Source organism: Alkalilimnicola ehrlichii MLHE-1 (assembly GCF_000014785.1).
Taxonomy (GTDB): domain Bacteria; phylum Pseudomonadota; class Gammaproteobacteria; order Nitrococcales; family Halorhodospiraceae; genus Alkalilimnicola; species Alkalilimnicola ehrlichii.
Genome location: NC_008340.1, coordinates 1,371,678 through 1,484,280, shown reverse-complemented (window position 1 = coordinate 1,484,280; position 112,603 = coordinate 1,371,678). Strand labels below are relative to the sequence as shown.

The window sequence follows — 112,603 nt, the reverse complement described above, 5'->3', positions numbered from 1 at the left end:
CGGAGCCGCAGCCGGAACCCTTGCCAAAGCCATTGCCGTCCGTCAGGCCCCTCCCGCATCAGGGTGCGACTGGGCTCTGCGGCCGCAAACCGGCCCCCGGCGACGACACCGACCGGCCACCCGCCCCGGGTTTCTCCCCGGATGACTTCGGCCATGACCACCGCGACCGGGAGCTCCCGGCGGCCGTCGAGCGTGGCGGCTGATTCCGCGTTCTGGTTCATCTATGCTCCTGATAGTCGGTAGCAGATTGCTGCACTAGGGAAACACTGACTCATCTCGCAAGTTTAGAAGGCGATGGTTAATTTTTCACCAACCCGCCGCGAACATCGTGGTCAACATCCATGCTGCACCCCGGAATCCAGCCACGGATCAATTGATAGCCTGGCCGCATTGCGCGATACTCCCGACAGCGATGCCTGGTTTGTTGCCCGCCGCCGCGTGTGGGCCCGACGCTGAAGGACTACCCGAAATGACCACCGACAGTCAGCTGATCGACCGCTTCGGACGCCGGGTCACTTATGTCCGCATGTCCGTGACCGACCGCTGCGACTTCCGCTGCGTCTACTGCATGAGCGAGGACATGCAGTTCCTCCCTCGGGCACAGATCCTCACCCTGGAGGAGCTGGCGACCCTGGGGCGTGCTTTCACGGAGTTGGGCGTCGACAAGATCCGAATCACCGGCGGTGAGCCACTGGTGCGCAGCAATGTGATGACCCTGTTCCAGTCCTTGGGGGCCCTGCCCGGTCTGCGCGAGCTGGTGATGACCACCAATGGCTCACAGCTGCCGCGCTATGCCGAGTCGCTCCGCCGGGCCGGGGTCCGGCGACTCAACATCAGCCTGGACAGCCTCGATCCGGACCGCTTTCACCGCATCACCCGCACCGGCAAACTGGCCAAGGTGCTGGAGGGGATCGAGGCGGCTCGTGAGGCGGGTTTCGACCGCATCAAGATCAACACCGTGGCGATGAAGAACCGCAACGACGATGAAATCCTGGACCTGGTCGATTTCGTGGTCGCACGGGGCCTGGACATCAGCTTCATCGAGGAGATGCCGCTGGGTGAGATCGACGACCACGACCGCGCCGAGGTCTATATGTCCAGCGACGAGGTGCGCGAGCGCATCAGCACGCGCTATTCCCTGGTCCCCTCCACCGCTACCACCGGGGGGCCGTCGCGCTACTTCAAGGTCAGCGGCACCGACAGCAAGGTCGGCTTCATCTCGCCGCACAGCCATAACTTCTGTGAGAGCTGTAACCGGGTTCGGGTCACCACCGAGGGGCGGCTGCTGCTCTGTCTGGGCCAGGAGCATTCGGTGGACCTGCGCCGGGTGCTGCGCGCCCACCCCGGCGAACTGGAGCCAGTCAAGCAGGCCATCCGTGATGCCATGGCCATCAAGCCCAAGGGTCACGACTTCAACCTGGCCGCCAAGCCGGTGATCATGCGCCACATGAACATGACCGGCGGCTGACCCCGTCCGCCGGTCCCGGATTGCGCAGCCCCGCCTGCCGTCAGCCCTTGAGCTCCAAGTCCGCGGCAACCTCGTGGTCGACACCGGCACCGTCCACGGTCAGGCGGACCTTCGCGCGCAGGGTGTCGCCCGGCTTCAGGCTGCCGTTCTCCAGTCCCGCCCGTACCGCTCTCTCAATCTCATGCTGAGAGGTCACACCCACCTGCTTGAGGAACTTACGGATCTGCTGATTAAGGGCGTCTTCGTCCAACATCACCATCCCTCCTTCAACGATCATCAGGCAACCAGAACAGATACATCATGAGTGAAACCGCAAACGCTAGCCAATCCTGTTGTGACAACCATGCCGGTGGTCTGCCGGTGGAAGAGGCCCGGGCACGTATCAAGGGGGGTATTCAGCCGGTCACGGTCCGCGAGCGCGTGGCCCTGCGCGACGCCCTGCACCGCATCCTGGCCGAGGACGTCCACTCCCCGGTGCCGGTCCCAGCCCACGACAACTCGGCCATGGACGGATACGCCGTGCGTGCCGCGGACGTCGCCGGTGAGGGCCCCACGGAACTGCGGGTGGTCGGACGGGTCCTGGCCGGCGAGACCTACGAGGGCACGCTGGGCGCGGGTGAATGCCTGCGCATCATGACCGGCGCGCCGATGCCGGCCGGCGGCGATACCGTCATCATGCAGGAGCAGGCCGAACGCACCGGCGACCTGATCCGTGTTCAGGCACCCCACCGGGCCGGCAACCATGTGCGCCGGGCCGGCGAGGACCTGGCTGAGGGGGAGCGCGTCCTCGCCGCCGGGCAGCGCGTCGGCCCGGCGGAACTCGGGGTCATGGCCTCGTCAGGCCTGGTGGAGGTCTCGGTATTCCGTCGCCTGCGGGTGGCCTTTTTCTCCACCGGCGATGAACTGCAAGGGGTGGGGCAGCCCCTGGGCCCCGGACAGATCTATGACTCCAACCGCTACACCCTGTTCGCCGCCATGCAACGGCTCGGGGTGGAGACGGTGGACATGGGCGTCATCGGCGACGACCACGAGAGCCTTCAGCGCGCCTTTCGCGAGGCCTCGGCGTTCGCCGACGTGCTGGTCACCTCCGGCGGCGTCTCCGTGGGCGAGGCCGACTACGTCAAGGACACCCTGGATGCCCTGGGCCAGGTGGATTTCTGGAAGGTGGCCCTGCGTCCCGGACGGCCGCTGGCCTACGGCAAGGTGGGCCGCGCGGTCTTCTTCGGCCTGCCCGGCAACCCGGTCTCGGTGATGGCCACCTGGTACCAGATCGTGCGCCCCGCCCTGCTGCACATGATGGGCGCGCAACCGGAGCCGGACCAGCTTTTCCCGGTCCGTTGCGCCGAGCCGCTGCGCAAGCGGCCCGGCCGCATGGAGTTCCAACGGGGCATCCTCACCTGGGACGATAACGGCCAGCCGCAGGTGCGCACCACCGGCGCCCAGGGCTCCGGGATACTGAGTTCCGTCTCGCGGGCCAATTGCTTCATCGTGCTGCCGTACAATGCAGGGAACGTGGAAGCCGGCGAGACCGTGATGGTCCAACCCTTCCACGGTCTGATATAGCCGGGCGACGCCGGGCCCTCCGGCCCTGTCGCTCGCGCCACCGATGACCGCAAGCGATGAGGAGTGGGCAACATGGCTAAGATCCTGGTGCTGTACTACAGCATGTACGGCCATATCCGAACCATGGCCGATGCCGTGGCTGAAGGCAGCCGCGAGGTGAGCGGCACCACCGTGGACATCAAGCGTGTCCCCGAGTTGATGAGCGAGGAGGCCCTGCGGAAGGCCGGCGCCCCTGCGGATGATACCCCGGTGGCGCGACCGGAGGAGCTGGCCGACTACGACGGCATCATCTTCGGCTCCCCGACCCGGTTCGGGAACATGGCCGGGCAGATGCGCAACTTTCTGGATCAGACCGGCGGCCTCTGGGCCCAGGGCAAGCTGATCGGCAAGGTGGGCAGCGTCTTCACCTCCACCGGCTCTCAGCACGGCGGGCAGGAGACCACCCTGACCTCGATGCAGACCACCCTGATGCACCACGGGATGGTCATCGTGGGCGTGCCCTATAGCTGCGCCGCCCTGACCAATATGGACGAAATCACCGGCGGCACCCCGTACGGGGCCTCGACCCTGGCCGGTCCCGATGGCAGCCGTCAGCCCAGCGAGAATGAGCTGACCATCGCCCGCTTCCAGGGCCGCCACGTGGCGGAGATCACTCAGAAGCTCGCGGGCTGAGCCCGCCTGGACCGCGAGGTATCGGCATGGGCCTGTTGGTCGACGGCGTCTGGCAGGAAGACTGGTACGACACCGAACGCACCGGTGGCCGCTTCGAGCGGCCGGAGACCCGGTTTCGCGACTGGGTCACCGCTGACGGCCGCTCCGGCTTTCCGGCCGAACCGGGCCGTTACCACCTCCACGTCTCGCTGGCCTGCCCCTGGGCCCACCGGACGCTGATCCTGCGTCACCTCAAGGGGCTGGAGGACGTCATCGACGTCTCCGTGGTGGACCCCTACATGGGTGAGGGGGGCTGGCACTTCTCCAACTACCCGGGGGCCAGTGAAGACCGGGTCAACGGTTGTCGCTACCTGCACCAGGTCTATCTGAAGGCCCGGCCCGACTATACCGGCCGGGTCACGGTGCCGACCCTGTGGGACAAAGTGGCCGGCACCATCGTCAACAACGAGTCGGCTGAGATCGTCCGCATGCTCAACAGCGCCTTTGATGCCTTTGGGCGCGCCGACCGCGACTTCTATCCCGCCGCGTTGCGCGAACAGATCGACCGGGTCAATGCCTTCGTCTACGACCGGATCAATAACGGCGTCTACAAGGCCGGCTTCGCCACCCGCCAGGACGCCTACGAGGAGGCCGTCGGCGCCCTCTTCGCGGCGCTGGACGAACTGGAGGAGCGGCTGTCCCGCCAGCCCTACCTGGCGGGCGATCGGGTGACCGAGGCGGACTGGCGCCTGTTCACCACCCTGGTCCGCTTCGATCCGGTGTACGTGGGGCATTTCAAGTGCAATGTCCGCCGGTTGGTCGACTACCCCAACCTCTGGGCCTATACCCGGCAGCTCTACCAGGTGGAACGGGTGGCAGAGACTGTCAACCTGGACCATATCAAACGGCACTACTTTACCAGCCACCCCATGATCAACCCCACCCGGATCATCCCGGCAGGGCCCGCGGTGGACTACAGCATCCCCCACGACCGCGGCCCGGTCCCGCTGTAACACCCCCCGGGCGATGCCCTGGTGCGCGCCGGCCTACTCCGGCACGCAGATCTTACCGGCTCGCGCCGCCTTCAACGTCATCACCACCAGCGCGATCACCAACACCGTGGTCAGCAGCACCAGCAGCGCGCCGGCAATGGCCAAGAAGGTGGAGGGCACCATGCCGGCCATGGTCACGGTGGCAATGGCGAAGGCGGCCACCGGGAAGGAGTAGGCCCACCAGGACAGGAAGAAGGGCAGTCTGCCAAAGCCCCGGGCCCGAAGCACCAGGAGCAGAAAGATGAATGCCCCGGTGTAGTACAGGATCCGACCCATGGCGTTGATCTCTCCGCCGTTCAGGTGGGTCCAGGCCAGAAAGCCCACAGCGGGCGGCGCCAGCAGGATCGCCAGGGTCGGCAGGAGCCGTTCCGGCAGCGGGTCGTGAAAGATGAACCGGTAGAACATCAGGGTCATCAACACCAGCCAGAAGACCACCCCGACACTGAAGAAGAACCAGGAGAGCTCCACGAAGCCCAACGGCACCCCCGCCAGCGGCATCAGCACGTTGCCCACCACCGGTATGAACCAGGCCGGATTGATGTGGGCAATCTGAAAGGGCCGCTGGCCGATCCAGATCCCCATCACCACCAGGGTAAAGGTGATATGCAGGGCCGCCCCCCCCAGCCAGAGCAGCCCCGCCAGCCAGGTCACATGGGGCTGCAGCAACATGGCCACCAGCACCAGGCTGATCGAGATGGCGGGAAAGAAGTTCATCTTCACGGGGTGGTGGAACTCCGCCTTCACCGCCTCTCGGTAGCGGATGAATTTCAGGCTGTAAGCCGCGGAAAGAAAAAGAAAGAGCAAGACCACGACAGCGGTCAGGGTGGTACTGATCGCAGCGGACCAGCCCCAAGCCTGCTCGGCCGCCCGCCAGGCCAGGGTCAGCCCGGCGGTCCCCATGACCGTCGCGAACAAGGGAATCGGCATATGCTCCAGGCTACGCCCGGCAGGCTGCGTGTCTTCCATTGGAACCCCCGTCTTTATATTCACAATCAATGAATCATTGTAGCGGCCCGGCCCGCTGAATGCATCCGCCAGAATGCCAGTGAAGCGGATCCCGCACACGGGTTACACTGGCCCCAGATCACCACCAACCCGCGAGTCCACGATCCGCCGATGAGCCCCACCGATCTGATCAAGCGGCTGCTGCCCACCTCCGGCAAGGCAACCGACAAGGCGCCGGAGCCATCGGCCCGGTCGGCCCCCCACGATTCCGCAGGCCAGGCCCGGCTGATCGCCATCGCCCGGAGCGATGCCGAACCCGGCGCCCGGGCCGACGCGGTCAAGCGGCTGACCGATCTCGACACCCTCCAGGCCTGCCTGGCGCCGGCCACACCGGCGCCCGTCCGGATGGCGGCGGTGGCACGCTTGAGCCTGCTGCTGAAATCGGACGACCCGGGCCTCGCCCCGCAGGAGCGGGTGGCGGCTGTCCGCCATTGCCCCGACACCACCGTCCTCGCCCACCTGGCACAGTCGGCCCGGCTCGAGGCCGTGCGACGGGCGGCACTGGACCGCCTGCGCACCCCCGCGGCCTGTCTCCAGGCCGCGCTGCACGACCCGGTCCGACGGCAACGCAAGTTTGCCGTTGAGTGCGTCGACCACCTGGAGACCCTGGAGGCGATTGCTGCCCAGAGCGACGACCGCGGCGTGGCCCGTCTGGCCCGGCGCCGCCTGCAGGCCCTCCGCGACGAGCAGGCCGAGCAGCAGGCGGTCCAGACCCAGGCGGTGGGGCTGTGCGAGGCCATGGAGGCGCTGGCAAGCGCGCCTTGGCGCGATGACCTGCCGGCCCGTCGCCAGCGCCTGGAGAACCAATGGCGGCAACTTGACCCGACGCCACCCCCGGCGCTGGCGGACCGCTTTGCCCGGGCCCAGGGCCATTGCGCGGCCCGCAGGGCACCCCAGGCCGGCGACCGGGAAGCGCGGCTGCTGAACGCCCTGGAGGAGGAGGCGCGGGCGCTCACCCACCACCCGGAGCCGGAAGAGGCGCGGCTCCGCCAGCTCCGCGAGTCGCTGGCGCGCACCCGCCGGGAATGGCTGCACCTGGGTGCGGACCCGGCCACCGAGGCCCGCTTCCGCACCCGCTACTGGCGTCTGGAATGCTGGTGTGCCGACGCCCGGCGGTTGCTCGACCAGCAACGGATCATCGAGCAATTGCTCAGTGAGGCCGACGCCCTGCCCCTCACCGAGGCGCCCCCCCTTCTGCGCCACGCCCGGCAGTTGCAGCAGGCGTTGCGACAGGCCCCGTGGCACAGCGGATTCCCGCTGCCGCGTCTGCTCAGGGAGGGCCAGGCGACGGTCAAGGCGCTGGAGCGCACGGCCCGCCATGCCGGCCAGACCCGCGTGAAACGGCTGCAGGCCCTCCACCACCTGATGGCCAGCCTGGAACAGGCCATCGAAGAGCGCGCCTGGGGGCGGGCCCGCCGACTAATCAGCGAGGCCCTGCGCGAGACCGGCGAGCGGCCCGCCGGCCCCGCTGGGGATCAGAGGAAGAGGTAGCTGCAGACCGCCACCGCCGCGATCACGGCCACCACATCGGCGGTCAGTGCTGCCGCCAGGGTGTGGCGGATGCGCCGTACCTGCACCGCGCCGAAATAGACGGCCAATACATAGAAGGTGGTCTCGGTGGAGCCCTGGAGGGTGGTGACCAGGTACCCCACATAGCTGTCGGGCCCAATGGCCGGGTCGTTGATGATCGAGGCCATCACCCCGTAGGCCCCGGAGCCGGACAGCGGCCGCAGCAGCGCCATGGGCAGGGCCTCCGCGGGGAGGCCGAAGCGCGTGGTGAAACCGCCGATGGCCCCGACCATGGCCTCCATGGCCCCACTGGCACGGAACATCCCCACCGCGACCAGGATCGCCACCAGGTAGGGGATAATCCGCAGCGCCACCTGAAAGCCGTCCTTCGCGCCCTCCACAAAGACCTCGTATATGCGCACCCCACGCAGGGCCCCGAAGAGCAGGAAGCCCACCATCAGGCCGGGCACGATCCAGGGCGATAGCAACCGCCCGTAGACCACCGTGAGTGGAATCAATGCCACCAGGCCACTCAGGGCCACCAGCGACACCCACAGGGGGTAGCCCTGTCCGGCGTACTCGGGCAGAGCGTCCTGCTGCTCCGCCTCCTTCACCCAGGGCCGTTCCATGGTGCGTGCCGCCGGGTCCGGCGGCCCGGCGGGGAAGAAGCGTCGGAACAGCATGGCGGCCGTGACCGCGGCAATGGTGGCACAGATGGTGGCGACGAGCGTCGTTGGCAGAATCCCGGCGGGGTCCTCCGACCCGGCGGCGGCCCGCAACGCAATCACGCCGGTGGGCAAGAGGGTGATGGAGGAGGTGTTGATGGCCAGGAACAACGCCATCGAGTTTGTCGCCGTCCCGGGGTGCGGATTCAGCTTGTCCAGCTCCTGCATGGCCCGGATACCGAAGGGGGTGGCCGCATTCCCCAGGCCCAACGCATTGGCCGACATGTTGAGGATCATCGCGCCCATGGCGGGGTGGTCCGGCGGCACGTCCGGAAACAGCCGGGTCATCAGGGGCCGGATCAGGCGCGCGATAATGGTCAGCAGCCCCCCGGCTTCGGCGACCTTCATCAGCCCCAGGAACAAGGTCATGACGCCGACCAGGCCCAAGGCCAACTCCACCGCCCCGCCGGCGGACTCAATCACGCCGCTGGAGAGCACCTGCATCGGGCTCTCCTCCCCCGCCCCCCCATCGAAGCGCAGTTCCCGCCAGGCGGCCGTGGCAAAGGCCACCAGAACGATCCCCAGGAAGATCCAGTTCATACCCTAATCCCTGTCCGTCCCCGCTCCGGGCCCGGAGACGTTAGCCGGTTCCGACCTGCGACACCAGGCCCGCTTGCCAGGTGCCAAGGGAGGCGCTTAGCCTAAGCAGCCGAGCGATCCCCGACCCAGGTGGCCACCTTTGAGTGATCCATTGATCCGTTCCACACCCGGAGCCCTGCTCCGGGCCACTATAGAGCTGCTGTTGAGCGGCGTCCTGGCGCGTGTCGTGCTGCCCCTGCTGTTGGGCCTGCTCGCCGCCCACTCCGGCGCCCTGGCCTACACCCTCAGCGCACCGCTCGGCGCGTGGCCGCAGTTGGTGATCACCGCCTGGTGGCTGGGCACTGCCGTCACCCTGGCGATGGCGCTGGCCAGCTGGCTCTGCGCCCGCGCCCTGGGGCTTCCCGCCGTGCATCATCGCGCCGCCCTGGGGCGAGGACTGCTGGGCAGCGCCCTGCAAAGTGCCGTCTTCGCCCTGCTGGCCGTCCTCGCCACGGTCGCGGCTTGGCTTTGGCTGCCCGCAGTCGTCTCCGGTGTCGCCGGCTATGCCGCCGACCGGGCGCTCGATCCCTATACCAGCGTGCCCGGCGTGGAACTGTTGACCGGCCTGCTGCTTTACGGCGGGCTGCAACTGGTGCTGGGGGCCTGGCTCTGGCTGCCCATGCTCATGTTGTTGATACGTGCCCGACCGGGTCACGCCCTGCGTCGCGCCCGCCGCGCATTGTACGACGGGGGTTGGCTGGACGTATTGTTCGTCGGCCCGCTGCTGGTCCTGGCCGCGCTGGCCCTGGTCGATTTCCGCCTGGCACTGGCCGGGTTGCCCCTCTTCAGCTTCTGGCCCGCCCTGGCGACGCGGGCGGTGGCGGAATCCGCCGGCAACCCCTTCCAGGCGTTGGCCCGGGCGGCCGACCGCTGAACCCCTACCGGTGTAAGAGAGGAGAGTCGCGGCACCCATGAACATCCCAGAGGGCCTGCTCCCGGCGTGGGTGGCTTGGGCCACCCTGCCGCTCTATCTCAGCCTGCTCCTGTGGGCGGTCCTGCGCTCACCCTGGAAACTGCTGCAGGCCAACCGCCTGCAGCACGTGTTCTTCGGCGCCAGTGTCATCATGGCCCTGCTCTGGCGCATGCAGGCCGGCATCCATCCCGGGCTGGAACTCCACCTGCTGGGGATCACAGCCATGACCCTGATCTTTGGCTGGCGGCTCGCCCTGGTCGGCGCCTCCATTGCCCTGCTGGTGCACACCACGATGGGCTTCTACGACTGGGCGACGCTGGGCATCAACGGCCTGATCGGCGTGGTGCTGCCGGTCCTGCTGGCCAGCCGGCTGCACCGGCTGGTGGCCACCTGGCTGCCACGCCACTTCTTCGTCTATGTGCTGGTCTCGGCCCACTTCGCCGCCATGATCGTGATCGCCGCCACCATGACCGCCGGCGGCCTGCTGCTCGGTCTCTTTGGGGTATACCCCTGGGAGCGAATCGTGGGGGATTATCTTATCCTCATGCCCCTGGTCATGCTGCCCGAGGGGTTCGTCAACGGCACCACCATGACCATGCTGACGGTATTCAAGCCAGAGTGGGTGCGCAGCTTCGATGACCGGGACTATATCCGTGGTAAATGAACGCGTTATAGAGACTTTCGACATATTCTAGCCGATTGACAGCCCCATCCCGCCTGCCATAGTTGCCATAGGAGGTCCCGGCCAACAGGGATCGTCAACCCGGCCAAAGGCCGCAAAGGCAGGAGGAGTCAATTAATGGCTACGACCGATACCGTGGGACAGACCAGCAGTCCTGAAGCATCATCCAACATCGAGATCCGGGATGTCACCCTGGAGCATCCCTGGCGCTGGCTCGCCGCCGGCACCCGCGACTTCGCCCAGGCACCATTCACCAGCTTCGCCTACGGGCTGGCCATCACCCTGCTGAGTTTCGCCATCACGCTGGCCCTGTTCGCCGCGGGGCTACAGCACTGGCTGCTGCCACTGGCGGCGGGGTTCATGTTTGTCGGCCCACTCCTGGCGGTAGGGTTCTACGACATCAGCCGGCGCCTGGAACGTGGCGAACCGCCCACTCTGGCCGCGGCAGCCGCCGCCTGGAAGTCCAACCCGGTGCAGATCTCATTGATGGGCCTGACCCTGATGATCTTCTTCCTCTTCTGGGTCCGGCTGGCGACGCTGCTGTTTGCGGTGTTCTTCGGCAACATCCCCACCGGGCTCACCGGGCTGGTGGAAGCGACGTTGACCATTCAGGGCGTCTCCTTCCTGGCCCTGGGCGGCGCCATCGGCGGGGTCCTCGCCTTCCTGGCCTTCTCCCTGAGCGTGGTCAGCATCCCGCTACTGGTGGACCGCCAGAGCACCTTTATGGATGCGATTACCGCCAGCCTGCAGGCCGTTTACCGGAATCTGGACGCCATGCTGCTGTGGGCGGCGCTACTGGCGGCCTTCACGATCGCCGGCATCGTCACGTTCTATATCGGGCTGGCCATCGTGCTGCCGCTGCTTGGCCACGCCAGCTGGCATGCCTACCGGGATATGGTTGCCCCGGAGCAACCGGCGCAGGGTTCGGCCGCGGAGTCGGAAACGGAAACCGAACCGAACGCGACGTAGTCCCTAATCCCACGGCGCCCTGGTCCCACGGCACCCTGGGCCGTGGGATCACCGCAACGCAACACGCCCCCCGGGACCACCGTTCCGGGGGGCGTGTTTTCGCCGGGCGGCCAAGGCCGTATCAGCCTGGCGAGACCGGCTGACGGCTCTCGGCGCTGGCACCGGTATCCTCCTCCCAGCGCAGGCGCAACTCACCCGCCGTCTCTGCCTGGAAGTAGAAGCGGATATAGGGGTTGGCCGCCAGTGACCGCATCAGCTCCGCCTCCACCACCGGCTCCCCGTCCAGTTCCGCCTGGAAGCGGTGGATGATTCGCTCCGGGATGGGCTCGCCCTGCTCATCCTCGCGCAGACCGGTCTCCATCGGGTGGTTGATGAGGGTGATCACCTCGCCCGGCTCCCCCACACTCAGTTGTCGGGGCATGCGCACGCGCGGTTCCGGCAACCCGCCTTGGTGGTCGCCATTACCGTAGGTATCGTCCCGCAGCAGACAGCCGCTGACGGTCACCCGGGCCTGCTGCTCCGCCATCCGGACGCTGCCGTCGCTCATCTCCGCCAGGGCCAGCACCGTCTGCGACTCATTGAGCCGGATCCGGGTGGTGACCGCCGCCTTGCCGGCCCGCGGCGAGAAGCGGAAGGTGGCGATCGGTGGTGACGGGTTGCGAAGCGCGTAAAGGTGGATCGCCTCCACGCGGTCCTCCCCGGACATGGCGCTGTCCACACTGACGTGCAGGCGTACCGAGCTGCCGTCCTCGGAGACCGCGGGCAACTCCAGGGCAATGCCGTCGGTGCGCGGGGTGCGTTCCCCGACGACGGCGCGGGCCGCCTCCAGGCGCTCCCAGCTCTGACGAGCCCACACGGCAGCGGGGATCACCCACAGGGAGGCGCCCGCCAGCAGCCCGGTAGCGCCATGGCGCAGCAGGCGCCGGCGGCTGAGGGAAAGCTCGGTGAGGAATGTCTTCGCCATAAAGTGCTCAATCGTTCAACAGGTTACCCAAGGGGTTGGATTCGTCCCGCGGCACCGGGTTCCAGACCCGGCCGGCATAAACTTATTCACAACGCCGGCAAGCGCGCCGGCCCGCGCAGGCCCACCAGCGCCCCCACCACGATGCCGCTGGCTGCCAGCAGGGAGGGCAACGCCAGGGTGGAGAGGCCGGTGATCCCCTGGCCAATGGAACAGCCCAGGGCCAGGGCGCCGCCAATCCCCATCAGCGCCCCTCCGCCCATAGCCCGGAGCATGCGCTGGGGGCTGGGAAAGCCCTCCAGTTGGAAGCTCCCGGTCACCAGCGCGGTGGCCAGCGAACCCAGCAATACCCCCGCCACCACGGTGACACCAAAGCTCAGATCGGTACCGCTCGCCAACATGAGGTATTGGATACCGTCGCCAATCGGCGCCACGAAGGTCAGTGAGACCACCGGTACCGGGTCGAAGTCGTCGGCGCCCAGGGAACCGGTGACCCACCAGCCAGCGGGCACCAGAAGCCCCACAAGGATGCCCGCCGCCCACTCCTGGCGGCGGTGGCGATACCCCTGATCGCTGAACACATAGACCAGCAGCGGAATCGCCAGCACCAGCACCATCAGCCAGCGCGCCAACAGCTCCGGCAGCCCCGCGCTGGCCAGCCAGCCGTGCAGCCCCGCACCCAGGGCCAGGCGCAGCCCCGTGGCCTCGGCCAGCGCCAGGCGCCAGCCGGCAAACACCCCGGTAAGTGCCATGAACGCCGCCACCCCGAGGCAGGTCAGCACCACGAAAGAGCGCAGATTACCACCCCCCAGCAACACGGCGGCACGGGCCCCACAGCCGTTGGCCATGACCATCCCGTAACCGAACAACACGCCCCCCAGCGGAACCAGCAGCCAGGAGAACTCCGGGGCCAGGTAGTGAGTCCGGCCGAGATCGATCACCCCCAGGCTGGCCAGAAGCTGCGACCCCACCAGTGCCGTGACCACGGCCAGCGCGAAGGTGCGCAGCTTGCCACCGTCACCGGCCTGAAAACAGCGCTGCAGACCCCGGGTCAGGCAGAAACCACTCCGCCGGCCGACGATGCCAAAAACCAACCCAATCACCAGACCGCCCAGATTGACCAGGGTCGTGTGCTCCACTGCCTCCAAGAAATGCTCCTCCCACACGTAACGCGCCCCGGGTGCGCCTTCCCGCACCCGGGGCTGTCACCCAGCGCCGCACCCGGGAGGTCAACCGCGGAAGCGGGTGCCCCAGGTGTCTTCGCTGATGGCCTCGTACCAGTTAACGGCGTACTCCGCCTCCCTGGCGCGGAACGCCTCATCGGCCTCCCGGGGGCTGACGCCTCCGGACCCGGGCACCTCGGCAATATGGCCGTCGATGACCTTGTACACCCCGGCCACGGAGATACCGTAACCTGGCGCGATGAGACTGTAGCAGGTGTTGTTCCAGACTGCCGGGGGCGGCGCGTGCCCGGCAAACTCGGAGACGATGGCCGAGGCCACCACCTTGGCCTGGGCGTTGGCACAAAAGCCCGATTTTGGCATCGGTGCCGCGATGGTGGCGTCACCCACCACGTAGATGTCCTCGATCTGGGTCGACTCAAAGGTCTGTGGCTTGACCGGTACCCAGCCGCTGGCGTCCGTCACCCCGGCCCGGCGGGCGATGAAACCGGCCTTCTGCGGCGGCACCACGTTCAACACGTCGGCCCTGTGGCGGGTTCCGAACTCCGTCTCCACCTCCCGACGGTCGGCGTCCACGGCCACCACCCGGCCGTCCTGCGAGGCGCCCACCCACTCGATCATGTCACCGTAAAACTCCGCCCAGCCGTCCAAAAACAGCGGCTGCTTGGAGAAGTTGTCCTTGGCATCGAGCAACAGGATCTTGGACCGCGGCTTGTGCTGCTTGAAGTAGTGGGCGATCAGACTCACCCGCTCATACGGGCCGGGCGGACACCGGAAGGGGTTCTCCGGGGCGCGCAGGATGAACAGCCCACCATCCTCCATGGCCTCCAACTGACGGCGCAGCAGCCGGCTTTGCTCGCCGGCCTTCCAGGCGTGCGGGGCCTTCTCTGCCGCGGCCTCGTCGTAGCCGGCCAGCCCGTCCCAATCGAAGTCGATGCCGGGCGAGAGCACCAGCTTGTCGTAGCGGAGCCGCTCGCCCGTGCTCAACCGCACCTCGTGGCGATCACCGTCCACATCCTCGGCCGTGGCGTGCACCACATGCACGCCGTAGTGCTCCCGCAACTCGTCGTAGCCGTGGCGGATGTAGGCCATCTCCTTGATTCCGCCCAGGTACCAGTTGCTGAACGGGCAGGTATAAAAGTGCTCAGAGGCCTCCACCAGGGTGACCTCCACCGCCGGATTGAAGCGTTTCAGGAACTTGGCCGCAGTGGCCCCACCGAAACCACCACCCACCACAACCACGTGACCCGCGCCGCCGGCCCGCGCGGCCATCGGCACACCCAGGCCGGTCATGGCGGTAACGGCGCCCGCGGCGCCCAGCAGGCCCAGCGCCTGTCGCCGGTTGATGCGAGGCTGCTCCATGGATAGCTCCTTTCTGTCTTGCCTGTCGTTGCTGTACCGGACCATGAATCAACGCTCCAGATTGGAGAAGTAGCGGGCCAGCGCCTCGATCTCCTCGTCCGAGTAGCCCTTCGCGATCCGGTTCATCACGGTGGTGTCCGGCACCTCATCCTCCCGGAAGGCGAGCAACTGCGCCCGCAGGACCCGGAACGATTCTCCGGCCAGTGCCGGCACCTCCTCACCACGACGCCCCTCGACGCCATGACAGGCAAAGCAGGTACTGGCCAGCAACTCCTTGTGCCGTAGCTGCACTGCATCGTCATCCGCCCCCCAGGCCGGGACGCCCGCCAGGGCCATCCCCAACAGGGCGGCGAGGGTGGTCATCAATGCCCAATGGGCCGTCCGTTCACCAGGTCTTTGCACTCCGCGCATGTTCGCTTCCATTGATTGTGTTTGGGCGAGTGGAGACAGCTTGCAGGTGGCAGGCGCCCCGGGGCGCCGTTGCTTAGCGCAATACTAGGAAATCCAGCGAATAACCAAAAGAAAGATAATGTTAATTGTTTATTGCTCTTTGTTATTTACCCCTTTCAACCCTCCGCCGCTCCGCGGCCCGGACTGCAACCGCAATCCCTGGGCGCTAGCCCGGCGGGGGTCCGCGGGCGGCGTTGCAGCCGCCTCATGCCGGCACCCCGTGCCGTCCGAAACGCCGCAGACAGTCGCGAGCCACCGCCAGGTCCACGCCCGCCGCCAGCTCGAAGCTATTAAAGCCCGTGCGACGCAGGGCGCTGAGCTGATCAACCCGCAGATCGCCGGCCGCACGCACCGGGCCGGAGTAGCCCAAACGCCGCAACCACGGAAGCAGGCTAAAGCCCCGCCCGTCGGTGGCCACCGGGAAGCGAACCACGATCAGGGCCAGCTCGGACAGCACGTCTTCCAAGCCCTCGGGGCTGTCTTGGCCCTCCAGCTCCAGCCCCAGGCGGCCGGTCTCCGGCCAGGGACGGCCGGCCGCCTCCCAGTCCTCACGCCGGAGCAGCCAGTCCCCGGGGGGCAGGGGATCGGCGGGCACCCCGGACCGCGGCCGGACAAAGTCATCGGTCACGGGCTCGCCGTCGTCACGCAGCAGCATGGAGCACCTCCTTGAAGGGCGCCAGGCCGACCCGGCGCACGGTATCGAGGAAACGTTCATCGCCCTCGCGCAGGGCGACATAGCGCGCCATCAGCGACCCCACCACCGGCGCCACCTGTTCCTGGGGCACGGCGGGGCCGAGCACCTTGCCCAGACTGACCTCACCGGCCGATGATCCGCCGAGCTGGATCTGATACCAGGGCTTGCCCCGCTTCTCCACGCCCAGAATACCGATATGGCCCACATGGTGGTGGCCGCAGGCGTTCATGCAGCCGGAGATATTCAGCCGCACCTCACCCAGATCGTGGAGATAGTCCAGTTCATCCAGCTCCGCCTGCACCGCCAGGGCCACCGGGATGGATTCGGCGTTGGCCAGGTTGCAGTACTTCCAACCCGGGCAGCAGATGACATCCGACACCGTGCCTACCACCGGATGGGCCAGTCCACGCGCCGCCAGGGTCCGCCAGACCTCGCGCAAGTCCCCGGCCGGGATATCCGGCAGCACCAGGTTCTGGTGGTGGGTGCTGCGAATCTCGCCCTGCCCGAACCGCTCCGCCAGATCGGCCACGGCATCCATTTCGTCGCTGGTGATATCCCCCGGCTGGCGTTCACCCCCTTTCAGGCAGACGGTGACCGCCCGTACCCCGGGCTGACGCTGCAACTCGGTGTTCCAGCGCAGCCAATGGCCGAAGGCCGGCTCTTCCGCCGCCTGGGCCTCAAGCCCCTGCTCGTCGGCCGCCGGGGCCGATACCGGCGGCCGGTCGAAGTGGCCCGCCACGGCCCGATAGCGCGATTCGGAGATCCGCAGGGGCGCCTTTTCCATGGTGGCGTACTCGGTCTCGACCAGATCCCGGAACCGGGCCAGGCCCAACTCCCGTACCAGGATCTTGATCCGCGCTTTGTACTTGTTGTCACGCCGGCCCAGCCGGTTATAGATCCTGAGGATGGCCTCCAAATAGGGCAGCAACTGCTCGCCGGGCAGGTCCGTACGCAGCCGTTGGGCGATCACCGGCGTCCGGCCGAGCCCGCCGCCGACCCAGACCTCGAAGCGGGCGGCATGCCCCGTCCCGGAAACCAGCCGCAGGCCGATGTCGTGCACCTGTACGGCGGCCCGGTCGTGACGGGCGCCGCTGACCGCAATCTTGAACTTACGGGGCAGGTAACTGAACTCCGGGTGCAGGTTCGCCCACTGGCGGATGAGTTCGCACCACGGCCGGGGGTCGTCCACCTCGTCCGGGGCGACACCCGCCATCTGATCGCTGGTGACGTTGCGGATGCAGTTGCCACTGGTCTGGATGGCGTGCATCTCCACCCCGGCCAGGTCGGCCAGCACCTCCGGCACGTCCTCCAGCTTCAGGTGGTGCAGCTGCAGGTTCTGGCGGGTGGTGAAGTGGCCCAGACCCCGGTCGTAGCGCCGCGCCACCTCCGCCAGGGCCCGCAACTGTCGGACCGAAAGGGTGCCATAGGGGATGGCGATGCGTAGCATGGGGCCGAGCCGTTGGATATAGAGGCCGTTCATCAACCGCAGCGGCCGATAGTCGTCCTCACTCAGCTCGCCCGCCAGATGACGGCGGGTCTGGTCGCGGAACTCGTCCACCCGCTCCCGCACCAGGGCGTAATCCTCGTCGGTGTATTGATACATGCCTCTAGAATCCCTGCCGTGTATTGACGGCCCAAGCTTAGTGGTCGTGGCCCCGGAGGCAGAAAGAATGAATCGGGAATTGCTTATGCTTATGGATTTTCAAAACTCTGTCAGTCATTCCCTCTCGCATTAAGCAAAGCAAAAAACATTACTTCTTAACCCGTTGCCGCTTTGCTAGCGTGCCCCCATCCACAAACGGGACCGACACCATGAAAAGCGAGCATGTCACTCCGCAACGCCTGCAGGCCCTGACCGAGGCCGCCGCCACCCTGCTCCGCCATATCGAAGGCCAGCATTCACCGGCGGCGCTGGCTATGAGCTTCGGTGCCGAGGACATGGTGCTGCTGGACCTGGTCTGCCGAGAGGCACCTGGCATCACTCCCTTTACGCTGGACACCGGGCGGCTGAACCCGGAGACCCACGACTTGCACCAGCAGGCACGGGCGCGTTACGGCGTGGTCATTGAGGCCTGGTATCCCGAGGCCGATTTGGTCCAGCGTTGGGTTCACAACCACGGCATCAACGGCTTTTACGACAGCCGCAGCGCCCGGGAGGCCTGCTGCTACGTGCGCAAGGTGGAGCCCCTGAACCGCGCCCTGGCCGGCCGCCGGGCCTGGATCACCGGGCAGCGGCGGGCCCAATCGGTCACCCGCCACGGACTGCCGGTGGAGGAACACGATGCCGCCCATGGCCTGGCCAAGTTCAACCCGCTGGCGGAATGGAGTGAGGCCGATGTCTGGGCCTATATCCGCCATCATGAAGTGCCCTACAACCGCCTCCACGACCAGGGGTACCCCAGCATCGGCTGCGCCCCCTGCACCCGCGCCGTGACCGTGGGCGAGGATCCCCGTGCCGGTCGCTGGTGGTGGGAGGACCCGACGCAGCGGGAGTGCGGGCTGCACCGCAACCCCGCGGCAGACGCACAACAGGCGGCGGGGAGGCAGTGACCATGACAGCCGCCCTGCCCCGTCCCGGTGAAGTCTTCCTGGTGGGCGCCGGCCCCGGCGACCCGGACCTGCTGACCCTGCGCGCCGCGCGGATCATGCAGTCGGTGGACGTGGTGCTGTATGACCGACTGGTGGCACCGGAGATCCTCGCCCTCGTCAGCCCGGACGCCGAACGCATCCCGGTGGGCAAGTCGGCGGGCCACCACAGCCTCAGCCAGTCCGCCATCTGCGCCCGTCTGGTGGAACTGGCCTCGGCAGGCCAGCGGGTCCTCCGACTGAAGGGGGGCGATCCCTTCATCTTCGGCCGCGGCGGCGAGGAAGCCGCCGAGCTCGCAGCGGCGGGCGTACCTTTTCAGGTGGTCCCCGGCATCACCGCGGCCCAGGGCTGCGCCGCCTACGCGGGCATTCCCCTGACCCATCGGGATCTCGCCCACAGTTGCCGTTTCCTGACCGGGCATCCGGCCACCGATGCGGACGAAACCGACTGGGCGGACCTGGCCCGACCCGGTCAGACCCTGGTGTTCTATATGGCCTTGGGGCCGCTGGCAGACGTGTGTGCCCGCCTTCGCCAGCATGGGCTGCCCTCCTCTCATCCGGCCGCAGTGGTGGAACAGGGCACCACCCGGGCACAGCGGGTGATCACCGGCAGTCTGGAGACGCTCCCCCGCCAGGTGGCTGCCGCCGCGGTACAGTCACCGGCGCTGCTCATCATCGGTGAGACGGTGCGGCTCCAGAGTGAACTGAACTGGTTTCGGCCCGGGGTGAACGCCGGGGCCCCGGTTTTTCGTGACTTGCCTGCAACGACGGATGCCGGGGCCGGCGTCCGGCCTTTGAGAAAAGCGGGAGGAACCGCATGAGCAGTGCCGCAACGGCCCTTCAGGGTCCGCAACCCAATGCGTTGCCCGCCGCCAGCCACCTGGATCGGCTCGAGGCGGAGAGCATCCATATCCTCCGGGAGGTGGCTGCCGAGTTCGATAACCCGGTGATGCTTTACTCGGTGGGCAAGGACTCCTCGGTGATGCTGCACCTCGCCCGCAAGGCGTTCCATCCCGGCACCCCGCCCTTCCCCCTGCTGCACGTGGATACGACCTGGAAGTTCCGCGAGATGATCGCGTTCCGAGACCGCATGGCGGCGGAAAGCGGAATGGCGTTGCGGGTCCACATCAACCAGGAGGGGGTGGCACGCGGCATCGGCCCCTTCAGCCACGGCTCCGCGGTGCACACCGACGTCATGAAGACCCAGGCGCTGAAACAGGCCCTTGACCGCTATGGCTTCGATGCCGCCTTCGGCGGCGCCCGCCGGGACGAGGAGGCCAGCCGCGCCAAGGAGCGTGTCTACTCCTTTCGCGACCGGCACCACCGCTGGGATCCGAAGGCCCAGCGCCCGGAGCTGTGGAACGTCTACAACGGGCGCATCCACAAGGGGGAGAGTATCCGCGTCTTCCCGCTCTCCAACTGGACGGAACTGGACATCTGGCTCTACATCCATCGCGAGGGCATCCCGGTGGTGCCGCTCTATTTCGCGGCGGAGCGGCCGGTGGTGGAACGGGACGGGCTTCTGATCATGGTGGACGATGACCGCCTACCGCTGGCCCCGGGCGAGATCCCGCGCCTGGAGCGGGTCCGCTTCCGCACGCTGGGCTGCTATCCGCTCACCGGCGCCATCCGCTCAGAGGCCCGCTCGGTGCCGGAGATCATCGCCGAGATGCTCGACTCCTCCAGCAGCGAGCGCCAGGGTCGCGCCATCGACCACGACCAGTCCGGCTCCATGGAGCGCAAGAAGCGGGAAGGCTACTTCTGATCGCCACCCCCCATTCATCGCAAGCACACCGGAATACCATGACCACCAACACCGATCTGGAGCGGCGCCTGGAGGCGCTGGAGGCCCGCGATCTGTTGCGTCTGCTCACCTGCGGCAGCGTGGACGACGGCAAGAGCACGCTCATCGGCCGGCTGCTCTATGATGCCGGCGCCATTCCCGATGATCAGCTCGCCGCGGTGGAACGCGCCAGTGCCCGCTACGGCACCACCGGCGACAGCCCCGATCTGGCGCTGCTGGTGGACGGGCTGGAGGCCGAGCGCGAGCAGGGGATCACCATCGACGTGGCCTACCGCTACTTCGCCACCGAAAGGCGCAAGTTCATCATCGCCGATACCCCCGGCCATGAGCAGTACACCCGCAATATGGCCACCGGGGCCTCCACCGCCGATGTCGCCATCCTGCTGGTGGACGCGGCCAAGGGGCTGCTGCCCCAGACCCGTCGCCACAGCGCCATCTGCGCCCTGCTCGGCATCCGCTCGGTGGTCCTGGCGGTGAACAAGATGGACCGGGTGGCGTGGGACGAGGCCACCTTCCGCACCATCGAACGCGATTACCGGGTACTGGCCACGCGCCTGGGGCTGGAGCAGGTGGCCTGCATCCCGGTCGCCGCCCTGCACGGGGACAACGTGGTCCGGCGGGCCGGACCGACGGCGCCCTGGTACACCGGGCCCACCCTGTTGCAATGGCTGGAAGGGGTGCAGCCGGCCGTCGACCAGCGCCCGTCGGGCCCTGTCCGCCTGCCTGTGCAGTACGTCAACCGGCCCCATGCCGGGTTCCGCGGCTATGCCGGGACGCTGGCCACCGGCACCCTGCGCGCGGATCAGCCTGTGCGCGTGCTGCCGGGAGGGCAGCGGACCCGCATTCGCAGCGTGGAAGGCTTCTCCGGGCCGCAAGCCGAGGCCCACGCCGGCCAGGCGGTGACCGTCACCCTGGCCGACGAGGTGGACGTCTCCCGGGGCGACTGGCTGGTGGCCGAGGAGCACACCGGCCTGCGCTGCGCCCGCCAGCTTCGGGCGAACTTGATCTGGATGGATGAGCAGCCCCTCCACCGCGGGCGGCAATTCTGGCTGAAACTGGCCAGTCGCTCGGTCCCAGCCACTGTGACCCGGCTGCTGCACACGCTGGATATCACCGACCTGGAACAGCGTGGGGCCCCCGAGGGGGTGCCACTGAATGGCATTGCCGGCGTGGAAATCAGTCTCGGCGCACCGCTGCCCTGCGAACCCTACGCCGACTGCACGGACGCCGGCGCCTTCGTGTTGGTGGACCGGACCCACCACGGCACCGTCGCCGCCGGCATGATCACCGACCTGCAGCGCGACATCGGCGCCCCGGTGGCTCCGGACCACGAGGGACGGGCCGCCCAGAAGGGTCAGACCGCGCTGACCGTCTGGCTGCACGGGGACGACCCGGCCCGGCGCTCGGCCCTGCTCGAGCGCCTGGACGGCGCGCTCTTCGCCCAGGGCCTGCATACGTACCGCCTGCCCCGGTCGCTGCCCGGCGGCCTCGGCCCGGAGGCGCTGTTACCCCTTTTTCTGGACGCCGGGCTGGTGGTGCTTGCTGACAGCGAGGCCCCCGCCCCCGCACCCTTACCGGCCGGGCCGCTGCTCGCCCGCCCGGTGGCGGACGATGACGAGGCCCTTCTCGACGAGCTGATCCACGAGGTCCTCGCCCACCAACCGGGCGTGTCCTGAGACGGGTCACACCGGCACGGCCACTGGGCCGGTGACTTCAGGCTGGGGCGGAGCGCCAGTCCATGCAGGCGCGGACCAGCGCGTGCTGGCGCAGGCGCCGGTCGCTATCCGGATCCTCCCAGACCGGCTGCTTGGCGATCGCCTCGATATAGTCCGCGGGAAAGGCGTGGAAGCGCGCGCCGGCAGCGACGATGTCCCGGTACCAGCAATAGGGCTGAACCGTGGGGTCCAGCCGTTCCGGATTGGCCACGTAGGTGAAGGCCCGGACCGCCTCGCCCCCCTCGGCGTGCACCTCGATATCCTCCAGGAAATAGCCGACACCCAGGCTCTCCGCCGCATCCAGGTAGGGCCGTTCGTCCGCGCGCAGGGAGAAAAGCACACCGTGGACCCGCCCACCGGGCCGCGCGGCGATCCGGCACTTGCCCGAGCCGTCGGTGACGCTCTTTTTGTCGAAACGCAAGGCGTGGTCGGGCAACACCGCGGTCCCCAGCGGCCGGCTGGAGGGGACCCGGCGGCGCAGCCGGAGCGGGTGCAGATTGGAGCCGTAGGCGAAATAGATCAGTTCGGGCATGGTGGACGCCTTACGGGCGCTCAGGCCCCCTTGAGTTGACTGGATTCGACTAACCGCACCCCGGCGCCGATGAGATCCCGGCGCACCGCGTCATCCGCGGCGGGATCCACCGGCCGCGTGAGGTCCCAGAGAAAGTGACAGGCGAAACCCTCGGCGGCCCCGTCCTCGGCGCTCCACTTGACGCAGTAGTCCCGGGCCAGGCCGCAGAGGAACACCTCGCTGACCCCGTGATCGCGCAGATAGCCCGCGAGCCCGGTGGGTGGCCGGCGGCCGTCGGGCCCATGATTGCTCCGAAAGGCGCTGTAAGAGTCCACGGCCGGGTCCGTGGCCTTCCGCAGAACAAGCGTGGCGTGCCGCCACGGCATATCGGGGTGAAGGGCTGCGCCGGGAGTATCCTGCACACAGTGGTCGGGCCAGAGGACCTGGGGCTGGCCGTAGAGCTCAATGGTGTCGAAGGGCGACCGACCGGGCTGCTGGCTGGCGAAGGAGACATGATCGGCCGGGTGCCAGTCCTGGGTGGCGATGATGTGCCGAAACAGCCCCGAGGCCATCAACCGACCGATGGGTTCCACCAGCGTGTCCCCCTCCGGAGCAGCCAACGGCCCCCCCGGCATGAAGTCAGGCTGCATGTCCACGACCAGCAGGGCCGCGGAGCCGGCATCGACTGTGATGGACTCGTCGCTCATGGTGTGTTGCTCCTGGCGGGCCGCGGGGGGCCGGCCTGCCCGGCCGCCGGACACCACGGTCCGCCCGTAATGATCAACTCTATCAATAGACCATGGGGGCACCGGCCCCTGCCGTCAAGGGGTCAGCGGGGCTCCTGCACCAGCACCCAGGGGGCCACCACCACGCACCAGAGGGTCGCATCCTGCGCCGACCAGCGTTGCGCCTCCTCCTCGCCGGTACGGCGGAGATAGCCCCCCTCAAGCCACGCCGCCACCGCCTTTTTGTCGTCCTCGATAAAGCGGGCCCCTACCTCCACCAGATCCAGTTCATGGGAGACGGTCACCATGGCGCCGCTGGCGAAATGCCGCTCCAGCTCCGACCAGCCAATGCGCGCGGTCTCCCGGTTCAATAAGGTGCGGGGATCCGGTTTTTCCTCCGTTGTCATCGGGTTCACCTCTGGGCAGATGGTTGCCTGTATAGAACGCGGAAACCCCCGCCCCCCGACCGGCCAGCGGGCCGGAACGAAGATGGCGGGGGTTCCGGACGGACCGCCGCCGCACAGGGGCGGCGGACCGGACGCGCCTCAGGCGCGCTCCAGCTCGGAGAGGATGCGGTTGCGGATATCGTCGACGCTACCCACCCCCTTGATGACGATGTAGCGCGGGGCCCCATCACCGCCCTTGGCCGCCCAGTCGGAGTAGTACTCCACCAACGGCTGAGTCTGCTCGTGATAGACACCGAGGCGCTTGCGCACCGTCTCTTCCTGATCGTCGTCGCGCTGCACCAGCGGCTCGCCGGTGACGTCGTCCTTGCCCTCCTCCTTGGGCGGATTGTGCTCCACGTGGTAGACCCGGCCAGAGCCCGGGTGCACCCGGCGGCCAGCCATACGCTGGACGATGTCCTCATCCGGGACCTGGATCTCCACCACCGCATCCACGTTGATCCCCTCGGCCTTCAGCCCCTCGGCCTGGGCGATGGTGCGCGGGAAGCCGTCGAACAGGAAACCGTTGGCGCAATCCGGTTCGGCGATCCGCTCCTTGACCAGCCCCATGATGATGTCGTCCGACACCAGTTCCCCGGCATCCATGACCTTCTTGGCCTGCTGGCCGAGCGGGGTGCCGGCCTTTACCGCAGCGCGCAGCATGTCGCCGGTGGAGATCTGGGGGATATCGAAACGCTCGCAGATGCCCGCGGCCTGGGTGCCCTTACCGGCGCCCGGGGGGCCGAGAAGAATGACTTTCATGAGCAACTCTCCCGTCGTTGAGTTTTTTATAGGGTGTTTCTGGTTGGTATGGTTCGGCTGTCGCGGTGGTCGTTCGGGTGACCATCTGGCCTATTGTAGAACGGCCTGCGGTACGCTGCGGCACGCGAGCCGGGGCCAGGATCCGGCCCGAGCCTATCATCGGCCCTGGCGGGCTACAACACAAAATGCTCAGGGTCTAAAGGCAAACCGGCGGGTGTCGAGTACCCGCCCTGCGGGATCGAACCGGCGTTCGGCAAAATGGATCTCGCCGCCTTCATCCAGCAACAGCAACGTGGAGCAGCGGGTGCCGTACTCGGGGCTGCGGATGAACATGGGCGCCAATCGTCGCTCCCAGGCCAGGCTCACCCCGGTATCCACCAGCTCGTGATCCGGCGGGCACCGGTCATCGTGGAGCAGGTCGAACAGCGGTTCCAGTGGCGGCGTGTCGGCACGCTCCCCCCAGGTCCCGGACAGGCAGGCTGCCAGCCGTTCGCGGCCGCGCCGTACCTTGGGCCAGGGATCGTTGAGCAGACCGTTGCTCAAGCCGTGGTAGCCGGGCGGCACCTGTCGCAGGGGCTGATCGCGATTGGATACGTAATAGAGCCGCTCCCGGTCACCGAACAGCAGATTGAAGCCGTCGTAGTCGTGTTCCAACGCGGCCGGCTCGAGATCGACCCGGAGCGAGGCCGGCGGCGTCTGCAAGGCATCCAGCACCAACTGCCCCCGGCTGCGCAGGCCCCGACGGGGCCGGCTGGGCTCGCGGTAGTTGGTGAGCGCCGCCCAGTGCCCCTGCGCCGCGACCCCCATCCAGGTGCCCCCCGCCCGCTCATCACGACCCGCCAGGATGGGCGGCTCATGCCACCAGTGCGCCGCCCGGGTGGGGCGGGAATGGAATTCATCGCGGTTCGCGGCCACCACCAGAGGCCACCGCGGGTGCTGCTGCCAGGCCACCAGCAGCAGGCACATGATCAGTCCTCCACCAGCCTCAGCGCCGCCAGCCGGCCGTCGGCCGACAGCAGGTACAGGACATCGCCATCGGGAACCGGCGGCCGTTGGATCGGCTGCCGGCCGTGGCGATCCCGCCCCACCAGATCACCATTGTCCGGGGCGATCCAGTTCAGATAACCCTCCTCGTCCGCCAGCACCAGGTGGCCGCCGATCACCACCGGGGCGGTCAGGCGCAGCCCCTGCAGCCGATCCTGGCGCCAGACCGTGGCGCCATTGTTACGGTCCAGGGCCCACAGCCGGGACTGGTCGTCCACCACGTAGAGCTGGCGACTGTCTGCGGCCATGCCGGTATGGCCGGGGATATCACGGGACCAGCGCTCCCGCCCGTCCCCCATGCCCACGGCGGCCAGCTCACCCTGATAGGCCTGGGCATAGGCCACCCCACGGAAGACCAGGGGGTCGGCGTGCAGGTCCACCATGCGTTCCAGGTCGGAGCGACCCCGCGGTATAGAGACGGGCGCCTCCCAGATCACCTCACCATCCTGGAGGTTGAGTGTGACCAGACGGCCGTTGTCCTGTCCGACCACCACCCGGTTACCGACCACCACCGGGCTGCTGCTGCCCCGCAGGGTCAGCACCGGAACGCTGCGATCGTGGATCCAGAGCCGCCGTCCCGTCAGTCCATCCAGGCCATAAACACGGCCGTCACCGCTGCGGGCGACGACGATGTTGCGGGCGATCTGCGGTACCGCGAGGATCTCGCTGCTCAGGCCGGAGACCCACCGCTCCTCGCCATTCTCGGCATCCAGGGCCAGCAGGCGCCCGTCGCGCGCCCCGACCAGAACCAACCCGCCCCCGGCACCAGGCCCTGCGGCGAGTTCGCGCCCGGTATCCACCCGCCAAAGCCGTTCCCCGCTTTCCGCGTCCCAGGCGGTGACCCGGCCGTTGCTGTCAGCGGCATAGACCCGCCCCCCTTCAACCGCCGGCACCAGGGCGTAGGCGGAAGACGCGCTGCCCGACCCGGTGGAGGCGGTCCAAAGGGTCTCCGTCGCCACCCCGTCGCCCACGTCGGAGAGGTCGGGCAGTTCCCGCGCCCCACCGCAGGCGGCAAGGAGCAGCACGGCAGCCAGTGCCACAAGGGCGCGGCGGTTGCATCGTTTCAACAGCATCATCGGCTCGATTCCACTTGACCGGCATCGGGCGGGCGACCGGGCGACGCCGCCCTTAAGCGCCACCGCCCAAATCGTCCAGCTTAATCTGAATAAGTTCCCGCTGGGTGGGGGTGATGTCGTTCTGGTTAAGCGCGGCGCGGTAGGCCGAACGGGCCTCCTCCTCGCGACCCAGCTCCAGCAGGAGGTCGGCCCGCAGTTCGGCCATCTGTCCCGCGTAGGCGCCGCCATCGTCCAGTTGCTCCAAGGCCTCCTGCTGCCGCCCGTCCGCGGCCAGGGCCCGGGCCAGTCGCAGCCGCGCCAGATCACGCAGGGCCGCACTGTCGGCATGCTCCACCGCCCAGCGCAAGCGCTCCGCGGCGCGGTCCGGCTCCCCCTGCTCCATGTGCAGGGCGCCCATCTGCAGGGCGGTCATGGTGGCATAGAGGCTGCGGCGGTGATTGTCCAGCACCCGCTCCCCGTGGCGAATAGCCGTTTCGTATTCGCCCTGGTTGAGCGGGGCCATGAAGTCCGCATAGGCGTTGGCGGCCTCCACGGCGGTGCGCTCCTGCCAGGCGCCCCAGGTCCACCAGCCGCCCACGGCACCGGCGCCGAGGATCAGCCCGATGATGATCGAGCGCCCGTTCTCCTGCCACCAGCGCTTGATGGCCTCTAACTGTTCCTCATCACTGGGATGCGATGCCATGGTCAGTCCGTCACCTCTGTTGCCGCCAGCTCCGGCCAACGCCGTGCCAGGTAGTCACTGAGTGCCTCGGGGTCGAGCCGCTGTTGCTCCGCATCACCCCGTAAGTCTTTCACGCCGAAGCGCCCCTCGGCCAGTTCCTCCTCCCCCAACACCAGGGCAAGGGCCGCGCCGCTGCGATCGGCACGCTTGAACTGGCTGCGAAAACTGCCCCCCTCGGTTTGCATCTGCAGACGCAGTCCGGGCAGCCGGTCCCGCAACCCCTCCACCAGCGGCAGGGCCCGCAGACTGTCGGCGCTGACCACGAAGGCGTGGGGCCCGCTCTGCGGCCCGCTGATACCGGACTCCTCCAGCAGGGAGACCAGGCGCTCGAGGCCCAAGGCGAACCCGATGGCCGGGGTGGGCTTGCCACCGATCTGCTCGACCAGGGTGTCATACCGACCACCGGCCAGCACCGTCCCCTGGGCACCCAACCGGTCGGTAATCCATTCGAACACCGTCCGGCTGTAGTAATCCAGCCCCCGGACCAGGCGCGGATTCACCCGGTAGGCGACCCCAGCCTGGTCCAGCACACGACAGACGGCCTGGAAATGGGATCGCGAGTCCTCGTCCAGGTAATCCATTAGGCGCGGGGCCTGCTCCACCAGCGCCTGCATGTCCGGGTTCTTGGTGTCGAGGATGCGCAGCGGGTTACTGTGCAGGCGACGCCGGGCGTCGTCGTCGAGCCGATCCTCGTGGGCCTGCAGGTATTCGACCAGCGCCGCCCGATGGGCAGCGCGTGCCTCGCCGGTGCCCAGGGTATTGAGCTCCAGGCGCACATCCTCCAGCCCGAGGCACCTTAGCAGGCGCGCGGTCATGAGAATCATCTCGGCGTCGACGCCCGGGCCGGACTCACCGTAGACCTCTGCGCCGATCTGGTGAAACTGACGGTAGCGCCCTTTCTGCGGCCGTTCGTGGCGAAACATCGGCCCGGCATACCAGACGCGCGGCTGTCCGCCGTGGAACAGCCCATTCTGAATACCACAGCGGACGCAGCCCGCCGTCCCCTCCGGGCGCAGGGTCAGGCTGTCGCCATTACGGTCCTCGAAGGTGTACATCTCCTTTTCGACGATGTCGGTGACCTCGCCGATGGAGCGGCTGAAAAGCTCGGTCTTCTCCACGATGGGCAGCCGGATCTCGCGGTAGCCGTAGGCCTCCAGGGTGGCCTGGATATTGCTCTCGACGAACTGCCACAGGGGGGTCTGCTCCGGCAGGATGTCACTGAACCCGCGGATGCTTCGAATGCCTTTCGCCACTCAAGTCCTCCTGAGAAAAAAACAGGGGCCGGCGGCGCGCCGCCTGGTGCGGCCCACCCGGCCGGCCCCGCGTGGTCTAAGGGATGGTCAGCCGCGCCACATTGCCACGGGTGTGGGGCGCCAGATCGACGGCGTCACCCTGGAACTCCACCCGAACGGCGTCCGCATTACCGATGACCAGGGCGAAGGGCCCCTCGCCCTGCAGTTGGTGGGTCTCCTCGCCCTGGTAGTTGCCTACCATCAGACGCTCACCGTCCTCGTCGCGGACCTCCAGCCAGGTGGTCCCGGAAATATGCAGGACCAGACCGGCCGGCTCCGGCGCGGGCTCGGGCTCGGGCTCCGCCACAGCGGGTTCCGGCTCCGCCTCGACCTCGGGCACCACCGGGGGTTCCAGCGTCTCAGGGACACTGACGTCAGCCCCGGTGTCGTCCGGCACCGACGCCTCGGGGACCACCTCATCCACCGCCTCAGGCAGTGTCCGCTCGGCCAGCTCGTCGGCGACCACCGCCTCCGCCGGGGCCTCCTCGGACGGCGCCGTGCCCTCCTCCGCCACCGGTGGTGCTTCGCTATCCCCGGACACCCCATTCTCGACCAGCCAGAGCCAGGCGAGCACGGCAATGACCGCGGCCACGACCACGCTACTCACACCCAGCAGCCAGCCCCGGAGCCGGCGGCCTTGGAGCCCCCCCCGAGAGGTATCGCCACCGGTCACTGACGTCGAGCCCTGGCCCGGCTGCTGCTGAGCGCCGCTGGCCGGCCGCTCCAGGTCGAGCCGGGCCAGCGCCTCCCGCAGCCGGTCCGAGTCAATCTCCAGGAGCTGGGCATAGGCCCTGAGATAGCCTTTGACAAAGGTGAGCGGCGGCAGGTTGTCATAGTCGTCCCCCTCGAGCGCCTCAAGGGTCCGTAAGGGCAGGTTCAGCGCATCGGCCGCGGCCTTCCGGCTCAGGCCTCGCGCCTCCCGTGCCCTGGCGAGCAGCTGCCCCGGGGTCTCGCCGCCGCGACCGGGGTCGCGCTCGTGGTCGGGGGACAGCGGACTGTCGTGGTCTGAACTCATCTATCAACGACTCTCACGGTATAGGCGAGCCTCGCGGGAATCCGGAAACCGGTTGCGCAGACTCAGCCCGTAACTGGCCTCGGCATCGGCATCGCCAACGGCACGGGCCAGCTGGACCCCCAACCACAGGCTCGCCGGCGTGTGCTGTGCCTCAGCACGGTATCGATTCAGGTATTCCTCCGCCCCTTCGTGGTCCCCGGCCTGGAAACGCAACTGCGCCATGCGCAGCAGCGCGGGGGCAAAGCGGGCATTCTCCCGCAGGCTGCGCAGGAAATAGTCCTCGGCCCGCTCGTGCTGCCCCTCCCGCATCAAACAGACACCCGCATTGGCGAGGGGGATGTGGGGGTTGCGATAAAGCGGGTTGTCCAGTGCCGCCTCGAACTGATCCAGGGCCCGGTCCAGGTCACCCTGTTCACAAAGAAAGCGCCCGTAGTTGTTGCGGGTGCTGGCATTTTCCCCGTCCAACCGGACCGCCCGCCGGTAATGCCGGCCGGCTTCCTCCGGTTGACCGAGCTGTTCCTGCAGGAGCGCCATGGCGGCATGGGCGGGGGCGTAGCGACGATCAATATCCAGGGCTCGCTCCAGGCGCCGGTTGGCCTCCTCGTACTCGCCCTCCTGCAGGTACCCCAGACCCAATTGGGTGTTGACCTCCACCGCCCGGTCCCTGTCGCCGGACCCCGATTGGCCCATGGTGCCGCAGCCCACGACACCGACGGCCAAAAACAGGATCAACGCCGGCCGGAACGACGGCGGGATGCTCATCGCCCCTCCCGACGCAGTTCACGCTGCACCAGCCGCTGCTGGCGGCGGGTCCGGTCCTGCACCTTACCCACCAGCTGCCCGCACGCCCCGTCGATGTCCTGGCCCCGCGTCACCCGGGTGGTGGCGGTCAGGCCGTGGCTTTGCAGGATGCGGACGAAACGCAGGATCCGTCCGCGCGGACTGCAGCGGTACCGGGCCCCGGGAAAGGGGTTGAAGGGGATCAGATTGACCTTGCTGGGAATATCGCCCAACAGCCGGGCCAGCTCGTGGGCGTGGTGGTCCTGATCATTCACCCCGTCCAGCATCACGTATTCCCAGGTGATGCGCCGGTGGGGCTTGTCCGCGATATAGGCCGCGCAGGCGGGGATCAGGCGCTCCAACGGGTGTTTTCGGTTGATGGGCACCAACTCGTCGCGTAGGGCATTGTTGGGGGCATGGAGCGAGACCGCCAGACTGACGTCCGTCTGCTCGCGCATGCGCTCCAGCATGGTGACCACCCCGGAAGTGCTGATGGTCACCTTGCGCTTGGACAGCCCATAGGCGTCGTCGTCGGTCATCAGGCGCACGGCCGGGATGACCGCCTCCAGGTTGAGCAGGGGCTCGCCCATGCCCATGAACACCACGTTGGTGATCTGCTCACCGGTGCCGGTCAGTTGATCGTAGGCCACGTAATACTGGCCGATGATCTCTGCCGTGCTCAGGTTGCGGTTAAAACCCTGCTGAGCGGTGGAGCAGAAGCTGCAGTCCAGGGCGCAGCCCACCTGGGAAGAGACGCAGAGCGTCCCGCGGCCACTGTCGGGAATAAAGACCGTCTCGATGGCCTGCCCGCCGTCGACCCGCAGCAGCCACTTGCGGGTGCCGTCCTCGGAGACCTGCTCGGCGAGCACTTCCGGCAGCCGCAGCGCGACCCGTTCCGCCAACCGGGCGCGCAGGGCCTTGGAGATGTCGGTCATCTCCTCGAAGCCGGTCACCCGCCGCTGGTGCACCCACTTGAGCACCTGGGTAGCGCGAAAAGGCTTTTCGCCCAGGTCGGCGAAAAGCCTTTTCAAGGCCTGCCGGTCAAGATCCAGCAGGTTCACGGGCCCATCCGCGCGGCCCGCCGATGTGGACGTCTCAGCGACTGCAGAGCTCATCGGCCTTGAAGAAGAACTCGATTTCCTGTTTGGCCGTTTCCGGGGCGTCGGAGCCGTGGACGGCGTTGGCATCGATGGTTTCGGCATAATCGTGGCGCAGGGTGCCGGCAGCGGCTTCGGCCGGGTTGGTGGCGCCCATGATCTCGCGGTTCTTGACGATGGCGTTCTCGCCCTCCAGGACCTGCACCATCACCGGGCCGGAGATCATGAAGCCCACTAGGTCATTAAAGAAGGGGCGCTCCTTATGCACGGCATAGAAGCCCTCTGCCTGCTCACGGCTCAGGTGCACCATACGGGCCGCCACGATCTTCAGTCCGGCCTTCTCGAAACGGTTGTAAATCTCGCCGATGATGTTCTTGGCGACGGCGTCGGGCTTGATGATGGAGAGGGTTCTTTCCACTGCCATGCAGGACTCCCTAGTGTCGTGTGTGGTGTTGGGGGTTGAGACGGGTTCACGGGCGGGCCGCCACCACTGGCTGGTGGCTGCCGCTACGCCCGGGTCGGCGCGGCCCCCCGCGCGACTGGCGCAAGTGTACCTGCTGGCCCGGTGGCGGGCAATTTGACTGTACGGCCGGCCTCAGACCGTGAAGCTCTCACCGCAGCCGCAGGTCTCCTTGACGTTGGGATTACGGAAATCAAACCGCTGGTTGAGCCCATCGCGAACGAAATCCACCTCCGTCCCCTCCAGGAAGGGCAGGCTCTTGCGGTTGACCAGCACCTTGACGCCGTCCTGCTCGATCACCTCGTCGGAGGCCTCGATCCGGTCGGCATAATCCACGGTGTAGGCAAGACCGGAGCAACCGGTGGTCTTGACCCCCAGGCGCAGGCCGACACCGCCCTCATGGCGGGCGAGATAGTCCTTGACGTGGCGCACTGCCTTGTCGGTGAGTTGGATATTTGCCATGCCTTGCCTCCATTGGCTCGCCCCGGGGGCGTCTGGCCGCCCGGGGCCGGGAATGCGTGACCCTATGATACTGATTCGTCGGCGGGGCTTCGAGTTCCCTGCGAGCCGCGATCAGCTACCGGTACGGTCCTGGCGCCCGCGCACCTGGCCCGAGCCGGCAGTGACGTCGACACCCTGCTCGCCCGCCTCCGGGGCAGGCTCCCCGCAATCGAGCTCGTCCACCTCGACGTCGGGAATGCGGGTGTCCTCCACGTCCCCGCCCATGCCGCGGATGGCCCGGCACATCTGCTCCAGGCGCGCGTCGGTAACGTGGATATGGTCCAGGATCGCGTTGACCGCGTTGGCGACCGGGTCCGGCATATCGGTGGTGCCATAGGCATCGAAGCCGATCTTGCGGGCAACCGCCGCCCGCCGTCGGTCATCGGCGCTGTCCGTGCGCGGACGCACCCCGGCCATGCGCGCCGGGATGCCGACCATGGTGGCACCCTCGGGCACATCGCGCAGCACCACCGCATTGGAGCCCACACGCGCCCCGCTGCCCACCTGGAGCGGTCCCAAAATCTTGGCACCGGCACCCACCACCACGTCATCGCCCAAGGTCGGGTGGCGCTTGCCCTGCTCCCAGCTGGTGCCCCCCAGGGTCACGCCGTGGTAGAGGGTCACATCATCACCGATCTCCGCGGTCTCGCCGATCACCACCCCCATGCCGTGATCGATAAAGAAACGGCGCCCGATCCGCGCACCCGGGTGGATTTCGATGCCGGTGAGCCAGCGGGCGATGGTGGAGAAAAACCGGGCCAGCCAGCGCAACCGCTTGCGCCACAGCCAGTGGTTACAGCGGTGGAACAGCAGGGCGTGCAGCCCCGGGTAGGTGGTGAGCACCTCGAATGCGTTACGGGCCGCCGGGTCGCGATCCATGACGCAGCGGATGTCCTCTTTGATCCGTTTGAACATGGACAGTCAGCTCTGTCTCGGGTGAATGGGGAAAGCGGCGGACCAAACGGGGTCCGGGCCGGGCTCAAGTACCGGTCAACCGGATGGTACAGCGGTGCTGGCGGGGATAGTGCGGCATCATAGGCCCCAGTTTACGCGCCGAGCGGCTTTTATTCATCTTTCGTCCCCGCCCTCTGCGCGGCGTCCGGCAACTCCGGCAGGTGGGGCTCCACGTTGGCCAGCAGGCCGCGCAGCATCTGCAGTTCATGGTCGTCGGGGGCCGCCCGGTAAAAGAGCTGGCGCAGGCGGCGCATGAGGATCTCCGGGTTGTGCTTGCGCAGAAACCCGACCCGGTCCGCCACCCGTGCCAGGTGCTCGAAAAAGTACTCCATATCCTGGGCACTGGCCGACCGCCGTGTCGGCGCCACCACCCCGGCGCCGCGCGCCATGTTGACCTCGTGGCAGACCACCTGCACCGCAGCCGCCAGGTTGAGCGAGCCGTACTCCGGATTGGCCGGGATATGCACCAGCGCCTGACACCGGTCCAGCTCGGCGTTGGTCAACCCGGAGCGCTCCCGTCCGAACAGCAAGGCCACCGGCCGGCTTTCGGCCTCCGCCACCACCCGCCGGCCCGCCTCGCGCACATCCAGGACCTCGGCCGTGGTGATCCGGCGCGGCCGCGCCGACAGCCCCATCACCAACCCGCAGCCGGCCAGGGCAGCATCCAGGTTGTCGTGCCGCCCCGCCGCCTCGAGGACATCGTCCGCCCGCGAGGCATTCGCCGTGGCCTGTTCATCCGGGAACGCACACTCCGGTGCCACCAGCTCCAGCCGGAACAACCCCATAGTCTTCATGGCCCGCGCCACCGAGCCGATATTACCCGGATGGCTGGTCCCCACCAGCACGATTCTCAGATTCTCAGGATTCATCCCACTCCCAATATTCGAAAACAACCCAACGGAGGGCCCAACCCTTCGAAGCCACAGCGCTCACAGCCGCCGTGCCCGTTTCCGGGCTGGGACGACCCACACCGGTACAGTCCCGCCCGCTTTCCTGTTATGCTTCGCCCCGTCCGCCCGCCCCGCCGGCGGGCGACCGATCCAGACCCACCCATCCTGGCAGACGAAGATCACCATGCACGCAACGGTAAACATGGCCGTCCGGGCCGCTCGGGCCGCCGGCGACGTCATTGTACGCAACCTCGACCGCCTGGACCGTGTCCAGGTGGACAGCAAGGGCCGCAATGACTTCGTCAGCGACGTGGATCGCATGGCCGAGGAGCAAATCATTCACATCCTCCGCCGTGCCTACCCCGACCACGCCATCCTCGGCGAAGAGTCCGGCAGCCATGGCCAGGCCGACTACGAGTGGGTCATCGACCCGCTGGACGGCACCACCAACTACCTGCACGGCTTTCCCCACTACGCCGTCTCCATCGCCCTGCGCCACCGCGGCCGGCTCGAGAGCGGCGTCATCTATGATCCCCTGCGCCAGGAGCTGTTCACCGCCCACCGGGGGGCCGGCTGCCAGCTCGATGGCCGGCGGCTGCGCGTCACCCGCGCCAAGACCATCGACGGCGCCCTGCTGGGCACCGGCTTCCCGTTCAAGAACCCGCGACTGCTCGACCCCTACATGGACATGTTCCGGGACGTCAGCCGGCGGGCCTCCGACCTGCGCCGGGCCGGGTCCGCTGCCTTGGACCTGGCCTACGTGGCCGCCGGGCGCCTGGATGGCTTCTGGGAGCTGGGCCTCCAGCCCTGGGACATGGCCGCCGGTGCCCTGATGGTGAAGGAGGCCGGCGGCCTCGTCGGCGATGTCACGGGCGGTGAGCGCCACATGCAGACCGGCCATGTGGTGGCCGGCAACCCCAAGCTGTTCGCCGACCTGCTGCGGACCATCCGCCCGCACTACCACGCGGAGACCATGGGCGGCTGACCGGTCGCCCACCGCGTCGGGGCTGTGCCAGGGGTGGCTACGCCAGGGCCGACAACGCCGCGTCCAGATCAGCGCGGATATCCGCCACCGCCTCCAGCCCCACCGACACCCGGACCAGCGATTCCGTAATCCCCGCCGCCGCCCGTTGCTCCGGTGTGTTGCGGCCGTGAGTGGTGGTCGCCGGGTGGGTGATGGTGCTCTTGGCGTCGCCCAGGTTCGCGGTGATGGAGAGCAACCGGGTATTGTCAATCACCCGCCAGGCCGCGTCGCGCCCGCCCCGCACCTCGAAGCTGACGATACCGCCAAAGGCGGACTGCTGGCGCGCCGCCAGGGCGTGCTGGGGATGGCGGGCGAGCCCGGGATAGAACACCCGCTCCACGGCCGGGTGCTCCTCCAGCCAGTGGGCCAGCTCCGAGGCACTCCGGCAGTGAGCCTCCATCCGCAGGGCCAGGGTCTCCAGCCCCTTGAGGAACACCCAGGCGTTGAACGGGCTCATGCTCGGCCCGGCCGTGCGCAGGAAGCCGAAAACCTGTTCGCCCACCACCTGGGCATCGCCGCACACCGCCCCGCCGATGCACCGCCCCTGACCGTCCAGATACTTGGTCGCCGAGTGAATGACCAGATCCGCGCCGAGCTCCAGCGGCCGCTGCAGGGCCGGGGTGCAGAAGCAGTTGTCCACCGCCAGCCACGCCCCCTGGCCCCGGGCCAGGTCCGCCAGCGCGGCGATATCCGCCACCTCGGTCAGCGGGTTGGACGGCGTCTCCAGGAAGAGCATGCGGGTCTGCGGACGCATGGCGTCCGACCAGGCCTGGAGGTCGGTGAGCGGGACCGTGGTGACCTCGATCCCATAGCGCGGGAGGTAATTGGCGAACAGCGAGGCCGTGGCCCCGAACAGGCCGCTGGAGGCGACAATATGGTCGCCGGCCCGCAGGAGCCCCAGGGTAGCGGCCAGCACCGCCGACATCCCGGAGGCGGTCGCCACGCAGGCCTCGGCCCCCTCCAGGGCGGCGAGCCGCTGCTCGAAGGTCCGGACCGTGGGGTTGGTAAAGCGCGAGTAGATATTCCCCGGGCTCTCGCCGGAGAAACGTGCCGCCGCCTCGGCAGCACTACGGTAGGTGAAGCTGGAACTGGCGTAGATGGGCTCGCTCTGCTCCTGCTCCAGGCCGCGGGTCTGTCCCGCCCGCACCGCCCGGGTGGCGGGCGCCCAGTGGCTCGGGTGGCGCGGATCGTCGTGGTGGGAATCGCCCTGATCACTCATACGCGCCTCAGCGGTGGTTGTGCAGACCGACCGCGCCCGCCTCACCGGTGGCGAGACGGCGGCTGCGCGCGTCATCACCCCGCTCTGCCTGCTGCCGGCGCAGATAATCGTTGTCCACGTCGCCGGTCACATACTCGCCGTCGAAGCAGGAGCAATCGAACCGGTCGATCTCCCGGTTGCCGTAATGCACCGCCTCTTTCAGATCGTCCAGATCCTGGAAGATCAGCCGGTCGGCGCCGATCACCTTCGCGATCTGCTCCACCGTCCGGTTGTGGGCGATGAGTTCCTCAACGGAGGGCATATCGATACCGTAGACGTTGGGGTAGCGCACCGGCGGGGCCGCCGACGCGAAGTAGACCTTGCGCGCACCGGCATCGCGGGCCATCTGCACCAACTGCTGACAGGTGGTGCCGCGGACAATGGAGTCGTCCACCAGCAGCACGTTCTTGTCCCGGAACTCCAGGTGGATGGGATTGAGCTTCTGGCGCACCGATTTCTTGCGCTGCGTCTGGCCGGGCATGATGAAGGTGCGACCGATGTAGCGATTCTTGATGAAGCCCTCGCGGTAGGTCACACCCAGGTGATTGGCCATCTCCAGGGCCACGGTGCGGCTGGTATCGGGGATGGGGATCACCACATCGATATCGTGATCCGGCCACTCACGCTCCACCTTGCCCGCCAGCTTCTCACCCATTCGCAGCCGCGATTTATAGACGGCCACTTCATCGATCATGGTATCGGGCCGGGCCAGATAGACGTATTCGAAGATACAGGGGGAGGAGACCGGGTTGTCGGCACACTGGCGGGTGTGCAGGACCCCGTCCATGTCGATGAAGATCGCCTCGCCGGGGGCAATATCGCGCACCCGGGTGAAGCCCAGCACGTCCAGGGCCACGCTCTCAGAGGCAATGATGTACTCCTTGCCCATCTCGGTGGTCCGCTCCCCGAAGCAGATGGGGCGGATCCCGTTGGGGTCCCGGAAGCCGAGGATACCGTAGCCGTTGATCATGGAGACCACGGCGTAGGCCCCCTTGCAGCGCCGGTGGACCTCGCCGACGGCATCAAAGATGTCCGCCGGGCTGATCCGCATCTTGCCGGAACGACCCAGTTCATGGGCAAAAACATTGAGCAGGATCTCCGAGTCGGACTCGGTGTTGATATGGCGCAGGTCCGATTCGAACAACTCCCGCTTCAGAGCCTCGGCATTGATCAGATTGCCGTTGTGGGCGAGCGAGATGCCGTAGGGGCTGTTGACGTAAAAGGGCTGCGCCTCGGCCGAGGTGTCGCAGCCGGCGGTGGGATAGCGCACATGGCCGATCCCCATGTTACCGAACAGCTGTTTCATGTGCCGGGTTCGAAACACGTCGCGGACCAGCCCGTTGTCCTTGCGCAAGTGCAGGCGGCCATTATCGTAGGTCATGATGCCGGCGGCATCCTGCCCCCGGTGCTGTAACACCGTCAGTCCGTCGTACAGGGCCTGGTTGACCGGTTCCCGGGCCACCATTCCAATCACGCCACACATGGACTAGGCACCTCGCGTATCAGAGCTCGTCAGGGACAACGGGGGTTTCGGGCGCCGACGTACCCGACGCGCCGCCCGCACAATAGCTTTGCCAATAGGTCTGCTCGGGCATCAGCCCCTCGGCCGCCTCGCCGTACTCGAAGAGGCGCTGCATCCATTCATCAGCGCCCACCCGGCAGACCCAGGGCTCGAGCCCGCCAATCATGGTCGACTCTTGCCAGAAGGGCTCCTCCGGCATCGGGGTCAGCCCCATGATGAGCACCACCACGCTCACCACCACCAGGCCCCGCAATACGCCGAAGATCATGCCCAGCAGGCGATCGGTCCCGGAGAAGCCGGTGCTGCCCACCAGCTTGGTCATGACCAGGTTGACCAGGGCCCCGGCCACCAGGACCCCGACAAAGAGGCCGACGAAGGCCGCACCGATGCGCAGGGTCGGGGAGTCGATCCAGGGGGTCAGATGCTCGGAGAGGGGCGCAGCCAGGGTCAGCCCCGCCCAGATGGCCAGGATCCAGGCCAGCAGGGAGATCACCTCCCGGGAGAGCCCCCGGATGAGGCTGAGCAGCGCCGAGACCCCGACGACGCCCAGAATGGCGATATCAAGCCAGTTCATTCACGGCCCCGAGCAGCACCGCCGAAAGGCGGCCGATATTAGCAGAGCGCACGCCGGCGCGAAAGCCGACCCCATCATGGATGGGACATGACCAGGCCCTCCAGGCCCTGATCCCGCTGCAGTTCATCGTGCAGGGCCCTCGCCTCCTCGCGGGTCGCCAACGGCCCCAGGCGGACCCGGTACAGGGTCCGCCCGGCCTCGGTGTCCATCCGATCCGCGAAGGCGGTGTAGCCCGCCTCGCGCAACCGATCACGCAGGCCCAACGCATTCTCCAGCCGGCTGAAGCTGCCCACCTGCACCACCCAATCACCCCGGTCCGCCGGGATCCGGTCCAGGCCCTCCGGCGTCACGGTCGGTTCAGGCTCCGGCTCCGCGCCAGGTGCCGGGGCCGGCTCCGGTTCCGGTTCCGGCTCAGCCGTCGGCTCCGGCGCCGGCTCGGCCACCACAGCGGGTTCCTCGGCGGGCGCCTCGGCCGGTTCCGGTGCCTCCGCCGGCCTGGGCGGTGCCATGTCCGGGGCGTCGCCCGGCCCCTCACCGGGCGGGGTCAACGGCGCCGGACGCGGCGTCGACACCGGTGCCCCGTCCTCGTCACGCACCTCCGGTACCGGCACCTCGCGCACCTCCGGGGCCGGCGGGATATCCAGCGGCATATCCAGCTCGCCCCGGTCGCCCTCGCCGCTCAGCAGCCAGGGCAGGATGATGACCGCCAGCGCTACCAGGATAACCGCACCGGCCAGCCGGTGCTTGATGTGCTGTTCCAAGGCTGGACCTCGTAATCGGTACTACGGGAAAACGGGCATCAGTCTACGCGCCCTCCGGCCCGCATCACCGCCTCGACGGTACGGAACGAGCCGAACACCACCACCCGGTCCCCGGGGCGGGCGCGGTCCGCTACCGCGGCAAGCAGGGCCGACAGGCCGCCGGTATGGATAACGGAGGCATCCACCCCAGTCTCGCGTAGGCCCGCCGCCACCGCCTCCGGCGGATGCGCCTGGGGATCCTCCAACCGTGGCAGATACCACTCGTCCACCACTGCACCCATGGTGGCAAGCACACCGGACAGGGCCTTGCGGTGCATGGCGGCAAAGAGCCCGATGACGCGCCCCTTGCCCGCCTCGTCCCGGACCGTCTCGGCCAATACGCGCACGCTGTCCTCATTGTGGGCCACGTCGAACAACCACTCCACGCCCCGGCGCCGGACCCGCTCCATGTGTCCGGGCAGGCGGGCGCTGCGCAGTCCCCGCTCGAGCGCGGCGCGATCCACCGGGAGCCGCTCCCGCAGCCGCCTCAGACCGGCGATGACCACCGCCGCGTTATCCAGTTGCACCGTCCCGGTCAGCCCGGGCCAGGGCAGGCCGTCCAGTCGCTCGTCGCCGCTGAGCCAGTCCCAGCCCAGGGCTTGTCGCCGCCAATGGAAGTCGCGACCGGCCGCGGTCACCGGCGCCCGCAGCGTCCGGGCCCGATCGGACACACTGTCGGGGAGGTCCGCCTGGCCCAGGCAGACGGGCCGTCCCGGACGCATGATACCGGCCTTCTCCGCGCCAATCCGCTCGCGATCCGCGCCCAGCCACTCGGTGTGATCGAGGCCAATACTCGTGATTATGGACAAATCGGGATCGACCGCGTTCACCGCGTCCAGGCGCCCGCCCATGCCCACCTCGAGGAGCCAGACCTCGGCCTCCGCCTCGCTGAACAGGCTCAGAGCGGCCAGCGTGCCGTACTCGAAATACGTCAACGGGGTGCCCTGCCGGGCCTGTTCCACGCGGGAGAAGGCCGCCGTGATGGCCTCATCACTCACCGGGACCCCGGCCAGCCGGATGCGTTCGTTATAGCGCAACAGATGCGGCGAGGTGTAGGCAGCGGTCCGGTATCCGGCGGCACCGAGCATTGCCTCCAGGTAGGCGATGCAGGAGCCCTTGCCGTTGGTACCGGCCACGGTAATGACCGGGCAACGGGGCGTGAGGGCACCCAGCCGTTCGCCGACCGCCTGCACCCGCTCCAGCCCGGGGTTGATCTCCACCGGGCTGAGCCCTTCCTGCCACCGCAGCCAGTCCTCCAGCCGCCAACGGTCGCGCTGGGGCATTGGGGCGGCCGATCCCGGGGTGTCGGGCATCTCAGTCAGTCCCAGTGCTCGCCCACCGGGTCGGTCGCCTCCGATGGCTGCTCGCCCGCCTCGGGCGCGTCCGCGGCCTCCGCGGCGGGTTGGTGGGTCAGCATGGCGAGGATGCGGTGAAGCCGGTCAGCCATTTCCCGGCGATCGATGATCTGATCGATCGCGCCGTGCTCCAGCAGGAATTCGGCGCGCTGGAACCCCTCAGGCAGGGTCTCGCGCACCGTCTGCTCGATCACCCTCGGCCCGGCAAAGCCGATCAGCGCCCCGGGTTCCGCCACCACCAGGTCGCCGAGCATCGCCAAGCTCGCCGACACCCCGCCCATGGTCGGGTCGGTGAGCACGGAGACGAAGGGGACCCCCTCCTCGGAGAGCCGGGCCAGCGCCGCGCTGGTCTTGGCCATCTGCATCAGCGAGAAGAGGCCCTCCTGCATCCGGGCGCCGCCACTGGCGGAGAAGCAGACCAGGGGCACCCGCTGCTCGCGCGCCGTATCCGCAGCGCGCACAAAACGCTCGCCGACCACCGAGCCCATGGAGCCGCCCATGAACGAGAACTCAAAGGCCACCGCCACCACCGGCATGCCGCGCAGCCGGCCCTGCATGGCCACCAGCGCATCCCGCTCGCCGGTGCCCTTCTGGGCCTGGGCCAGGCGGTCGCGGTATTTCTTGCTGTCGCGGAAGCGCAGGGCGTCCACCGGCTGCACGTCGGCGCCGATCTCCACCTGCCCCTCGGCGTCCAGGAATCCGGCCAGCCGGCGACGTGCGCCGATGCGCATGTGATCACCGCACTTGGGGCAGACCTCCTGGTTACGCTCCAGCTCCGGACGGTAGAGTACCGCGCTGCAATGCCCGCACTTGGTCCACAGCCCCTCGGGAACGCTGCGGCTGCGCTCCGAGGCGTCGGTGCGGATCCGCGACGGCATCAGTTTCTGGAACCAGCTCACGATGCGACCTCCTCGGCAAGACCGTCCAGCGCCCGGCGCATCTCGCCAAGCGCCTCGGCCAACACCGCCGGGACCCGCTCCGGCTGCTCGGTCAGCCCGGCGATGCGATTGACCAGCGCACTGCCCACGATAACGGCATCGGCCACCGCCCCGACCCGCGCCGCGCTCTCGGCATCGCGGATACCGAAGCCGACACCCACTGGCAGGTCGGTGCGGGCCCGCACGGCACTGACCCGGCGGGCGATATCGTCCACATCCAGTTCCGCCACGCCAGTGACGCCCTTGATGGCCACGTAGTAGACAAAGCCGCGGGCGGCCTGACACACGGCCTCCAGCCGTTCACCCGCCGTTGTCGGCGCGACCAGGAAGATGGGACACAAATCATTGGCGGCAAAGGCCTGGGTAAAGGGGGCCGCCTCCTCCGGCGGGAGGTCCACCGTGAGTACCCCGTCCACCCCCGCGGCCGCCGCCTCCTCAGCAAAGACCGCCGGCCCCAGGTATTCCACCGGGTTGAGGTAACCCATCAGGACCACGGGGGTCTCGCCATCCTGCTCACGGAACCGGCGCACCATATCGAAGACATCGCGCAGGGTCGTCCCGTGGGCCAGTGCCCGCTCACAGGCGGCCTGGATCACCGGCCCGTCGGCCATTGGATCGGAGAACGGAACGCCGAGCTCGAGGACGTCGGCGCCGGCCCCGACCAGCGCGTGCATGAGGGGCACGGTGTGCTCCGGGCCGGGGTCGCCGGCGGTGATATAGGGGATCAGGGCCTTGCGCCCCGCCTTCCGGCAGGCCGACATGCGCTTTTCCAGACGGTTCATAGCTCAATGCCCTCCAGCTCGGCCACCGTCGCAATATCCTTGTCACCCCGCCCGGACAGGCTCACCACCACGCTCTGCTCCGGGCTCATCCCGGCGGCCAGCTTGCGGGCATAGGCCAGGGCATGGGCGGTCTCCAGGGCTGGCATGATGCCCTCGCAGCGGGTCACCTCGTGGAACGCCTCCAGGGCCTCGTCATCGGTCACGCTGACGTATTGGGCACGGCCGGAGTCCTTCAGCCAGGCATGCTCCGGCCCGACCCCCGGGTAGTCGAGCCCGGCAGAGATCGAGTGGGTCCCCTGGATCTGGCCGGAGTCGTTCATCATCAGGTAGGTGCGGTTGCCGTGCAGCACCCCGGAGCGGCCGGCGCACAGGGGCGCGGCATGCCGCCCGCTCTCCACCCCTTCGCCGCCGGCCTCGACCCCGTAGATGGCCACGGCCTGGTCCGCCAGGAAGGGGTGGAACAGGCCAATGGCGTTGGAGCCGCCCCCCACACAGGCCACCAGGGCATCGGGCAGCCGGCCCTCGCGCTCGAGCATCTGGCGCCGCGCCTCCCGCCCGATCACGGTCTGAAAGTCGCGCACCATCATCGGGTAGGGGTGGGGGCCGGCGACGGTGCCGATGATGTAGAAGGTGTCGTCCACATGGGCCACCCAGTCGCGCATTGCCTCGTTGAGGGCGTCCTTGAGCGTCCGGGTGCCGGCGTCCACCGGCCGCACCTCGGCGCCGAGCAGGCGCATGCGGAAAACATTGACCGCCTGACGCTTGACGTCGTCCGCGCCCATATACACCACGCACTGCATGCCCAGGCGCGCCGCCACCGTGGCGCTGGCCACGCCGTGCTGCCCGGCACCGGTCTCAGCGATGACCCGGGTCTTGCCCATCCGCTTAGCCAGCAGCGCCTGGCCCACGGTGTTGTTGATCTTGTGGGCGCCGGTGTGGTTGAGGTCTTCACGCTTGAAGTAGATCCGCGCACCACCGATCCGCTGGGTCCAGCGCTCCGCCAGGTACAGCGGGCTGGGCCGACCGACAAAGTCCTGCAAATCCCGGTCGATCTCGGCCAGAAACTCCGGGTCATTGCGGTAGTGATCGTAGGCCTGCGCCAGCTCGTCCAGCGGAGCCATCAGGGTCTCGGAAACGAAGCGCCCGCCGTAGGGCCCAAAATGCCCCGCCTCGTCCGGGTAGCGGTCGAAGCCGGGGATGCGTTCAATCACGTCAGTCACCTTGGTGGACATTGCTGACCTCACTGATGAAGGCGGCCATGAGCTCCGGGTCCTTGACCCCGGGCGCGGACTCCACGCCCGTGCTCACGTCCACCGCAAAGGGCCGCGCCTGCCGGACCGCGCCGCCCACGTTCTCCGGGGAGAGCCCGCCGGCCAGGATCAGGGGGACCCCGGCGTCATGGGGCACCCGCGCCCAGTCAAAGATCTCACCACTGCCGCCGCTGGCGCCGCGACTGTGGCTGTCGAGCAGGAACCCGACGGCAGAGGGGTAGCGCGCCACCCAGGCCTTGGGGTCGCCCGGCTCCCCCATGGGGATGGCCTTGATGTACCGCCGGTGAAACCCCTCACAGAACTCCGGGGCCTCGTCGCCGTGGAATTGCAGCAGGTCGATGCGCAACTCCCGCAACACTTGGCGCACGAAGGCGGCCTGCGGGTCCTGAAACAGGGCCACCACGGTCACGAACGGCGGCAGGGCATCGATCACCGCCTGTGCCGTGGCGCGGTCGACCGCCCGGCAACTGCGCTCGTGGAAGACCAGACCGACCGCATCGGCGCCCAACTGCGCCGCCTTGCGTCCGTCCTCGGGCCGGGTGATTCCGCAGATCTTGACTCGGGTTCGAAAACTGTTGGCGCTCACAATAAAGGTGGTTCCGGATCTGGACAGGGATGCAATAGAGCCGCTCATGCTAACCCGCGGGGGGCCGCTCAGGCAAAGCGCGGCCACCAGCCGTGTGGCGGCAGCGAGAACGCCTCCGGATAGTCCACGCCAACGAGGTATAGGCCCTCGGCCGGCGCGGTGGCCCCGGCCCGGGTCCGGTCGCCCCCGGCCAGCAGGTCCGCGGCCCAAGTCGCAGGCCGTTCCCCCCGGCCGATCAGGGCCAGGGTACCGGCGAGGTTTCGGACCATGTGATGGAGGAAGGCGTTGGCGCACACATCCAGGTAGACAAACCCACCCCGGGCCCACACATCGAGGCGATAGAGCTCGCGCACCGGGTGTTTGGCCTGACAGGCCACGGCCCGGAAGGCGGAGAAATCGTGCCGGCCCAACAGGTGCCCCGCCGCCATCGCCATGGGTTCCGGATCCAGCGCGTACTTCGACCAGGCCACACGCCCCCGCAACAGGGCCGGCCGGGAGCGGCTGCAGTACCAGACATAGCGATAGCTCCGGCGGAGCGCACCGAAGCGGGCGTGGAAGGCCTCGCTCACCGGTTGCACCCAATGCACCGAGACCGTGTCGGGCAGGTTGGCGTTGGCCCCCAACACCCAGGCGTGTTCCGGCCGGTAGGCACCGGTCTCGAAGTGCACCACCTGGCCGGTGGCGTGCACGCCGGTGTCCGTGCGTCCAGCGCAGGTGACAGTCACCGGCTCGTCGGCGACCCGCGACAGCGCTGCCTCCAGCGCCGCCTGGACCGAAGGCGCGTGGTCCTGGCGCTGCCAGCCGCAAAAGCCGCTGCCGTCGTATTCCAGGCCTAAGGCAAATCGATAACTCATGAGCAGGTTTGGGTCAGATTAACGGTCACAGCCACCAAAACACCGCCCCTGCGGCGGCGGCCAGGGGTAGGATCTGGTTCAGCGGCGGCGGGTCGCCCTGGGGCACCGTCACGGTCGGCGGCGGCCGGCGTTCGGCGTGCTCCAGGGCTCTGGCGAACACCTGCGCCGCGAACCGCGCCGGCTGGCGCCAGGGGTGGCCGTCACGCCAGTCGCGGCGGGTCGCCGCCACCATCACCCGCAACCGGGGCACGATCTCCAGGGTCAGGACCAGGCGGATCGCCAGGCGATCCACATCCGCCCCCAGCCAGCGCAGCGGCTGCAGGGTCCAGGACAGCCCGGCCACCAGCTCGGCCCGGGTGAGCGTGCGCATCAGCCAGTGCACGGCAGCCAACAGGGCCGCCAGGGCCGCCACCCGCAACAGCCCCTCAGCCAACCCCTCGCGACTGGGCGTGGCCCCCGCATGTAACGCCGGCCAGATGGGGGTGCCGGGGGTCAGCAGCAGATAGAGCACCGCGATGGACAGGAACAGGAACTTCAACCGCCAGAGCCCGATGGCCAGCCGCCGCCAGCCCCGGGGGTTGCCCCAGGGCAACAGTGCCAGCACCAGCAGCCCTGCCACCAGGGCCTGGGCCACCGAGGCCCGCGCCAGGACCAGGGCCAGGGCCAATACCAGCACCACGCGCACCGCTGGGTGCACTAGCCCTCACTCCCCGCAACAGGTGGCATATCAGAGGTCGCCCAGGAGCTTCCGCGCCTCCTCCTGCTGGGCCGGGGTGCCGACCTCCAGGACCTCGTTGAGCAACTCTCGGGCACCGTCCGGATCACCCAGATCCACGTAGGCCCGGGCGAGGTCCAGCTTGGTGGCGATCTCCTCGTCCCCACCGGCGTCCTCCATCGGCGCCTCCGCGGGAGGTGCCGGCGGCTGATCGGCGTCCGGTGCCTCCCCTGGTGACGGTTCGCCGCCACCACGTTCCTCCCCGGTCGCATCCCCGGCCCCGCTCTCGTCCAAGGTCAGGTCGCCCAGGTCCAGGTCGAAGGCCTCGTCCCCCGGGGATTCGCCAGCATCCGCAGCCGGGCGCGAGTCGGCCGCTTCCCGCCAGCTATCGTCCACTTCGAAGTCGAGGGTGAAATCACCCCCTTCCCCACCGGCAGCGCCTTCCTCACCGGCGGGTGTCGCAGGGGTCTCCGGCGCCGCCGTTTCCCGTGACGCCCCCTGTCGGGCTACCTGATCCGTCTCCCGGCCCGGCTCATCGGGCTCCGGGAAGTCGAGAGTGAAATCGAAGGCCTCACCCTCCCGGGCAGGTTCCTCCGCTGGTTCCGCCAAATCGGCGCCCCCCGGCGCTGATTCGTCGAGCGTGGGCAGCGCACCGCCGGTGGCTTCCGCCCCTCCATCATCGGCGCCATCCGGGTCAGCGCCACCAAACAGCGGATTGTCAGGGGCATAGCCCCGGCCAACGCGCTCCGCCTGGCGCCAGAGGGGATCGTCCTCGCCCTCGACCCGTTCACGCAATACCTGCGCCTGCCGATCAAAGCCTTCGCGGTCATCCGCTTCAGCCAGGATCTCCAATAGGCGCACCCGGTACTCGTTGCGGGCCGGCACATTGTTGAGCGCCGTCAGCAGGGTGGCGCGGGCACCCTCCAGATCGCCCCGGTCTGCCAACTCATCGGCCACCTGCAGGGGATCCTGGGGCTCGGAGCGGGGCTCAGGCGCAGGTTCAGGCTCCGGTTCGTCCCCGTCGGCCACCGCGCTCGCCGCGGCCGCCGTCCCGGCCGCCACGCCTTCTCGCGCCGGCGGCTGTTGAATGGGCACCTCCTCCGCGGCCACGCCGGTCTCCGTCCGCCGGCGCCGTATGAGCAGCAGGGCCAGGAGCCCGATCAGGATGCCGACGCCCGCCAGCGCCACAGGCAGGCTGAGCCCGTCGAGCCAGGCGAGCGGTTGCGGTGAAGAGGGGGCCGGCGGGGGCGCCGTCACCGGCGCCTCATCGTCCTCCGCCGGCGTTTCCTCAGTGATCTCCGGCTCGACTTCGGGCTCATCCACCACCGCCGGGCGCTCCGGTGGAGGCTCGGCCACGGCCCCTTCAGGCTGCTCGCTCGGCACCATCGGCAGCACCCCGGTCTCCACGTCCAGGGTGAGCAGCCGCTCCAGTCGCTCGATCTCCTGCGCCATCTCCGACACCCGCTCGCGCAGGGCTTCGTTCTCCGAACGCAGGCTGGCCTGGTCCTCGCGGGCACGCAGCAGCTCCTCGCGCAGCGCGCCCAGATTCTCCTCGCTGGGTTCCACATCACCATCGAGAAGGCTCGCCAGGGCCTCTTCGTCGCGTTCCGACTCGGCGAGGATCTGCAATTGCCGGTCCACCGTCTCCGGATCCGGCGCCTCCGCTACGGGCGGCTCCTCCGCCGGCTCCTCCGCCACGCCTTCGGCCAGCGCATTGAAGCGGCGCACGGCCTCGTTGCGGGAATAGGCCCGGGCCCCCTCGGCATCGGGCACAGTCAGCGTGGCGCCGGCCTGTAGCCGGTTGATATCGTTGGCGACAAAGGCCCTCGGGTTGGCCTCGAACAGGGCCAGGGCCATCTGCTGGGCACTGACCCCCTGATGGCGCACCCGGTCGGCCACCGACCACAGGGTCTCACCGCCGGCCACCGGCCCGTAGTGGCCGTCCCGAACCGTGGGGGACGCCGTTTCCAGTGGCTGTTCCTCGACCTCCGCCGGTTCGGTCCGCGGCGGCGTGGCCGCCACCGGCCGCTCCGCGGGGTCGCGGGGCGGGTCCAGCAACAGGGTGTATTCCCGCACCAAACGGCCCTGCGGCCAGTTCAACTCCACGAGGAAATCAACGAAAGGCTCGCGGAACGGATCCCGGGTATAGACCCGGATATGGGGCCCCTCGGTGTGGTCCTCGATCACCTCAAAGCGGATATCGCGCAGGTAGGGAGGCCGGTCGAGCCCGGCGCGCTCGAAGGTCTCCTGCGAGGCCATGGTGACCTGCAACGCCTCCAGGCTAACGGTGTCCGCCGAGTGCAGCGGAATCCGCGCGGAGAGCGGCTGATTGAGCCAGGAGTCACGCTCGATGGTGCCCAGGCCCAGGGCCAGGACGGTGGAGGAAAACGTCAACCCGGCAACGGCGGAGATGAAGACCCGTTTAAAAGACATCCCGATCCTTGAGTGGCGGCGTGCGCGGCGGCCGGCGCCGCTGCGGCTAGGATGGCCCGCGCCCGCCCCGGCGGACGCGGGCCCCGGCCATTAAATGTACTCGCGAATCAGCAGCTCAGCAATCTGTACGCTGTTCAGGGCGGCACCCTTGCGCACATTGTCCGCCACCACCCAGAGGTTCAGCCCCCGGGGATGGGAGATGTCCTCACGGATGCGGCCGACATAGACCGGGTCGTGCGTGGCCGCCTCGGTGACGGCGGTGGGGTAACCGCCCGGCTCGCGGTCGTCCAGCACCTCGATGCCCTCGAACTGGCTGAGCAGCTCGCGGGCCTTGGCTTCGGTGAGCTTCTCCCGGGTCTCGATGTGCACGGCCTCGGAGTGGCCGAAGAAGACCGGCACGCGCACGGCGGTGGGGTTCACCAGGATACTGTCATCGCCGAAGATCTTCTGGGTCTCCCAGACCATCTTCATCTCTTCCTTGGTGTACCCGTTATCCAGGAAGACGTCGATATGCGGCAGGCAGTTGAAGGCGATCTGCTTGGGATAGGCCTCGCACTCCACCGGCTTGCCGTTCAGCAGGTTGGCCGTCTGCGTCGCCAGTTCGTCGATGGCCTCCTTGCCCGAGCCGGACACCGCCTGGTAGGTCGCCACATTGATGCGCTCGATGGTGGCGGCCTCGTGCAGCGGCTTCAGCGCCACCAGCATCTGGATAGTGGAGCAGTTCGGGTTGGCGATAATGTTGCGCCGGGTGTAGCCGGCCACGGCCTGCGGGTTGACCTCCGGCACGACCAGCGGGATGTCCTCGTCGTAGCGGAAGTGCGAGGTGTTATCGATGACCACGCAGCCGGCCTCCGCGGCCTTGGGCGCGTACTCGGCGGAGATGGAGCCGCCGGCGGAGAACAGACCGATCTGGACCTTGGAGAAGTCGAACGTGGCCAGGTCCTGGATCTCGACCTGCTGGCCCTTGAACTCAATGGTCTTGCCCGCGGAGCGGCTGCTGGCCAGCGGGTAGATGTTGCCTACGGGGAAGTCGCGCTCGGCCAGAATAGACAGCATGGTCTCGCCGACTGCACCGGTGGCGCCGACTACAGCGACATCGTAGGTCTTGCTCATTGGGTTATCCCCTTTTCGCTTGCAGATATGGATGGCTCAGTGTTTGGTGAACTTCAGCCCCGGGCACGCAGCGCGGCCACCACCGCGTCACCCATCTCGGCGGTGCTGACGGTGCGCGACTGGCGGGCGGCGATATCCGGCGTGCGCAGCCCCTGGTTGAGCACATCACCCACCGCCTGCTGCACCCGGTCGGCGAGGGCGCCCTGATCCAGACTGTAGCGCAGCATCATGGCCACTGACAGAAGGGTGGCCAGCGGATTGGCCAGCCCCTTGCCGGCGATGTCCGGCGCGGAACCGTGCACCGGCTCATACAGCCCCTTGCTGTTCACATCCAGCGAGGCGGAGGGCAGCATGCCAATGGAGCCGGTGAGCATGGCGGCACAGTCCGAGAGCACGTCACCGAACAGATTGCTGGTGACCACCACGTCGAACTGTTTGGGCGCACGCACCAACTGCATGGCGGCGTTGTCCACGTACATGTGGCTCAGCTCGACACCGGGGTAATCCCGGGCCACGCGTTCCATCACCTCACGCCAGAGTTCGGAGACCTCCAGCACGTTGGCCTTGTCCACGGAGCAGACTCGGCTGCCGCGCTTGCTCGCGATGTCAAAGGCCAGCCGGCCCACGCGGTCGATCTCCGACTCGCTGTAGACCATGGTGTTGTAACCCTGGCGTTCGCCGTTCTCCAGCCTGCGGATGCCCCGGGGCTCACCGAAGTAGATGCCGCCGGTCAGCTCCCGGACGATCATGATGTCCAGGCCGGCGACGATCTCATGGCGCAGGCTGGAGGCCTCGGCCAGTTGCGGATAGAGGATGGCTGGACGCAGGTTGCCGAACAGGCCCAACTCCGCACGGATGGCCAGGAGGCCGCGTTCGGGACGCAGGGGGCGATCCAGCTGTTCCCAGCGCGGCCCACCCACGGCACCCAATAGGATGGCATCGGCCTCCCGGGCGAGAGCCAGGGTCTCTTCCGGCAGCGGCTTGCCATGCGCCTCGTAGCCAGCGCCGCCGATGGGGGCCTCTTCCAAAGTGCAGTCGAAGCCGAAGTCGTCACGCAGGGCCTCCAGCAGCTTGCGCGCCTCGGCCACGATCTCCGGACCGATACCGTCGCCCGGGGTGATCAGGATGTTGGCAGTCATGCAGGATCCTTTGCGGGTTGCGGAAGGGCCGCCTCAGCGCCCCTCCTCCAGGTCGGTGAACAGCCACGGCGCCTGCTCGCGGCGACGGGCCTCGTAGGCACGGATATCTTCGGCGTGCTGCAGGGTCAGGCCGATCTCGTCCAACCCTTCGAGCAGCGCGTGCTTGCGAAAGCCGTCGATCTCAAACTCGAAGGCCTCCCCGGCCGGCGTGCGCACCTGCTGCTCCGGCAGGTCGATCTCCAGCTCGTAACCGGGCGCGGCCTCCACTTCCTTGAACAGCCGGTCCACCTGCGCCTCGGTCAGCACCAGTGGCAGCAGGCCATTCTTGAAGCAGTTGTTGTAGAAGATATCGGCGAAACTCGGCGCGATGATCGCCCGAAAGCCGAAGTCCTTCAACGCCCAGGGGGCGTGTTCGCGGGACGAGCCACAGCCGAAGTTGCGCCGGGTGAGCAGGATGCTCGCCCCCTGATAACGCGCCTGGTTGAGCACGAAGTCGGGGTTCACCGGCCGTTGGCTGCAATCCATGTCGGGTTGGCCTTCATCCAGATAGCGCCACTCATCGAACAGGAAGGGGCCAAACCCGGTACGCCGGATCGACTTGAGAAACTGCTTGGGTATGATCGCGTCGGTATCGACGTTGGCACGGTCCAGCGGTGCCACCAACCCCTTATGCTTGATGAATGGCTCCATAGAAGCGCTCAATCCTCGTCTGTATCGGCTGGGTTCCAGGCGGTCTCGCCGCCCGCGGCGTCACTCTCGCCTCACCGCTACTCGGGCCAGTGGCGCACATCCACGAAATGGCCGGCGATGGCGGCGGCGGCGGCCATCGCCGGGTTCACCAGGTGGGTACGCCCGCCCTGCCCCTGGCGGCCCTCGAAATTACGGTTCGAGGTGGAGGCACAGCGCTCGCCCGATTGCAGGCGATCGGCGTTCATGGCCAGGCACATGGAGCAGCCCGGCTCCCGCCACTCGAAACCGGCCTCGATGAAGACCCGGTCCAGGCCCTCCTTTTCGGCCTGCTCCTTGACCACCCCGGAACCCGGCACCACCAGCGCCTGGGTGAGGCTGTCCGCCACCTTGTGACCGCGGACCACTTCGGCGGCGGCGCGCAGGTCCTCGATGCGCGAGTTGGTGCAGGAGCCGATAAAGACGCGGTCCAGCCGGATCTCCTTGATGGGCGTGCCGGGCTGCAGGCCCATGTAGTCCAGGGCACGCCCCATGCTGCTGCGCTTGACCTCGTCCTGCTCCTCGAACGGGTTAGGCACGCAGCCGCCCACCGGCACCACCATCTCCGGGGAGGTCCCCCAGGTGACCTGCGGCTCGATCTCAGCGGCGTCCAGCACCACCACCTGATCGAACTCGGCATCCGGGTCACTGTGCAGGGTCTTCCAGTAGGCGACGGCCTGGTCCCAGTGCTCGCCCTTCGGCGCAAACGGGCGGCCGCGCACGTAGTCGATGGTCATGTCGTCCACCGCCACCATGCCGCAGCGGGCGCCCGCCTCGATGGACATATTGCAGACGGTCATGCGGCCCTCGACCGAGAGCGAGCGGATAGCCTCGCCGCCGAACTCGATGGCATAGCCGGTCCCCCCTGCGGTGCCGATCCGGCCGATAATGGCCAGCACCACGTCCTTGGCGGTGACGCCGCGACCCAACTGGCCATCCACCCGCACCAGCATGCGTTTGGCCTTCTTCTGCACCACCGTCTGGGTGGCCAACGCATGTTCCACTTCGGAGGTGCCGATACCGAATGCCAGCGCGCCCAGGGCACCGTGGGTGGAGGTGTGGGAGTCGCCGCAGACCACTGTCATGCCGGGCTGGGTGGCCCCCTGCTCCGGCCCCACGACGTGGACAATGCCCTGGCGGCGATCGAGCATGCCGTACTCGGTGATCCCGAACTCCTCGCAGTTCCTGTCTAGGGTCTGCACCTGCACCCGCGAGACCGGATCGGCGATCCCCTGGGCGCGGTTGGTGGTCGGCACGTTGTGGTCGGTGACCGCCAGGTTGGCCTCCACGCGCCAGGGGCGGCGGCCGGCCAGGCGCAACCCCTCGAAGGCCTGCGGCGAGGTCACTTCGTGCAACAGCTGGCGATCCACATACAGCAGCGCGGAACCGTCGGGGTTCTCGCGGACCACATGCGCATCCCAGAGCTTGTCGTAAAGGGTCTTGCCAGACATAGCGATCACCATCAGTGTCTTGCCAAACAGACCGGGCGGCCGGCGCCCGGTGTAGCGCTACAGTATATCGAAATTGGCTTCTTGATTCATATCAAGGGCCCGCCGGCCCCTTGCGGGACCTCATCCCTCCCGCCGCAGGCTGACCCAGGCCAGCACTGCCGCCACGGTCGCCACCGCCGCTCCCAGGTAATAGGTATGGCCACCCCAGTCGTCCCACAACCATCCCGCCACCAGGCTGCCCAACGCCACCCCGGCACCGAAGGTCAGGCTGCTGTACAGGGCCTGCCCCCGCCCCTGATTGCCACCGACAAAATAGCGGTTGATGGTATGAATCCCCACCGCGTGATAAACGCCGAAGGTGGCCGCGTGCAGCACCTGCGAGAAGGCGACCAGCGCCAGGCTGTCCACGAAGGCCCCCAACACCAGCCAACGCACCACCGCCAGCACCAGCGCCAGGGTGAGCAGGAAGCGCGCCCCGTAGCGCGGCAACAACCGGTGCATGACCAGGAACAGCAGGACTTCGGCCAAGACCCCAACGGCCCACAGGGCCCCGATGGCGCTACCGGAATAGCCGTGATCCTCCAGATAGATGCTGAAAAAGGCGTAAAACGGCCCGTGACTGGCCTGAAGCAGCATGCAGGCCAGCAGGAAACCGAGGACGTGGGGCTGCATCAGGACCTTGAAAAAAGGGACATGCGCACCGTCGCCCTGACCATTACGGCCTTCCGGGGCGATGAGGGCGGACAGCCAGAGCCCGCCGAACAGCACCAGGATGCCCCAGGGCAGCAGATCCAACCCAAAACGGTCCACCGCCTGACCGATGACAATAACCGTAACGATGAAGCCCACCGACCCCCACAACCGCACCAGGCTGTAGACCTGCGGCCGCTGCCCCAGGTGATTGAAGGTGTTGGCCTCAAACTGAGGCAGCGCGGCGTTCCAGAAAAAGCTGAAACCGGCCATGACCAGCGCCATCCACCAAAAGCCAGAGCCCACCAGCACCCCGGCGAAGAGCACCAGGGCGGCCAGCGCGGCCAGCCGCACGATCAGCATGCGCCGACCGAGGTGGTCGGCCAGCCAACCCCAAACGTTGGGGGCAACGATCTTGGTGGCGTGCAGAATGGCCAGTAGCTGACCGATCTCGGCGGAACTGAACCCGAGCTGCCGCAGGTAGGGGCCCCAGTACGGCACCAGGGCCCCGAGGGCGGCGAAGAAGAAGAAGTAGAAGCTGGATAGCCGCCAGTAGGGTAGGCCGGCCGGCATCAGCGATTGGCGGCGGGGATGGGCGGCGTCTCCGGCTGCACGTCAGCGCACTGGGCGCGGTGGCGCAGCCAGTGGTCCATGAGCGTCAAAGCCACCATGGCCTCGGCGATGGGCACCGCGCGGATGCCCACGCAGGGGTCGTGCCGCCCCTTGGTGACCACTGGCACCGGCTCACCCTCGGTATCGATGGTGCGACCCGGCACCACGATGCTGGAGGTGGGCTTGAGGGCGATCCGTGTCACCACGTCCTGCCCGGTGGACAGGCCGCCGAGCACGCCGCCGGCGTTGTTACTGGCGAAGCCCTCAGGGGTCAGCTCATCCCGGTGTTCGCTGCCGTGCTGCATCACACTGGCAAACCCCGCCCCCAGCTCCACGCCCTTGACCGCATTGATGCTCATCAAGGCGTGGGCCAGATCCGCATCCAGGCGGTCGAACACCGGCTCACCCAGCCCGGGCGGGCAACCTCGGGCGACCACGGTCACGGCCGCGCCGATGGAATTGCCCGCCTTTCGCAGGTCCTGCATGAACGACTCAAGGTCCGGAACACGCTCCGGATCGGCACAGAAGAAGGGGTTGTCATCCACCGCCATCCAGTCCTTGATACCCAGCTCGATCGGGCCGAGCTGGGTGAGGCACCCCTGCACGGTGACCCCCAGCCGCTCGCGCAGGTACTTGCGCGCGATACCGCCGGCGGCCACCCGCATGGCGGTCTCGCGCGCCGACGACCGGCCGCCGCCACGGTAGTCGCGGATGCCGTATTTCTGCAGATAGGTGTAATCGGCATGGCCCGGCCGGAAGCGCCGGGCGATCTCGGCGTAGTCCTTTGAGCGCTGGTCGGTGTTCTCGATCAGCAATCCGATCGGGGTGCCGGTGGTCCGCCCCTCGAACACCCCGGACAGGATCCGCACCTGATCAGGCTCTTTGCGCTGGGTGGTGAACTTGGAGGTGCCGGGCCGCCGCCGGTCCAGGTCCCGCTGCAGATCGGCCTCGCTCAGCGCCAGCCCCGGCGGACAGCCATCCACGATGGCGCCCAGTGCAGGGCCGTGACTTTCACCAAAGGTGGTGACGGTAAACAGTTTGCCAATGGTATTTCCGGACATGGCGGTATTCTACCCGTTTTGTACCCTCGCTGCCCGCCGGGCAGCGGCCTCAGTCAGCGGCCAACGGCCTGGCCAGGATGTAGTCGTCCATCACGAAACCACCCCCAATATCCCGAACCTGGGTGCCACAGGGGTGGAACCCGGCCCGTTGGTAGCACTGCAGAGCCGTCCGGTTGTGGCGGTTCACGGTCAGCGACAGCCGGCGGTACCCGGCATCAGCCGCCCGCCGGTACACGGAATCGAGCAGTGCCTTCGCCCCGCCCCTTCGCTGATGCCCGGGGTGAACGTAGAGCTTGTGCAACCGGGCCTCCCGGCCCCGCCCGGTGCCCGACCAGGCGGCGAAACCGACCGGCGCCGTCGCACCCGCCCGGCACAGGAGCAGCCAGTCCACGCCATCGGCCATCTCCGAACGCAAACGCTCCGGCTCGTACATCCAGGCCAGCATAAAGCGGATCTGCTCATCGCTGATCATGCCCCGGTAACAGTGCCACCAGGTCGCCTCGGCCAGTCGGCACAGCGCCGGGATGTCCGCCACCGTGGCGGGCGCGACTGAGAAAAGATCGTTCGACATACCGCTGTTCATAGCGAACATCTATTTAACAACATTGATCCGACGCGGCATAGTACTACCGCTTTTAATGATTCCAGCTCTCATGGAGGATGCAATGCTAGAGAACCGTGAAGGCCAACGCGTACCCGAGGTCGTGTTCCGCACCCGCAAGGACGGTGAGTGGGTGGACGTGGACAGCCGCGACCTTTTCAACGGCCGCACCGTGGCGGTGTTCTCGCTGCCCGGGGCGTTCACCCCCACCTGCTCGTCCACCCACCTGCCCCGCTTCAACGAGCTGGCACCGGTGTTCTTCGAGAACGGGGTGGATGAGATCGTCTGCATCTCGGTCAACGACGCCTTCGTCATGAACGAGTGGGCCCGGGATCAGCACGCCGAGAATATCACCCTGATCCCCGACGGCAACGGCGAGTTCACCGAGGGCATGGGCATGCTGGTGGACAAGACCGACCTGGGCTTTGGCAAGCGCTCCTGGCGCTACTCCATGCTGGTCAAGGACGGCGTGATCGAGAAGATGTTCATCGAGCCGCAGAAGCCGGGCGACCCTTTTGAGGTCTCCGATGCCGATACCATGCTGCGCTATATCAACCCGGAGGCGCCGCATCCGGAGTTCGTCACCCTCTTTGCCAAGGCCGGCTGCCCCCACTGCGCCCGGGCCAAGGCCCTGCTAGAGAGCCACCAGATGGCCTACGAGGAGATCACCCTGGGCGAGGGCGTGACCACCCGCTCGGTGCGGGCCGCCACCGGCTCCGGCAGCGTGCCCCAGGTGTTCGTGGATGGCCGACTGATCGGGTCCGCAGACGCCCTGGAGAGGTTCCTGGAGGAGCGCCGCAAGGTGGCGTGAGCCCCTGCCGGACACGCCGTCGAGCACGTCCATGGCCCATGGCGGCAGCGCGCGCTGCCGCCTGGGCCCATCACGCCCCGTTGACGAAGGGGTGGTCGGGCGCGACCTCCGGGTACTCGTTGACCACACGGCCACTGACCGCATCCACCTCCTGCAGGATGACCGCGTAACCCCATAGATTGGCCAAGTGCCTCAGCACCTGCATGCCGGTGCTCACGTCCAGCAGCACGCCGTCCACCACCCGGTGTTCCAGGATCAACTTGCGGTCCCCCACCAAGTCCACGTCCACCACCTGGATGTCCGGCTCGTGCCGCGCCAGGTCGTACTGGGCCGCCAACGACTTGCGCAGCTCGCGATAGCCGGCCTCGTCGTGAATGGCGGTCACCTCCAGATCCGGGTCCTCGGCGTCGTTGTGCACACGAAACAGCCGCCAGCGCCGCATCATCCGCGGGCTCAGAAACTGCATGATGAAGCTCTCGTCGCGATACTCCGCCCAGGCGTGCCTCCAGGTGCCAATGGGGTCGCCGTTGCCGGCGATATCCGGGAACCAGCGCCGATCCTCCTCCGTAGGGGCCTCGCAGATGCGCTTGAGGTCCTGCAGGATATCGAACCCCAGGGCGTAAGGGTTGATGCCGGAGTAGCGCGGATCGTCGAACTCCGGTTGGGTGACCACGTTGGTGTGATTGTGCAGAAACTCCATGTAGGCGCCATCATCGATCCGGCCACTCTCGTGCAACCGGTTCATGATGTAGTAGTGCACCGTCGTGGCACAGCCCTCGTTCATGACCTTGGTCTGCTTCTGGGGATAGAAGTACTGCGCCACCTGGCGAACGATGCGCAGGACTTCCCGCTGCCAATGCTGTAACCGCGGCGCACGCTTCTCCAGGAAGTAGAGCAGGTTCTCCTCGGGCAGCCCGAGTCGCTCCTGGCGCGCCTCCAGCGCCCGCAGCTCCGGGTCGACCTCACCGCCGGACTCCGGGGTGGGCACCGTGCGCCAGAGGTCGTTGAAGGTGGCCTCAAGGTAGCGCCGCCGCTCCTCTTCGCGCTCCCGTTCCTGGCGCAGGTTCAGACGCCCGCGGCGCGGGAAGCGATGCACCCCATGGCTCATCAACGCGTGGGCGGCATCGAGCAGCCGCTCGACTTCCCGCACCCCATAGCGCTCCTCACACTGGGCGATATAGGACTTGGCGAAATCCAGGTAGTCGAGAATTCCCTCGGCGTCCGTCCAGGTACGGAAGAGCTGGTTGTTCTTGAAGAAGTGGTTGTGGCCGAAGGCGGCGTGGGCAATGACCAGCGTCTGCATGGTCATGGTGTTCTCTTCCATGACGTAGCTGATGCAGGGACTGGAGTTGATCACAATCTCGTAGGCCAGCCCGGTCAGCCCCTTCCGGTAGTGCATCTCATCGCGGGCAAAGTGCTTACCGAAGGACCAGTGACGGTAGAATAGCGGCATCCCCAGGCTGGCGTAGGCATCCAGCATCTGCTCCGAGCTGATCACCTCGATCTGGTTGGGGTAGGTGTCCAGGCCCAGCTCCTCATGAGCAATGCGCTCGATGGCGTCGTGGACCCGCTTGAGCTTGCGGTAGTCCCAGTCCGGCCCGCGATAGAGCAGGCGGGCACTCTCTTCCAGCTCGGTCATATACTCAGGCTCCGGCCTTCGCCTTCTGCACAGGCGTGAACAAATCGCGGAAGACGGGGAAGATCTCATCCCGCCGGCGCACCCGCCGCATGGCCAGTACCGGGTGGGTCCGGGCCACCTTGTCGTAGGCCCGCCACAGATCCGACGCCATGTGCAGGCTTTGTCCGCCCACCTCGATGTAGGCGAAATACTGGGTCAGTGGCAGGATGGTCTCCCGCATCATCTTGATAACCCGCGGGTTGTCCGCTGGCGTGTTGTCTCCGTCGGAGGCCTGGGCGGCGTAAATATTCCAGCTCTCTTCCGGGTAGCGGTCCCGCTGCACGCGGTACATCTCATCCAGGGCCGGAGAGACCAGTGTGCCGCCGGTTTCGCGACTGTAGAAAAAGGTCTCCTCATCGACCTCCTGGGCGATATGGGTGTGACGGATGAAGACCACGTCCACGTGCCGGTACCGCCGCTCCAGGAAGAGGTAGAGCAGCATGAAGAAGCGCTTGGCCAGGTCCTTCATGTCCTCGGTCATGGACCCGGAGACATCCATCAGGCAGAACATAACCGCCTGGGAGACCGGTCGGGGCACCGGCTCGAAGCGGTTGTACCGGATGTCGATAGGGTCGATCCACGGGATCTGGCGCGCCCGGTGAGTCTCCCGCTCCAGTTCCTCGATCAACGCGCGCAGCCGCTGCGGCTCCTTTCCACTGCGTTCGAGCCCATCGATCTCTCGCTCTAGCTCGCGGAGGTGTTCGCGCTTGGGACGCCGGAGGGCGATCCGGCGCGACAGGCTGTTGCGCATGGTGCGCGTCAGGTTGAGATTGGACGGCGAGCCACTGACGCTGTACCCGGCCCGTTGGTTGGCGAACCGCTCCGTCTTCTTCATGTCCTTTTTAACCAGGTCCGGCAGGGCCAGGTTCTCGAAGAACAGGTCCAGGAACTCGTCGCGCGAGACCACGAACTGGAACTCGTCCTGGCCCTCCCCGTCGGGGCTGCCCTCGGAGCGACCGCCTCCCCCGCCGCCGCCCTCGGGCCGCGGGATGACATCGCCCACCCGGTACTCCTTGTTACCGGGCAGCACATGCTCGCGCACCCCGGTATCGCCCCCCTTGCGGAACGACGGCTCCCCCAGACCATCCGCGGGAATGCTGATCTGCTCGCCCTCACCGCGCATGTCCTTCACGCCGCGTTTGGCGGATGCGTCCCGCACCGCGTCCAGCACCTGTCGCTTGGCCCGACGCAGAAAGCGCTGGCGGTTGGCCAGGCTCTTGTCCTTGGGGTTGAGCCGTCGGTCTACGATATTGACCACTGGCCGACCTCCCCGGGGCTTACCCGGCCTGCTTGACCCGCATGTACCATTCCACCAGCCGGCGCACCTGGCGCTGGGTGTACCCCCGCTCCACCATGCGCTGTACGAACTCGGTGTGCTTGCGCTCGGTCTCGGAGTCCGCCTTGCTGCCGAAGCTGATCACCGGCAGCAGGTCCTCCACCTGACTGAACATGCGCTTCTCGATCACCTCGCGGATCTTCTCGTAGCTGGTCCAGCGGGGCATGTCGCCGCCGCGCTGGGCCTGGGCCCGCAGGGCGAACTTCACCACCTCGTTGCGGAAGTCCTTGGGGTTCGCGATGCCGGCCGGCTTTTCTGTCTTCGACAGCTCCTGGTTCAGGGTCTGGCGGTCCATCAGCTGACCGGTGTCCGGGTCCTTGTAGTCGTGGTCCTCGATCCAGGCGTCAGCGAAGGCCACGTAGCGCTCGAACAGGTTCTGGCCGAAATCGGTATAGGATTCCAGATAGGCCTTCTGGATCTCGTTGCCGATGTAATCCGCATAGCGCGGCGCCAGCTCGGCCTTGATCAACTCCAGGTACTTGCGCTCGGTCTCCTCCGGGAGCTGCTCGCGCTTGATGGCCTGCTCCATCATGTAGAGCAGGTGCACCGGGTCGGCCGCCACCTCGCGGGTATCGAAGTTGAAGGTCTCCGACAACACCTTGAAGGCGAAGCGGGTGGAGACCCCGTCCATGCCCTCGTCGACCCCCGCCTGGTCGCGGTATTCCTGCATCGACTTGGCCCGCGGGTCGGTATCCTTCAAGCTCTCGCCGTTGTAGACCCGCATCTTGGAGTAGAGGTTCGAGTTCTCATGCTCCTTCAGGCGGGTCAACACCGTAAAGCGGGCGAGCATGTCCAGGGTGCCCGGCGCACAGGGCGCGTCCGCCAGCTCACTGTTCTGGATCAGCTTTCGGTAGATGAGCTCCTCCTCATCCACCCGCAGGCAGTAGGGCACCTTGATGACCGAAATCCGGTCGATGAAGGCCTCGTTGTTCTTGTTGTTACGGAAGGTCTGCCACTCCGCTTCGTTGGAGTGGGCCAGGATGATGCCCTGGAAGGGGATGGCGCCAATGTTCTCGCTGCCCGCGTAATTGCCCTCCTGGGTGGCGGTGAGCAAGGGGTGGAGCATCTTGATCGGCGCCTTGAACATCTCCACGAACTCCAGCAGGCCCTGGTTGGCCCGGTTGAGGCCGCCGGAATAGCTGTAGGCATCGGTGTCGCTCTGGCTGTAGAGCTCCAGCTTGCGGATGTCCACCTTGCCCACCAGTGAGGAGATATCCTGGTTGTTCTCATCCCCCGGTTCGGTCTTGGCGATGCCGATCTGGCGCAGTTTAGAGGGGTAGACCCGGGCCACCTTGAACCGCGAGATATCACCACCGTACTCATCCAGGCGCTTAACCGCCCAGGGCGAGACAAGCCCGGTGAGCCGCCGGCGGGGGATGCCGAAGCGCTGCTCCAGCTCCTCACCCATGGTCTCCGGGTCGAACAGCCCCAGGGGGCTCTCGAAGACCGGCGACAGCTCTTCGCCCGCCTTGAGGACGTAGATGGGACAGTGCTCCATGAGGCTCTTCAAGCGCTCGGCCAGTGACGACTTGCCACCACCCACCGGGCCCAATAGGTACAGGATCTGCTTGCGCTCTTCCAGCCCCTGGGCCGCATAGCGGAAGAAGCCCACGATGCGCTCAATGGTCTCCTCCATGCCGTAGAAGTCGTGGAAGGCTGGGTAGAGCTTGATGGTCCGGTTCATGAAGATCCGGCCCAGGCGCTCGTCCTTGGCCGTGTCCACCACCTTGGGCTCCCCGATGGCCTCCACCAGCCGCTCCGCGGCCGTGGCATACATCAATGGGTTGTCCCGGCATTGCTCGAGATACTCCGCCAGGCTCATCTCGTGCTCCTGGCGTTTCTCGTAAGCCCTGGCGTACTGTGCAATCAGCGCTTCGGCAGAATCCATATGCGACCCTCCTGAGGTCTGGCTCGCAAGCGAGCGGGCTACGTTGACTTGGACGTGCCCGCCCGACCCACAGTTCCCCGCCAGGCGCCGGAATGGTCGCCCGGCGGGTCAACGACCGATGTAGATGTACTGGATCAGGTCATCGATCATGTGCTTCTGGTCACCGATGACCCACCGCATCAGGTCCCCGCTGGAAACCACCCCCTCCAAGTCCGAGCCGTCGTACACCGGCAGGTGGCGCACCCGCCGCTCCAGGCAAACAACCATCGCCTCCTCGACGGTCATGGTGGGTGGCACCACGGCCACCTCACGGGTCATTACCTCGGAGACGGGGGTCTGCGCCGGGTCCTTGCCGTCATGCACCACGCGGATCATCACGTCCCGCTCGGTGAAGATGCCGCGCAGGCTGCCCTTCTCCATAACCAGCACACAGCCCACGTGACCGTCCGCCATAGTCTTGATCGCCTCCGCCACGGGGACATCGGCATCCACGCTGTACAGCGCCACGCCTTTATCCTTCAGCACGGCATGCAGGGTGTTTTCCATTGATCGTTCTCCTGCTGTTGTCGGGTGACTCTTCCTTGAAAGCATAGACCAAACCACCGGATAACCACCCCATCGGATAGCGAAATCTTGCCCCGAGATGAGTTCAAGTAGGCGGGGGAACTCCATGATTTGCTGGGGCTATTGGTGTGAAAGTCGCAGGCGATCAGGGCACATGAAGGGCGAACGCTGGCGCAGAACGAAAAAACCCCGGGACGCGGAACGCCCCGGGGTTCAAACAGACGGCGGCGGGTTCGGGTGCCACCGGCCGCGACGCGGCGATCCGGTGCCGCCACTCAACAGGGTGTCTAGGGTCGCTCTTCCTGACCCTCGCCCTGGTCCTCCTCCTTTTCCGGGGGCAACAGGTCGTACTTGGTGACCCCCAGTGCCAGGGCCGAGGCGCTGGCCACATAGATCGAGGAGTAGGTCCCAATAAGCACGCCGACCAGCAGCGCGGTGGCAAAGCCGCGGATCAGTTCACCGCCGACCAGCATCAGCGAACCCACCACCAGCAGGGTGGTAAATGAGGTGATCAGGGTCCGTGACAGGGTCTGGTTGATGGAGATGTTCATCACCTCCCTGGGCCCGGCCTTGCGCAACTTGAGAAAGTTCTCACGGATCCGGTCGAACACCACGATGGTGTCGTTGAGCGAATAACCGATGATGGCCAGGACCGCCGCCAGCACGGTGAGGTCGAACTGCATCCGGGTGATGGAGAAGAACCCCAGCACCAGGATGACGTCGTGCAACAGCGCCGCCACCGAACCAATGGCAAACCGGTACTCGAAGCGGAAGGCCACGTAGACCAGGATACCGCCCAGGGCATAGAGCATGGCCAACAATCCCTGTTCGGTCAGCTCGCGGCCCACCTGCGGGCCGACAAACTCCACCCGGCGCAGCTCCGCGTCCGGGCTATCCGCCTGCAAGGCCGCCAGCACCTCCTCACTGATGACCGCGCTCTCATCCACGTCCCGGGGTGGCACCCGAATCATCACATCCCGCTGGGTGCCGAAAAACTGGGTGACGGCATCGCCGTAACCGGCATCCTCCAGCACCCCGTCGATGCGGCCCAGATCCGCGGCCTCCGGATAGCCCACCTCCACCACCGTGCCGCCGGTGAAGTCGATACCCAGGTTCAGCCCCTGCATCGCCAGCGAACCGATGGAGGCGAGCAGCAGCAGGGCCGACAACACCACCCCCAGGCGCCGCTTGCCCAGGAAGTCGATGCGGGGTTCGCGTTTGAAAAGTTCCATATCGCCCCGTCAGATCTTGAGCTCGGCGACGCGCTTGTTGCCGCCGTAGATGAGGTTGATGACCGCGCGGGTGCCCAGGATGGCCGTGAACATGGAGGTCACCAGACCGATGGACAGGGTGACTGCGAACCCCTGCACCGGCCCGGTGCCGAACACGAACAGCACCACCGCGGCGATCAGCGTGGTCACATTGGCGTCAGCGATGGTGGACAGGGCCTTGCCGTAGCCCTGGTCGATGGCCCGCTGGATACTGGATCCGGCGTGCAACTCCTCGCGTATTCGCTGGAAGATCAGAACGTTGGCGTCCACCGCCATACCCACCGTGAGCACTATCCCGGCGATACCCGGCAGGGTCAGGGTGGCCTGCAGCAGCGACAGGACCGCGACGATAAGCACCAGGTTGGTGATCAGCGCCAGGTTGGCCACCAGCCCAAAGACCCGGTAGTAGAAGGCCATGAAGACCACCACCAGGGCGAAGCCGATGACCACCGCCAGGAAGCCCTGGCGTACGTTCTCGGCGCCCAGGCTCGGGCCGATGGTGCGCTCCTCGACGATATCGATGGGCGCGGCCAGGGCGCCGGCACGCAACAGCAGCGCCAGGTTGCGCGCCTCCTGGGTGCTGTCCAGCCCGGTGATCCGGAAGCTGGCCCCCAGGGGCTCGCGGATATTGGCGACACTGATCACCTCGCGCACCTCGGTGACCTCACGCTGCGGCTCGTCGTTCACCAGCACCATCTCCGACTGGCGCTCGATGAAGACCACCGCCATCAGATCGCCCACGTGCTCTCGGGTGATGCGGTTGAACTGCCGTCCGGCTGCGCCGGAGAGCCGGATGTTGACCTGGGGACCGCCCGTCTCCTGGTCGATCCCCGACGCCGCATGAACGATGCGGTCGCCGGTCATCATCACATCCCGTTGCAGCACCACGTAGTTGCCGTCGCGCTCCTGGAACAGCTCCGCCGCGGGTGGCAGGCGTGGCGCCTCGGGATCCCCGGTGAAGGGATAGCGCTCCATATCCACCAAGCGGAATTCCAGGGTCGCGGTGGCACCGAGGATCTCCTTGGCCCGGGCCGGATCCTGTACCCCGGGCAACTGCACAACAATGCGCTCGGCACCCTGACGCTGGATCACCGGCTCGGCCACGCCCAGCTCATCGACCCGGTTGCGCAGGGTGGTGATGTTCTGGTTGACCGAGAACTGAACGATCTCATCCAGGTCGTCCTGGGTGATCCGAGCGATCAGGTAATAGTTGCCGTCGGCCTCGTCCCGGTCGAACTCCAGATCGCCGAAGTCCTCCTGCAGCAACCGCAACGCCTCGTCCCGTGCCGGCGCCTCCCGGAAGGAGACCCGCACCGCCAGGTCCTCGTAGGGCTCCACCTGACCGTAGCGGATGCGGCCCTGCCGCAGCAGGGTGCGGAAGTCGTTGACGTGACGCTCGACCGTCTGTTCCCTGAGGGCATTGACATCCACCTCCAGCAGGAAGTGCACGCCGCCGCGCAGGTCAAGGCCCAGGTACATCGGCTCGGCCCCTAGGGCCCGCAGCCAGGCCGGTGTCCTCGGTGTCAGGGTCATGGCCGCCGTGTACCCGCGGCCAAGCTTGGCGGAGACCAGGTCCGCCGCGTCCATCTGGTGGTCCACGCTGTCGAAGCGGATCAGGTATTGACCCTCACGGGTCTCCGCACCGATGGCCGGGACACCCTGCTCCTCCAGGAAGCGCAGCAACGACTGCTGCGTCTCCTGGTCAGGGGGATCCCCTTCCGCTGTGGAGATCTGCAGCGTCGGGTCCTCACCGAAGAGATTGGGCAACGCGTAGAGCGCGCCCAGGCTGATCGCCACGATGAGTATCAGGTATTTCCAGAGGGGGTAGCGGTTCATTCTGCCTCCGCCAACGGGCGCCTCGCCTTAGCGCGCCGGCCGGTCCTTGTCCTGGGTGGCATCCTCGGAACCCTCGGCGGCCCGCTCGGTCTCCGGCTCTTCCGCCCCGGACGGCGCCTCGTCAACGGCCGTCTCATCGGACCGGTCCTCGACCGCTTCCTGCTTGTCCTGCCGCTTGGCCTCCTTCTTGGCCTGCTGCGCCGCCTTCTCCTGCTCCTTGATGGTGCCCTTGGGCATTACATTGGCGACGGCGTTCTTCTGGACTCGCACCTGCTGGCTCTTGGAGACCTCGAGGGTGATGAAGGTCTCACCGACGGCGGTGACGCGGCCCAGCACCCCGCCGTTGGTGACCACCTCGTCACCCCGGGAGAGTTCGGTGACCATCTTCTGGTGCGCCTTCTGGCGCTTCTGCTGCGGGCGGATCAGCAGGAACCAGAAGATCGCCATCATCAGGACCAGGAAGATGATGCCGAACAGCGGGTTGCCTTGCTCACCGCCGCCCTGGGCCATGGCAGTGGAAATGAAAAAGTCCATCGGTCGCTCCTGTCAGTCGTTACTGATAATCGGGGCACCGGCACGCTGGCCGGTGCATGGGTCGGGTCAGTCCTGTGCCCAGGACTGCTCCACCGTCCCCCTGGGCATTTGGTGAGCCACCAGCTGGCGCTGCACCACCCACTCCTGCTCCGGCGTCACCTGCAGGCCGACCCAGTTGTCATTCAGCCAGTTGATGCGGCCAAGGTCGCCCCCGTTGGTGACCACTTCATCGTCCACCTTGAGTTCCGAGAGCATCTCCCGGTGGGCCTTCACACGTTTTTGCTGCGGCCGGATCACCAGAAACCAGAACACGGCGATCAACACCAGGGTGAAGACCAGGAAACTCAAGCCGCCACCCCCGTCCGCGCCACCCTGCGCCATCGCAGGGGAGATGAAGAAATCCATCCGAAAACCTCCAGTAGCTAACAGGCACCCGGGGCGCCCGGACCCAAAAGGGGGGTATTATGGCACAGCCCCGGCCCCACTCGAACCGTCAGACACGACCCGCACCCAGACTGTCCGTTACCGTGCCCCACACCGGCCGTTCACCTCCACCGGTCAGCGGGGCACTGCCGGGGCCGGCGGCACCGCCTGCCCGCGCAAGGCATAGAAGGTCTCCATAAAGGCGCCCAGGCGCCCTTCGGCAATGGCCTCGCGCAGGCCGCGCATCAGCGTCTGGTAATAGTGCAGATTGTGAATGGTGTTCAGCCGGGCGCCGAGGATCTCGTTGCACTTGTCCAGGTGCCGCAGGTAGGCCCGGGAATAGTGGCGGCAGGTGTAGCAGTCACAGTGCGGATCCAGCGGGCCGGTATCACGGGCATGCCTGGCGTTACGCAACCGGATCAGCCCCTCGTGGGTGTAGAGGAACCCGGTACGGGCGTTGCGGGTGGGGATCACGCAATCGAACATATCCACCCCCCGGCGGACCGCCTCGACAATGTCCTCCGGCTTGCCGACCCCCATCAGGTACCGCGGTCGGTCCTGCGGAAGCTGCAGCGCCAGGCTGTCCAGCACCGCCACCCGCTCCTCGTGCGGCTCCCCCACCGAGAGGCCGCCGATGGCGTAGCCGTCGAAACCGATCGCCTGCAGCCCCTCCAGGGACTGGCGTCGAAGCTCCGGGTACATCCCACCCTGGACGATACCAAACAGCGCCGCGGGGTTGTCGCCGTGGGCCTGCTTACTGCGAGCCGCCCAGCGCAACGACAGTTCCATGGAGCGCCGCGCCGTCGCCAGGTCGGCCGGATAGGGGGTGCACTCGTCGAAGATCATGACGATGTCCGAACCCAACTCGCGCTGCACCGCCATGGACTCCTCCGGCCCCATGAAGACCTTCGAGCCGTCGACCGGGGAGCGGAAATGGACCCCGTCCTCGGTGATCTTGCGCAGCTCCCCCAGGCTGAAGACCTGGAAGCCGCCGGAGTCGGTGAGGATCGGGCCCTGCCAGTGGCAGAAGTCGTGCAGATCGCCGTGCTCGCGGATAATCCCTGTGCCGGGGCGCAACCACAGGTGGAAGGTGTTGCCCAGGATGATCTGAGCCCCCATGGCCTGCAGCTCCTCCGGGGTCATCGCCTTTACCGTGCCGTAGGTGCCCACCGGCATGAACGCCGGGGTGTCGATCTCGCCCCGGGGCAGCGTCACCCGGCCGCGCCGGGCCAGTCCGTCCTCGGCGATGAGGGCAAAATCCAGACGCTCAGCAATCGGTGGCTGATCACTCATCGGCGGCCCCCGCGGCTATGAACATGGCGTCCCCATAGCTGAAAAAACGGTAGCGCTGCGCCACCGCGTGGCGGTAGGCGGCGAGCACCCGCTCGCGCCCGGCGAAGGCACTGACCAGCATCAGCAGTGTGGAGCCAGGCAGGTGGAAGTTGGTGACCAGGGCATCCACCGCATGGAACCGGTGACCCGGGTAGATGAAGATATCCGTCTCGCCCTGGTAGGGCTGCACCGCACCGTCCTGCGCCGCGGTCTCCAGCGCCCGGACCACGGTGGTGCCCACCGCCACCACCCGGCCACCGCGGCCCCGGGCACGCTCGATGGCGGCGCAGGTGGCCGGGGGCACATCCAGCCATTCGCTGTGCATACGGTGCTCTCGGGGGTCGCTGACCCGCAGTGGGGCAAAGGTCCCGGAGCCGACGTGCAGGGTGACCCAGGCGGTATCCACCCCGCGGGCGCCGATTCGCGCCAGCAGCTCATTGTCAAAGTGCAGGCCGGCGGTGGGCGCGGCCACCGCCCCGGGCCTGCGGGCGAACACGGTCTGGTAGCGTTCGCGGTCGGCGGCCACATCGGCGCGCCGGATGTAGGGCGGCAAGGGCATGTGGCCGTGGTGTTCCAAAAGCTCGAGCACGGTCTGCTCGGCGGTGAAGCGCAGGGTGAAGAACTCGCCCTCGCGGCCGGTCACCTCCGCCGCCACCCCGCCCTCAAGGGTCAGCACCGTGCCGGGCGCCGGCACCTTGCTGGCCCGGAGCCGGGCCAGCACCCGATGGCGGTCCAGCGGGCGTTCCACCAGGACCTCCACCCGGCCCCCGGTGGGCTTGTGGCCGAACAGCCGTGCCGGGATCACCCGGGTGTCGTTCAGGACCAACAGGTCCTCCGGGCGCAGCAGGTCAACCAGGTCCGGGAAGCGGCGGTCGGCGACGGCGCCGGTATCCCGGTCCAGGCACAGCAGCCGGCTGTCGCGGCGCTGCTCCGGCGGGTGGTGGGCGATCAACGCCTCGGGCAGATCGAAAGAAAAGTCATCCACGTGCATGGCGCGGGATGTTACCAGATGCGCCCGGAAGACGGCTGAAAATTGATTGCGGCCGGCACCGGCCGTATACTGTTCAGCCGCTGCCGCCCTGGTGAAATTGGTAGACACGAGGGACTCAAAATCCCTTGCCTTCGGGCGTCCCGGTTCGAGTCCGGGGGGCGGCACCAGCTTTTCCCGCCGGCACGGCACCCTGTTGGACATCCCCCGATCCCCCAAGGAGGACCGTGTGCGCAAGCGGCGCCATCCCCATTCCGGTGTCCCCTGTGCCCCCGTTCCGCGCCGTTCGCCCCCATGCGGCTGATCCCCCTGCCCCTGCTCCGCCTGGCCCTGGCCGGATTAGCCGCCACGCTGGTGGGCGTGGGGCTGGCCCGCTTCGCCTACGCCCCACTGATCACGCCGATGGTGGAGCAGGGCTGGTTCAGCGCTACCCAGACGGCCTGGCTGGGCGCGGCGAACCTACTCGGCTACCTGGTGGGGGCGCTGGCCGGGGCACCCCTGGCCCGGCGCTTCGGTGGCGGCCGGGTGATCCGCCTGAACCTGATCCTCACCACGGCCGCCCTGGCCGCCTGCCTGTGGCCGGCCCCGTTCGCCTGGTTCGCCTTCTGGAGGGGGCTGGCCGGGGCCAGTGGCGCCATTCTGATGGTGGTGGCGGTCTCCGAGGCACTGGGCCGGACACCGGCCCGCCACCGGCCCGCGGTGGGCGCGGTGATGTTCAGCGGCATCGGCATCGGGGTGGCGTTCTCCGGGATGGTGGTGCCCGGCATGGCCGGCGCCCACGCCGCCATGGGCTGGGCGACACTGGCGGGGGCCGCCCTGCTCGCCACCGTGTTGAGCCTGCGCACCTGGTCCCGGCCGGCCCGGACCAACGGCGGAGACGAGGCCCCGAAACCGCGCTGGCAACCGCGCCGCTACAGCGACCGGACCGCTGTCCTGCTGCTGGCCGCCGGCTACTGCCTGGTGGCGGTGGGTTACATCCCGCACACGGTGTTCTGGGTGGATTACCTGGCGCGGGAGGTGGGCCTGGGGCTGGACCGGGCCAGCGCCTACTGGACCCTGTTCGGGCTGGGTGCCCTGATCGGTGCGCTATTGGCCGGGGCCGCCGCACGGCGCTTCGGCTTCGCGCCCGCCCTGGCCGCCACGCTCGGGCTGATGGGTCTGGCCACCCTCCTGCCCTCGGTCTGGCCCTTCGGGCCGGTCCTGTTTGGATCGTCACTGTTCATGGGCGCCACCACACCGGGGATGGTGGTGTTGGTCTCCGGGCGTCTGAGTGAGCTCTGCCCGCCAGGCCACCAGGCCCGGCTCTGGGGGCGTTTGACCGCTGCTTTCGCGCTGACCCAGGCGGCGGCCGCCTGGGCGCACTCGATGCTCTTTACCTGGAGCGGCAGCTACCGCCCCCTGCTCTGGCTTGGCGGCGCCGCCCTGCTGGTGGCGGCCGGGCTGGCGGTGCGGGCGGCGTGGCCACACCGCCGGCGCACCGCTGCCCGATGACCGGCGGCGACGCGGTCATCGGGCCATCCGCCCAGGCACGGCCTCAGCCGTCGTCCGCCGGGCGCCGGCGGGCCAGCCCCCAGAGCACCACCGGCAGCAGCACCGCCGCCAGCAGGGCCATCACCCCCAGGTAATCCCCCGGACTGCCCAGCGCCGCCTCCCCGTGGCCCAATACGCCCAGCAGCCCGTTGCCCAGCAGCACCACGGTCACCACCAGGCAGGCCGCGCAACCAACGGCGAAGAGCGCCGCCACCAGCCAGTCCGCCGGCCGCAGCCTCACTCCCGCACCTCGTAGCCCAGCGCCTCCACCCCGGTGCGTAGCTCGTGCATGGCCGGCGCCACCCGGTGCCCCTCGCCGCGCAGGCCCAGCTCCACCTCAAAGCCCTGCGCATCCGATTTGGGCAGGCAGGAGAGGCGCAGATCCGGATAGCGCGCCACAAACGCCTCCATCAGCGGGATCAGGTCGCCCTCACGGGCACCGGGCACGCGAAGGGTCTGCTGTACCCGCACCCCCGGCGCGTGCCAGCGGGCATAGTGATGGTCCAGCACCCACGCCACCATTGGCCAGGCCATCTTCGGAAACCCCGGCACAAAGTGATGGTGCCGGATGGAGAACCCAGCCACCCGGTTGACCGGATTGGGGATCAGCTCCGCCCCCTCGGGGAACTCAGCCATGCGCAACCGCTGGGCGGTGGCGCGCTCGCCAAACTGTTCGCGGATCTCCCGCTCACCCTCGGGGTGCAGCACCAGCGGAAGCCCCAGTGCCGCTGCGGCGCACTGCCGGGTGCGGTCGTCCGGGGTGGCACCGATGCCACCGAAGCTGAACACCACATCGCCCGAGGCGAACGTCTGCTGGAGGTTCTCGGTGAGCAGCGCCGGGTCGTCGCCGACGATGCGGGCCCATGACAGCTCCAGGCCCCGCGCCTCCAGGCGCTCGATGACCGCCGCCATATGCTTGTCCTGACGACGGCCGGAGAGCAGCTCATCGCCGATGATCAGAATGCCGAAGCGAGGGGTACCCTGCTCAGCCATGGTCTGTTGCCTCCCGGAAACGATTGGCGTCCCCCTGCAGGCGCTCCGCGGCACGCTCATAGACGGACAACATGGCGGGCACCAGGAACAGCACCAGCAGGGTCGCCCCCGCCAGCCCGCCGGCGATGGAGACCGCCATGGGGATCAGGAACTGGGCCTGCACCGAGGTCTCGAACAGCAGCGGGACCAGCCCGCCGATGGTGGTCAGCGAGGTCAACAGCACCGGCCGGAGCCGCTGGCGCGAGGCCTCCAGGAGGGCCTCGTCGGCGGCCATCCGGGCCTGCTCCCGCAACTGGCGATAGAACACCACCAGGATAATGGAGTTGTTGACCACGATACCGGTCAGGCCGAACAGCCCGAACAGGGACAGGATAGTGAGATCCAGCCCCATCAGCCAGTGGCCCAGGAACGCCCCCACCAGGCTGAAGGGGATCACCGCCATCACCACCAGTGGCCAGCCGTAGGAGCCGAAGATCCAGGCCAGAATGATGTAGATGAGGGTGAGTGCCAGCACCAGACCCGCCCGCATGTCGGCCAGGGTCTCCTCCTGGTCCTGGGCCCGCCCGCCGAAGCGGTACTCCAGACCGTGGCGGGCCGCCAGCTCGGGCAGCACCCGCGCCTCCAGATCGGCCAGGATGCGGTTGGCGTTGGCGACACTGGCATCCACGTCCGCGGTCACCGTCACCGCCTGGCGCGCGTCCACATGGCGCAGGGCCTCAAAGCCGCGGCGGCTGTCGAGCACCGCCACACTGTCCAGCGGCACCGCCCCGCCCTCGGGCAACTGCACTCGGAAGTCGGAGAGCGCCGCCAGGCCGCGCCGCTCCTCCTCGTCCAGGCGCACCCGCACCTCTACCTCGTCCCGCCGCTCATGGAAGATCTGCACCAGCTCCCCCAGGTAGGTGGCACGCAGCTGACTACCGATCTCGGCCACGTCCAGACCCAACGCGCGCCCCTCGTCGGTGAGGCTGTAGACCCACTGCTCCTGGCCCCACGGCAGGTCGTCGCTGATGGCGGAGACCCCGGTGTAACTGGCCAGCGCGTCCTGTAATGCCTCGGAGGCGGCCTTCAACCGTTGCACATCGGGTCCGATCAGCCGGATATCCAGGTCATCGCCGGGCGGCCCGGCCATGCGCTCCTGCACCACCAACCGTTCGAGCCCCGCGGCCTCCGGCACGCGCTCGCGCCAGGCGGCCATGAACTCGCGATTGGAGACCGTGCGGGCATCCGGCGAGACCAACTCGGCCATGATGGCGCCGTAATGATCCCCCCGGTCCTGAGTGCCGGCACCGTCGCTCTGCTTCTTGCCCACGTAGACCAGGTGCCCCCGAAGCAGATCACCGCCCAGGGCCTCCTCGGCCCCCAGCAGGGCCTGCTCCAATTCGCCCAGGTAGGCCTCGGTCCGCTCGCGTGGGGTGCCCGCGACGAAGCTCACGTTGCCGTAAAGGATGGTCCCCTCCACGGTGGGGAAGAAGGTGAAGGCGATCCGCCCCCCGGCCACCAGGCCCACAGAGCCGATCAGCAGCGCGATGCCCACGGCAATGGTGGTCCAGCGGAAGGCGATCGCCCGGCGCACGGCCGGAATGAAGTAGCGGTCGCGGAAGGTATCGAAGGCGCCGTCGATACGCCGGCGGACCGGACCGGGCCCGGGCGGCCCCGTCCGGCCGCCAGCCTCCGCTGCAGGCTGTCTCCGCTGCCGGCGAAGCAGGCGCCAGATCCGTCCGGACCAGCCGCCGTCGGCCCGCTGCATGGCCTCAAAGGAGCGCCGCAGGTGGCCTGGCAACACCAGGAAGGCCTCCACCAGCGACGCCAGGATGACGCAGACCACCACCAAGGGGATATCGAACAGGATATTGCCGATCACACCGCCCACGGCCATCAGTGGCAGGAAGGCGGCCACGGTGGTCAGCGAGGAGGCGATCACCGGCGGGAACATACGCCGGGCACCGCCCTCCGAGGCCTGGAAGGGGCTCTCGCCGCGCTGGTAGTGGGAGAGCCCGTCCTCGCCCACGACGATGGCGTCATCGACGATGATACCCAGGGTCATGATCAGTGCGAACAGGCTGATCATATTGATGCTGCCGCCGACCAGCCAGAGCACGGTCAGGGCGGCCAGAAAGGAGGCCGGGATGCCCACGGTGACCCAAAAGGCCACCCGCCCCGAGAGGAAGATGAACAGGATGCCCACCACCAGAATCAGCCCGCCCAGGCCGTTCTTTACCAGCAGGCCGATGCGCTCGCTGATCAGTTCCCAGGATTCATCGAAGACCTGCAGTTCCACACCGGGCGGCAGCGTGGGCCGGGTTTCCGCCACCCACTCCTCGAGGATACGGGCGCTGTCCAGGGCGTCCTCCTGCTCGGCCCGCTCCAGCAGCAGTTCCACCGCCGGCCGGCCCTGGAAATAGACCTCGACCTCCCGGTCACGGGGCAGGCGTTCCACCCGTGCGATGTCGCCGAGCAGGATGTTACGACCGTCGATGGCGAGTTGCAGGTTCTCGAACTCCGCCACGCTGCGCCGCTGCTCCAGACTGCGCAACTGGCGGGCGACGTCGGCCTCGCCCACCTCGCCGGCGGGCAGATCCCGGCTCTGACTGGCGATCAGACCGGCGAAGCGGTCGAAGGAGAGCCCCAGGTCCAGCAACCGCTCATTGCGGGTGGTGATGCGGATCTCCTCCGCCGGCAGGCCGGTGACCTGCACCCGCGCCACCCCACTCTGCAGCAGGCTCTCCTCCAGGCTGCGGGCGAGGCCGCGCAGTTCATCGGGTTGCACCTCGCCGGTGAGCAGCACCCGGGCGATGGGGTCATAGCGGGTGATGCGGTTGATGGTGGGGGTTTCCGAGTCCGGAGGCAGATTGCGCACCCGACCCACCCGTTCCTTGGCGTCCTCCACCGCCTGGGCCATGTCGGTGCCCTCGGCAAACTCCAGGGTGATCACCGCTATCCCCTCGGCGGAGGTGGAGACCATCTCCCGCAGGCCGTCCAGGTCCCGCAGCTCATCCTCCAACGGGCGGGTGATGCCGTCGGCCACGTCCTCGGCGGTGGCGCCCTGCCACTCCACCTCAACGTTGACAATGTCCAGCTCGAAGTTGGGGAAGAACTGGGTATTGAGCTGGGTGACAGAGTACAGCCCGCCGACCACCATCAGGATCAGCACCAGGTTGGCGGCCACCGGGTGGCGGGAAAACCAAGCCAGGCCGCCGGCGCGGTCGCCGCGGATCACGGTGCCTCACTCCCCAGATCGCGCACCCGCAGCCCGTCCATGGCCCGCGGAATCTGGGTGACCACCACCCGGGTGCCCGCGGTCAACTCCGGGCTGCGCACCAGCATCCCGCGCCGGCCGTCGGGCAGCGGCGCCTCGCCCAGCCGCTCCACCTCCACCGCGCGCATGCGCCCCTCCTCCAGCCGGTAGACCCGCCGGGTCCCGTATAGGGCCTCAAAGGGCAGGACCACCGCATCGGGCTCCACCGGCAGCATGGCCTCCAGGGCGACGAAACGGCCCAAGGGCAGGTCCTCCCCCCCCTCGGTGACCCGGAACAGCGCGGTCACGCCCCCCTCTCCCCGGTCGGAACGACCGCCAAGCCGGTCCAGTTCCAGGCGCAGGGGCTCGGCATCCACCACCGCCGTTGCAGACAACGGCGTCCCCAACGCCAACACCCGGCGGATTGGGCCGATCCGGCCGGCGGGCAGATGGGCCCGCACCTCCAACGCCCCGCTGTCATAGACTTCGACCAGCGGCTCCCCGGGGCGAACGCGGTCCCCCGGGCTGACGCTCACCTCTGCCACCCGCCCGGCGAAGGGGGCGCGCACAGTGGTGCGGCCCAGGTCGCGGGCAAGCCGGTCATGCAGGGCCTCGGCCCGGTCCAGCCGGGCCGCCAACTGGGCCAGACGACTCTCCGCCGAATCCACGGCGAGCCGGCGGCTGCTCACCGCCATGCGCTGCTGCGCCAGCTCCCGGCGGGCCCCATCCAGGTCCGAGCCGGAGGCCAGATCGCGGTCGGCAAGCCGCTGTACGCGCCCCAGCTCCCGTTCGGCGATGGCCTCCAGCTCCCGTTCGCTGGCCAGTTCCCGCCGGTCGGCCTCAATCTGGTGCTCCTCCAGGGCGAGCTGGGCCTGGAGTTCGTTGATCTCCGCCCTCTGCTCCCGGACCTGCAGCTCCAGATCGGTCCCGTCCAGTTGCACCAGCCGCTCACCGGCCGCCACCCGGCGTCCCTCGCGCGCCGACACCTCGATCACGTCCGCCTCCACCGCCGCGGTCAGCGCACTGGTGCGCGGCGATTCCAGATGGCCGGAGAGACGCAGGCGCGGCGCCACCGGGGCCGGCGTCACGACGGTGCTGTCCACCGTCCAGGCCGGTTCTTCCACCGGTTGCGGTTCGGTCTCCGGGGCGGTGGCGCGCAGACCGATAAACAGGGCCACCCCGGCGGCAATCACCAGGGGCGGCAGCAGAAACTGTAAGATCTTGTTACCGATCACTGCATCGTCGTCCTTGTACCGGCCGTCGGGTCAACAGCCCGGGTTAGATGGCGTTCCACAGCCCCAGGCCCGCCGGCTGCCAGTGCAGATAGAGCTGTCGCTCGACGTAGGGCTCGGGATGCTTGCGAAAGTGGTGCCGCAGCAGGGTCACAGGCACGATCAGCGGCACCCGCCCCTCCCGGTAGTCGTGGATCAGCTCCACCGCCTCGGCCTTCTCGTCGCTCTCCAGGGTGCGCTTGAGGTAGCCCAGCAGGTGGAAGAGCACATCGGTGTGCCGCCGCCGGGTGGCCTTGTGCCTCAGCGTGCGCATGAACGACGCCCCGTAGGCCTCCGTGATCCGCTCCAGATTTCCGTGGCCGGCCTGGGCCACCAGTCGTCCCATCTCCCGCAGGCCCTGACGGCCGTGTGCCATCAGGATGAGCTTGTGCGCGGTGTGAAAGTCGACCAACCGTTCCGCCGTCACCCCCTCGGCCAGGAGGGTCTGCCAGCGGTGGTAGGCGTAGACCCGGCCGATGAAGTTCTCGCGCAGGACCGGGTCGTTAAGCCGGCCCTCCTCCTCCACGGGTAGTAGTGGATTGGCCTCGGTGATGGCCTGGGCGTAGAGCCCGCGACCGGTCGCGGAGGGCGCTCTGCCCGACTCGCCGTAGACCTTCACCCGGAACAGCCCGCAACTGGGGGACTTGCTCTTGAAGATGTAGCCACTGATGTAATCGAGCTCACCGGCCATGCGCTCGCCGTAGGCGCGCAACGGCGCTGTGACGTCCACGCGCGGATCCCGCACCCCGACCGCCCGCGGTCGCTCCGGGTCACCGGCGAGCCGAATGGGTGGCCGTGGCACACCCAGCCCGATTGCCACCTCCGGACAGACGGGGCGGAAGTCGAAATACGCGGCCAGGATATCAGTGATGAAAGCGCTGCGCTTGTGGCCCCGATCATAGCGCACCGGCTCCCCCAGCAGGCAGGAGCTGATCCCAACGGGGATCTTGGTGTGGTCACGGGGCGGCATAAAGCTGGCCTGGCTCATTGGGATCCCTCCGGACCTAACTGTACAATACCTGTACAAGCCTATGCCCGGTGCGGCCCCGTGACAATCCCCCCGTGACCGATGGGCCCCTGGATCGGGCTAATAAGCAAACTCCCGGAACACCGGGGCCACATCCTGTTGCCAACGCCCCGCCCACGCCTCCAGCAATTCCTCCGCCGGGGTACGGCCGCTCTGGGCGATCCCGTCCAACAGGTCGAGGAAGTGCGCCTCGTCACGGCCGCGCCGGTCCAGCCACGCCCGATCGGCCAGGCCGCGACGGCTGATGGCGAGCACCTCCAGCGCCACCTCGCGCAGGGTGCCGCCGCGGAACCGGGTCGCCAGCCCCTCCCTCGGCACCTGCTCGCGCAGGGCGCTGATCTCCTCCACACTCCAGTCCGCGATCAACTGCAGCGCCTCATCCAAGGCCCGATCGCTGTAGAGCAACCCGACCCAGAACGCCGGCAGGGCACAGAGCCGCCCCCAGGGACCGCCGTCGGCACCGCGCATCTCGATAAAGCGCTTCATGCGCACCTCCGGGAAGAGCGTGGACAGGTGGTCTTCCCAGTCGCTCATCCGCGGGTACTCGCCGGGCAGCCCCGGCAGACGGCCGCACATGAAGTCGCGGAACGACTGGCCGGCGACGTCGATATACCGGCCGTCGCGGTAGACAAAGTACATCGGCACGTCCAGCACATGCTCCACGTAGCGCTCAAAGCTCATGCCCTCATCGAAGACGAAGGGGAGCATGCCGCAGCGATCGTTGTCGGTGTCGGTCCAGACGTGACTGCGGTAGCTGAGCAGGCCGCTGGGCCGGCCCTCGACAAAGGGTGAGTTCGCGAACAGCGCGGTGGCCAGCGGCTGCAGGGCCAATCCCACCCGGAATTTGTGCACCATATCGCGCTCGGAGCTGAAATCGAGGTTCACCTGCACGGTGCAGGTGCGCAGCATCATATCGAGCCCCAGGGTGCCGACCTTGGGCATGTAGTTGCGCATCACCGCGTAACGCCCCTTGGGCATCCAGGGGATGTCCTCGCGGCGGGCCGTGGGATGGAAACCGAGCCCGATCATGCCCAAATCCAGCTCCCGCGCCACCTCGTCCACCTGGCGCAGGTGCTCCTGCACCTCGCGGCAGGACTGATGGATATTCTCCAGGGGGGCGCCGGAGAGCTCCAGCTGGCCACCGGGCTCCAGGGTGATGCTGCCCTTGTCCTTCTTCAGGGCAATAATGTGCTCGCCCTCGTGCACCGGGGCCCAGCCAAACCGCTGCAGGCGGGCCAGAAACTGGCCGATGCCGCGCTCGCCCTGGTAAGGCACGGGGCTCAGGTCCCCGCGGTGAAACACGAACTTTTCGTGCTCGGTACCGATTCGCCAATCCTCTGGCGGTTTGCAGCCGGCGGCGACCCAGTCCACCAGCGCCTGTTTGCGGGTGACCGGCTCTGCCACTGCCGCCTCGTCGGGTGCGGACATTTACAACGTCTCCATGGGGTGTTGGGTGACGGTCGGTCAACCGTCCGTTCGGACCACCTCCGCCACCGCCGCCTCGGCTTCGCTCAGCGGCTCGTAGTCCGCCAGCTGGTGCTCGAGGACGGTGAGGGTGGCGTCGGAGGCATCGCCACCGGCATCAGCACGGGCCTTGACCCGCTCCCGCAGCACCTCCGGCCGGGCCTGCACGGCGAGGATGCGGAAGTCGCACTCCAACTCCTCAGCCAGGTCACGGAAGGCCTGCCGGTGCCGGGGGTCGAGGAAGGCGGCGTCCACCACCACCGACCAGCCGGCCTCCAGCATCTCCCGGGCCAATCCTTCCAGATGACTGTAGGTACGCTCGGTGGCCTCAGCGGTGTACAACCCCTGCTCGGGCTCATCGTCCCGGCGCGCATCCGGGCTCAGGCCGAACAACCGCTTGCGCTCCACGTCCGAGCGCAGGCGCAGATGGCCCTCGGCGGCCACCAGCTCACCGGCCACGCGGGTCTTGCCGGCCCCGGACAGGCCATGGGTGATGACCAGCTCGGGGCGGCGAAGCTGGGTGTAGCGCTGGGCCAGGGCCATGTAGTCGGTCACCCGCTGGCGCGCCGCCTGGCGGGCATCGCTGCCCGCCTCCGCCTGGCTGGCCATGAAGCCGTTGATCTTGGCGCGCACCATGGCCCGATAGGCCGCATAGAAGCGCAGCAGGCGGACCATGCCGTAGTCGCCGGTGTGTTCGAGGTAGGCGTTCAGGAACCGGTGGCGGTGATCACTGGCGCCGCGGTGGTCCAGGTCCATGATCACAAACGCCACCTCGTTGGCGACGTCGATCCAGCGCAGGTAGGGCTCGAACTCGATGGCGTCAAAGACAATCACCTGGCCCTCATGCCAGGCGATGTTACCCAGGTGCAGGTCCCCGTGGCACTCGCGCACAAATCCGCCCTGGAACCGGCTGTCTATCAGCTCTTCCAGTTCATCCCCCTGCGCCTGGGTCCAGGCCTCCAGGGCGTCCAACGCGGCCGGGTCGGCCCCGGCCGCCTCCAACCCCCGCAGCTGCTCGAAATTCTGGAGCATGGGCGCGAGCACCGAATCCACCGAGCCGTAATCGGTATCCGGCCCCGCCCCGGGGATCTCGGCATGGAACTCGGCCACCACCCGCGCCAGGTCCTCCATGACCGTCACCGGCAGTTCTCCGCGCTCGAGCCGGGCATCCATCAGGGCCGACTGGGGGAAACGGCGCATCAGCACCCCCCACTCCAGCGGCTCGCCGTCACCCTCCAGCGCCGGCGCGTCGGCACGGCCGGTTATGGGCACCGCGCGCAGATACCAATCGGGCGCGAGCCGGCTGTTCAGACGCACCTCTTCCTCGCAGCACCAGGCCCGTCGCTCCAGGGTGCTAAAGTCCAGAAAGCCCAGATCCAGCGGCTTTTTGATCTTCAGCACATGGTCTCCAGCCAGAAAAACGGTGGAGATGTGGGTCTCTATGACCTCCACGCCTTCCGCCGGCCAGGGGTAGACCCGGGGGTTCCGCAGCGCCGCAAGTAACTCTGCCTGTGTCTCCATGGCATCACTGCCGTTGCTCACTTCACACCTCTAGCGATAACTTACCCGTGCGAATGGTAGCACCAAAGGGCCTCCCAAGGGTGCCCCCACCGGTGGGGCGCCGGCCGCCCCAACGACCAAGGCAGGGACACTGAGGCAGTGACCAGGGACATGCAAGCACAAACGGCCGGGCTGAGTTGGGATGAGGTCCGAGGGCTCATCCAATGCAGCGGTGACTGGACCCGCACGGGCCTGACCCGGTTGGCCGGCCAGGACCTGCGCACATTGCCACCGCCACGAACCGGGGGCTGGACCCTGGATGCCAGCGCCATGGGCAGGCTGGACCTGACCGGTGCCCGGCAGTTGCACCGGCTGCAGGAGCGACTGCGCGAGCGCGGCGACAGCGTGAGGCTGGGGGAGGAGCGCCCGGAGCACATGGACGGCCTGCTCGCCTTCACCGAGCGTGCGGTCAGTGAACGCCGCCCGCCCCCGCCGCCGCCGGGGCCCTTGGAGCGCCTGGGCCGGCAGACGGTGATCCGGCTCGGGCACTTCTGGGCGTTCCTGGCGTTCATCGGGGAGATCGCCCTGGAGGCCCTGCCCCGCCTCCTCCGCCCTTGGACGATTCGCTGGAAACAGCTCTCCGCGGAGATCCAGAAGGCCGGGGTCCAGGCGCTGCCGATCATCGGCCTGCTCGCCTTTCTCACCGGCCTGGTGATCGCGTACCAGGGCGGTGACACCCTGGAGCGTTACGGCGCCAACATCTTCCTGGTGGAGCTGGTCAGCGTGACTATGCTGCGGGAGATGGCCCCCATGCTCACCGCCATCGTGGTGGCCGGGCGCACCGGCTCCTCGTGGGCGGCACAACTGGGCACTATGAAGATCACCGAGGAGATCGACGCCCTGCGTACCCTGGGCATCAGCCCCTTCGACATGCTGATCCTGCCGCGGCTGATGGCCCTGATGGTGGTGCTGCCGTTGCTCACCATCTATGCCGACGTCCTGGGCATTCTCGGCGGCATGCTGGTGGCCGACCTGATGTTCGGCGTGGCCATGCACGACTTTATCAACCGCCTGCCGGAGGCCATCGCCACCTCCCACCTCTGGGTCGGCCTCGTCAAAGCGCCGGTGTTCGCACTGATCATCGTCGGCATCGCCTGCTTCCAGGGGATGCGGGTCAAGGGCAGTGCCGAGAGCGTCGGCCGAGCCACCACCATCACGGTGGTGCAGGCCATCTTCCTGGTCATTGTCACCGACGCCGTCTTCTCCATCCTGTTCAACCTGGTGGGGCTATGAGCGCTATCCCGGGCGACATCGCGGTGGCGGTCTCCGGCCTGGAAAACCGCTTCGGCAGTACCACGGTGCACCAGGACCTGGATCTGCAGGTCCGGCGGGGCGAGATCCTCGGCCTGGTGGGCGGCAGCGGCTCGGGCAAGACGGTATTGCTGCGCAGCATGCTGTTGTTGCACCGCCCCCAGGCCGGGGAGATCCACCTGCTGGGGACCCCCACCCGGTCCCTCGGTCGGGGCGAGGAGAAGGCCCTGCGCCAGCGCATGGGCGTGCTCTTCCAACAGGGGGCGCTGTTTACCGGGCTCACCGTCAAGGAGAACGTCAGCCTGCCGCTCTGGGAACACACCCGGTTCGATGCCGCCACGGTCGAGGACCTGGCGATGCTGAAGATCCAACTTGCGGGGTTCCCGCTGGATGCGGCTCACCTTTACCCCAGCGAACTGAGCGGCGGCATGGTGAAGCGCGCCGCCCTGGCCCGCGCCCTGGCGTTGGACCCGGAGCTGCTCTTTCTCGACGAGCCCACCGCCGGACTGGACCCGGTCAGTGCCGGCGCCTTTGACGAACTGATCGCGGAATTGCACAAGCTGCTGGGGCTTACGGTTATCATGGTCACCCACGACATGGATGCCCTTTGGGCCACCACCCACCGGGTGGCCTTTCTGGGCGACCGCCGGGTCCTGGCCGTGCAGCCCATCGAGCAGCTTGCGCGCAATGACCACCCGCTGATCAAGGCCTACTTCGGTGGATCGCGCACCGCCGCCTGGAGGGACCGCTGACATGGAAACCCGCGTGAGCTACGCCCTGGTTGGGCTGTTCGTCATCCTGCTCACCCTGGCCATCATCGGCGCCGGGCTCTATCTCGGTGGCGACATCCGGACCCAGCCTCATACCGACTATGCCGTCTACATGGATGAGTCGGTGGCCGGGCTCAATGTCAGCGCCCCCGTTCGTTACCGCGGCGTGGACGTGGGCCGGGTCCAGGCCATCACCCTCAACCCCCGGCATCCGGACGAGGTCCGCATCGTCATCTCCGTCGAGGAGCGGGTCCCCATCGGCCGGGAGACCGTGGCCACGCTCCGTTCCCAGGGGTTGACCGGGATCTCCTTCATCGAGCTTAGTGGCAGCACCACCGACCCCGTCACGCCGCAACCGCGCGCCGGCGATGACCTGCCCGCCCTCCGCACCGTCCCCTCCTTCGGCAGCCGCCTGGAGCAGACGGTGGACGAGGCTTTGGGTGTGATGCGGGTGGTGGCCGACGAGGTGCGCGACCTCCTGCGCGAGGAGAATCGCGAGCGCGTGGCCCGGCTGCTCCAGAACGCCAACGTGCTGGTCGCCAACCTGGCCGAGGGCAGCGAGGACCTGGACCAGACCATGGTTCGGTTCAACCAACTGCTCGACCAGGGCAATGAGGCCGCCGCGCGGCTGCCGGAGAGCATGGACCGGCTCGACGACACCCTGGCGCGCTGGGCGCGGCTGGCCGACGACCTGGGCCGGACCGGTGACACCCTGGACGCCCTGGCCAGCCGGGGCGAGACCACCCTTATCGATGTCAATCAGACCCTGATCCCCGAACTGGGCACCCTGATGTACGAGATGCGCCGGTTGTCACAGGATCTGGAACGGACCCTGGAGGACTTCAGCGACGAGCCGCAGATGCTGATCTACGGCCGCCAACCCATCGCCCCGGGCCCCGGAGAGGAGACGCGCTGACATGACCCGCTGCCTGACGGCCCTGATTGCCGCCCTGACCCTGGCCCTCAGCCTGAACGCCTGCGGCCTCGCGTTGCCGGGCCCGGCCGAGTCGCCGCGTACCTACAGCCTGACCTGGGCGCCCAGCGAGGCCCCGGGCGGATCCGAACCCCTGGCGGGCGCCGTGCGGGTGATGGCAACCCAGGCGGCGCCCGGCTACACCAGCAGTGCCATGCGCTACCGCCGCGATGACTGGGAACTGCAACGTTTCGCCCACCACCAGTGGGTGGAGCCCCCGGCGCGGATGCTCACTCCGGCGCTGGTCGCAGTGCTGGAGCACGACGGCCCGTTCCGCCAGGTGATTCACGGCCCCACCGTGGTCGACGCCCCCTTGCGCCTGCACACGGAGCTGAAACGCCTGGAACACCGCTTCGAGCACGACGAGGACGCCGGCCGGGTGGTGTTAACATTGCGCATCCAGCTGCTGGACAGCGAGGCCGGCGAGGTGCTCACCACCCGCCGTTTCCACGCCGAGGTGACCGCCGAACGGCGCCACCCGGTGGCCGGCGCCAAGGCCGCCAACCGGGCCCTGGCCGAACTGCTCCCGCAGATCACCGACCACCTGAGAACCGCCCTGGAAGAACGCTGACCATGTTCAAGGATCTGGAGAAGGCCCGCCCCGGCACCCGCCGGGATCTCCCCGCCGTGCTCGCGGCCCTGCCCTGGAATGCGCAGGGGCTGCTCCCCGCCATTGCCCAGCAGCACGACTCCGGCGAGGTGCTGATGATGGCGTGGATGAATCGCGAGGCGCTGGAGGAGACCTTGCGCACCGGGCGGGTGTGCTATTACTCCCGCTCCCGGCGCAGCCTCTGGCGCAAGGGGGAGAGCTCGGGTCAGGTGCAGCGACTGGTGGAGCTACGCCTGGACTGCGACGGCGACACCCTGTTGCTGCGGGTGGACCAGACCGGCCCGGCCTGCCACACCGGCCGCCGCAGCTGTTTCTACAACCGGCTCGACGGGGACGGCCTGGAGGTCATCGCGGCGCCGGAGATCGACCCGGAGACCCTTTACCACCGCTGAGTGGGTCCGACGGTGAGCGGGCCCCTTGGCCATTTCAGCGATCGGACGGCTTTGCGGGCGCAACGTTATCACATAACATTATCAACCTATCGTCCGATGGCCCACTACCCTCAGGCAGGAGCACCATGCTGCAGACCTCGGCACTGACCTACCGCTACCGCAATGGCAAGCCCATCCGGTTCCCCGACTGGACCGCCGGCCCCGGTGAGCAATGGTGGCTGTCGGGCCCTTCGGGCAGCGGCAAGACCACGCTGCTGCACCTGCTGGCCGGCCTGCTGCGGCCGGCGACCGGGGAGGTGCGGGTGGGGGAGCAGGCCCTGACCACCTTGGCGCCGGCCCAGCTCGACCGTTTCCGCGGCCGCCATATCGGCATGGTCTTCCAGCGGCTGCATCTGCTGCCGGCCCTGACCGTAACCGCCAACCTGGAACTGGCCCGCTACCTGGCCGGACTCCCCAGGGACGGGGTGCGGGTCCACTCGACGCTGGAACGCCTGGACATCGCCGATCTGGCCCACCGGCGTGCTCATGAGCTGAGCCAGGGCCAGGCCCAGCGGGTGGCCATCGCCCGCGCGGTGGTCAATCAGCCGCGCATCCTGCTCGCCGACGAGCCCACCGCCAGCCTGGACGAGGCCAACGCCGAGCGGGTGGCGCGGCTGCTGTGCGACGAGGCGGAGGCCTGCGCGGCCACCCTCGTGGTCGCCAGCCACGACCGCCGCCTGGGCCGCTGGCTGCCCCAGCGGCTGGATCTCGCCGAAGGGAGGGTGGCCGCATGAACGCCCTGCGCCTCACTCTCAACTGGTTGCGCTTCCGTCCCCTCCCCGCGCTGCTCAATCTGCTGTTGATGGCGCTGGGCACCGGCACCATTGCCCTGCTACTGCTATACGGCCATCAACTGGAGCGCCAGTTCACCCGCGATGCCCAGGGTATCGACCTGGTGGTGGGCGCCAGTGGCAGCCCCATGCAGCTGATCCTGTCCAGCGTTTATCACCTGGACATCCCCACCGGCAACATCCCTGAACGAACCGCCCGCGAGCTGGCGGACCACCGGCTGGTGAGCGAGGTCATCCCCCTGGCCCTGGGTGACAACTACCGCGGCCACCGCATCGTGGGCACGGACGCGGGCTACGTGGATCTCTACCGGGGGGAACTCGCCGAGGGGCGCCTTTGGGAGCAGGCCATGGAGGCCACCCTCGGATCCGCGGTGGCAGCCCGCCATGGGCTCGCCATCGGCGATGAGATCGTCGGCGCCCACGGCCTGGGTGGCGGCCATGGCCATGTCCACGACTACGCCCCCTACACCGTCGTCGGCATACTGGCCCCCACCGGCACGGTCATGGACCGGCTGGTCCTGACCTCGGTGCAGAGCGTCTGGGACGTCCATGACGACGACCACGATCACGACCACGATCACGACCACGATCACGACCACGATCACGACCACGATCACGACCATGAGCACGACCATGAGCACGACCACAGCGACCACCCTGAGGCCGGCCATGGCCATGACCATGAGGCCGACCGGGCTCACACCCACGAGCCGGCCCCGGATCACGACCACGGGCATCCGGCCGGGCAAGGGCATGACCACCGGGAGCCGGGCGCCGGCCACGACGATGTGGCCACCGCAGACCAGGAACTGACCGCCCTGCTGGTCCGCTACCGCTCACCGCTGGCTGCCATGCAACTGCCCCGCGCCATCAACGCCGAGGCCGGCCTGCAGGCCGCCTCTCCGGCCTACGAGAGCGCGCGCCTCATGAGTATGATGGGTGTCGGCCTGGACACCCTGAAGGCCTTCGGCGGGGTGCTGCTGCTGGCCGCCGGCCTGGGCGTCTTCATTGGCCTCTACAACGCCCTGCGGGAACGGCGGCACGACATCGCGATCATTCGCAGTCTCGGCGCCTCGCCCCGACTGGTGAGTGGCCTGGTGCTCCTGGAAGGCCAGCTTCTGGCCCTCACAGGCACCCTATTGGGCCTTGCCGGCGGCCACCTGTCGGCCGAGTTGATCGGCCGCTGGATCGGCCGCGACCGGCCGCTGGAGCTGACCGGCCTGACCTGGGTGCCGAGCGAGGGCTGGCTACTGCTGATCGCCGCCGGCATCGGCCTGGTCGCCGCCCTGCTGCCGGCCTGGCAGGCCTATCGAACCGACATCGCCCTGACGTTGTCTGAGCGGTAGCCGTCGGCGCCGGACCGGCCGCTCGGGCACCCGGCGCGGCGAGATGGCATACTCCGAGGGCTCAGGCCGCACGACGAGGGGGAACCCGATGCCACGAACCATGGCCGGCAAGGTCCTTGCGGTTGCGCTGATGGCCGTCCTCGCACTGGTGGGCTGCGCGGATGACAGCCGGGACGGCGCCGGCAAGCCGCGGATCAGCGCCTACCTGGACGGCAACCTGGAACTCGGCGAGGTGGAGGCCCTGAGCCTGGACGCCGGCGATCAGGTCCACCTGGCCTTCCGCTTTACCGATGCCGATGGCGCGCCGGTCGCGGGCGAGCGGCTGGCCGTGCTCTCCCGCGCGGGCAATCTCATCACCCACCCCGCCCCGCGTACCGACGCCGACGGCTTTGCCCGCACCCGGCTGCTAGCCCAACGCGGCGGGCAGGACACCCTGGAGATCTCCGGTCCCGGGGAGGCCCGGGGAGAGTTGCGGTTGCGTGTGGGCGGCGAGGAGGCGGACCAACACGGCGACCACCAGGTGGGTGAGGGTGAGCTGCCGGAGCGCGACGATGTGCTCAGTTGGCGCCGGCTCGGCGCCCTGAAGACCTGGGAGGAGGAGGACCTGCTGGCCGCCGAGTTCCCCGACGACATCCTGGCCCTGGAGGGCCAGACCGTCCGGGTCCAGGGCTTCATGATGCCGCTGGAACAGGGCGACCGGCAGCGCCACTTCCTGCTCAGCGCCAGCACCCCGAGCTGCTTCTACTGCGCCCCGGGCGGACCGGAGAGCGTGGTGGAGGTCAAGACAGACCGTGGGCTGGCCTTCACATTCGATGCCCTCACCCTGGAGGGTGAGCTCGAACTGCTCGACCCGAATGAGATGGGCATGTTCTACCGGCTGAAGGACGCCCGGCCGGCCGACTGAACGAGGCTCGGCGCCGGGCCGGACGCATCAGCCATTGACCCGCCCACCATCACCCCTGAGTGCCTGCCAGACGGAGGTCGCCGCCATCGCCAGGGTGAACAACAGGGTGGCGGTAACGACGATGGCAGGCCCGGTGGGCAGATCCCAATTCCAGGAGCCCCGCAGCCCCCCCGCTACCGCCAGGCAACCCAGCAGGGAGGCCAGTACCGCCATCTGCTCCGGCGTCCGCGCAAACAGGCGGGCGGTCGCCGCCGGGATGATCAGCAGCGACGTAACCAGCAGGATACCGACGATGTTCATGGCAATGGCAATAACCCCCGCCATCAGACCCATGAACAGCAGCTGCATCGGCAGCAGCGGCACGCCCTCGGCCCGAGCCAGTTCCTCGTGCAGGGTCATGGTGAGCAGGGGACGCCAGATCAGCGCCAACACCCCCAGTACCGCCAGCCCACCCAGCCAGATCCACCACAACTCGGTCGGGCCCACCGCCAGGATATCCCCGAACAGGTAGGCCATCAGGTCCACCCGAACGTGCTCCAGGAACGCCAGAGAGACCAGGCCCAGGGACAGGGTGCTGTGCGCCATGATGCCCAGGATGGTGTCGTCAGCCAGCCGCTGGCGGCTGCGCAGCACGACCAACAGCACCGCCAGCGCCCCACAGACCAGCAAGATCCCGAGATTGACATTGAGGCCGATGAGAAAGCCCAGGGCCACCCCCAGCAGGGCGGAGTGGGCCAGGGTGTCGCCGAAATAGGCCATGCGCCGCCAGACCACGAAGCTCCCCAACGGCCCGGCCACCGCCGCCAGTCCGAAACCGGCCAACAGGGCACGAAGGAGGAAATCATCCATGAGTGCAGCCCTCCCCCGGCCCGTGTGCGTGAGGGAAGACCGCTGTCTCCGGCCCCAGGTGCGCGCCGAACAGCGCCCGGTACTCCGGGTGGGCGCGCACCGATTCCGGCGCCCCACGGCACAGGATATGGCCCTCGCTCAGACAGAGCACCTGGTCGGTGGCCGCCATCACCAGGTTGAGGTCGTGGGAGACCACCAACACGCCGCAGCCGTAGCGATCCCGCACATGGCGGATCAAACGGTACAGCTCCCCCTGGCCACGCTGATCCAGACCCGCTGCCGGCTCGTCCAGCGCCAGCAGATGCGGGCGTGAGAGCAGTGCCCGGGCCAGCAGCACCCGCCGCAATTCGCCACCCGACAACCCCTGCATGGGCCGGTCCAGCAACTGCGAGACACCGGCATCGGCCACCGCTTCCGCCCAGTGGCCCCGGCGGCCCCGCGGCGCCAGTTTCATGAACCGGCGCACCGTGATGGGGAGGTTGCGGTCGATGCGAAAGTGCTGCGGCACGTAGCCCACCCGCAGCCCCGTGCGGCGCCCCACCTGCCCCCGGTAATCCCGGATCACGCCGGTCAGCACCTGCACCAGGGTGGATTTTCCGGAGCCATTCGGCCCCACCAGGGTGACCACTTGTCCGCTCTCCACCACCAGATCCACATTGCACAGCACCGGCTGGTCACCCCGGCGCACCGTCAACCCCCGGGCCTCCACCAGGGTGGTGGCGGCGGCCGGCAGCCGCCCTGCGTGGGGCGGATTGTGGATCAGGCCAAACATGCGGGGCACACGCCAGTCAGTTCAATGGTCTGCCGGTCCATCTGGAAGCCCAGGTCGCGCGCCTTGCGCTCAATGAGCCGACTGATATCGTCATCGGACAACTCCGCCACCGCCTGGCACCGCTCACAGATCAGGAACTGACAGGCGTGAGGCCGGTCCGGGGCGCCGCAGCCCAGGTAGGCGTTAAGGGACTCGAGCCGGTGGATCAGCCGCTGCGCGAGCAGGAACTCCAGGGCCCGGTAGACGGTGGGCGGCGCCACACTGGCCCGCTCCTCCCGCAGCCGGGCCAGCAATTCGTAGGCCTTGACCGGCTCATGGCTCGCCCAGATCAGCTCCAGTACCCGGCGCCGCAGGGGCGTGAGTCGTGCCCCGCTCGTCCTACAGACCGCCTCGGCCCGGCGCAGCGCCGCCTGCTGACACCCGGCATGGTCATGGCCGTGGTCGTGGAAATCGGTGACCACCCCCGGCTCGTTCATGGTATGACGTCCCGCTTTGCATCCACAGTGTGCAATGTTATAACATTTTGAACCGATTCACGGAACCCGGGCGCCCCGGCGCCGAGCGGCCCACTCTCCCCATTGGAACCCCGACAAGCCCATGAAAAGCAAACTGTTCGGCCTGCTTGGCTGTGCCCTTCTGGGGCTCACGACAAGCATCGGTGCCCTGGCGCAGCCGCCAAAGGTGGTCGCCAGCCTGTTGCCGCTGCACAGCCTGACGGCGTCGGTCATGGACGGCGTGGCCGAGCCGCAACTGCTGCTCCCCGGTGGCGCCTCGCCACATACCTACAGCCTGCGGCCGTCGGAGGCAGAGCATCTGCGTCACGCCGAGCTGGTCATCTGGGTCGGCCCGGAACTGGAGCGGTTCCTGGAGCGGCCGCTGCGCAACCTGGCCGGTGATGCGGAGAAGATGACGCTGCTGGCGCTGGACGGTATCCCCCTGCACCCGATCCGCGAGGGGGGGCTGTGGGACCCGCACCACCACGACGATCACAGCCACGAACCCCATGGCCACGGCCATAGTGACCACCACCATGACCATGGTCATGGCCAGCCCCACGACCACCACGGGGACTACGACACTCACCTGTGGCTTTCCCCGGCCTTCGCGCGCCAGTTTATCGACACGCTGGCGGAGAGGCTGGCGGTCCTCGACCCGGACAACGGCGCGGCCTATCGCGCCAACGCCGCCGCCACCCTGGAGCGGATCGAGCGGTTGGATGCGTCACTGCATGAACGCCTGGCGTCGCTGGCTGAGCTTCCCTATCTGGTCTTCCACGACGCCTACCAATACTTCGAGGCGCATTACGGCCTCAGTCCGGTGGGTTCGGTGACGGTGAGCCCGGAGCGCCAGCCCAGCGCCCGCCGGCTGTCAGAACTCCGCCAGCGCATCCGTGATACCGGTGCCCGCTGCGTCTTCGCCGAACCACAGTTCCGCCCGAGCCTGGTGACCACCCTGGTGGAAGGCACCGGGGCCGAGGCCGGCGTCCTCGACCCGTTGGGCGCAACCCTGGAACCCGGCCCGGACGCCTGGTTCGAGCTGATGGAGCGCCTGGCCGACGACCTGGCGGCCTGTCTGGCCCGGGCCTGACGCCGCACGCCCGGGCATCGGTCGCCGGGACGACCACTGCGGGTGCCGGGTTCAGGCCCGCGGCTTCTCCGCCACCCGGTTGCGCAGGTAGACCGGCTGGGCCTGCTCCGCCGAAACCCCCTCGCCATCCCGCAACACCTGGCGGGCCCGGGCCAGCGCGTCACGGGCCAACGGCACGGCCTCCGGCAGGGTGCCGGCCAACTCGCCCTGCTGGCGCGCCAGGGCGTCACCGTACGCCCCCCACCCCCGGCCGACACCCCACCAGCCCTCCCCGCGGACCACACAGGGGGTGGCCTCGGGAGCGCAGACCCGGGCCCTGGCAACCGGGTGCATCAGCCCATCCTCACCGATCTCGTAGCCGGCCCAGTAGACCTCGCCCATCCGGGCATCGAGGGCGGCCACCACCCGGGCGGCGCCAACCGCCCGCCAGCCCCCTTGGGCCAGCATCTCGAGGTTCGAGACCGGCGCCACCGGCAGATCGTGGGACAGAGCCAGCCCCTGGACCACCGAGGTCCCGATGCGCAACCCGGTGAACGATCCCGGGCCGCAGCCCCAGGCCAGGCCGTCCAATGCCGCCAGCGAGATGCCCGCCTCGGCCAACAAGGCCTTGACCATGGGCAGCACCCGGGCGGTATGGCCGCGGGGGCTGATGACACTGTCCGCCAATACCGCATCGCCCACGGCCAGCGCCGCCGAGCAGGCCTCCGTGGCCGTATCCAGGGCCAGAATTCGTTGCACCATCACCGCTACCGCCACCTATAGTGATAAGGACGGACAGTATACGCCGGCGCCCTTCGCCATTCATGCCCCCGGGGCGCCCAGCTTGACCTGCTTATAGCGGAATGTTTGAATGAAGGGCTTAAAGGAGCAACGAGGACTCGGTTTGCGAGCCCTACAGAATAAGCCGGCAACCACCGGCGGCCTCAACAATCACACCGATTCATCCCTTGAATGCCCGGCCCGGGCCCGCCCGGAAACCGCCCGTCGGCCCTGGGGCATTCACACACCCGCTCTCTGTCACGCATCCAGCTAGCCAGCGAGGAGAATCCCGTGTCTGATAAGAACGCGGCGGACGGCATTGTAATCCGCACCCCCACCGTTGATGACGGCGGCCCCATGTGGCGCGTGGTGCGCGACTCCGGGGTGCTGGACCTGAACTCCAGCTATCTTTACCTGTTGATGGCCACCGACTTCGCGGACACCAGCGTGGTGGCGGAGATGGACGGCCAGATCGTGGGTTTCGTCATCGGTTATCGCCCGCCTAAGCGCCCCGACTCCATTTTTCTCTGGCAGGTGGGCGTGGATGCGGCGGCCCGGGGCAAGGGCCTGGGCAAGCGGCTGCTCCGCGCCTTCCTGGCCGCCCCCGGTGCCCGCGGCGCGACGCTGCTGGAGACCACGATCTCGCCCTCCAACGAGGCCTCCCGGGCGCTGTTCGCCTCCATCGCGCGCGAGCTGGGCGTGGACAACATCGAAAGCCCGCATTTCACCGAAGAGCACTTCCACCCCGATCAGGGGCACGAGGCGGAGCTGCTCTTCCGGATCGGCCCGCTCGACCCGGACGAGGTCCGGCGGCGCTACGGCGACTGCATCGCCTGAGCCGGCAGCTGCCGGGCACTCGACAACCAAGGTTCATTCATACAGAGGGATCACCATGACTATCGATTATATGCACACGATCGAGGAACACGAGTCCATCGTCCGTTCCTACGTGCGCAGCTTCCCCACCGTGTTCGACACTGCGAAGGGCAGCTACCTCTATAACCTGGACGGTGAGGCCTACCTGGACTTCTTCGCCGGCGCCAGCGTCATGAACTACGGGCACAACCACCCGGAGATCAAAAAGGCGCTGATCGAATACCTCGAGCGCGACGGCGTCACGCACAGCCTGGATATGGCCTCCAAGGCCCGCGCCGAATTCCTGGATACCTTCCACCGCCTGATCCTGGAGCCGCGCGGCATGGACTACCGGGTGCAGTTCCCCGGGCCCACCGGGACCAACGCCGTCGAGACCGCGCTGAAGATCGCGCGCAAGGTCACCGGCCGGGAGGACGTCATCTCCTTTACCAACGCCTTCCATGGCATGACCCTGGGCTCGCTGTCGGTGACGGGTAACGAGTTCAAGCGCAAGGGGGCCGGCATCCCGCTGACCCACGGCCAGACCATGCCCTACTGCGGCTACTTCGGCCCCTGCGTCAACCGCGGCGGGAGCGAGCGCAACTGCGTCGACTACCTGGACCGGATGCTCAAGGATGGGGGTTCGGGCGTGGACCACCCCGCGGCCATCATCATGGAGCCCATCCAGGGCGAGGGCGGCCTCAATGTGGCCTGCGCGGAGTGGATGCGCCAGGTCGAAGCACTGTGCAAGAAGTACGACATGCTACTGATCGTGGACGACATCCAGGCCGGCAACGGTCGCGCGGGGTCCTACTTCAGCTTCGAGGAGTCCGGCATCAAGCCGGACGTCGTCACCGTCTCCAAGTCGCTCAGCGGCTACGGCATGCCCCTGTCCATCACGCTGGTCAAGCCGGAGCACGACATCTGGGAGCCGGGTGAGCACAACGGCACCTTCCGCGGCTTCAACCCCGCCGTGGTCACGGCCAAGCGCGCACTGGAACTGTTCTGGAGCGACGACAGCTTCCAGAAGGAGGTCCTGCGCAAGGGCGAGAAGATGCGCGAGTTCCTGGCCGGCCTGCTGAAAAAGTACCCGCAGGCCCCGGGTCAGGTCCGCGGCCGCGGGATGATGCAGGGCATCGCCTTCGATAACGCCGAGCTGGCCGAGAAGATCAGCGAGCACGCCTTCCAGCGCAAGCTGATCATCGAGACCTCCGGGCCGCGCGACGAGGTGCTCAAGCTGCTGCCGCCGCTGGTCACCTCCGACGAGGACCTGGAGAAGGGCCTGGCGATCATCGAGCAGGCGCTGGTGGCGGCCATGGAGGAGCTGGGCATGAACCGCGACGCCGCCTCCAGCCAGTAGCCGCCGGGTGCTCCCAGGGTGTCACCCATGAGAAAACCGGCGCCGGTGTTGCCACCGGCGCCGGTTTTTTTTGCACCGCTGAACCGCGCCGGAAACGGCCTCAGTCGTCGTCGTCCTCGACCAGACAGTAAGCCCCGTCCTCGTCGTGGACCTCCAACCCGGTCACCGGCGGGTTGAAGACACAGACCAGCCGCATTTCCTCGGTGCCACCCCGCAGGATATGGCGGTCGTGCTTGTCCAGCGCGTAGCAGACGCCATCGTAGAGCTCATGGACCTCGCCAGTCTCCAGGTCCTCGATGGAGCCGTTGCCGGCCACGCAATAGACCGCCTCCAGGTGGTTCTTGTACCACATGCGCAGTTCGTGACCGGGGGGCCAGATGGTCTCATGCAGAGAAAAGCCCATCTTGTCCTTCTTCAGCAGGATCCGGCGGCTGCGCCACCCCTCACCGTGGACCTCGCGCTCGGTACCGATGATATCCTGCAGTTTCACGATCTTCATGTGTTGTGCTCCGCTTTCGTGAGTTGACGCGCTATTGTAACGGACCTTGCAAAACCCACCGCAAGCCGTTCCCGAAAATGGGACTCAGGAATTGCCAGGGAAAGACGACCTCATGCGCCCGATAGCCCCCCTGCTCAGTAGCCTCCTGCTAGCGGCAAGCATAGCCCTTCCCGGCCAGGTGGTCGCGGAGGACACCACGCTGATCCTCGAGTACGAAAACGATCTGTTCGGCGGCGATGACCGCTGGTACACCAATGGCGTGCGCGCCACCTGGATGCGCACGGGCCGCCCGGGGCTCCTCTACGACCTGGTCACCCTGGTGGGCGAACGCAGCCGCCTGGTCGATCCGGGAAAACCGATAAGCTACAGCTTCTCCCTGGGGCAGAACATGTACACCCCCAAGGACATCACCGACCCGGACCCGCCGGAGGACGACCGCCCCTACGCCGGCTGGCTCAACGTCAGCACGGGCCTGGGCCAGTTGCGCAGTGACAGCCTGACCCGGGTGATGGTCACGGTGGGGATGGTTGGCCCGGCCTCGCTGGCGAAACGCACCCAGAAGGAGGTGCACCGGCTCATCGACACCGACATGCCCCGGGGCTGGGACACCCAGTTGCGCAACGAACCCACCCTGATGGTGAGCGCCGAGCGGATCGAGCGCGTCTGGGAGATGCCCCGGGTCGACGGCTGGGGCGCCGACCTCAACGGCCACCTGGGGCTCGCCCTGGGCACCCCCTTCACCCTGGCCGGCACCGGGCTGACCCTGCGCCTCGGTCGGCACATGCCCAATGACTTCTCGCCGCCGCGCATCCAGCCCGCCTTTCCCGGGTCCATGCGGTTCGTCCCCGCGGAACGTTGGGGCTGGTATGTCTTCACTGGCATCGATGGCCAGGGCCGGGCCCGTGATGTCTTCCTGGACGGCAACACTTACCGACGCAGCCGCAGCGTACGCCGCGAGCCCTGGGTGGCCGAGGCCACCGTCGGCCTGGCGGTGGCCAACCGGTGGGCCCGGCTCGCCTATACCCACGCCTACCGCACCCGGGAGTTCAAGGGGCAACCGGAGGACGCCGAGTACGGGTCACTGAGCCTCAGCGTGCGCTGGTAGCGCCGGCGCCCGTCCGGTCAGGGCCGCAGGTCCACCCAAACCGGGTCGTGATCCGAGCTGCGCCAGGGCCCGGGCCGGAAGCGCCGCTCGATACCACGCGCATCGTACTCCAGCAGCCGCGGTTCATCGGCGTTGATGGCCCAGGTGCCGGCGGCCTGCACCCGGTCTGCAAGCCGTGGCGGGGCCAGGGCGTGATCCAGGTAGCCGGACTCGCCGCGAAAGACGTAAGTGTAGCGCCGTTCCGGCGGCAGGTGGCGCGCCAGCAGGTCGCGCTTGCCACCGGCCAGCAGTGCGCGCACCGGGTCCTCACCGCCATAGGCGTTCACGTCGCCGACGATGAGCACGGGGAGGTCGTCCGCGCGATCCTCACGCCAGCGGCCAATGGCCTCGAGCAGGGCTTCCGACTGCGCCTGGCGGCGCAGGTTCCAGCAGCCCTGGCCGCGGTCGATGTCGTCGCTGTCGGGGCAGCCCACCTTGGCCTTGTGGTGGACCACGGCAACGGCAAAGGGCGCGCCCCCCGCCGCCGGCCGGAAAGCCGCCTTGACCGGTGGCCGGTGATGGACGGGCTCCAGGTCACGGAGCGGTCCGCCCACCCGTTCGACCCGGTCAGGGCGGTAGATCAGCGAGACCTTGATCTCGTCGCTGCCGGTGTCCGGTGTGCCGGGCGCCGCCCGGTACCGGTCGGCGCCCAGGTGATCATTCAGCGCCGCAACCAGGTCCTCGAGCGCGGCGCGGTCGTTCTCCATCTCCACCAGGCCGACAATGTCCGCGTCCAGGGCCGCGAGCGCCGGAAGCAGGCGGGCGCGCTGGCGATCCAGGGCCCGCGCACTGTCCGCCCCCCGCTCGCCGAGGGTCAGGAAGTAGTTCTCCACGTTAAAACCGGCCACCCGGATCAGCCCCTCCCCGGCCCGTTCCGGGGGGGCTGGACGCGGGTTCTGGTCGACGAACCGGGGCGTGCGGGTGGGGTGCAGTCGCAGGGCACCGAAGGTGTCGGCCAATATCCCCTCCAGGCCCTCCACCCGGGTCCCGACCCGTCGGGTCCCCCGCTCATCCAGCCAGGGCACCGGCTCCGGCCAGACCGAATGACTACCGTCATCAAGGATCAAACGCAGCCGGCCGGGCGGACGCTCATCGGGGTCGAGAAAGTTGCTGGGCCGGAAGGCACGCCCGTCGGCCGCCAGGTGCAGGCTGCCGTAACGCTGCAGTTCGTGGCTGCCGCTGACGGTCATCGGGGTCTCCACCCGCACCCACAAGCCGGCCCAGCGCCGCTCCGGGCGATGCAGCGGGAAGCGAACGGGCTGCGGTGCCAACTCCGCCGCCTCGCCGCAGTCGTTTAACGCCCGCACGCGCTGAAGCTGGATCTGCCCCTGCCAGCGCCCGGTGCGCGCCCGCAGGGCCAGCTGGCGGCCGGCACGGACCCGCGCCATCTCCTCCGGCGCCAGCCCCGGCGCATAGACAAACACCCCGCTGGGCAGGCCGTCGCCGGGGCCCTCGCCTTGGATGAAGAAGCCGTCGAGGCCCCCGTCGTCCAGAAAGACCCCCGTAACCGCGCCCTTCACGCGGACGGACGTCCCCGGATCGAGGGCCTCGCCCGGTTCGTCCCCGGTGACCTGGTAAATCGGTGTGAAATCGCCGCTGCAGGCACCGGCCGCCGGTGGCAGGTGGCGCACAAGCACCAGTAGCACCAGCAGGGCCGCCGCGGCCCACAACCATCGCCTCGGAATCGAAATCCCTTTGCCTGCCATGGCCCTCCCCCTCCGTCCTTAGCTCCCTCGGTCGACCGCTGCCCCGCACCGGCGGTTACCGGGTGTAGGCGCTCTCCTCCGCCCCCAGCGCCTTGAGCTCCTCCGCCACGGCGTTCACCGGACGGGTGAAGCGCGCCAACAGGTCGTACAGCACCGGGATGACCACCAGCGTCAGCAGGGAGGCAAAGCTCATACCACCGATAATGACCGTACCGATGGCCATCCGGCTTTCAGCGCCGGCGCCGAAAGCCAGCACCAGCGGCAGGGCCCCGAAGATAGTAGAAATGGCGGTCATCAGCACCGGCCGGAAACGCAGGGTGGCGCCCTCCAGGATGGCCTCGCGCACGGTCATCCCCCGATCCCGCATCTGGTTGGCGAACTCGACGATGAGGATCCCGTTCTTCGCCATCAACCCGATCAGCAGGATCATACCGATCTGGCTATAGATATTCAGCGTCAGGCCACCGACGAACAATGCCGCCAGCGCCCCGGTCACCGCCAGCGGCACCGCCACCAGGATGATCAGCGGATGGATGAAGCTCTCGAACTGGGCCGACAGGACCAGGAAGACGATCAACAACGCCAGGGCGAAGGTCAGCACCAGCGCCCCGGAGGTCTCCATGAACTCCTCGGACAGTCCCAGGTAGCTGATCCGGGACTCCGGCGGCAACTCCTCGGCCGCCACCCGATTTAGGTACTCCAGCGCGCTGCCCAGATCGTAGCCGTCCGCCAACGAGGCGGTGAGGGTGACCGCCGGCAGCCGGCCCACCCGGTTGAGGGTGGGCGGCGAGCCCTCCTCGCGCAGGGTGAGCAGGCTGGACAGCGAGATCAGTTCCCCGTTGACCCCCGCCCGCACGAAGATATGGCTGAGGTCATCGGGGCTGGCCCGGGCCTCGTCTCCCGCCTGCAACACCACTTGGTACTCGCGCCCGCGATCGAGATAGGTGGTCACCTCCCGCGAGGCCATCATGGTCTGCAACGTCCCGCCGATCACATCGATGGGGATCTCCAGGTCCGAGGCGCGGGCGCGGTTGACCTGGACCTGAACCTGCGGCCGGGTCTCCTCGTAGTCCATATCCAGATTGACCAGCCGGGGGTTCTCTTCGCGCACGCGCGCCATGACCCGCTCGCCCCACTCGGCCACATCCTCGTAGTCGGGCCCGCCGATCACGAACTGGACCGGTTGCTGGAAGCCGCTCTGCCCCAGCCCCGGCGGGTTGACGGCAAAGGCCCGCACCCCGGGGACGCCCATGATCTGTGGCATCATCTCCGCGACGATGTCCTGCTGCCGGCGGTCGCGATCCCCCCAGGGGGTCAGCCCGACGATGACGAAACCACGGTTGGTGACCCCGCGGAACCCGCCGATGGAGAGGATGCGAAAGGCCTCACCGGTCTCGTCGCGCAGGGGCGCCAGCAGCGCCTCGAGTTCCCGCAGACTCTCATCCAGCGCCTCGCTGGTGGCGCCCTGGGGCCCGGTGGCGGGCACAATGAACACCCCGCGGTCCTCGGTCGGTGTCAGTTCCTGGGGCAGGGCCTGGAACAGGGTGATGGCGGTCCCCGCGAACAGTGCGGCCACCCCCAGCACCACCACCGGCATCTTCAACGAACGCTCCAGGACCCAACGGTAGCCGTTGGTCAGCCCCTGGAACAGTCGATCGGTGGCCTGTTTCAACCGCCCGGGGTTCTCGGTGCCGCTGCGTAACCACTTGGAGCAGAGCATGGGCGCTAGGGTCAACGCCACCAGCGACGAGAAGGCCACGGCCGCGGCCAGCACGAACCCGAACTCCGTGAACAGTCGGCCAACGTTGCCCTCCATAAAGGACAGGGGCACGAAGACGGCGATCAGGGTGACGGTGGTAGCGATAATGGCGAAGGCCACCTGGCGGGCACCCCGATAGGCCGCCAACAGAGGCGGTTCCCCCTCGTCGATCCGACGCTGGATGTTCTCCAGCATGACAATGGCGTCGTCCACCACCAGTCCGATGGCGAGGATCAGCGCCAAAAGCGTCAGGACGTTGACCGAAAAGCCCAGGGGCGCCATCACGGTGAAGGCCCCGATCACCGCCACCGGGATGGTCACCGAGGGGATGAAGGTGGCCCGTAGACTGCGCAGGAAGATGAAGATGGTGAGAATCACCAGACCCACGGCGATAAGCAGGGTGCGCACCACCTCGCGGATGGAATCGCGCACAAAGATGGACTCATCGTAGCCCACCTCCATCGCCATACCCTCGGGCAGCGAGGCGCGGATCGCCTCCATCTCCTCCTGCACGCGGTCGGAGACGGCGATGGTATTGGCCTGGGACTGGCGCAGAATCCCCAGGCCGATGGCGGTCTGGTCGTTCATGCGCACGGTGGTGTCGTCGTCCTCCACGCCCCGCTCCACCTGGGCCACCTCGCCGAGGCGGACCAGGTAGTCGTCGGTGCGCCGAATCACCAGGTTGGCGAACTCCTCCGGCTCCGCCAGCCGGGTCTCCGTACGCACGGTGAGGTCGCGCATCCGGGACTCCACCCGGCCCGCGGGCAGTTCCACGTTATTCGCCCGCAGCGCGCTCTCCACGTCGGCCACGGTAATGCCGCGGGCCGCCATGGCACGGCGGTCCAGCCACACCCGCATGGCGTAGCGCCGCTCACCGCCGATAAAGATATCGGAGACCCCATCGAGGACCGACAGGCGGTCCACCAGGAAGCGCTCCGCGTAATCGCTGACCTCCTCCGGCGTCCAACGCTCGGAGCTGAGGGTGATCCACATCATCGGCCGGGCGTCGGCATCCGCCTTGGCCACCACCGGCTGGTCCGCCTCATTGGGCAGGTCGTCCAACGTCCGGTTGATGGCGTCACGGACGTCATTGGCGGCGTTGTCCACATCACGGCTGGTGCGGAACTCGATGGTGGTCTGGCCGCGGCCATCACGGCTCTCGGAGGTGATCGTGCGGATACCGTCGACACCGCTGACCGCCGACTCGATCACCTCGGTGATCTCGGTGTCAATGACCTGGGGGGCGGCACCGGTATAGGTGGTGGTGACCGACACCACGGGCGGGTCGATGTCCGGGTATTCCCGGATCGGTAGCTGGCTGAGCGAGGCCACCCCCAGCACCACGATGACCAGACTGATCACCGTGGCCAGTACCGGGCGTTTGACGGAGATATCGGAAAGGACCATAACGGCTCAGCCCTCGGCGCCGTCGGCCGCGGCGACGACCTCCTCGCCCTCGGTCGCCTCGGGCGGGTTCAGGACACGCACTTCAGCGCCGTCGCGCAGCCGCTGCAGCCCTGACCGAACCACGTAGTCACCCTCCGCCAGGCCGTCGGTAACCTGGACCCGGCCGCCCCGCCGGATGCCCGTCTCCACCGCCTGGCGCCGGACCAGGTCAGGCTCGTCGCCCTCTCCACGCTGGAGGACAAAGACGTACTTGCCCCGCCCTTCCAGCAGCAGGGCCTCCTCGGGCACCAGCAGGGCGTCCGGCTCCCGCTCCAGCACCAGGTCGACGTTCATGAACATGCCGGGACGCAGCCGATTGTCCCGGTTGTCCAACTCCGCCTGCAGGCGCAAGGTCCGGGTCACCGGATCCACCCGGCTGTCCAATCGCCGGACCTCACCCTCGAAGGCCCCGCCGTAACCGTCGCTGTAGGCCAGCACGGGCATCCCCACCTGCAGCGTCGGCAGGAAACGCTCCGGTACTGAGAAGTCCAGCCGCAGGCGCTCCAGGTCGTCCAGGGTGGTGATCACCGTGTCGGTGGTGACGTAGGCCCCCACGCTGACCCCGCGCAGTCCGGTCACACCGTCAAAGGGTGCCCGAATCTGACGGTCACGCAGCTCGGCACGGGCGACCTGCACCTGGGCCCCGGCCACCTTCATGGCCGCCTCCCGTTGATCCAGCTCCGCCTGGGAGATGTGGTTGGTGGCCAGCAACCGCTCGGCGCGCGCGTACTGGGCCCGGGCGTCGTCATAGGTGGCCAGCGCCTCCGCCAGCCGCGCCTGGTGGCGGGCATCATCCAGGCTGATCAGCACATCGCCCTCACCGACGCGATCCCCCTCGGCAAAATGGATCGTGGCGATGCGACCGGAGACCTCCGGGGTCACCGTCACTGACTCCAGCGCCCGGGTGGACCCCACCGACTCCACGGTGCGTAGCACCTCATCGCGCTCCACCGGGGCAATCTGAACCGGCGCGGCCATCGAGGGCCGCTGGTCGCCCTCCCCGTCCGCCGCGGAGAGCATCAGCGCGTACCAACCGGCGCCGCCGACGAGCATAAGGAAGAACAGAATGATGAGCTGGAGACCGATACGCATCAGGGCCTTGCCTCACGGGGTTACAGCAGCCGGCCTGCACCAGGCTCAGGCCGGGCAACCACCGGCCCAAACCGAAGGTCCCCCGCAGGAGCGGGGGACCGGGGTGGGGGTGGGTCAGGTGGGTCAGTCGGATTCGACCGACGCCAGCATGGCGTCATATTCATCCTGGAAGAAGAATTTATCTTCACCGAACGCCGGTTGCAACTGATCCAGCCAGGTGGCGTTGGGATCGAACTTGGCAAAGAAGGGCCGCTGGACCCAGTCCGGGTTGCGCCCCTGGATGAAGCGCAGCACGAATACCTTCTCGCCCTGGACCTCGGTAATGCCCTGCACCTCCACCTTGCCCGGGCCGGCGCTCATCGACGGGCCTCGCGCGGTGCGTCCCAGCCCGGAGACCTGCTTCATGGCGTCGCGGTAGATCTCCCAGGCCCGCGCCAGGGGCACCTCGAAGTAGTGCCGGGCCCCGGTGTCGCGCTCCACGAACATGTAATAGGGGATGATGCCGAGCCGCACCTGCTTGCGCCAAAGCTCCGCCCAGGCCTCACTGCTGTCATTGATGTGCGCGAGCAGCGGCCCCTGGGCACGGATCTCCACGCCGGTGTCGCGGATACGCCGGATGGCCTCCTCCGCAATCGGCGTCTTGAGCTCCTGCGGGTGGTTGTAGTGGGCCATCAGCGCCACGTGCCGGCCACTGTTGACCAGCCGCTCGAACAGCCGCAGCAGATCGTCGGCATCTTTGTCAGTGACGAAGCGGTAAGGCCAGAAGGTCAGCGCCTTGGTGCCCAGCCGCACCGTCTGCACATGCTCCAGGTCGGCCGCCAGCAGGGGGTCGAGATACTCCTCGAGCTTCCGGGTCTTCATGACCATGGGGTCGCCGCCGGTGAGGAGCAGGTCGCTGACCTCCCGGTGGTCGCGCAGATAGGCGTGCAGCCGCTCCGCCTCGTTGGAGGCGAACTGCAGGTCTTTATCGCCGACAAACTGCGCCCAACGGAAACAGAAGGTGCAGTAGGAGTGGCAGACCTGGCCCTGGCTGGGGAAGAACAGCACAGTCTCGTTGTACTTGTGCTGCATGCCCTCCAGCTTCTCGCCGTCGTGCTGGGGGACATTCAGCTTCATCTGGCCCGCGGGGTGGGGATTGAGTTCGTTGCGGATCTCCCAGGCCACCCGGTTGATCTCCTCACGCGACGCGTCCCGCCGCAGCACATCGGCCATGCGGTCGAACAGCGCCGGAGCCAACATGCCCCGCTGGGGGATGGTCAGCTGGTAGATGGGGTCATCCGGCGCCTTCTCCCAGTCAATAAGTTCGTTGATGACGTACTCATTCACCCGGAAGGGCAGCACATTGGCCACCACCCGCATGGCGAAGCGCTCGTCCTCTGGCATCCGGTCCAGCCCCGGAATCTTGTCCATGTTGCGGGCCGTAAAGACCTGGAATCGACGCGCTTCGAAGGTTCCATCCCGATCGACGGGACGCAGCGGAAGCATTTGGCTCATAATCTTCCTCCCACATATCGCGGGCTCCGGCGAAGGCCCGGCCCTGCCCGCCTACAGCCGGACATGCACTGGACCTACCAGAAACCCGGAACGGCACCCGGAACAGGTGTCGAACTTGGCGCCCGGGGCCCTCGGCCCCCGCAACGCCCGCAAAGAGATGGCCCTGGGATCAACGGCTTGGCAGCCACCACCCGGACATATACGACCTCACTTGGAATCGGCCGCGCAGACGAATAACGCAGGGTAGGCATATGACTGTCCGCAGGCAAGTGTCTGACGACTCATTTTGTGACGCGCTTCTCTTATGACTACAGTTTCTCCATGCGTTTTCCATACCATGGCGAGTAATAGCGCAGGTCACCCGGCGCATGGGCGATTACACCCGATATCAGTATGACCAACAGAAACAGCGCAAGATCCGCGCCCTCCAGCCATGCAATGAGCAACAACAGCAGCACCTTGGCCATGATCGCCAGGCCGCGCACCTGGATCAGCCAGATCCCGTTGTTCCAGATGTGGATAGCCGCCATCAACACCCCGGACACCATGGTCAGCCAGAAATAGGGCAACCAGGCCGCCTGCGGCGCCTCATAGAGGTAGGCGCCGCCGAGTCCGGCCGTCCCCATCAGGTGCAGAGAGCGCAGCCCGATGTTGACCCAACGCTGAGCGGGCAGGCGCCGGCTTTCCGCGGGGAAAAGGGTGCGGAACACCCTCATGCCTGGCCCAGATGGCGATGCACACTCGCCACCTTGTCCTGCAGGGACTGGTCCCGATCGGTGCGGGTGCCCACTTTGAGGGTGGTAAAGACCCGCGGGGCGCCCATGTCGTGCACCACCTCATGGCAACGGCGGACGGCGGCGAAGACCGCGTCCCACTCGCCTTCGATATTGGTGCCGTAGGGATGGAGTTCGTGGCTCAGTCCGGCGTCCTCCAGGACCCGCTCACAGGCGGCAATATACCCGCCCAGAGAGACCCCGGCCCCGAGGGGAATCACGCACAAATCCACCGTCACTTTCATCATCTGCCTCCCGCCGTTTGACCGGCCGCTCACCGGCGGCAGCCACCCTACGTTTCGCCCGCGGGGCGTCGGGCCGGTGTGCTGATCTGCCGCCTCGGTGCAGGGTTACACGCCCCGCCGCTTAGTCTAGGCTGGGGGCAGTGCTCCGCACAAAATACGTCGGTCCGCGGGAACACCAAAGTCGCCCGCGGGCTCTAAAGAATCATAAGAAGGCACTGGCTGGCCCGAACCATAACCGCAAACGGCGGCGGACGGGCAAGGAGGTAGCACCGTGACCAAAGCAGCGATCAAACAATTCCTGGCCGATCAGGATTTCTTCTCCGATTTCGACAATGCCGTACTGGACCTGCTGGCCGAACATGCCAGCGAGATCTCCCTGGACAAGGACGAGGTGCTGTTCAGCAACGGCGATCCGGCCCGTCACTTTTATTTGCTCAAGGATGGCAACATTGTGATCGAGGTCCCTGCCATTGAAGGGCCGACACTGGAGGTACAAAGCCTGACGGCAGGCCAAGTGCTGGGCTGGTCCTGGCTGATCCCACCCTACCGATGGACCTTCCAGGCACGCGCCGAGGCACCGACCCGGCTGGTGGAGTTCGAGGGCGAGGTCATCCGCCAGCACTGCGAGAAGGACCCGAGGCTGGGCTACGCCATCCTCAAACACTTCGCCAGTCTGATGTCGGAGCGCCTGGATGCGGCGCGGCGCAAGATGATGGACGAGTGGAATCCGCCGGGCTTCGCCTGACGCCCCCCACCCACCGGACGCCCCCGCAGCGCGGGGGTCATGCCGATGGCCGGTCGCCGGCGCCCCATCAGGGCCGGACCTGGCCTCGGCCCTGTTCCAGACGGCTCTGAAGCATCTGCAGGGCGTTGCGCAACCCCTCCTCAAGCACCGGATGGTAGTAAGGCTTGTCGATCATCTCGGCAACGGTCAGGCCCTGTTCCCGGCACCAGGCCAATAGATGGGCCATGTGCTCCGCCCGGGGTGTGAAGATCTCCGCCCCCAAGAACCGGCCGTCCGAGTAGCGGCCGTAGACCCGCATCAGACCATGGTCCTCGCCCATCACCCTGGCCCGAGCCTGGGCGCTGAAATCCAGTTCACCCACCGCATAGGTGCCCTCTTCCAGCTCCGCACGGGCATCGCCGACCATCGCGATCTGCGGATCGGTGAAGACGATGCTCAGCGGGCAGTGCCGATGTCCCGGCGCCACCTCCGGGAAGCGGGCCGCGTTCCGCCCGGCAATGACGCCCTCATCGGCCGCCTCGTGGAGCAGAGGCAGATGGTTGTTGGCGTCACCGGCGATGAACACGCTGCTGTCGCCGCACTGCAGGGTATAGCGGTCGAAGACCGGCAGCCCCTGGTCATCGAGCGCCAGCCCGGCATTGCCGATATCCAACCGGTCCACGTTCGGACGCCGGCCGGTGGCGGCCAACAGGTACTCAAAGTGCTCCTCCCGGAGCTCATCCTCCCCGTCCCGGAAGCGGACCACCACCTGGTCGCCCTCCCGGGCCACCGACTCCACACGGGAGTCCGCATCCAGCGGGAACTCGGACTGAAAGTGACGCTCCGCCATGGCCTTCACGTCGGGGTCCGTCAACGGCCCGACAAAACCACCGATGCCGAACATCCGGACCCGCACCCCTAGCCGCTGCAGCGCCTGCCCCAGCTCCAGTCCGATCACACCGGGACCGAAGACCACCACCGACTCGGGCAGGTCCATCCAGTCGAAGATGTCGTCATTCACCACCAACCGGTCACCCAGCCCCTCGAACATCGGCAGCACCTGCGGCCGTGAGCCGGTGGCAATGACCACACTGCCGGCGCGCACCCGCAAATCATCCCCCACCCGCAGGGTGTTCCGGTCCTCGAACCGGGCGTGCCCGTGAAGCCGGTCCGCCTCCGGGATCTTCTGCGTCACGGCCGTGGCCTTGCCGACGAACCGGTCGCGCTCGGTGCGAACCCGCTCCATCACCGCCCGACCGTCCACCTCGGGTTCCGCCACCCGGATCCCGAACTTTGCAGCACCGCGCGCATGATGCGCCGATTCGGCGGCCGCGATCAGGAGCTTACTAGGCATGCACCCCACCCTTGCGCAGGTGGTGCCGTAGTCACCGCCCTCAATCAGCACCACCCGTTTGGCGTATTGGGCGGCACTGCGATAAGCCCGCAAACCGGCGGAGCCGGCGCCAATCACCGCTACATCGACCTCAATCTCTCGCATGTTCCCTCCTAGGGGTCAGGCCACGTCTGTTCCGGTCACGGCCGGGGCCGCGTCGTGTTGGTTCGATATTATAGAATTTTTTTGAATGTTGTCACCCCCCCCCCCTCTCATCCCCTGGTCGCCGGCCGCTCAGCCTCACCCCTGGATAGTGCGTCACTGCCTTACCAAATTCATAATCGATCTAACAAGGCTGGTTACAAAAACTTTTATCTATAAATAAACTAACCATTACACTTGGTAATGCTCGGACGACGACCATGAAGATCCTGACAAGCCTATTCGCCGCCGCCCTCTTGGCCCTGGCCCCCCACGCCGGGGCGGGCGATCCGGAGGCGCGGCCGCTGGCGGAACCCGAATGGCTCCAGGGGCAACTGGAGCGCGATGACCTGGTGGTCCTGGATGTCCGCAACGCCCTGGACGGCGGTGGCCATGACACCTACCTGGAGGGCCATATCCCGGGCGCCATCCACAGCGACTACCTGAAGGCGGGCTGGCGCACGGAGCGCCAGGGCGTCCCCGCGCAGCTCCCGGACGTGGCATCGCTCGAGCGGCTGATCCGCGAGCTGGGCATCAGTAACGACGACCATGTGGTGATCACCGCTGCGGGTACTGATGGCCTGGACTTCGGCAGCGCCGCCCGGATCTACTGGACCTTCAAGGTCCTGGGCCACGACCGGGTCAGCATCCTCAACGGCGGCTTCCGCGCTTGGCAGGAGGCCGGGCTGCCGGTGGCCACCGGCGGTCATGAACGCCCGCGCAGCGACTTCGCAGCGGATTTCCGACCGGAGATGGTTGGCACCACCGAAAGACTACTGGAGTGGCGCGAGCGCGGCGCCCAGCTGGTGGACAACCGGCCGCAGGCGCACTACCTGGGCCGCGGCGGGCATCCGGCGGCCCGGGCGCACGGCACCATCCCCGGGGCCAAGAATGTGGAAGAGGCCCGCCTGATCGTCGATGAGTCCGGTCGCGCAGTGGACAGCCAACGGCTGCAGCAACTGCTGGCCGAGGCGGGCGTTGATCCGCAGCGCGAGATCGTCACCTTCTGCAACACCGGGCACTGGGCCTCCGTGGGTTGGTTCGCGCTTAGCGAGATCGCCGGTCACGACGACGTGCTGATGTACGACGGCTCCATGGTGGAGTGGAGCGCCGACGCCGAGCGCCCGCTGCAGGTGGAGCGCCAGGGGCTGGCCCGACTGATTGAGCGCTTCTTCAACTAAAACTAGGGCGCTCCCGACAGACCGTTTTCCCCGGTTCGCAGGTCCCGCCCTGCGAACCGTTCGCCACAGGAGTAGTGAATGGCAAGCACCGCAACCTCGGTCACCGCACAAGTCCAGGAGGACCGGGGCGGGATCGACCGTTTCATCGTCGCCACGGCACTGCTGGGCTTCGCCCTGCTGGGCGGGCTGATCTGGCTGGAGACGGCACCCTTCATGGCCGTCCTCTTCCTCATCGGCGGCCTGCTGGGGGTGGCGCTCTACCACGGCGCCTTCGGCTTCACCGGCGGCTGGCGCCGGTTTGTGGTGGAGCGGCGCAGTGCCGGGTTGCGCGCGCAGTTGGCCCTGCTGGCCCTGGCCACGGTGCTGTTTGTACCGGTGCTGGCCGGGGCCGAGGCCGGCAGCATGACCGGTGCACTGGCGCCGGTGGGTGTCTCGCTGGTGCTGGGCTCATTTCTGTTCGGGCTCGGCATGCAGTTGGGCGGTGGTTGCGGCTCCGGTACCCTGTTCACGGTCGGTGCCGGCAACATCCGCATGGTGCTAACCCTGGTCTTCTTCATCGTCGGCTCAGTGGTGGGCACCTTCCACCTGCCCTGGTGGCTGGATCAGCCGGGGGCCGATCCGGTGAACCTGAGCATCAGCCTCAGCCCGGTCGGCGCCATCGGCGTGCAACTGGCGGTGATCGCCGCCCTCACGGCGTGGATCAGCCACCTGGAGCGGCGTCACCATGGCGACGTGGAGCGCAAGGTGTTCGTCGGTCCGGGCCCGGACCAGGGGTGGCTGCAGACCTTTTTCACCGGCCAATGGCCGCTGATCTGGGCGGTGGTGGTCCTCGCCCTGGGGAACCTTGCGATCCTATTGCTCTCCGGTCACCCCTGGGGCATCACCTTTGCCTTCGGCCTTTGGGGGGCGAAGGTCCTGCAGGCGGTCGGCGTCGATTTGGCCCAGTTCGAATTCTGGACCTGGGACTACCCCGCCCTGGCACTGCGCGACAGCGTGCTGGTGAATGTGACCTCGGTGACCAACTTCGGGGTGTTCCTGGGCGCCATGCTGGCCGCCGGCCTGGCCAACAAGTACAACAAGGCGAGCGCCGGACGGATACCGCCCCGCTCACTGCTGGCAGCCATTCTCGGCGGTCTGTTGATGGGCTATGGTGCGCGCCTGGGTTTCGGCTGCAACATCGGCGCGCTGTTCAGCGGCATCGCCTCGGCCAGCCTGCATGGCTGGGTGTGGTTCGCCGCCGCCTGGGTCGGCTCCCTGATCGGCATCCGCCTGCGCCCCTTCTTCAACCTGAGCAATCGGTAAGGGGGGCGAAGTGAGCGAACCGAACCGCGGGTACAAACGCTGGCGTGTCCTGGCCGCCCTGCTCCTGGTCACGGGCGCCGTGATGGCCGACCACTTCACCAGCCCCACCTTCAAGACCAACCTGGGTGTCGGTGGCCTGGAGACCACCCTGAATCAGCGCGAGGGCAGCGCGGCCTGTGCCCCCTGCGGGGCCCCCTGCCCTTCGACCCGGCAGGGCGACTGATCACCGGGTGGCCCGGGACGACCGAGGCGCAAGTCGGTTAACGCAGGCCCAGCCGGACCTCGCCCACCTGCCACGGTACGGCGGGCTCATCACCGCCCGGCCCAAAGCCAAGCAGCGCCCGCACCTCCTGACTGTCCCGGGCGGTACAGATCCGCTGGGCCTGCTCATAGGCCCTGCGGCTGTCTGTGGCGGCCACCACCTCGGAGAGCCGGGGCACCAGCCGGGGGCTGACGCTGAAGCGCCGGAAACCCAGTCCGATGAGGACCGGCAACACCCCGGGCAACTGCTGCAGCAAGCCACAGAGCTGGACCCGGGTGACGTTCACGTCCCGGGTCGCCACCTGCAGCAGGCGATAGAGCGAGGGGGCGTAGGGGTCCAGGTGGCCGGCCACCTGGGGGATATCGCGGTCGGCCCCGAAGAAGCACTGCATCAGGTCGTTGGTACCGATACTGACGAAGTCAGCCACGGCGTCCAGCTGCTGCAGTGACAACGCCGCCGCCGGTGTCTCCACCATGGGCCCCAGGGGGATGACCGGCGGCAACCAGCGGCGCAGGCGGTTGCGCCAATGGCGGAACTCCTCCGGACTGTTGACAAAGGGGATCACCACCCGAAGCTCGTAGTGACGGGCCAGCGTGGCCAACGCCGCCGCCTGGGCCTCCACCACGCTCTTGACCGGTGGTATATCATAGAGTCGTGATCCTTGCAGGCCGAGCAGGCCGGTCAGACCGGCCAGCTCACCCAACCAGGCGGGCTTCTTGTCCACCGAGATATCCAGCAGCCGTACGGTGACCGGCAACGGCTCCGCCGCCCGGCAGATCGCCCCGAACGCCTTCTCGTAGTAGGCCTGATCGGGCATCCGCGCCAAGGCCGGCGTGAGGTACTCGCTGTGCACCAGACCGATGGCATCGGCCTCGACATCGCGGGCGGTCCGGGCCCCCAACTCGCCCGTCACCGTGGCGCGCAGATGCACCGGCACACCGTCGCGAGTCCGAACACGCCCACTCTGGCGGGCTACCCTCTGAACCTGGCTCCGTTCCGGACGACCGGCGGCGGGGCTCAGCACGCCGCTGGTCCCGTCCAAATGGAAGTGCTCGCCGGGGTGCAGGGCGTCGCCCTGCCGGGCATGGAGCAGCACCGTGGGCACACCAAGCTGCTGCAATTGGATCAAGGGGTGAGCCAGCGGAGCACCGCCCAACACCACCAGACCGGCCGGGATGCGCTCCAGGGAGAAGGTCTCGGCGTAGGGCAGCACAAGGATATGGCTGTCCGAAGCATCGGCAGGTTCGTAGGTGATCCGGCCGGCCGCCTCGCCCGGCACAAAAGGCATACCCTGAATGACCATAAGTTCAGTGTAAGGCGGACTGACCGGCAAGTCACCCGTACGGAATAGCGCACAAGGCGCCTTTTAGCGCTCATCAGGTGAGTCAATGCCCCATTATCAACTCGCGATTCTGCTCGGCATGACGGTCGCCCTGGGGCCGTTGGCCCTGGATGCCTATTTGCCCGCTTTCCCGGCCATCGCCGGCGACCTGGGCGTCAGCAAGGCGGATGTGGGCCTGACGCTGAGCGCCTATGTCTTTGCCCTCGGTCTGGCACAACTGATCGGCGGCCCGTTGTCCGACCGCTACGGCCGTCAGCGGGTGCTGCTGCTGGGGCTGGCGGTCTTCGCCGCCGCGGCCTTTATGGTGGCGCAGGCGGACAGCCTGAACGAGATGCTGGCGTGGCGGGTGGTCCAGGGAGTGGGCGGCGCCTTCTGCGCGGTGTCCGTCCCGGCCATTGTCCGCGACCAGTGCCGGGGCAACGAGGCCGCCCGCCTGTTCGGGTTGATCGGCCTGGTGATGTTCATCGCCCCGGCCTCGGCCCCTGCCCTGGGCAGCGCCCTGCTGGCGGTCAGTAACTGGCCCGCCATCTATTACGCGCTTGGCGGCTACGCGCTGTTGCTCGGGGTGTTGCTGCATTACCGGTTGTTCCGGCGCATCCCGGTACGCGTCCCCGCGCGCACGCCGGTCCAATCGCTGGTCACCAACTACCTGCTGGTACTGCGGCACCGGGTGGCCATGCGCTTCATTGCCCTGCAGACCCTGGCCTTCAGTGCCATGTTGGTGTTCATTACCCACGCCTCGTTCATCTACCAGGGGTGGTTCGGGTTCTCCAGCAGCGCCTTCGCGGCGTTGTTCGCTGCCAATGTGGCGGCCATGGCCGTGCTGAACCTGGTCAACCGCCGCCTGCTCCTGCGCTTTCCCTCGGTGCACATCCTGCGCACCGCGGTCGCGACGCAGCACCTCGCCATCGCCCTGCTTATCCTGCTGGTGCTGCTGGATGCGCCCTCCTGGGCCGTGGTGGCCTGTCTGATGGCGGTCACCGGTTGCATGGGCGCCATCGTCCCCAACAGCCTGGCGGGGGCCCTGGACTACTTCCCCAACCTGGGTGGCACCGCCGCCGCCTTGCTGGGCGCCACCCAATTCACGGTGGCGGGTGCCGTCAGCGCCCTCTCCACCCGCCTGGCCGGTGAGGCTCTCCTGCCCATTGTGCTGATCATGGCGGTCTGCTCACTGGGCGCGGTGCTGCTGGCCAATGGCGCACCCAGGGCGGTACAGAGACAGGCGGCCATGCAGGCGACGCCGCAGGGCCTGGACGCCCCGACACCCCCAAGCACCCCGCGCTAACCGGCCCCCAGGATTCGCCGCCCGCCCGGCAGGGTTGCCGGCCGGTGCCGGGAGGGCGACAATAACTGTATATTTATACAGCTCCAGACCCCGCATGCCCATCGACTACGCCGAACTCCACTGCCTGTCCTGCTTCAGCTTCCTGCGCGGTGCCTCTCAGCCGGCGGAACTGGTGCAGCGGGCCGCCGAGTTGGGCTACCGCGCCCTGGCCCTCACCGACGCGTGCTCGGTGGCCGGGGCGGTGCGCGCCCACCAGGCGGCCAAAGAGACGGACCTGCACCTGATCCACGGCAGCGAGATCCGCATTCACCAGGGCCCGCTGCTGGTCTTGCTCGCCCCCTGCCGCCGGGCCTGGGCGGAACTCTGCGCGCTTATCAGCCTGGGCCGCAGTCAGGCCCGCAAGGGGGACTACCGTCTGGAACGGGAGCAGTTGGAGGGCACCCTGCCCCACTGCCTGGCCCTGTGGGTGCCTGACGATGCACCGCACGACGCCGAACAGGGCCGATGGTTCGCCCGCCATTTCGGCGATCGGGGCCACGTGGCAGTGGCCCTGCACCACGGCCCCGACGACGAGGCCCGCCTGCAGCGGCTACTGGCCCTGGCGGATCGCTTCCGGCTCCCGGCGGTGGCCGCCGGCGGCGTGCTGATGCACCGGCGCGGCCGACGCGCCCTGCAGGACACCCTCTCCGCCCTGCGCCACCGCCGCACCCTGGCGGCGATGGGCACGGCGCTGGAGTGCAGCGGCGAGCGCCATCTGCGGTCGCTGCACAGCCTGGCCCGGCTCTACCCCCCAGCGCTGCTGCGCCGCAGCGTGCACCTGGCGGACCAGTGCCGCTTCAGCCTGGATAAACTGCGCTACGAATACCCGGCCGAGCTGGTGCCCGCCGGCGAGACCCCCGCCAGCTATCTGCGCCGGCTCACCCTGGAGGGCGCCCGCCGCCACTGGCCCCAAGGCATGCCCGACAAGGTCGCCCACCAGGTGGACCACGAACTGGCCCTGATTGCCGAGATGGGTTACGAACCCTTCTTTCTCACCGTGCACGATGTGGTCGCCTTCGCCCGGCGCCGGGGCATCCTCTGCCAGGGCCGGGGCTCCTCGGCCAACTCGGCGGTCTGTTTCTGCCTGGGGATCACCGCGGTGGACCCGGCCCGCCAGTCGCTGCTCTTCGAGCGCTTCATCTCCAAGGAGCGGGGTGAGCCGCCGGACATCGACGTGGACTTCGAGCACGAACGGCGTGAGGAGGTCATCCAGTACATCTACCGCAAGTACGGCCGCCACCGCGCCGCCCTGGCCGCCACGGTAATCCGCTACCGCCCGCGCAGCGCCCTGCGCGACGCCGGCCGCGCCCTGGGGCTGGACGCCGCGACCATCGACCGGCTGGCCGGAAGCATCCAGTGGTGGGACGGCAAGCGGGTGGACCCGGAGCGGCTGCGCGAGGCCGGCCTGAACCCGGACGACCCGCGCCTGGCCCGCACCGTGGCCATCGCCGGGCAACTGCTGGGTCTGCCCCGCCACCTCTCCCAGCACGTGGGGGGGTTCGTGATCTCGGAGGGCCCCATCAGCGAGCTGGTACCCACCGAGAACGCCGCCATGGCCGGGCGCACCATCATCCAGTGGGACAAGGACGACCTGGAGGCCCTGGGCCTGCTCAAGGTGGACGTGCTGGCCCTGGGCATGCTCAGTTGCATCCGCCGCGCCTTCGACCTGCTGGCCGGGTTCCGCGGTCGCCGGCTTACCCTGGCCGACGTGCCGGCGGAGGACCCGGCGGTCTACCGCATGATCAGCGACGCCGACACCATGGGCGTGTTCCAGATCGAGTCCCGCGCCCAGATGGCCATGCTGCCCCGGCTGCGGCCGCAGACCTTCTACGACCTGGTGATCGAGGTGGCCATCGTCCGTCCCGGCCCCATCCAGGGGGACATGGTCCACCCCTATCTGCGCCGCCGGGAGGGCCTGGAGCCGGTGGATTACCCCAGCGAAGCCGTGCGCGGGGTGCTGGCGCGCACCCTGGGCGTGCCCATCTTCCAGGAACAGGTAATGCAGTTGGCGGTGGTGGCGGCGGGCTTCACCCCCGGCGAGGCGGACGCCCTGCGCCGGGCCATGGCCGCCTGGAAGCGCAAGGGCGGGCTGGGCCCCTTCCGGGACAAGCTGCTCAAGGGCATGCGCCGCA

106 protein-coding genes, 1 tRNA gene and 1 pseudogene (2 of these 108 only partly in view) are annotated in these 112,603 nt (G+C 67.8%); 34 read left to right on the top strand and 74 right to left on the bottom strand.

The window, feature by feature from the left end:
- Positions 1 to 221: the 5' portion of a DUF3305 domain-containing protein gene (locus MLG_RS06530; protein WP_011629025.1), read on the bottom strand. The gene continues 322 nt to the left of window position 1, outside the view; 221 of the gene's 543 nt are visible here — the first part of the coding sequence; its start codon is at positions 219 to 221; its stop codon lies off the left edge, out of view.
- Positions 222 to 469: 248 nt separating this feature from the next.
- Here MLG_RS06530 and moaA point away from each other — a divergent pair, with 248 nt between their 5' ends.
- Complete coding sequence (gene moaA / locus MLG_RS06525; RefSeq protein WP_011629024.1) at positions 470 to 1,468, top strand: GTP 3',8-cyclase MoaA; 999 nt, start codon at positions 470 to 472, stop codon at positions 1,466 to 1,468.
- A 40-nt stretch (positions 1,469 to 1,508) separates the two neighbouring features.
- Here the strand turns inward: moaA and MLG_RS06520 are convergent, their stop codons facing one another.
- Entirely contained in the window at positions 1,509 to 1,721 is a 213-nt protein-coding gene (locus tag MLG_RS06520; RefSeq protein WP_011629023.1) for a DUF6494 family protein, read from the bottom strand.
- 47 nt (positions 1,722 to 1,768) lie between these two features.
- Here MLG_RS06520 and moeA point away from each other — a divergent pair, with 47 nt between their 5' ends.
- The 3 genes from moeA (at position 1,769) to MLG_RS06505 (ending at position 4,695) form a co-directional block, all read left to right on the top strand.
- Complete coding sequence (gene moeA, locus MLG_RS06515; RefSeq protein WP_011629022.1) at positions 1,769 to 3,031, top strand: molybdopterin molybdotransferase MoeA; 1,263 nt, start codon at positions 1,769 to 1,771, stop codon at positions 3,029 to 3,031.
- Positions 3,032 to 3,103: 72 nt separating this feature from the next.
- Positions 3,104 to 3,703 (top strand): NAD(P)H:quinone oxidoreductase, encoded by a 600-nt coding sequence (gene wrbA, locus MLG_RS06510; protein WP_011629021.1) that lies wholly within the window; start codon positions 3,104 to 3,106, stop codon positions 3,701 to 3,703.
- A 26-nt stretch (positions 3,704 to 3,729) separates the two neighbouring features.
- Positions 3,730 to 4,695, top strand: a complete 966-nt coding sequence (locus MLG_RS06505; RefSeq protein WP_011629020.1) for a glutathione S-transferase family protein — start codon at positions 3,730 to 3,732, stop codon at positions 4,693 to 4,695.
- Between the two features lie 33 nt (positions 4,696 to 4,728).
- On the opposite strand, the gene MLG_RS06500 is transcribed toward MLG_RS06505, so the two are convergent.
- Entirely contained in the window at positions 4,729 to 5,700 is a 972-nt protein-coding gene (locus MLG_RS06500) for an SLAC1 anion channel family protein (protein ID WP_011629019.1), read from the bottom strand.
- 150 nt (positions 5,701 to 5,850) lie between these two features.
- On the opposite strand from MLG_RS06500, the gene MLG_RS06495 reads away from it, so the two are divergent.
- The gene (locus MLG_RS06495) at positions 5,851 to 7,230 is read left to right on the top strand and encodes a hypothetical protein (protein ID WP_011629018.1); all 1,380 of its coding nucleotides are present in this window, start codon (positions 5,851 to 5,853) and stop codon (positions 7,228 to 7,230) included.
- Here the strand turns inward: MLG_RS06495 and MLG_RS06490 are convergent.
- On the bottom strand, positions 7,215 to 8,513 hold the full coding sequence (locus MLG_RS06490) for a nucleoside recognition domain-containing protein (protein ID WP_011629017.1): 1,299 nt from the start codon (positions 8,511 to 8,513) through the stop codon (positions 7,215 to 7,217). The genes MLG_RS06495 and MLG_RS06490 overlap by 16 nt on opposite strands.
- Before the next feature lie 139 nt (positions 8,514 to 8,652).
- On the opposite strand from MLG_RS06490, the gene MLG_RS06485 reads away from it, so the two are divergent.
- From MLG_RS06485 to MLG_RS06475, 3 genes are all read left to right on the top strand, one after another.
- The gene (locus tag MLG_RS06485) at positions 8,653 to 9,426 is read left to right on the top strand and encodes a hypothetical protein (protein WP_011629016.1); all 774 of its coding nucleotides are present in this window, start codon (positions 8,653 to 8,655) and stop codon (positions 9,424 to 9,426) included.
- 37 nt (positions 9,427 to 9,463) lie between these two features.
- Complete coding sequence (locus tag MLG_RS06480) at positions 9,464 to 10,129, top strand: energy-coupling factor ABC transporter permease (protein ID WP_011629015.1); 666 nt, start codon at positions 9,464 to 9,466, stop codon at positions 10,127 to 10,129.
- Positions 10,130 to 10,264: 135 nt separating this feature from the next.
- Positions 10,265 to 11,116 (top strand): DUF2189 domain-containing protein, encoded by an 852-nt coding sequence (locus MLG_RS06475; protein ID WP_011629014.1) that lies wholly within the window; start codon positions 10,265 to 10,267, stop codon positions 11,114 to 11,116.
- A 121-nt stretch (positions 11,117 to 11,237) separates the two neighbouring features.
- Here the strand turns inward: MLG_RS06475 and soxZ are convergent, their stop codons facing one another.
- From soxZ to MLG_RS06445, 6 genes are all read right to left on the bottom strand, one after another.
- On the bottom strand, positions 11,238 to 12,080 hold the full coding sequence (soxZ, locus tag MLG_RS06470; RefSeq protein ID WP_011629013.1) for a thiosulfate oxidation carrier complex protein SoxZ: 843 nt from the start codon (positions 12,078 to 12,080) through the stop codon (positions 11,238 to 11,240).
- Positions 12,081 to 12,166: 86 nt separating this feature from the next.
- The gene (locus MLG_RS06465; protein WP_041718381.1) at positions 12,167 to 13,216 is read right to left on the bottom strand and encodes a YeeE/YedE family protein; all 1,050 of its coding nucleotides are present in this window, start codon (positions 13,214 to 13,216) and stop codon (positions 12,167 to 12,169) included.
- A 90-nt stretch (positions 13,217 to 13,306) separates the two neighbouring features.
- On the bottom strand, positions 13,307 to 14,620 hold the full coding sequence (locus MLG_RS06460) for an NAD(P)/FAD-dependent oxidoreductase (RefSeq protein ID WP_011629011.1): 1,314 nt from the start codon (positions 14,618 to 14,620) through the stop codon (positions 13,307 to 13,309).
- A gap of 48 nt (positions 14,621 to 14,668) precedes the next feature.
- Complete coding sequence (locus tag MLG_RS06455) at positions 14,669 to 15,031, bottom strand: c-type cytochrome (protein ID WP_198003254.1); 363 nt, start codon at positions 15,029 to 15,031, stop codon at positions 14,669 to 14,671.
- 244 nt (positions 15,032 to 15,275) lie between these two features.
- Entirely contained in the window at positions 15,276 to 15,725 is a 450-nt protein-coding gene (locus MLG_RS06450; RefSeq protein WP_011629009.1) for a DUF934 domain-containing protein, read from the bottom strand.
- Positions 15,712 to 17,367 (bottom strand): nitrite/sulfite reductase, encoded by a 1,656-nt coding sequence (locus tag MLG_RS06445; RefSeq protein ID WP_011629008.1) that lies wholly within the window; start codon positions 17,365 to 17,367, stop codon positions 15,712 to 15,714. Before MLG_RS06445 ends, MLG_RS06450 begins: the two co-directional genes overlap by 14 nt.
- A 209-nt stretch (positions 17,368 to 17,576) precedes the next feature.
- Between MLG_RS06445 and MLG_RS06440 the strand changes: the two genes are divergently transcribed.
- Genes MLG_RS06440 through MLG_RS06425 form a run of 4 tightly spaced genes read left to right on the top strand, consistent with a single transcriptional unit; the run spans position 17,577 to position 21,830 of the window.
- Positions 17,577 to 18,314 carry a phosphoadenylyl-sulfate reductase gene (locus tag MLG_RS06440; RefSeq protein ID WP_011629007.1) on the top strand — a complete coding sequence of 246 codons (738 nt, stop codon included), beginning with the start codon at positions 17,577 to 17,579 and terminating at the stop codon, positions 18,312 to 18,314.
- A gap of 2 nt (positions 18,315 to 18,316) precedes the next feature.
- Positions 18,317 to 19,171 (top strand): uroporphyrinogen-III C-methyltransferase, encoded by an 855-nt coding sequence (gene cobA / locus MLG_RS06435; RefSeq protein WP_011629006.1) that lies wholly within the window; start codon positions 18,317 to 18,319, stop codon positions 19,169 to 19,171.
- Complete coding sequence (gene cysD / locus MLG_RS06430; RefSeq protein ID WP_011629005.1) at positions 19,168 to 20,115, top strand: sulfate adenylyltransferase subunit CysD; 948 nt, start codon at positions 19,168 to 19,170, stop codon at positions 20,113 to 20,115. Before cobA ends, cysD begins: the two co-directional genes overlap by 4 nt.
- A 38-nt stretch (positions 20,116 to 20,153) precedes the next feature.
- Positions 20,154 to 21,830 carry a GTP-binding protein gene (locus MLG_RS06425; RefSeq protein WP_011629004.1) on the top strand — a complete coding sequence of 559 codons (1,677 nt, stop codon included), beginning with the start codon at positions 20,154 to 20,156 and terminating at the stop codon, positions 21,828 to 21,830.
- A gap of 37 nt (positions 21,831 to 21,867) precedes the next feature.
- Here the strand turns inward: MLG_RS06425 and MLG_RS06420 are convergent, their stop codons facing one another.
- The 15 genes from MLG_RS06420 to MLG_RS06350 all read right to left on the bottom strand — a co-directional run bounded on the left by MLG_RS06420 (position 21,868) and on the right by MLG_RS06350 (position 34,119).
- Positions 21,868 to 22,401 (bottom strand): gamma-glutamylcyclotransferase family protein, encoded by a 534-nt coding sequence (locus MLG_RS06420; RefSeq protein ID WP_011629003.1) that lies wholly within the window; start codon positions 22,399 to 22,401, stop codon positions 21,868 to 21,870.
- A gap of 20 nt (positions 22,402 to 22,421) precedes the next feature.
- Positions 22,422 to 23,087: a bifunctional nicotinamidase/pyrazinamidase gene (gene pncA, locus MLG_RS06415; protein ID WP_011629002.1), complete on the bottom strand. Its 666-nt coding sequence runs from the start codon at positions 23,085 to 23,087 to the stop codon at positions 22,422 to 22,424.
- A 122-nt stretch (positions 23,088 to 23,209) separates the two neighbouring features.
- The gene (locus MLG_RS06410) at positions 23,210 to 23,512 is read right to left on the bottom strand and encodes a DUF2288 domain-containing protein (RefSeq protein ID WP_011629001.1); all 303 of its coding nucleotides are present in this window, start codon (positions 23,510 to 23,512) and stop codon (positions 23,210 to 23,212) included.
- Between the two features lie 138 nt (positions 23,513 to 23,650).
- Entirely contained in the window at positions 23,651 to 24,310 is a 660-nt protein-coding gene (adk, locus tag MLG_RS06405; RefSeq protein ID WP_011629000.1) for an adenylate kinase, read from the bottom strand.
- Positions 24,311 to 24,499: 189 nt separating this feature from the next.
- Positions 24,500 to 25,276, bottom strand: coding sequence for an NRDE family protein (locus MLG_RS06400; protein WP_011628999.1), 777 nt, complete (start codon positions 25,274 to 25,276; stop codon positions 24,500 to 24,502).
- A 2-nt stretch (positions 25,277 to 25,278) separates the two neighbouring features.
- Positions 25,279 to 26,427: an outer membrane protein assembly factor BamB gene (gene bamB / locus MLG_RS06395; RefSeq protein ID WP_198003253.1), complete on the bottom strand. Its 1,149-nt coding sequence runs from the start codon at positions 26,425 to 26,427 to the stop codon at positions 25,279 to 25,281.
- 55 nt (positions 26,428 to 26,482) lie between these two features.
- On the bottom strand, positions 26,483 to 27,112 hold the full coding sequence (locus MLG_RS06390) for a YfgM family protein (protein WP_011628997.1): 630 nt from the start codon (positions 27,110 to 27,112) through the stop codon (positions 26,483 to 26,485).
- A gap of 2 nt (positions 27,113 to 27,114) precedes the next feature.
- Complete coding sequence (hisS, locus tag MLG_RS06385) at positions 27,115 to 28,404, bottom strand: histidine--tRNA ligase (RefSeq protein ID WP_011628996.1); 1,290 nt, start codon at positions 28,402 to 28,404, stop codon at positions 27,115 to 27,117.
- 76 nt (positions 28,405 to 28,480) lie between these two features.
- Positions 28,481 to 29,458: a RodZ domain-containing protein gene (locus tag MLG_RS06380; protein ID WP_011628995.1), complete on the bottom strand. Its 978-nt coding sequence runs from the start codon at positions 29,456 to 29,458 to the stop codon at positions 28,481 to 28,483.
- A 3-nt stretch (positions 29,459 to 29,461) separates the two neighbouring features.
- Positions 29,462 to 30,220, bottom strand: coding sequence for a type IV pilus biogenesis/stability protein PilW (gene pilW, locus MLG_RS06375; RefSeq protein WP_011628994.1), 759 nt, complete (start codon positions 30,218 to 30,220; stop codon positions 29,462 to 29,464).
- Positions 30,217 to 31,353, bottom strand: a complete 1,137-nt coding sequence (gene rlmN, locus MLG_RS06370) for a 23S rRNA (adenine(2503)-C(2))-methyltransferase RlmN (protein ID WP_049753533.1) — start codon at positions 31,351 to 31,353, stop codon at positions 30,217 to 30,219. The genes pilW and rlmN overlap by 4 nt, the downstream gene beginning before the upstream one ends.
- Complete coding sequence (gene ndk, locus MLG_RS06365) at positions 31,334 to 31,759, bottom strand: nucleoside-diphosphate kinase (RefSeq protein ID WP_011628992.1); 426 nt, start codon at positions 31,757 to 31,759, stop codon at positions 31,334 to 31,336. The genes rlmN and ndk overlap by 20 nt, the downstream gene beginning before the upstream one ends.
- Positions 31,760 to 31,930: 171 nt before the next feature.
- Positions 31,931 to 32,257 carry a HesB/IscA family protein gene (locus MLG_RS06360; RefSeq protein ID WP_011628991.1) on the bottom strand — a complete coding sequence of 109 codons (327 nt, stop codon included), beginning with the start codon at positions 32,255 to 32,257 and terminating at the stop codon, positions 31,931 to 31,933.
- A gap of 111 nt (positions 32,258 to 32,368) precedes the next feature.
- A complete protein-coding gene (cysE, locus tag MLG_RS06355; protein WP_011628990.1) occupies positions 32,369 to 33,211 on the bottom strand; it encodes a serine O-acetyltransferase in 843 nt (280 codons plus the stop codon).
- A 149-nt stretch (positions 33,212 to 33,360) separates the two neighbouring features.
- On the bottom strand, positions 33,361 to 34,119 hold the full coding sequence (locus MLG_RS06350) for an RNA methyltransferase (protein ID WP_049753532.1): 759 nt from the start codon (positions 34,117 to 34,119) through the stop codon (positions 33,361 to 33,363).
- Positions 34,120 to 34,324: 205 nt separating this feature from the next.
- Between MLG_RS06350 and MLG_RS06345 the strand changes: the two genes are divergently transcribed.
- Positions 34,325 to 35,125, top strand: a complete 801-nt coding sequence (locus tag MLG_RS06345) for an inositol monophosphatase family protein (protein WP_011628988.1) — start codon at positions 34,325 to 34,327, stop codon at positions 35,123 to 35,125.
- Between the two features lie 37 nt (positions 35,126 to 35,162).
- Here MLG_RS06345 and MLG_RS06340 read toward each other — a convergent pair whose 3' ends face one another.
- From MLG_RS06340 to MLG_RS06250, 19 genes are all read right to left on the bottom strand, one after another.
- Complete coding sequence (locus MLG_RS06340) at positions 35,163 to 36,383, bottom strand: O-succinylhomoserine sulfhydrylase (protein ID WP_011628987.1); 1,221 nt, start codon at positions 36,381 to 36,383, stop codon at positions 35,163 to 35,165.
- A 7-nt stretch (positions 36,384 to 36,390) separates the two neighbouring features.
- Positions 36,391 to 37,905, bottom strand: a complete 1,515-nt coding sequence (gene purF, locus MLG_RS06335) for an amidophosphoribosyltransferase (RefSeq protein WP_011628986.1) — start codon at positions 37,903 to 37,905, stop codon at positions 36,391 to 36,393.
- 19 nt (positions 37,906 to 37,924) lie between these two features.
- Positions 37,925 to 38,518 carry a CvpA family protein gene (locus MLG_RS06330; protein WP_011628985.1) on the bottom strand — a complete coding sequence of 198 codons (594 nt, stop codon included), beginning with the start codon at positions 38,516 to 38,518 and terminating at the stop codon, positions 37,925 to 37,927.
- Between the two features lie 74 nt (positions 38,519 to 38,592).
- Entirely contained in the window at positions 38,593 to 39,279 is a 687-nt protein-coding gene (locus tag MLG_RS15860; RefSeq protein ID WP_011628984.1) for an SPOR domain-containing protein, read from the bottom strand.
- Positions 39,280 to 39,317: 38 nt separating this feature from the next.
- Positions 39,318 to 40,601, bottom strand: coding sequence for a bifunctional tetrahydrofolate synthase/dihydrofolate synthase (folC, locus tag MLG_RS06320; RefSeq protein ID WP_041717941.1), 1,284 nt, complete (start codon positions 40,599 to 40,601; stop codon positions 39,318 to 39,320).
- A 35-nt stretch (positions 40,602 to 40,636) separates the two neighbouring features.
- Positions 40,637 to 41,572: an acetyl-CoA carboxylase, carboxyltransferase subunit beta gene (gene accD, locus MLG_RS06315; RefSeq protein WP_011628982.1), complete on the bottom strand. Its 936-nt coding sequence runs from the start codon at positions 41,570 to 41,572 to the stop codon at positions 40,637 to 40,639.
- Entirely contained in the window at positions 41,569 to 42,393 is an 825-nt protein-coding gene (gene trpA, locus MLG_RS06310; protein WP_011628981.1) for a tryptophan synthase subunit alpha, read from the bottom strand. The genes accD and trpA overlap by 4 nt, the downstream gene beginning before the upstream one ends.
- A complete protein-coding gene (gene trpB, locus MLG_RS06305) occupies positions 42,390 to 43,625 on the bottom strand; it encodes a tryptophan synthase subunit beta (RefSeq protein ID WP_011628980.1) in 1,236 nt (411 codons plus the stop codon). Before trpB ends, trpA begins: the two co-directional genes overlap by 4 nt.
- On the bottom strand, positions 43,606 to 44,298 hold the full coding sequence (locus tag MLG_RS06300) for a phosphoribosylanthranilate isomerase (RefSeq protein WP_011628979.1): 693 nt from the start codon (positions 44,296 to 44,298) through the stop codon (positions 43,606 to 43,608). Before MLG_RS06300 ends, trpB begins: the two co-directional genes overlap by 20 nt.
- Positions 44,299 to 44,318: 20 nt before the next feature.
- Positions 44,319 to 45,104: a tRNA pseudouridine(38-40) synthase TruA gene (gene truA, locus MLG_RS06295; RefSeq protein ID WP_011628978.1), complete on the bottom strand. Its 786-nt coding sequence runs from the start codon at positions 45,102 to 45,104 to the stop codon at positions 44,319 to 44,321.
- A gap of 25 nt (positions 45,105 to 45,129) precedes the next feature.
- Positions 45,130 to 45,801, bottom strand: a complete 672-nt coding sequence (locus MLG_RS06290) for a CbiQ family ECF transporter T component (protein ID WP_011628977.1) — start codon at positions 45,799 to 45,801, stop codon at positions 45,130 to 45,132.
- A 30-nt stretch (positions 45,802 to 45,831) separates the two neighbouring features.
- Positions 45,832 to 48,252, bottom strand: a complete 2,421-nt coding sequence (locus MLG_RS06285; RefSeq protein ID WP_011628976.1) for a FimV/HubP family polar landmark protein — start codon at positions 48,250 to 48,252, stop codon at positions 45,832 to 45,834.
- Positions 48,253 to 48,342: 90 nt separating this feature from the next.
- Positions 48,343 to 49,365 carry an aspartate-semialdehyde dehydrogenase gene (locus MLG_RS06280; RefSeq protein ID WP_011628975.1) on the bottom strand — a complete coding sequence of 341 codons (1,023 nt, stop codon included), beginning with the start codon at positions 49,363 to 49,365 and terminating at the stop codon, positions 48,343 to 48,345.
- Positions 49,366 to 49,418: 53 nt separating this feature from the next.
- Complete coding sequence (gene leuB, locus MLG_RS06275; protein ID WP_011628974.1) at positions 49,419 to 50,504, bottom strand: 3-isopropylmalate dehydrogenase; 1,086 nt, start codon at positions 50,502 to 50,504, stop codon at positions 49,419 to 49,421.
- Between the two features lie 33 nt (positions 50,505 to 50,537).
- Complete coding sequence (gene leuD, locus MLG_RS06270) at positions 50,538 to 51,194, bottom strand: 3-isopropylmalate dehydratase small subunit (RefSeq protein ID WP_011628973.1); 657 nt, start codon at positions 51,192 to 51,194, stop codon at positions 50,538 to 50,540.
- Between the two features lie 77 nt (positions 51,195 to 51,271).
- Positions 51,272 to 52,681: a 3-isopropylmalate dehydratase large subunit gene (gene leuC, locus MLG_RS06265; RefSeq protein ID WP_011628972.1), complete on the bottom strand. Its 1,410-nt coding sequence runs from the start codon at positions 52,679 to 52,681 to the stop codon at positions 51,272 to 51,274.
- A 120-nt stretch (positions 52,682 to 52,801) separates the two neighbouring features.
- Positions 52,802 to 53,944 carry an MFS transporter gene (locus MLG_RS06260; RefSeq protein ID WP_011628971.1) on the bottom strand — a complete coding sequence of 381 codons (1,143 nt, stop codon included), beginning with the start codon at positions 53,942 to 53,944 and terminating at the stop codon, positions 52,802 to 52,804.
- On the bottom strand, positions 53,944 to 55,044 hold the full coding sequence (gene aroC, locus MLG_RS06255) for a chorismate synthase (protein ID WP_011628970.1): 1,101 nt from the start codon (positions 55,042 to 55,044) through the stop codon (positions 53,944 to 53,946). Before aroC ends, MLG_RS06260 begins: the two co-directional genes overlap by 1 nt.
- Before the next feature lie 49 nt (positions 55,045 to 55,093).
- Entirely contained in the window at positions 55,094 to 55,615 is a 522-nt protein-coding gene (locus tag MLG_RS06250) for a GNAT family N-acetyltransferase (RefSeq protein WP_198003252.1), read from the bottom strand.
- Positions 55,616 to 55,709: 94 nt separating this feature from the next.
- Between MLG_RS06250 and MLG_RS06245 the strand changes: the two genes are divergently transcribed.
- Positions 55,710 to 56,456 carry a glutathione peroxidase gene (locus MLG_RS06245; RefSeq protein WP_011628968.1) on the top strand — a complete coding sequence of 249 codons (747 nt, stop codon included), beginning with the start codon at positions 55,710 to 55,712 and terminating at the stop codon, positions 56,454 to 56,456.
- Between the two features lie 70 nt (positions 56,457 to 56,526).
- On the opposite strand, the gene MLG_RS06240 is transcribed toward MLG_RS06245, so the two are convergent.
- From MLG_RS06240 to queA, 10 genes and pseudogenes are all read right to left on the bottom strand, one after another.
- Positions 56,527 to 58,095, bottom strand: coding sequence for a SpoVR family protein (locus tag MLG_RS06240; RefSeq protein WP_011628967.1), 1,569 nt, complete (start codon positions 58,093 to 58,095; stop codon positions 56,527 to 56,529).
- Positions 58,096 to 58,099: 4 nt separating this feature from the next.
- Positions 58,100 to 59,392 carry a YeaH/YhbH family protein gene (locus MLG_RS06235; RefSeq protein WP_011628966.1) on the bottom strand — a complete coding sequence of 431 codons (1,293 nt, stop codon included), beginning with the start codon at positions 59,390 to 59,392 and terminating at the stop codon, positions 58,100 to 58,102.
- 19 nt (positions 59,393 to 59,411) lie between these two features.
- On the bottom strand, positions 59,412 to 61,358 hold the full coding sequence (locus tag MLG_RS06230; RefSeq protein ID WP_011628965.1) for a PrkA family serine protein kinase: 1,947 nt from the start codon (positions 61,356 to 61,358) through the stop codon (positions 59,412 to 59,414).
- Positions 61,359 to 61,466: 108 nt separating this feature from the next.
- The gene (locus MLG_RS06225) at positions 61,467 to 61,904 is read right to left on the bottom strand and encodes a CBS domain-containing protein (RefSeq protein WP_011628964.1); all 438 of its coding nucleotides are present in this window, start codon (positions 61,902 to 61,904) and stop codon (positions 61,467 to 61,469) included.
- Positions 61,905 to 62,209: 305 nt separating this feature from the next.
- Positions 62,210 to 63,154 (bottom strand): protein translocase subunit SecF, encoded by a 945-nt coding sequence (gene secF, locus MLG_RS06220; protein ID WP_011628963.1) that lies wholly within the window; start codon positions 63,152 to 63,154, stop codon positions 62,210 to 62,212.
- A gap of 9 nt (positions 63,155 to 63,163) precedes the next feature.
- Positions 63,164 to 65,029, bottom strand: coding sequence for a protein translocase subunit SecD (gene secD, locus MLG_RS06215; protein ID WP_011628962.1), 1,866 nt, complete (start codon positions 65,027 to 65,029; stop codon positions 63,164 to 63,166).
- A gap of 213 nt (positions 65,030 to 65,242) precedes the next feature.
- A pseudogene (gene yajC, locus MLG_RS15900) lies at positions 65,243 to 65,563 on the bottom strand (preprotein translocase subunit YajC); the annotation flags it as partial.
- Between the two features lie 66 nt (positions 65,564 to 65,629).
- On the bottom strand, positions 65,630 to 65,968 hold the full coding sequence (yajC, locus tag MLG_RS06205; RefSeq protein ID WP_011628960.1) for a preprotein translocase subunit YajC: 339 nt from the start codon (positions 65,966 to 65,968) through the stop codon (positions 65,630 to 65,632).
- A gap of 153 nt (positions 65,969 to 66,121) precedes the next feature.
- Positions 66,122 to 67,279, bottom strand: a complete 1,158-nt coding sequence (tgt, locus tag MLG_RS06200) for a tRNA guanosine(34) transglycosylase Tgt (protein WP_011628959.1) — start codon at positions 67,277 to 67,279, stop codon at positions 66,122 to 66,124.
- Positions 67,272 to 68,309 (bottom strand): tRNA preQ1(34) S-adenosylmethionine ribosyltransferase-isomerase QueA, encoded by a 1,038-nt coding sequence (gene queA / locus MLG_RS06195; protein WP_011628958.1) that lies wholly within the window; start codon positions 68,307 to 68,309, stop codon positions 67,272 to 67,274. The genes tgt and queA overlap by 8 nt, the downstream gene beginning before the upstream one ends.
- 82 nt (positions 68,310 to 68,391) lie before the next feature.
- Between queA and MLG_RS06190 the strand changes: the two genes are divergently transcribed.
- Together MLG_RS06190 and MLG_RS06185 are read left to right on the top strand one after the other, a co-directional pair.
- A tRNA-Leu gene (locus tag MLG_RS06190) sits at positions 68,392 to 68,476 on the top strand.
- A gap of 124 nt (positions 68,477 to 68,600) precedes the next feature.
- Entirely contained in the window at positions 68,601 to 69,797 is a 1,197-nt protein-coding gene (locus MLG_RS06185) for a YbfB/YjiJ family MFS transporter (protein ID WP_011628957.1), read from the top strand.
- A gap of 43 nt (positions 69,798 to 69,840) precedes the next feature.
- Here the strand turns inward: MLG_RS06185 and MLG_RS15545 are convergent, their stop codons facing one another.
- The 7 genes from MLG_RS15545 to MLG_RS06150 form a co-directional block, all read right to left on the bottom strand.
- On the bottom strand, positions 69,841 to 70,077 hold the full coding sequence (locus MLG_RS15545; protein WP_011628956.1) for a hypothetical protein: 237 nt from the start codon (positions 70,075 to 70,077) through the stop codon (positions 69,841 to 69,843).
- Positions 70,074 to 70,829: a competence/damage-inducible protein A gene (locus MLG_RS06175; protein ID WP_011628955.1), complete on the bottom strand. Its 756-nt coding sequence runs from the start codon at positions 70,827 to 70,829 to the stop codon at positions 70,074 to 70,076. The genes MLG_RS15545 and MLG_RS06175 overlap by 4 nt, the downstream gene beginning before the upstream one ends.
- The gene (locus tag MLG_RS06170) at positions 70,822 to 74,046 is read right to left on the bottom strand and encodes an efflux RND transporter permease subunit (RefSeq protein ID WP_011628954.1); all 3,225 of its coding nucleotides are present in this window, start codon (positions 74,044 to 74,046) and stop codon (positions 70,822 to 70,824) included. Before MLG_RS06170 ends, MLG_RS06175 begins: the two co-directional genes overlap by 8 nt.
- Positions 74,043 to 75,299 carry an efflux RND transporter periplasmic adaptor subunit gene (locus MLG_RS06165; protein WP_011628953.1) on the bottom strand — a complete coding sequence of 419 codons (1,257 nt, stop codon included), beginning with the start codon at positions 75,297 to 75,299 and terminating at the stop codon, positions 74,043 to 74,045. Before MLG_RS06165 ends, MLG_RS06170 begins: the two co-directional genes overlap by 4 nt.
- Before the next feature lie 43 nt (positions 75,300 to 75,342).
- Complete coding sequence (locus MLG_RS06160) at positions 75,343 to 76,323, bottom strand: YbgA family protein (RefSeq protein WP_011628952.1); 981 nt, start codon at positions 76,321 to 76,323, stop codon at positions 75,343 to 75,345.
- 99 nt (positions 76,324 to 76,422) lie between these two features.
- A complete protein-coding gene (locus MLG_RS06155; RefSeq protein ID WP_011628951.1) occupies positions 76,423 to 77,790 on the bottom strand; it encodes a glutamate--cysteine ligase in 1,368 nt (455 codons plus the stop codon).
- Positions 77,791 to 77,826: 36 nt separating this feature from the next.
- Positions 77,827 to 79,347: a bifunctional aminoglycoside phosphotransferase/ATP-binding protein gene (locus MLG_RS06150; protein WP_041718365.1), complete on the bottom strand. Its 1,521-nt coding sequence runs from the start codon at positions 79,345 to 79,347 to the stop codon at positions 77,827 to 77,829.
- 150 nt (positions 79,348 to 79,497) lie between these two features.
- On the opposite strand from MLG_RS06150, the gene MLG_RS06145 reads away from it, so the two are divergent.
- The 8 genes from MLG_RS06145 (at position 79,498) to MLG_RS14780 (ending at position 86,462) form a co-directional block, all read left to right on the top strand.
- The gene (locus MLG_RS06145; protein ID WP_049753531.1) at positions 79,498 to 80,619 is read left to right on the top strand and encodes an MlaE family ABC transporter permease; all 1,122 of its coding nucleotides are present in this window, start codon (positions 79,498 to 79,500) and stop codon (positions 80,617 to 80,619) included.
- Positions 80,616 to 81,389, top strand: coding sequence for an ABC transporter ATP-binding protein (locus MLG_RS06140; RefSeq protein ID WP_011628948.1), 774 nt, complete (start codon positions 80,616 to 80,618; stop codon positions 81,387 to 81,389). The genes MLG_RS06145 and MLG_RS06140 overlap by 4 nt, the downstream gene beginning before the upstream one ends.
- 1 nt (position 81,390) lies before the next feature.
- Entirely contained in the window at positions 81,391 to 82,323 is a 933-nt protein-coding gene (locus MLG_RS06135) for an MlaD family protein (protein ID WP_011628947.1), read from the top strand.
- Position 82,324: 1 nt separating this feature from the next.
- A complete protein-coding gene (locus MLG_RS14785) occupies positions 82,325 to 82,951 on the top strand; it encodes an ABC-type transport auxiliary lipoprotein family protein (protein ID WP_011628946.1) in 627 nt (208 codons plus the stop codon).
- Between the two features lie 2 nt (positions 82,952 to 82,953).
- Positions 82,954 to 83,382 (top strand): phosphoribosyl-AMP cyclohydrolase, encoded by a 429-nt coding sequence (hisI, locus tag MLG_RS06125; protein WP_011628945.1) that lies wholly within the window; start codon positions 82,954 to 82,956, stop codon positions 83,380 to 83,382.
- 125 nt (positions 83,383 to 83,507) lie between these two features.
- Positions 83,508 to 84,155 carry an ABC transporter ATP-binding protein gene (locus MLG_RS06120; RefSeq protein ID WP_011628944.1) on the top strand — a complete coding sequence of 216 codons (648 nt, stop codon included), beginning with the start codon at positions 83,508 to 83,510 and terminating at the stop codon, positions 84,153 to 84,155.
- Positions 84,152 to 85,558 carry an ABC transporter permease gene (locus MLG_RS15855; protein WP_011628943.1) on the top strand — a complete coding sequence of 469 codons (1,407 nt, stop codon included), beginning with the start codon at positions 84,152 to 84,154 and terminating at the stop codon, positions 85,556 to 85,558. The genes MLG_RS06120 and MLG_RS15855 overlap by 4 nt, the downstream gene beginning before the upstream one ends.
- 88 nt (positions 85,559 to 85,646) lie before the next feature.
- Positions 85,647 to 86,462 carry a DUF3299 domain-containing protein gene (locus tag MLG_RS14780; protein WP_011628942.1) on the top strand — a complete coding sequence of 272 codons (816 nt, stop codon included), beginning with the start codon at positions 85,647 to 85,649 and terminating at the stop codon, positions 86,460 to 86,462.
- Between the two features lie 27 nt (positions 86,463 to 86,489).
- Here the strand turns inward: MLG_RS14780 and MLG_RS06105 are convergent, their stop codons facing one another.
- The 3 genes from MLG_RS06105 to MLG_RS06095 are packed head-to-tail and all read right to left on the bottom strand — an operon-like array spanning position 86,490 to position 88,559.
- Complete coding sequence (locus MLG_RS06105) at positions 86,490 to 87,311, bottom strand: metal ABC transporter permease (protein WP_011628941.1); 822 nt, start codon at positions 87,309 to 87,311, stop codon at positions 86,490 to 86,492.
- On the bottom strand, positions 87,304 to 88,083 hold the full coding sequence (locus MLG_RS06100; RefSeq protein ID WP_011628940.1) for an ATP-binding cassette domain-containing protein: 780 nt from the start codon (positions 88,081 to 88,083) through the stop codon (positions 87,304 to 87,306). Before MLG_RS06100 ends, MLG_RS06105 begins: the two co-directional genes overlap by 8 nt.
- Positions 88,071 to 88,559, bottom strand: a complete 489-nt coding sequence (locus MLG_RS06095; protein WP_011628939.1) for a Fur family transcriptional regulator — start codon at positions 88,557 to 88,559, stop codon at positions 88,071 to 88,073. The genes MLG_RS06100 and MLG_RS06095 overlap by 13 nt, the downstream gene beginning before the upstream one ends.
- A 121-nt stretch (positions 88,560 to 88,680) precedes the next feature.
- On the opposite strand from MLG_RS06095, the gene znuA reads away from it, so the two are divergent.
- Positions 88,681 to 89,670, top strand: coding sequence for a zinc ABC transporter substrate-binding protein ZnuA (gene znuA, locus MLG_RS06090; protein WP_011628938.1), 990 nt, complete (start codon positions 88,681 to 88,683; stop codon positions 89,668 to 89,670).
- Positions 89,671 to 89,721: 51 nt separating this feature from the next.
- On the opposite strand, the gene tsaB is transcribed toward znuA, so the two are convergent.
- The gene (tsaB, locus tag MLG_RS06085; RefSeq protein ID WP_011628937.1) at positions 89,722 to 90,411 is read right to left on the bottom strand and encodes a tRNA (adenosine(37)-N6)-threonylcarbamoyltransferase complex dimerization subunit type 1 TsaB; all 690 of its coding nucleotides are present in this window, start codon (positions 90,409 to 90,411) and stop codon (positions 89,722 to 89,724) included.
- A gap of 309 nt (positions 90,412 to 90,720) precedes the next feature.
- Here tsaB and ectA point away from each other — a divergent pair, with 309 nt between their 5' ends.
- Together ectA and ectB are read left to right on the top strand one after the other, a co-directional pair.
- Positions 90,721 to 91,266: a diaminobutyrate acetyltransferase gene (gene ectA, locus MLG_RS06080; protein ID WP_041717939.1), complete on the top strand. Its 546-nt coding sequence runs from the start codon at positions 90,721 to 90,723 to the stop codon at positions 91,264 to 91,266.
- 55 nt (positions 91,267 to 91,321) lie between these two features.
- On the top strand, positions 91,322 to 92,644 hold the full coding sequence (gene ectB / locus MLG_RS06075) for a diaminobutyrate--2-oxoglutarate transaminase (protein ID WP_011628935.1): 1,323 nt from the start codon (positions 91,322 to 91,324) through the stop codon (positions 92,642 to 92,644).
- 100 nt (positions 92,645 to 92,744) lie between these two features.
- Here the strand turns inward: ectB and MLG_RS06070 are convergent, their stop codons facing one another.
- Positions 92,745 to 93,143 carry an ectoine synthase gene (locus tag MLG_RS06070; RefSeq protein ID WP_011628934.1) on the bottom strand — a complete coding sequence of 133 codons (399 nt, stop codon included), beginning with the start codon at positions 93,141 to 93,143 and terminating at the stop codon, positions 92,745 to 92,747.
- A 112-nt stretch (positions 93,144 to 93,255) separates the two neighbouring features.
- Between MLG_RS06070 and MLG_RS06065 the strand changes: the two genes are divergently transcribed.
- Entirely contained in the window at positions 93,256 to 94,248 is a 993-nt protein-coding gene (locus MLG_RS06065; protein WP_011628933.1) for a lipid A deacylase LpxR family protein, read from the top strand.
- 17 nt (positions 94,249 to 94,265) lie between these two features.
- Here the strand turns inward: MLG_RS06065 and MLG_RS06060 are convergent, their stop codons facing one another.
- The 6 genes from MLG_RS06060 to MLG_RS06035 form a co-directional block, all read right to left on the bottom strand.
- A complete protein-coding gene (locus MLG_RS06060; RefSeq protein WP_011628932.1) occupies positions 94,266 to 95,993 on the bottom strand; it encodes an ExeM/NucH family extracellular endonuclease in 1,728 nt (575 codons plus the stop codon).
- A 55-nt stretch (positions 95,994 to 96,048) separates the two neighbouring features.
- Positions 96,049 to 99,159, bottom strand: coding sequence for an efflux RND transporter permease subunit (locus MLG_RS06055; RefSeq protein ID WP_011628931.1), 3,111 nt, complete (start codon positions 99,157 to 99,159; stop codon positions 96,049 to 96,051).
- 6 nt (positions 99,160 to 99,165) lie between these two features.
- On the bottom strand, positions 99,166 to 100,290 hold the full coding sequence (locus MLG_RS06050; protein ID WP_011628930.1) for an efflux RND transporter periplasmic adaptor subunit: 1,125 nt from the start codon (positions 100,288 to 100,290) through the stop codon (positions 99,166 to 99,168).
- A 123-nt stretch (positions 100,291 to 100,413) separates the two neighbouring features.
- On the bottom strand, positions 100,414 to 101,784 hold the full coding sequence (locus MLG_RS06045) for a KamA family radical SAM protein (RefSeq protein ID WP_011628929.1): 1,371 nt from the start codon (positions 101,782 to 101,784) through the stop codon (positions 100,414 to 100,416).
- A gap of 308 nt (positions 101,785 to 102,092) precedes the next feature.
- Positions 102,093 to 102,500 carry a hypothetical protein gene (locus tag MLG_RS06040; RefSeq protein WP_011628928.1) on the bottom strand — a complete coding sequence of 136 codons (408 nt, stop codon included), beginning with the start codon at positions 102,498 to 102,500 and terminating at the stop codon, positions 102,093 to 102,095.
- The gene (locus MLG_RS06035) at positions 102,497 to 102,802 is read right to left on the bottom strand and encodes an MTH1187 family thiamine-binding protein (RefSeq protein WP_011628927.1); all 306 of its coding nucleotides are present in this window, start codon (positions 102,800 to 102,802) and stop codon (positions 102,497 to 102,499) included. Before MLG_RS06035 ends, MLG_RS06040 begins: the two co-directional genes overlap by 4 nt.
- 271 nt (positions 102,803 to 103,073) lie before the next feature.
- Between MLG_RS06035 and MLG_RS06030 the strand changes: the two genes are divergently transcribed.
- Entirely contained in the window at positions 103,074 to 103,547 is a 474-nt protein-coding gene (locus MLG_RS06030) for a Crp/Fnr family transcriptional regulator (protein ID WP_011628926.1), read from the top strand.
- Positions 103,548 to 103,614: 67 nt separating this feature from the next.
- Here MLG_RS06030 and MLG_RS06025 read toward each other — a convergent pair whose 3' ends face one another.
- On the bottom strand, positions 103,615 to 105,024 hold the full coding sequence (locus tag MLG_RS06025; RefSeq protein WP_011628925.1) for a dihydrolipoyl dehydrogenase: 1,410 nt from the start codon (positions 105,022 to 105,024) through the stop codon (positions 103,615 to 103,617).
- Between the two features lie 257 nt (positions 105,025 to 105,281).
- On the opposite strand from MLG_RS06025, the gene MLG_RS06020 reads away from it, so the two are divergent.
- The 3 genes from MLG_RS06020 to MLG_RS06010 all read left to right on the top strand — a co-directional run bounded on the left by MLG_RS06020 (position 105,282) and on the right by MLG_RS06010 (position 107,766).
- Entirely contained in the window at positions 105,282 to 106,241 is a 960-nt protein-coding gene (locus tag MLG_RS06020) for a sulfurtransferase (RefSeq protein ID WP_011628924.1), read from the top strand.
- 78 nt (positions 106,242 to 106,319) lie between these two features.
- On the top strand, positions 106,320 to 107,543 hold the full coding sequence (locus tag MLG_RS06015) for a YeeE/YedE family protein (protein WP_011628923.1): 1,224 nt from the start codon (positions 106,320 to 106,322) through the stop codon (positions 107,541 to 107,543).
- Between the two features lie 10 nt (positions 107,544 to 107,553).
- Positions 107,554 to 107,766, top strand: coding sequence for a hypothetical protein (locus MLG_RS06010; RefSeq protein WP_011628922.1), 213 nt, complete (start codon positions 107,554 to 107,556; stop codon positions 107,764 to 107,766).
- Positions 107,767 to 107,803: 37 nt separating this feature from the next.
- Here MLG_RS06010 and MLG_RS06005 read toward each other — a convergent pair whose 3' ends face one another.
- Positions 107,804 to 109,093, bottom strand: coding sequence for a putative PEP-binding protein (locus MLG_RS06005; protein WP_198003251.1), 1,290 nt, complete (start codon positions 109,091 to 109,093; stop codon positions 107,804 to 107,806).
- A 100-nt stretch (positions 109,094 to 109,193) separates the two neighbouring features.
- On the opposite strand from MLG_RS06005, the gene MLG_RS06000 reads away from it, so the two are divergent.
- Entirely contained in the window at positions 109,194 to 110,432 is a 1,239-nt protein-coding gene (locus MLG_RS06000) for a Bcr/CflA family efflux MFS transporter (RefSeq protein WP_011628920.1), read from the top strand.
- 94 nt (positions 110,433 to 110,526) lie between these two features.
- On the top strand, positions 110,527 to 112,603 hold the 5' portion of the coding sequence (locus MLG_RS05995; RefSeq protein ID WP_011628919.1) for an error-prone DNA polymerase. It continues 1,001 nt past the right edge of the window; the window shows 2,077 of its 3,078 coding nt (coding positions 1–2,077); it begins with the start codon at positions 110,527 to 110,529; its stop codon lies beyond the right edge, outside the window.

What these genes read in the sequence shown, in the direction of transcription:
- moaA (WP_011629024.1), top strand. Translation starts at nt 470, where the DNA reads ATGACCACCGACAGTCAGCTGATCGACCGCTTCGGACGCCGGGTCACT.
- MLG_RS06520 (WP_011629023.1), bottom strand. Translation starts at nt 1,721, where the DNA reads ATGTTGGACGAAGACGCCCTTAATCAGCAGATCCGTAAGTTCCTCAAG.
- moeA (WP_011629022.1), top strand. Translation starts at nt 1,769, where the DNA reads ATGAGTGAAACCGCAAACGCTAGCCAATCCTGTTGTGACAACCATGCC.
- wrbA (WP_011629021.1), top strand. Translation starts at nt 3,104, where the DNA reads ATGGCTAAGATCCTGGTGCTGTACTACAGCATGTACGGCCATATCCGA.
- MLG_RS06505 (WP_011629020.1), top strand. Translation starts at nt 3,730, where the DNA reads ATGGGCCTGTTGGTCGACGGCGTCTGGCAGGAAGACTGGTACGACACC.
- MLG_RS06500 (WP_011629019.1), bottom strand. Translation starts at nt 5,700, where the DNA reads ATGGAAGACACGCAGCCTGCCGGGCGTAGCCTGGAGCATATGCCGATT.
- MLG_RS06495 (WP_011629018.1), top strand. Translation starts at nt 5,851, where the DNA reads ATGAGCCCCACCGATCTGATCAAGCGGCTGCTGCCCACCTCCGGCAAG.
- MLG_RS06490 (WP_011629017.1), bottom strand. Translation starts at nt 8,513, where the DNA reads ATGAACTGGATCTTCCTGGGGATCGTTCTGGTGGCCTTTGCCACGGCC.
- MLG_RS06480 (WP_011629015.1), top strand. Translation starts at nt 9,464, where the DNA reads ATGAACATCCCAGAGGGCCTGCTCCCGGCGTGGGTGGCTTGGGCCACC.
- MLG_RS06475 (WP_011629014.1), top strand. Translation starts at nt 10,265, where the DNA reads ATGGCTACGACCGATACCGTGGGACAGACCAGCAGTCCTGAAGCATCA.
- soxZ (WP_011629013.1), bottom strand. Translation starts at nt 12,080, where the DNA reads ATGGCGAAGACATTCCTCACCGAGCTTTCCCTCAGCCGCCGGCGCCTG.
- MLG_RS06460 (WP_011629011.1), bottom strand. Translation starts at nt 14,620, where the DNA reads ATGGAGCAGCCTCGCATCAACCGGCGACAGGCGCTGGGCCTGCTGGGC.
- MLG_RS06455 (WP_198003254.1), bottom strand. Translation starts at nt 15,031, where the DNA reads ATGCGCGGAGTGCAAAGACCTGGTGAACGGACGGCCCATTGGGCATTG.
- MLG_RS06450 (WP_011629009.1), bottom strand. Translation starts at nt 15,725, where the DNA reads ATGCTGCTGCGTGACGACGGCGAGCCCGTGACCGATGACTTTGTCCGG.
- MLG_RS06445 (WP_011629008.1), bottom strand. Translation starts at nt 17,367, where the DNA reads ATGTATCAATACACCGACGAGGATTACGCCCTGGTGCGGGAGCGGGTG.
- MLG_RS06440 (WP_011629007.1), top strand. Translation starts at nt 17,577, where the DNA reads ATGAAAAGCGAGCATGTCACTCCGCAACGCCTGCAGGCCCTGACCGAG.
- cobA (WP_011629006.1), top strand. Translation starts at nt 18,317, where the DNA reads ATGACAGCCGCCCTGCCCCGTCCCGGTGAAGTCTTCCTGGTGGGCGCC.
- cysD (WP_011629005.1), top strand. Translation starts at nt 19,168, where the DNA reads ATGAGCAGTGCCGCAACGGCCCTTCAGGGTCCGCAACCCAATGCGTTG.
- MLG_RS06425 (WP_011629004.1), top strand. Translation starts at nt 20,154, where the DNA reads ATGACCACCAACACCGATCTGGAGCGGCGCCTGGAGGCGCTGGAGGCC.
- MLG_RS06420 (WP_011629003.1), bottom strand. Translation starts at nt 22,401, where the DNA reads ATGCCCGAACTGATCTATTTCGCCTACGGCTCCAATCTGCACCCGCTC.
- pncA (WP_011629002.1), bottom strand. Translation starts at nt 23,087, where the DNA reads ATGAGCGACGAGTCCATCACAGTCGATGCCGGCTCCGCGGCCCTGCTG.
- MLG_RS06410 (WP_011629001.1), bottom strand. Translation starts at nt 23,512, where the DNA reads ATGACAACGGAGGAAAAACCGGATCCCCGCACCTTATTGAACCGGGAG.
- adk (WP_011629000.1), bottom strand. Translation starts at nt 24,310, where the DNA reads ATGAAAGTCATTCTTCTCGGCCCCCCGGGCGCCGGTAAGGGCACCCAG.
- MLG_RS06400 (WP_011628999.1), bottom strand. Translation starts at nt 25,276, where the DNA reads ATGTGCCTGCTGCTGGTGGCCTGGCAGCAGCACCCGCGGTGGCCTCTG.
- bamB (WP_198003253.1), bottom strand. Translation starts at nt 26,427, where the DNA reads ATGCTGTTGAAACGATGCAACCGCCGCGCCCTTGTGGCACTGGCTGCC.
- MLG_RS06390 (WP_011628997.1), bottom strand. Translation starts at nt 27,112, where the DNA reads ATGGCATCGCATCCCAGTGATGAGGAACAGTTAGAGGCCATCAAGCGC.
- MLG_RS06380 (WP_011628995.1), bottom strand. Translation starts at nt 29,458, where the DNA reads ATGAGTTCAGACCACGACAGTCCGCTGTCCCCCGACCACGAGCGCGAC.
- pilW (WP_011628994.1), bottom strand. Translation starts at nt 30,220, where the DNA reads ATGAGCATCCCGCCGTCGTTCCGGCCGGCGTTGATCCTGTTTTTGGCC.
- rlmN (WP_049753533.1), bottom strand. Translation starts at nt 31,353, where the DNA reads ATGAGCTCTGCAGTCGCTGAGACGTCCACATCGGCGGGCCGCGCGGAT.
- ndk (WP_011628992.1), bottom strand. Translation starts at nt 31,759, where the DNA reads ATGGCAGTGGAAAGAACCCTCTCCATCATCAAGCCCGACGCCGTCGCC.
- MLG_RS06360 (WP_011628991.1), bottom strand. Translation starts at nt 32,257, where the DNA reads ATGGCAAATATCCAACTCACCGACAAGGCAGTGCGCCACGTCAAGGAC.
- cysE (WP_011628990.1), bottom strand. Translation starts at nt 33,211, where the DNA reads ATGTTCAAACGGATCAAAGAGGACATCCGCTGCGTCATGGATCGCGAC.
- MLG_RS06350 (WP_049753532.1), bottom strand. Translation starts at nt 34,119, where the DNA reads ATGAATCCTGAGAATCTGAGAATCGTGCTGGTGGGGACCAGCCATCCG.
- MLG_RS06345 (WP_011628988.1), top strand. Translation starts at nt 34,325, where the DNA reads ATGCACGCAACGGTAAACATGGCCGTCCGGGCCGCTCGGGCCGCCGGC.
- MLG_RS06340 (WP_011628987.1), bottom strand. Translation starts at nt 36,383, where the DNA reads ATGAGTGATCAGGGCGATTCCCACCACGACGATCCGCGCCACCCGAGC.
- purF (WP_011628986.1), bottom strand. Translation starts at nt 37,905, where the DNA reads ATGTGTGGCGTGATTGGAATGGTGGCCCGGGAACCGGTCAACCAGGCC.
- MLG_RS06330 (WP_011628985.1), bottom strand. Translation starts at nt 38,518, where the DNA reads ATGAACTGGCTTGATATCGCCATTCTGGGCGTCGTCGGGGTCTCGGCG.
- folC (WP_041717941.1), bottom strand. Translation starts at nt 40,601, where the DNA reads ATGCCCCAGCGCGACCGTTGGCGGCTGGAGGACTGGCTGCGGTGGCAG.
- trpA (WP_011628981.1), bottom strand. Translation starts at nt 42,393, where the DNA reads ATGAACCGTCTGGAAAAGCGCATGTCGGCCTGCCGGAAGGCGGGGCGC.
- trpB (WP_011628980.1), bottom strand. Translation starts at nt 43,625, where the DNA reads ATGTCCACCAAGGTGACTGACGTGATTGAACGCATCCCCGGCTTCGAC.
- MLG_RS06300 (WP_011628979.1), bottom strand. Translation starts at nt 44,298, where the DNA reads ATGAGCGGCTCTATTGCATCCCTGTCCAGATCCGGAACCACCTTTATT.
- truA (WP_011628978.1), bottom strand. Translation starts at nt 45,104, where the DNA reads ATGAGTTATCGATTTGCCTTAGGCCTGGAATACGACGGCAGCGGCTTT.
- MLG_RS06285 (WP_011628976.1), bottom strand. Translation starts at nt 48,252, where the DNA reads ATGTCTTTTAAACGGGTCTTCATCTCCGCCGTTGCCGGGTTGACGTTT.
- MLG_RS06280 (WP_011628975.1), bottom strand. Translation starts at nt 49,365, where the DNA reads ATGAGCAAGACCTACGATGTCGCTGTAGTCGGCGCCACCGGTGCAGTC.
- leuB (WP_011628974.1), bottom strand. Translation starts at nt 50,504, where the DNA reads ATGACTGCCAACATCCTGATCACCCCGGGCGACGGTATCGGTCCGGAG.
- leuD (WP_011628973.1), bottom strand. Translation starts at nt 51,194, where the DNA reads ATGGAGCCATTCATCAAGCATAAGGGGTTGGTGGCACCGCTGGACCGT.
- leuC (WP_011628972.1), bottom strand. Translation starts at nt 52,681, where the DNA reads ATGTCTGGCAAGACCCTTTACGACAAGCTCTGGGATGCGCATGTGGTC.
- MLG_RS06260 (WP_011628971.1), bottom strand. Translation starts at nt 53,944, where the DNA reads ATGCCGGCCGGCCTACCCTACTGGCGGCTATCCAGCTTCTACTTCTTC.
- aroC (WP_011628970.1), bottom strand. Translation starts at nt 55,044, where the DNA reads ATGTCCGGAAATACCATTGGCAAACTGTTTACCGTCACCACCTTTGGT.
- MLG_RS06250 (WP_198003252.1), bottom strand. Translation starts at nt 55,615, where the DNA reads ATGTCGAACGATCTTTTCTCAGTCGCGCCCGCCACGGTGGCGGACATC.
- MLG_RS06245 (WP_011628968.1), top strand. Translation starts at nt 55,710, where the DNA reads ATGCTAGAGAACCGTGAAGGCCAACGCGTACCCGAGGTCGTGTTCCGC.
- MLG_RS06240 (WP_011628967.1), bottom strand. Translation starts at nt 58,095, where the DNA reads ATGACCGAGCTGGAAGAGAGTGCCCGCCTGCTCTATCGCGGGCCGGAC.
- MLG_RS06230 (WP_011628965.1), bottom strand. Translation starts at nt 61,358, where the DNA reads ATGGATTCTGCCGAAGCGCTGATTGCACAGTACGCCAGGGCTTACGAG.
- MLG_RS06225 (WP_011628964.1), bottom strand. Translation starts at nt 61,904, where the DNA reads ATGGAAAACACCCTGCATGCCGTGCTGAAGGATAAAGGCGTGGCGCTG.
- secF (WP_011628963.1), bottom strand. Translation starts at nt 63,154, where the DNA reads ATGGAACTTTTCAAACGCGAACCCCGCATCGACTTCCTGGGCAAGCGG.
- secD (WP_011628962.1), bottom strand. Translation starts at nt 65,029, where the DNA reads ATGAACCGCTACCCCCTCTGGAAATACCTGATACTCATCGTGGCGATC.
- yajC (WP_011628960.1), bottom strand. Translation starts at nt 65,968, where the DNA reads ATGGATTTCTTCATCTCCCCTGCGATGGCGCAGGGTGGCGCGGACGGG.
- tgt (WP_011628959.1), bottom strand. Translation starts at nt 67,279, where the DNA reads ATGAGTGATCAGCCACCGATTGCTGAGCGTCTGGATTTTGCCCTCATC.
- queA (WP_011628958.1), bottom strand. Translation starts at nt 68,309, where the DNA reads ATGCACGTGGATGACTTTTCTTTCGATCTGCCCGAGGCGTTGATCGCC.
- MLG_RS06185 (WP_011628957.1), top strand. Translation starts at nt 68,601, where the DNA reads ATGCGGCTGATCCCCCTGCCCCTGCTCCGCCTGGCCCTGGCCGGATTA.
- MLG_RS06175 (WP_011628955.1), bottom strand. Translation starts at nt 70,829, where the DNA reads ATGGCTGAGCAGGGTACCCCTCGCTTCGGCATTCTGATCATCGGCGAT.
- MLG_RS06160 (WP_011628952.1), bottom strand. Translation starts at nt 76,323, where the DNA reads ATGAGCCAGGCCAGCTTTATGCCGCCCCGTGACCACACCAAGATCCCC.
- MLG_RS06155 (WP_011628951.1), bottom strand. Translation starts at nt 77,790, where the DNA reads ATGTCCGCACCCGACGAGGCGGCAGTGGCAGAGCCGGTCACCCGCAAA.
- MLG_RS06150 (WP_041718365.1), bottom strand. Translation starts at nt 79,347, where the DNA reads ATGGAGACACAGGCAGAGTTACTTGCGGCGCTGCGGAACCCCCGGGTC.
- MLG_RS06145 (WP_049753531.1), top strand. Translation starts at nt 79,498, where the DNA reads ATGCAAGCACAAACGGCCGGGCTGAGTTGGGATGAGGTCCGAGGGCTC.
- MLG_RS06140 (WP_011628948.1), top strand. Translation starts at nt 80,616, where the DNA reads ATGAGCGCTATCCCGGGCGACATCGCGGTGGCGGTCTCCGGCCTGGAA.
- MLG_RS06135 (WP_011628947.1), top strand. Translation starts at nt 81,391, where the DNA reads ATGGAAACCCGCGTGAGCTACGCCCTGGTTGGGCTGTTCGTCATCCTG.
- MLG_RS14785 (WP_011628946.1), top strand. Translation starts at nt 82,325, where the DNA reads ATGACCCGCTGCCTGACGGCCCTGATTGCCGCCCTGACCCTGGCCCTC.
- hisI (WP_011628945.1), top strand. Translation starts at nt 82,954, where the DNA reads ATGTTCAAGGATCTGGAGAAGGCCCGCCCCGGCACCCGCCGGGATCTC.
- MLG_RS06120 (WP_011628944.1), top strand. Translation starts at nt 83,508, where the DNA reads ATGCTGCAGACCTCGGCACTGACCTACCGCTACCGCAATGGCAAGCCC.
- MLG_RS15855 (WP_011628943.1), top strand. Translation starts at nt 84,152, where the DNA reads ATGAACGCCCTGCGCCTCACTCTCAACTGGTTGCGCTTCCGTCCCCTC.
- MLG_RS14780 (WP_011628942.1), top strand. Translation starts at nt 85,647, where the DNA reads ATGCCACGAACCATGGCCGGCAAGGTCCTTGCGGTTGCGCTGATGGCC.
- MLG_RS06105 (WP_011628941.1), bottom strand. Translation starts at nt 87,311, where the DNA reads ATGGATGATTTCCTCCTTCGTGCCCTGTTGGCCGGTTTCGGACTGGCG.
- MLG_RS06100 (WP_011628940.1), bottom strand. Translation starts at nt 88,083, where the DNA reads ATGTTTGGCCTGATCCACAATCCGCCCCACGCAGGGCGGCTGCCGGCC.
- MLG_RS06095 (WP_011628939.1), bottom strand. Translation starts at nt 88,559, where the DNA reads ATGAACGAGCCGGGGGTGGTCACCGATTTCCACGACCACGGCCATGAC.
- znuA (WP_011628938.1), top strand. Translation starts at nt 88,681, where the DNA reads ATGAAAAGCAAACTGTTCGGCCTGCTTGGCTGTGCCCTTCTGGGGCTC.
- tsaB (WP_011628937.1), bottom strand. Translation starts at nt 90,411, where the DNA reads ATGGTGCAACGAATTCTGGCCCTGGATACGGCCACGGAGGCCTGCTCG.
- ectB (WP_011628935.1), top strand. Translation starts at nt 91,322, where the DNA reads ATGACTATCGATTATATGCACACGATCGAGGAACACGAGTCCATCGTC.
- MLG_RS06070 (WP_011628934.1), bottom strand. Translation starts at nt 93,143, where the DNA reads ATGAAGATCGTGAAACTGCAGGATATCATCGGTACCGAGCGCGAGGTC.
- MLG_RS06065 (WP_011628933.1), top strand. Translation starts at nt 93,256, where the DNA reads ATGCGCCCGATAGCCCCCCTGCTCAGTAGCCTCCTGCTAGCGGCAAGC.
- MLG_RS06060 (WP_011628932.1), bottom strand. Translation starts at nt 95,993, where the DNA reads ATGGCAGGCAAAGGGATTTCGATTCCGAGGCGATGGTTGTGGGCCGCG.
- MLG_RS06055 (WP_011628931.1), bottom strand. Translation starts at nt 99,159, where the DNA reads ATGGTCCTTTCCGATATCTCCGTCAAACGCCCGGTACTGGCCACGGTG.
- MLG_RS06050 (WP_011628930.1), bottom strand. Translation starts at nt 100,290, where the DNA reads ATGCGTATCGGTCTCCAGCTCATCATTCTGTTCTTCCTTATGCTCGTC.
- MLG_RS06045 (WP_011628929.1), bottom strand. Translation starts at nt 101,784, where the DNA reads ATGAGCCAAATGCTTCCGCTGCGTCCCGTCGATCGGGATGGAACCTTC.
- MLG_RS06040 (WP_011628928.1), bottom strand. Translation starts at nt 102,500, where the DNA reads ATGAGGGTGTTCCGCACCCTTTTCCCCGCGGAAAGCCGGCGCCTGCCC.
- MLG_RS06035 (WP_011628927.1), bottom strand. Translation starts at nt 102,802, where the DNA reads ATGAAAGTGACGGTGGATTTGTGCGTGATTCCCCTCGGGGCCGGGGTC.
- MLG_RS06025 (WP_011628925.1), bottom strand. Translation starts at nt 105,024, where the DNA reads ATGCGAGAGATTGAGGTCGATGTAGCGGTGATTGGCGCCGGCTCCGCC.
- MLG_RS06020 (WP_011628924.1), top strand. Translation starts at nt 105,282, where the DNA reads ATGAAGATCCTGACAAGCCTATTCGCCGCCGCCCTCTTGGCCCTGGCC.
- MLG_RS06015 (WP_011628923.1), top strand. Translation starts at nt 106,320, where the DNA reads ATGGCAAGCACCGCAACCTCGGTCACCGCACAAGTCCAGGAGGACCGG.
- MLG_RS06005 (WP_198003251.1), bottom strand. Translation starts at nt 109,093, where the DNA reads ATGCCTTTTGTGCCGGGCGAGGCGGCCGGCCGGATCACCTACGAACCT.
- MLG_RS06000 (WP_011628920.1), top strand. Translation starts at nt 109,194, where the DNA reads ATGCCCCATTATCAACTCGCGATTCTGCTCGGCATGACGGTCGCCCTG.